Here is a 115,343-nt window from a genome sequence, read left to right on the forward strand (position 1 = left end):
CAAATGGTCACGCACATGAGGCCGCGCTCGCACATGAGCTCTGCGGCAGGTATTGGGTTGAAAAAGGGCAGGGAAAAGCGGCCGACTTTTACCTGCGCGCCGCGCTGGACGGCTACCACGAGTGGGGGTGCGTATTAAAGGAGCGACAATTGCTCGCCGCGTTCCCCGGAATAGCCCACTCCATGGAAGAGCACGGAAAAACAGCACCGCTGAATGCCGGCGAAAGCATTGCATCAACGCTCGATCTGTCGACATTAATGAAGACTTCCGCGGCCATTTCAAGCGAGGTTATTTTTGATCAGCTCATGGAAAAACTCATGCAGTTCGCGATCGAAAACGCAGGTGCGCAATCGGGTTACTTCATCATAGACTGGGGCGGAGAACTGATGATCGAAGCGACGCGGTCGGTGGTGAACGAACGGACCGATATTCGGAAAATCCCTTTAGCCGAATCGGTATCGGTTCCGCCGGGCATTATTGAGCATGTTTTCCTGAACAAGACCGATATTGTTTTACCGGATGCGCAGTTGAGTGAATTCAAAAGCGACCCGGTAGTGGCTGTCCGGGGCGTTCGCTCAGCCTTGTGTATCCCCGCATTGAATCAGGGGAAAGTCGTTGGCGCGCTCTATCTGGAAAACAACCTGGCGACGGGGGTTTTTACCCAGGAACGCACCCAGTTGATCAAACTCCTCTCGGGGCAGATAGCGGTGGCGATCGAAAATGCGATTTTGTATGAAAAGCTGGAACAGAAAGTGGCCGTCAGAACGGCTGAAATCCAGATTCAAAAGGAAGAAATAGAGCGGCAGAAGCAACTTGTGGAGCAGAAATCACGGTTCAAAGAGCAGTTTTTTGCCAATATGAGCCATGAGATCAGGACACCGATGACAGCGATTCTGGGAATGTCCGAACTGATTTTTGATACTCCCCTCAACGACAAGCAACTGGAATATGCCAAGGGCATCCGCTATTCTTCGGAAAACCTGCTGGCCATTATCAACGATATTCTCGACTATTCGAAAATCGAGGCGGGCAAATTTTCATTTGTAAATAAACCCTTCGAGGTTCGCGACCGGTTGGAGCGGCTGGGCTACATTCTGAGGGTAATAGCGGAAGAAAAAGGCTTGAAGCTCGAAATTTCCGTAGATCCCGACGTGAGCCCGCAACTGATCGGCGACCCGATCCGGCTCCACCAGATTCTGCTGAACCTGGCCGGTAATGCAGTGAAATTCACCGAAAACGGCTCCGTATCCATTCGAGCAGGCGTTGCCTCGCGCGACGAGACGTACGAGCAACTGCAATTCGCCGTGAATGATACCGGCATCGGCATCGCCGAAGATAAGCTGGAATACATCTTCGAGACCTTCGCCCGGATCGACGACGATTCGAACAGCAGGCAGTCGGGTACCGGTTTGGGACTTTTTATTGCCAAAAAACTGGTGGAAGAACAGGGCGGACGGATGCAGGTCCAAAGCCGGCCAGGGCAGGGGACCACTTTTAGTTTCGACCTCACATTTCAGATATGTAACCCGTCCGAAGACCATGCCGAGGCCGGGGACGACACGCCGCTTACCGGGCTGGCGGTATTGCTGGTCGAAGATAATCTGTTTAACCAGGTGGTGGCGGAAGAGACTTTGAAGAAGTTGATCCGCGACGTTAGCGTGACGATTGCCGACAATGGGGAGATCGCATTGCAAAAACTGGCTGACGGTGATTTCGATATTGTACTGATGGACGTGAAAATGCCTGTGATGGACGGTTACAGCGCCACGCGGGCCATTCGTGCACGTGAAAACGGCCGCCGCGTGCCGATACTGGCATTTACATCCAACGCCAATCCCTCCGAAGCGCAAAAATGCCTGGACGCCGGTATGGACGACTACATTACCAAGCCCATTGAAGCCAAGAAATTGAAATACAAAATCAGGAAGCTTTTGCCGGCAAGCCAGGCCGGCACATTTGAATGAGCTGGTTACGGCTGCCAGGATTGTTGAAATTCCTGCGTGAAGTTTTGGATCTGTGAGGAAATACCATCGGTTTGTCCGCTGTCGACCTGTTCTTCCAGGCTACGCATTTGCTCGGCAAATCCATTCATTCCTACGTAGTTGAATTGCGTTTTCAAGCTGTGCAGCGCCGTTGAAAGTCCTTCCCAGTCCTGTGCCTCGCAGAGCTCCGGAAGCATGGACACCTGGCCGGGTACCTGGGTTTTGAAGATAGCCACGAAGCGCTCGACCAGCTGCTGGTCGCCGCCCATCAGATTGCCAAGCAGCGAAAGGTCCATCACGAAGCAACACCCGGTTTGAAAATGAGTTTATAACCCTCGCCATGCAAATTCAGGATCTCTACTGCCGGGTCCGCCTTTAAGAACTTCCTTAACTTGCTGACGTACACATTGAGGCTGTATCCGCGGTAATGTTCCTCGTCACCCCAGATGCCGATCATCGCGACGTCGCGCGTGAGGACTCTATTCTGGTGTTCACAAAACAATTTCAGGAGTTTGGCCTCGATAGAGGTTAGTTTGATAGTCTCGCCGGAAACGACGAGTTGCCGCAGTTCGGGATCGAAACGGGACTGTCCCCACTCGTACTGGTCGCACACACGTGTTTTTTCCTGCACTTTCACCCGTTTGAGAATGGCCCTGATCCGCAAATAGAGCTCTTCCATACTGAACGGCTTGGTGAGGTAATCGTCCGCTCCGAGCATCAGGCCCCTGATTTTATCCTCTTTGAGTGACTGCCCGGTCAGAAAAATAATGGGGATTGCTTCATCGATCTGCTTGATCTCTTCTGCCAGCGTAAAGCCGTCCTTTTTAGGCATTTTAATGTCCAGAACGCATAAATCGAAGGGGTGTGACTTAAATGCGTCGAGCCCTGCCTGTCCGTCGTGTTTGAGCATTACCCTGCATCCCTTCATTTCAAGGTACTCCTTCGTCAGTTCACTGTATTGAACTTCATCATCGATGAACAACAAGTGTGGCTGTTCCATAAATAAGTAAGTTAGTTGGGTGCCAGCAAGAATATCGCGAGGAAGGAAATGCAATATTATCAAATGCCGGGCTCTGGGGCAAGAACATCCTATTTAACGGGCTCCCGCAATCCTTCTACCGACCACCAGGGCCCGCCGAGCGCAGAACTCAAATATCCACAAACAGAATCGATACTGATTTATAGATTAATATCTACTATTTCATTGCAAATAGTTTGACAAATTAATTATCAAACTATTTCTACTTTTGCTCGCATCGGTCCGGACCAGGAAACAGTTAAATTAAACATTTACTCGACAAGCACATCGTTATGAATCCCGAAGTGAGCGAATCCGCGTCCTTTGCCACCGCATTGGAAGAACAATTTAGTCTAGACAGCTATCAGACCATTATTAACACATTAAACAACTGGGGAATCCGATTATATGCGGGTGTAAATGGGGGAGGAGTGATCCATTTGCTCAAATATCTGGACCCCCTTGATCAGGGCGCGATCGAAACGCCCTCTTTTCTGACCATCGGGGAATACACGGCGGGATTTATTCCTTTGGGCTACTACCTGGGGAGCGGCAAAATAGCGGCTTCCGTTGCGACCACCGGCGCAGCTACCAAGCTTATCTGCTGCGGGTTAAGCGATGCCAAGCTGCATGACATCCCCGCCGTATATGTAGTCCCGGTCTCGAACGGGAGTACCGCAGGCTTCTCGCCCCTGCAAGACACCACAGCTTATGGCAGCAATATCGTAATGCAATTGCGCGCCGAATTACCTGAATCTGTTTTTGTGCTGGATAACCAGATAACTTTAACCGAACAGCTCTCTCTGGCAAAGGCGCAGCTGGACCGCTCGAAGCCGGTTGTGCTGGTTCTGGATAATGAAGGGCTCAGCGTTTCACAAACAGGGCCGGATATCCCTACCGCTGTAACTGATATCCCCGTCATCGAAAATCATTATTCCGAAGCGTTCCTGGATGCATTCAGGAGGGAAACGGAGGGTAAGCGTGTAGTGATCTTCGTGGGTGAGGAAATGGCACGCTACCCCAACGCCACCGACCTGACTACCCGGCTCAGCAAGGTGCTGCATGGTGCCACGATATGGAGCATCAATGGCGCCAATGCCGTAAGCCGCGACAATCCTTATGGCTATGGTTATATTTCTTTCGGAGGTAATGACAGGGCTATTTCGCTTTATAACTCATTGGGAGATAGTGATGTGTTGCTGGTTGTCGGCGCGTGTCCCGACGAGTATACGGTCAATTTTAAGAAGATTCCGGCATCCGCTACATTTCATTTCAGCAATATTTCCCAGGCCTACGGATTTGTCGACAATAGCTTGCGGCACGTTGTGGAAGGCAGGTATTATCAAATGCATGCTCCGCTGGATTCGTCGCTGCAAACATTGATTGACGACATAGCCGAACGCCCATTTACCAATATACCCACGGAGCCGGCACCCCGGAACCTGAACGATTTGCCTTTTGACAATGCCCGGGGCAACTATGCCGATATGGCTGCGCTTTACCAACGCCTCGATCAATGGTGGCCGCAGGGTTCTATCGGGATCGATGATACGTGCCTGGCTTACAAAGACCGCCAATACGTAACCCAGCGGCCCAACAACAATATCCGCTTTTACTCACTATATCGCGGTTCGGCGATGGGCGGTGCCTTTGGGGTTGCCATTGGCGCCAAACTGGCCGATCCCGACCGGCAAGTGTTTTTGTTTACCGGCGACGGCTGTTTTCGGCTGTTTTCCGGCTCTCTGGCGGAGGTGAGTAGCTTGGGATTGGTGGTGTTCCTGCTCAATAACGAGACATTCGGTATTGTGGAACAGGGCCTAAGAAAGGTTTTGCCCGATGTTGGAACCGCCTATTACCATTCCCGGCTCGACGCCGTCGATTACTGCGCGATTGCCCGGGCAAACGACTGGGATGCAATACGCCTCGCGCCCGACCTCGGTAATCTTGAGGAAATACTGCGTAAAGTAAACGACAGGCCGTCCCGCTCCATGCTCATTGAAGTCCCCGTTGACCCAAACCAAGTATTGGGTAAGAATCCACGTCTGAAAAATTTATAGCGAATGATCCCTGCACAAAACGACACTTTAATCCGGCAAATAAACGACTGCTTTTACCGGTTATCCGGTAAGCCCCTTTACGCTCCGGTAGCCGTTGCTCCGGGAGTCGTTGCTCCGGGAGCCGCCGCTCCGGGAGCCGCCGCTCCGGGAGCCGCCGCCGTTGATCAATGGCTTCACGAGGAAGCCCCGTATGGCATATTGGCGCACAATACCGCAGCCGACCCGCGCTTTATTTATGCCAATAAGCATGCATTGGCTTCATTCAGATATACGCCTGACGAAATACTTGCAGTACCGTCCCGGCTGAGTGCTTCGGAACAAGACCGGCAGGAGCGGCAACGGATGCTGGAAATCGTTCTGCGGGACGGCATCGTTTACAACTATACCGGCCCCAGGGTTGATAAATACGGGAACAGCTTCACCATTTACGACGGGATAGTGTGGGAGCTGCGAAACGCAAGCGGTGAAGTATGGGGCCAGGCCGCCCTTTTCTGGACGGACGAACTGAAACGACCCGAATGGTTCCGGCGCATGCCCGATTAAGTCATCAATACACCGGCTGCATTTTAGCATGAGCTCTTCCCCATTTGTACCTGTGCGTCCAATAGGCCACTTTCATCGACAAATACCCAATCCCGGCGCCCACCAGCACATCGCTGATATAATGCCGGTTATTTGCTACGCGCAATAGCCCCACGGACGACGCGACGGTATACGAAGCATAGGGCATCCACGGATAGCGGTCTTTGTATTCCTCGTTCAGAAACGTGGCCGCGGCGAATGCCTGGGTCGTGTGGCCGGATGGGAACGAGTTATAGGAGCTTCCGTCGGGCCGGAGGGTGTGTGTAGCCGATTTCAGGATGGTAGCGGTGGTAAGTGCCATGGCTTCGCCTTTGACGAGGATGGCGGTGCGGTTGAGCACATCGGTTTTGGATTGAATACCGAATGCGTCCAGGCCGTAAGCGAATACGAGCGGCGAAAACTGCATATAATCGTCGATATGCGTGTGGAACCGGGGAATGTGCCGGTTCCGGCTTTCGGCAAGCTCGTTTTTAATGGACTCTTCCGAATGGCCGTTGGCGATAAGACCGCCGATGATCAGTGATGCGGGCGTATATAACGCGTGCAACGTCAACGGTTTACGCAGGCTGTCGGCGGGTGTAAGCGGGCTTGCGAAGGAAGAGATGGAGGTGAGGAGGAGGCAGAAGAGGAAGCGCATGGTAAGTAATGCTAAAATTTAAAGCTATATCCAGCCCGCACCAGCTGGGTTTCGTAATAATCGCGGCTGGTGTAATGAAAGCCGTCGCCGTACACGGTTTTCCGGATAACCAGTGTTCCGAAAAGGTCTGTTGCGTTGATGAAAAGCTCGCCTTTGGGCAATTGTCGTTTGGCACCGGCGTCTACCGAGAAACGGTAACCTGTGCGGCCTTGGGGGACGATATCCGGGGCCTGGTAAATGGCGACCACCTGCACCTCGGTCTTTTTGCTTTTCAGCAGGGCGCTTACCTTGGCGCTCCCCGAAGTGAGCGTTTGTTTGGCGGAACTGTATTTGGATTTTACAGGGTACAGGTTCTCGACGGAGAATGCGTTAACCGTATTTTTATAAATATTACCATTTACATTCACCGAAAACCATGGAGCAAGGTCCTGCTGCAAAACCAGCTCACCACCTGTATTATAGCTTTTGCCGGCATTTTGGAAAATGTTATAAATCAAAGTGCTGCCGGATACGATGGTGCCGATGCGGATAATGGTGCCGTTGATCTGCTTGCGGTATAATGCGGCGTAGAGAGATCCGTTGGTCCAGCTGGTTTTATAACCGGCCTCCCAGGAACTGGTAAACTGCGGTTTAAGGGCGGGGTTGCCGATTTTGATGATCCCCGCATCGTCGTACTTCGGGAAAATGCGAATGTCTACCTCATTGGGCCGGTCGACGCGCCGGTTGTAAAACAGCGAGAGTTTATTGTGATCGTCGATTTTGTAGGCGAAACGGACATTCGGAAAGGGCTTCGCATAAGTGTAACCGTCGCTGTGATAGGTAGGGTGGGTCGGGTTGACGTCATAACGGAGGTTGATATACTCGACCCGCAAACCTGCTTCCACCTCGAAATTTCTGTTTTCAAACACATAATTTCCATAAACCGCTGGAATCGTCTCCTTGTAATCGGCCCAGCCGCCTGCCAGACTGTCGATAGGGGAGTTGAGGCCCGGGAAAAACTGCATATTCGTCGGGATGAAACGCCGGCGCAGTTTCAACCCGCCTTCAAGCCGTCCGTAGCGCAGCGGGCGGATGTAGTCGGCGTTAAAATCAAATACATTCTCGTCCGAAATCAGTTTGAAAGCATCCTTACCGGTGAAATCGGGCATGATATTGGTAAAAAAATACTGCTCGTTCTCGCGGTGGAAAGTGTAGTTGAGGCCGATATTGAGCAAGCGTCCCGGCTGGGCATATTTATGCTGGTAGGAGGCGCTGGCGGTTAGGGTGGTTTTCAATTCGTCTTCCAGGAACTGCCATAGCTGGTTTCGCCGGGTCAGGTTTGCATTGAAAAAAGGTTCGTCGCCACGGTCGAGTATCTTCTCGCTGCTGAATAGTGCCGAAACCGACAATGCATTGCGTTCGTCGAAAGTCCAGTCGGCACCGGTTTTGGCAGTGACCACATTGGTACTTCGGTTGCGCTTGGTTTGCTGCCGCACAGTATCGCCGCTGTCGTAATACCGGTCCACAAACTCGTTCTTGTTGAGAGTCGGCGTGTGCAGGTAATCGCCCTGGAAGAACACATTCACCTTCTTCTTTTTGTAGTTCAGGGCTATGGAAGGATTCAATTTGAGCGTATTGCGGTATTGCGGACGGATATCGGGCAGGTTTTCTTTCCGTACCCACAATGCACCTAATCCGGCTGCCATTCCGATTTTCCCGTTGAAGCCCTCTTGTTTTTCTTTTTTGTAAATAATATTGATGATCCCCGCATTGCCATTCGCATCGTAGCGCGCCGAAGGGTTATGAATGATCTCGATCCGTTCGATAGCCGACGCCGGGATGTTGTCGAGGCTCGTCTGACTACCGAAACCCGTGAGCGCGGTCTGCCGGCCATCCACCAGAATAGCTACTTTATCGCTTCCCCGCAGGAGTACTTTGCCGTCTTCTCCGGCGGTAACACCCGGCAGGTTTTTCAGCGCCTGCAATACCGATCCGCCACTCTGGCTCACATTACTGCCGATGTTGAAGGTCTTGCGGTCGAGCTTGTCGTCGACACCCTCAGCCTGCTGGCCGGTGACGGTCACTTCTTGCAAGTTTTGGGGATCATCGGCCATCCGGAACTCGCCCAGCTCGAGAAACGGGCTCAATGTGCCCACGGTGATGGGCTTTTGCAATTCTTTGTAACCCAGCGAAACGCATGCGATGCGGTAATTGCCGCTCTTTACATCCGGCAGACTAAATCGTCCCAGTTCGTTTGTAATCGTTCCCGTTACAAATGCACTGTCTTTTTCAGTTTTGAGAACAATATTGACAAACGGGAGCGCTTGCCCGCTTGCAGCAGAAGTAACCTGCCCGGAAAGCGTTACTTTACTTACCTGCGCCCTGAGCTGGACCAAGATAAAAAAGCAAAAAAGCAGCGTCAGGGTTGTTTTGAAAGCCATTCAGAGTACATATTGAATTATCTGATGGCAAAAATGAAAACTGATTTGGAAGAAATTTCGAATTCAGAAACGGACCGAGAAGCGATGCATTCCATCGGCGAAATCATAGCCGATCTGCCAGCCGTAGCGCTCGCAGATCTCGCGTGCGATCGCGAGCCCGAGCCCACTGCCGGCATGTTCGCCCGACGCCTGCGCGAACCTTCTGAACAGGTTTTCGGCCTGCAATGCCGTCGGGCCGGTGTTGGAAACCGTAAGTTTACCACCGCGCAAATGCACCCGCACATCTCCACCCGCCGGCGTGTAGCGTACTGCATTCACGAGGAGGTTGGTCAGCAGAATTTCCGTTAGTACCGGATTTGCTTCGATGGGAAAAGGTTCGATGTTTTCGGCGTAATGCACTGCATTGTTTTCAAAACGGTCGGAGAACTGCGCTGCGACGGCTGCCAGCGTTTGGTCGAGTGCTAACTGCCCGTTTTCCTCGAATTGCGCATGCTCGATCCGGGCCAGCAGGAGCAGGTTCTTATTAATGCGGGAAACGCGGTTAATGGCCTGATAAACCTGCTCGACGATCCGCATCTGCTCCGCATCCAGCGACTGGCTCTGCAAAAGCATGTCCAGCTGGGATTTGACAATCGCCAGGGGGGTCTGCAATTCATGCGAAGCGTTCTCGGTGAATTCCTTTTGCTGGCGGTACGAGGCCAGGCTGCCCTGCATCAGCGAATCGAGGCTGGCATTCAGATCCGCAAACTCGGTCACGTCCGATGCCGGCAAGGGCACGGCTTTGCCGGTTTCCAGCCGGAAAGTGTGCAGGCTGGCCAGCGTATCGTAAAACGGTTGCCAGATGCGTAAGGCGGTTTTTCTATTAAGGTAAATAAAGCCGATAAGCAGCAACGTGATGAAGAAAACCGTTGCCGCGGCAATGGCCAGGATCGTTTCGTCGATCTCCTCCATATTCGTTTCGACCAGCACCCGGTATAGTTTACCATTGACGCGAATATCGGTCGTCAGGCAGCGAAACTGTTCCCGGTCGTTCATGAAACTGTCGAACCGGATGACGGTATACAGGCTGTCGGGCCGGGGAGCGGCGGTCTCGCTGAACGAGAAGCCGGGCTGCACTTTGTCGAGGGCGGCGATCATATTGTCCACCGCGGTATCGGGCAAGCTCAGGCGTGTGAGGCGTTTTTCCAGTTTCTCCCGAATGGCATGGTGGTGCTTGTCCAGCTCGTTTTCCCAAATCCAGTCGACGATCAGGAAGTAAACCGGAATGCTGATCACCAGTACCGTGAACGCATAAATCACCAGCGGGCGCAGACTTTGGTCGAGCAGCTTTTTCATCCTTCCCATTTGTAGCCGGTACCGTAAATTGTTTTCAGATAATTACCATAACCGGCCTCACTGAGTTTCTTTTTCAGGTTTTTGACATGTGCGTACACAAAGTCATGGTTGTCGAACATATCTGCAATATCGCCGGACAAATGCTCTGCCAATGCACTTTTGGCGATCACCCGGTTTTTGTTTCCGATAAAAAAAAGCAAAAGGTCGAGCTCCTTTTTTGTCAGTACTATTAATGAGCCGTGAACAGTAACCGTTTTACTGAGCAGATCAACCTTCAACTCATTTTGAACCACATGGTTGTGATTGCCAAAATTCCTCCTGCGGATCACTGAGTAAATGCGTGCGGCCAGTTCGGGTAAATGAAAGGGTTTGACCAGGTAATCGTCCGCACCGGCGTGCAAGCCCCTGATCTTGTTCTCATAATCGCCTTTGGCAGAAATTATGATCACGCCGTCCTGCTGTCCCTGCTTTTTGAGTGTTTCGAGAATATCGATGCCATCTCCGCCCGGAAGCATAAGATCCAGCAGAATGCAGTCGTAACGGTACATTTCCACTTTCTCGCGCGCCTGTGCCCATGTGGTTGCGTATTCGCACAGGTAGTCCTGCGCGGCCAGATAGGCGCCGATGCTTTCGGCCAGGCCGGGCTCGTCTTCAATGATCAGGATCTTCATTCAGGCAATTTAGCGTAACAATTTGGAATTCTTTTTGAAGGAAAACGATGTTATCTTCACGCTAATGAATCGGTGGGTTATCAATATTTGTCTGGCCCTGGCGGGCCTCGTGGGATGGGTGGGGCGTGGTATTGGCCAACCGGCCCAGCCGCAGTCGGTCGCACCACATCCGGCCGCGCCGTCCCATGCCGACTATCAGTTTGTCCGTTACAATACCGAAAAAGGGCTTTCCCATAATCAGGTCAATTGTTTTTTAAAAGACAGCCGCGGGTTTGTGTGGATAGGCACGGCTAATGGGCTGAACCGTTTCGACGGCTATTCTTTCCGGGTGTTCAAGCACGATCCGGCCGATTCTACCAGTATTTCAGACCACCAGGTGAATGCCCTTTTCGAAGATCCGCAAGGTTATATCTGGATTAATACCAGGCTCGGCTTCGATATTTACGACCCGGTTACCGAGACGATCGATCACGATGCAAACCAGGCCGCGCAGCGTTTCGGACTCAGTGACGCCGATTTTAATCGCATCATCAAGACTCGTTCGGGTGACTACTGGATCAGTCACAACAAATTGGGCCTACTGAAATATCGTACGGCTTCGAAGCAGCTCATCAAGGTAAAGTTCGGACCTACGCAGGATGCGCCGGGTATGCGTACGATTTCGGATTTCGATGAGGATGCTCAGGGGAATCTTTGGGTGGTATGCGACGACGGTCTTCTCGCCCGGGTGAATGTCCGCACGCAAGGGATCGATATCCGGAGCGTGTTGTTGCAGCGCCGCAATCTGGGCAAGCTGTCCAATCACAAGGTTTTTGTAGACGGGCAGGGCGAACCCTGGGTGTATATAGTCAAAGCGGCTGTCGGGGCATTTAATTTTGATTTCACGAAAAACACCCTTCGCGTTGCAGGCACGACCGGCCCGGATTTCAGGCTGAGTAACAATGCCGTAAGCGCGATGATCTCCGGGCCCGACGGCCGAATCTGGATCGGGACGGACCACGGCGGCATCAATATCCTGGACAAACAAAGCGGCAGGGTCTCCACGCTGCGCTCCAACCCCGGCGACCCAAGGACGCTCAGCCAGAACAGCATTCAGGCTTTGTACAAGGATGCCACCGGCATGATCTGGGCGGGGACCTACAAGCAGGGTTTTTGTAATTACCATCAGAATATTTTCAAATTTTCGCTCGTCCGCCATTTACCCGGCGATGCGACGAGTCTGCCGTTCGACGATGTAAACGTGTTTGCCGAAGACCGGAAGGGTAACCTGTGGGTAGGTACGAATGGCGGGGGGCTGATCTACTACGACCGGAAGAATAACAGCTTCCGGCAGTTCAGAAACAAGCCGGGCGACGCCAATAGCCTGAGCAATGACGTGATTGTGAGCCTGTTCCTCGACCGGCAGGATGTGCTCTGGATCGGAACCTACTTCGGCGGACTGAACAGCTTCGATGGCCGGAAATTTACCCGATACCTGCACGATCCGGCGGATTCTACCAGCCTGATAGACGACCGCGTGTGGGAGATATTCGAAGATTCGCGCCGGAGGCTGTGGGTCGGTACCATGGCCGACGGACTCGATCTGTTTGACCGGTCGGCGAAGACATTCCGGCATTATCGCAACCGCGCACCCAACTCCGTCAATTCCGATTACATTTCGTCCATGCTGGAAGACAGGCAGGGTAATTTGTGGGTAGGGACCGCGAATGGTATCGACGTGCTGATGCGCCGGACCGGCCGTTTTGTGCATTATAGCTACCGCGCCGGCGACCGCAACAGCCTTAGCAGCGATGCCGTGATGTCGTTGGCGCAGGACAATGCGGGTACGATCTGGATCGGCACCTCGGAAGGCCTCAACCGCTACGATGCCGCGCGGAATGCATTTGTGACTTACGACACCCGCCACGGGCTGCCCGACAATTCCATTCTGACGGTGATCGTCGACGCCCGGCAGAACTTATGGCTTGGCACCCCGAAAGGAATGGTGAATTTGCAGGTTACCAGGAGGAAAGCGACATCTGCCGCTTCAACTGCATTTCAGGTCCGGGCCTACAACGAGGTAGACGGCTTGCAGGGGCGGGGCTTCAACGAGAATGCGGCGCTCCGGCTGAATTCGGGCGAACTGGTATTTGGCGGTGCCAACGGCTTCTCCATTTTCGATCCCGCACGCGTTACCGACGAGCGCACGGCGGCAAAAGTGGTTTTGACTGATTTTCAAATATTTAATAAAAGCATTCATCCGGGTCTGCTCGCGGATGGCAGCCAGGTTCTTGAAAAATCTATTTCAACGACCGATCGCATTGTGCTGGAACACAGCCAGAACGTATTCACGATTGAATTCGCGGCTTTGAATTTTCTTCATCCCGAAAAAAACCATTACCAGTATCGATTGGAGGGTTTTAATGACCAATGGTTTGAGGCAGACAACACACGCCGCGTCACCTACACCAACCTTGACCCGGGCACTTACACATTTAAGGTTAAAACAAAAGAAGGCGGCGAATCGACCGAGCGGCGATTGGAAATCAGGATATTACCGCCGTTCTGGCAGACGCCCTGGGCCTATTTACTGTATTTTTTGTTGATAGCGGCCGCATTAATGATCGCCCGCTGGATATTGATCGAACGGGAGCGGATGAATTTCAAGCTGGAACAGGAGCGGCATTATGCCCAGCAAATGCACGAGCTGGATTTGATGAAGATCAGGTTTTTTACCAATGTGAGCCACGAGTTCCGCACGCCGCTTACTCTCATGCTCACCCCGCTCGAGAACTTGCTGAGGGGCATTCGTTCGGACCATACCGTTCACCGGCAGCTTTCGCTTGTGCACCGTAACGCCCAGCGGTTGCTCAATCTGGTCACGCAGATGCTCGATTTCAAAAAGCTGGAAGTGGAGGAAACCCGGTTCATGCCGGAGCGTGGCGATATTGTGCAGTTTGTAAGACAAATCGCCCAGACGTTTTCTGAACTGTCGGAACACAAGCACATCCGGTACCGGTTCGAAAGTGCCGTGGATTCGCGCTACGCCGATTTCGACCAGGATAAATTATCGAAAGTGATGTACAACCTGCTGTCCAATGCATTCAAGTTCACGCCCGAAAACGGCGAGGTAACGGTGCGGCTCCGGACGGTAGGGCAGGAGGGCGAGGAGGCTCTGGAGATAAGTGTGGAAGACTCCGGCATAGGCATTCCGCCGGAAGCGCAGCAGAAAGTATTCGAACGTTTTTACCAGCACCCTACGCCGGGACACATGATCAACCAGGGGAGCGGTATCGGGCTTTCCATTGCAGGAGAGTTTATCAAAATGCACGGAGGTACCATCGATCTCGAAAGTGAGGTAGGCAAGGGCAGCACATTTACCGTGACGGTTCCCCTGCGTGAGCGCCTTGCGCGTGTGGTGCCCGTGCAGGAAGCCGACGCAATGCCGGTGGACGCTGCCCCCATCGATGTCGACCTTTACGACGAAAAAGCGGGCAAGGAAAAGCCCCTGATCCTGCTCGTAGAGGATAACGACGAGTTCAGGGAGTATCTCAAAGAAGTATTTCAGAAAGAATACCGGGTGCTGGAAGCCGCTAATGGCAGGGCCGGCCTCGATATGACCCTGGAACATATTCCGGACCTGATCGTGAGCGACGTGATGATGCCGGAAATGGACGGGACCGAGCTTTGCCGGACGATCAAAACCGACCGGCGCGTTTCCCACATTCCTGTGGTGCTCCTCACCGCACGTGCAGAAGAAGAGCAGCAATTGCAGGGCTATCAGACCGGCGCGGATGCCTATGTCACCAAGCCTTTCAGGCTGGATATTTTAAGGGTCAGGATCGCGAACCTGATCTTGCAGCGCGAGCAGTTGCAGAAGCAGTTCCAGCAGCACGTAGAGATCCGCCCGACCGACGTGGCGGTGCGATCGATGGACGAACAGTTCGTGAACAGCGCCGTGAAGGTGGTGGAGGAGAACCTGGCCAATGCCGAATACACGGTGGAGCAATTGAGTGACGCGATGTCGATGAGCCGGGTTTATTTGTATAAAAAAGTACTTTCGCTGACGGGCAAGACGCCTATCGAGTTCATCCGCATTATCCGTATCCGCAGGGCGGCCACGCTGCTCGAAAAGAGCCAGCTGACAGTTTCAGAGATCGCCTACCAGGTGGGGTTCAACAACCCTAAGTACTTCGCCAAACTCTTCAAAGACGAATATCAGGTGCTGCCAACCGAATACCGCAGGAGGCAGGCATCGCAGCAAATATTAGAATAGTGCAAGAGTCCAGTCCGATACTCTAATAACGGCCTATAATCACCTGCTCAACGCTTGCTCATCCCATTCTTACACATAGTCCTCCCTCAAACTGGAATAAAAGGTGAAAAAATAGCCCGATTTTTTGCCTTGGTTTACAAATGACCCCCTATTTGTAAACATTTGGATCCCATGCCGCATGTTTTAAAGAGACACATTTGTCCAACTATTCATTCGATTTATCCCATTGTCCGGTATACGACCCCGAGATATTGGAAATGTCTAAATCGGGATGAACAAATAGTCACTTTTAAAACAAAACAACATGCAACAAAATTTGTACGAAACAAGGCGGATAAAGCGGCGTTCGCGCTTTCTGGCCGGGTTGCTACGACCTCTCCTTCTATCATTGGGGATCATGGGTACTGCCTTCGGCGCATTCGCGCAGTCGGAAGCTAAAAGGGTTATTACGGGGACGGTCGTTGCCTTGGAGCAAGGCGATGGTATCCCCGGTGTGAGTGTGGTGGTGAAGGGAACGTCCAACGGTACGACGACCAACACCAATGGAGCGTTTTCGATTGAAGCAGCGTCGGGCAGTACGCTCGTGTTTTCCTTCATCGGGTATGAAACGCAGGAAGCGCCGATAGGGAACAAGACAAAAATCGACATTAAACTGAAAGAGAGCATTTCTTCTCTGGACGAGGTGGTGGTAGTAGGGTATGGAGAAATGAAGAAGACCGACGTTTCGAGTTCGCAGGTAACTGTTTCGGGCAAGGATCTGAGCAAAACCATTAATACTTCCCTCGAACAAGGCTTGCAGGGCCGCGCGGCCAACGTGCTGGTGCAGCAGAACTCCGGCCAGCCGGGAGCGGCGCCGTCGGTACTGATCCGCGGTCTGAGCTCTTTGACGGGTACTACACAGCCACTATATGTGATCGATGGGGTGCAGATCAAGCCGGATAATATGAAGGACGACCCTAACAACCGTCCGACAGGCTTTTCTAACATCCTTTCCAGCATAAACCCCGACGATATCGAGACGATCAACGTTTTGCAGGGACCTTCGGCCACAGCTATTTACGGTGCCGTGGGTGCCAATGGAGTTGTGATGATCACCACCAAGCGCGGTAAGGCGGGCGAGGCGAAGATTACATTTAACTCACTCGTAACCGTGCAGGCTGAGCCTAAGCATATTGATGTAATGAACCTGCGGGAGTATGCGCAGTTCAGAAATGAAGCGGCCGCAGTGGGTAGCACCGCCAGCGACCCGGCATTTGCAGATCCGTCGGTGCTCGGCAATGGTACCGACTGGCAGAGCGCGCTTTTCAGGCCTACTACCCTTCAAAAATACTCGCTGGGGCTTAGTGGCGGTACGGAGAAATCGACCTACTATTTGTCGGGAGAGTATTTCAACCAGAAAGGTATCGTCGAAGGTTCGGGTTTCAAACGCTACAACAGCCGCTTGAACCTCGAAAACCAGACCCGCAGCTGGCTGAAAATCGGTGCCAATATGAGCGTAGGTATTACCGAAGAAAAAGTGAATACCAATAATGGCGGCATTATCCAGCTCGCCCTCGACCAGAACCCGAGCGTGCCTGTGACCAATCCCGACGGCAGCTGGGGCGGGCCTACCTCCACGCAATTCCAGTTTACGAACCCGGTGATGATCTCGAAGATCTACAATGACTACAACCGCCGGACGTCGATCCTGGGAAGCCTTTTCGCGGATGTGAAACTGGCCAAGAATCTCACCTGGCACACCGAAGCCAACGGTAGCGCCGAATTTTTGAAATACTATTCATTCCACCCGTCGTATACCATCGGCGGTTATGTGGTGTCGCAGGACGCGGCCACCTCGACCCGCTCGGTGAATACAAATACATGGTGGAGTTTGCATAGCCGATTAACCTATGATTTGGAACTCGGACAACATGGTGTCAACCTGATGGCCGGTCACGAGGCGCAGGAGTTTGCTTACGAGTCGCTCACAGGAACACGTAAGAAGTTCATTACCAATACCATTGAAGAACTTTCCGGAGGGGATGCTTCCGTGATTTCTAATGTGAGCAACGGAAGCGGCAAAGGCGGCGGCTCGCGTGAATCGTATTTTGCCCGTGTAAATTACAGCTTCAAGGAGCGCTATTTCGTGCAGGGAACTTACCGGATGGACGGTTCGTCGGCATTCCGCGAAGGCCGTCGCTGGGGTAATTTCCCGGCGGTGTCGGTGGCATGGCGTGTGTCGGAGGAGCCGTTCCTGAAAAATGTGAAAGAGATCAACGGCCTGAAACTGCGTTTCGAAGTAGGTCGCTCCGGTAATCAGGGCAGCGGTGGCAATGCGATCTTCTCGACCTTGCAAACTGTGCCCACCGGTTGGGGAACCGGCTTTCTGGCGTCCAACTTCGCCAATGAGTTCCTTACCTGGGAAAAGGACGACGTGATCAACGGAGGACTTGACCTGCACATGTTCGGCAACCGCTTGGAGCTGATCGCGGATGCGTACATTAAGAACATTACCAGCCTCATTACCGTAAACTCCTACCCATTCACGTACGGCGGCGACATCGCTTATTCGCCGGGTTATTTGAGCTGGCCTGCCGTGAATGCGGGCTCGATGAAAAACCGTGGTATCGGCTTTACGCTGAATACCGTGAACATCGACAAAGGTGGTTTTTATTGGAAAACGGGTATTAACCTCTCGTTTGACCGCAACAAAGTGACCTCGCTGCTGAACCCGATCACGCCAATCTGGAATGCGACTTCGGTAGGTTTCAAAACCGAAGTAGGGCGGCCCGCGAGCATGATCACCGGGTATGTAGCCGACGGGCTTTTCCAGGATGCGAACGATATCAAGAACCACGCCGTGCAGACCTCGAACGGTCAATTGACGATCAATCCTGCAACCGGTAGCTGGGTAGGGGACACCAAGTTCCGCGACCTGAACGGCGACGGCGTGATCGACGCCGAGGACCGCACCGTGATCGGTAACCCATGGCCGAAATTTACCCTCGGTTTCAACAACAATATGACTTACAAGAATTTCGAACTGAATGCATTCCTGACCGGAAGCTTCAAGAACGATATTCTCAACTACCCACGTTATCGTGCCGAAATCCCCGGTAATGGCGGTGTGTTTGGCAACCAGTGGAAATCGGTGGCTAACTACGCGAAGCCGAGCAGCTACAATGCGGGCGACGCGGAAACTGTTACGCTCACCAATCCGGGTTACACGATCCCGCGCATCGCGCCGGGCGACCCGAATGGCAACAACCGGATGAATACCAACTTCATTGAGGACGGCAGCTACGTGCGCCTGAAAAACATCACGCTCAGCTACAACTTCCCGAAATCGATGTTGAAAGACTTCTTCATCAGGGGCTTACGGGCTTCGGTGGGTGCGCAGAACCTGTTCACGATCACGAAATACAAAGGCTACGATCCGGAGATAGGGATGGTGAACTATGGCGGTACTGTGATGGCCGGGATCGATACGGGCCGTTACCCTTCCGTGCGCATGTATTCATTCGGTTTGCTGGCCGATTTCTAAGCGGGCCGGTCCAACGTCAATTTTTCTTAAAAAATATTCCATATGCAATTCAAATTCAGATTCATAGCGGCTATCGGGGCGATGATGCTCTTGCAGGGGTGCGGCGAGGAATTCCTCAACCACCCGCCGCTGGACGCGATGACGTCGGGTAACTTTTACAAAACCAACGACGAAATCCTGGCCGGAACAGCCCCGCTCTACAACATTGTCTGGTTCGATTTTAACGACAAGGCCAACATGGCATTCCAGGAGGCGCGCGCCGGGAACCTCAATTCCAACGACCGCACGGCCTATATCAAGCATGCGGTCCCGTCGACAGACGTGGGTACGTTACTGCCTGGTTATAAGTCGTTTTACAAGATCATCGCGCAGAGCAACAATGCCTACAAGGCGATCAAAGAGGCCCAGGGCAGCACTGCTTCGGCAGCCGTAAAGGCGCAGGGACTGGGCGAATGCCGTTTTATGCGTGCTACGGCCTATTATTACCTGGTAACCAACTGGGGCGCGGTTCCCATTGTATATGACAACGTGGCGCAGCTGAACACGCCGCCCGTCCGCAACCGGATCGACGATGTGTGGAAACTCGTCATTCAAGACTACCGCTTCGCTGCTGAAAACCTGCCTGCAACGGCGGTACAGGGGCGTCTGACGAAGTATTCGGCCGAAGGAATGCTAGCCCGTATGTACCTGATGCGCTCGGGCCTGAACCAGAACGGTACCCGTAAACAGGCTGACCTGGACAGTGCGAAATACTATGCGGAAAGCGTGATCACCAAAAGCGGCCTTTCGCTGGCGCCTACGTATGGGGAGCTGTTCGAGAGCGCGAACAACAATGCTTCGAAGAACAATCCTGAGAGCCTTTTCTCCCTGCAATGGATGCCCGTGAGCAGCCCGTGGGGCGTGAACAACTCTTTCCAGGCATATTTCGCCTACGATGCCAATATTACCGGCACGGGCGACGGCTGGGGCGCGGCACAGGGGCTTTCGGCCGACCTCGTGAAGTATTTCACCGAAAACCCGGCCGATTCATTGCGCAGAAAGGCGATTGCCATGTTCGATACCGATGTTTACCCTAATATCCAGAAAGGGACCGGCGGGTTGAAATACAACCGTCCGGCTGCATTGTCGGCCATTAAAAAGTACATTATCGGCTCACCGGCGGATAATGGCGGCCTCGGCGGCTTCATGGCTGCGAACATCAACTCCTACATGTTGCGCCTGGCGGAAGTGTACCTGATTTATGCCGACGCCGTCTTGGGAAATGCCGCAACAACTGCCGACGCAAAAGCGCTGGAATACTTCAATGCCGTGCGTAAAAGAGCGGGAATGCCTGCGAAGACTTCGCTGACTTTCGAGGATATTTTCAGAGAGAGAAGGGTGGAAACGGTTTTTGAGGGTAATTCCTGGAACGAAGTGGTGCGCTGGTATTATTTCAATCCTGCCAAAGCGATCGCTTACACAGCAGCCCAACACAAGGAAAACTATACGATGACCTACATGGCGGGCTCTATCAATCCCAAAAAGTACACTGTGACGTATTCACCGGCCGAGTATTACCCGCTGACCGACGCGACCTTGTACCTGCCGTTCCCGGAAAGCGAGATCGTCAATGCGCCTTCGTTGAAGAATGAGCCGGTCGCTTTCGATTTCAGCAAGCTAGTTGATTAACCCAAATCCCTGATCACAATGAATTTGAAAAATATATGCAAAACGGCGCTGGGACTATTGCTGGCGGCAGGTATGCTGCTGTCCTTCCAGAGCTGTAACGACGACGACATCGATGGCGCGCCGACCATCAGCAAAGTGCGCCTGCTCGATCCCACGAAAGCCGACAGCTCCCTGACCGCCGCCGAACCGGGCAGCCTGATCGTGATCCAGGGACAGAACCTGGGCAGCGTGTTGAAAGTGTATTTCAATGATTTCGAAGCGAGTTTTAATTCCGCATTGGGCAGTAACTCGAACATTATCGTGACCATTCCGGCCAATGCGCCTACCAAAGCGGTGGACGCCGCTGTGCCCAGCAAAATCAAGGTGGTTACCAAAGGTGGCGAGACGACCTACGATTTCGTGCTGACGGCACCGGTACCGGTCATTTCGGGTTTGTATTCCGAGTTTGTGAAGGCTAATGGTACGGTGGTAATCAATGGGGATTATTTCTATAATATTAAATCGGTGAAGCTGGGTACCACCAGTTTGCAGGTTTTGAGCGCTACGGTAAAGCAAATTACCGCCAAAATGCCCGCTACCGCCGCGGTTGACATTATTACGGTTGAAGGAGAGTTCGGAACTACGAAAACTACCTTTAAAATGAACGACCTCACGGGCAATATGATCAATTTCGATATTCCCGCTACTACGTGGGGATCGGAAGTATGCTGGGGAGGGGCGCCTATTGTGCCCGCAACGGACGCGCAGGCCATTTCGGGCAAGTTTTCGAGGATCAAGCAAACCAAACTGCCCGCTGCCGGCTATAACGACGGCTGGGTGTTCTCCACCTGCTATTTCGACTTCAAACTGGCGGCCGGAGACGCAGGGAGCAGACAATTCAAATTCGAACATAATATCGCAGAACCGTGGAAAGCCGGGAAGTACGATATTACCATCGGCGCCGGCGGCACTGAATATGTGTATGCATTCCAGCCCTGGAACTCTACGGAATATGCTTCGGCAGGCTATCAGACAAACGGGTGGAGAACAGCGGTTATCGAGCTTTCCGAGTTCAAGAGTGCTTCCGGCTCTACCATCTCCGATGTATCGAAGATTACCGACCTGAAAGTGTCGTTCGGTTCGGCGGATGTGGCCATCGCTTCTTTTAACGGTAGCGTGGACAATTTCCGGATCGTGAAAAAATAGGTACAACGCCGAATAATCCATTATCCGCCATCGGTTGGGCGCTCGCAATATGATTGCCGGGTAGCCCGCCGGTGGCCGGACAAATACAAGTGACTGGAACCTTACCCGACCAGGATCTCGTGCGCCTGCGTGACGTGGGCGTAGCGTTTTTCAGGGAAATCATTGCCCGCAAATATCGGGCATCACATTTGAAAAGCACTCCATGTATAACTTAAAGCGCCCAGTCCGCAACAGACTTTACAACTTGCAGCTTATAGCTTATAGCCTCTTACTAACGCTGGTCACGGTTTTTAGCACCGACGCCCAGCCGGGGAGCGGCCGGCACAGCAAGCTGATCAACGAACCAGTCGACATCAGCCATGATTTTCGCGATTTTTCCAACACCGTTTTCTTCGCCGACAGTCTGGCCGCATTCGACCCGGCTACCGGTGCTGGCAAGATCAAATGGAAGAGGAACGAGCCGTTTTCGGCCCACAACTTCAACAACTCGATGTTGAGCTACAAACGCTCGTTCAGTAACGAGTTCCCGGCAATTGAATACGCCCAGGACCCGGTTCTGCCATTTTCCGTCGAATTCACCTCCCCGCGTACGGTGCGCATCCGTGCGAACACAGGTGCACAGGGGCCCGCACCGAGCCCGTCGCTCATGCTTACGGGCGAGCCTGCGAAGGATGCTTCGTGGAAGTATAGCAAGATTAACGGCGGGCACCAGTACACCGGCGCGTATGGCTCGGTGACCATTTATGAAAACCCCTGGAAAATACTTATCCGCGATGCCAGTGGCAAGATTTTAACCCAAACCCGCAGCCAGGCCGATGGCAAGGCTTCCTACACGCCGACATTGCCGTTTTCGTTTGTCCGCCGGGCATCCGATTATTCGCGCAGCGTGGCAGCGGTGTTTGCCATCTCGCCCGATGAAAAGATCTTCGGCTGCGGCGAGTCATTTACCCGCCTGGACAAAAACGGGCAGAAGCTGGTGCTCTGGACCCACGACCCCAACGGCGTCGAAACGCAGACCATGTACAAGCCCATTCCATTTTATATGAGCTCGCGCGGTTACGGCATGTTCATGCACACCACGGCTCCCATTACCTGTGATTTCGGAGCTACCTACGGGGAGTCGAATGCGATGCAGATCGGCGATGAAAACCTCGACCTGTTTGTATTCCTGGGGCAACCTAAGGAAATTCTGGATGCCTATACCGACCTCACCGGCAAAGCTTCCATGCCGCCATTGTGGTCGTTCGGGTTGTGGATGAGCCGCATTACTTATTTTTCGGAGCAGGATGGCCGTAACGTAGCCGCGAAACTCCGCCAGAACCGCATTCCGTCGGATGTAATCCATTTCGACACCGGCTGGTTTGAAACCGACTGGCGCTGCGATTACCGTTTCGCTCCGAGCCGTTTCAAGGACCCGGAAGGCATGATCGCCGACCTGAAAAAGCAGGGTTTCCGTACCTCGCTCTGGCAGCTGCCTTATTTTGTTCCTAAAAATGCGCTATATCCTGAAATTGTGGAAAAAGGGCTGGCTGTTAAAAACGCCAATGGTACACTCCCTTACGAGGATGCGGTGCTCGATTTTTCGAATCCTAATACGGTAAAGTGGTATGAAGACAAAATAGCCGGACTGTTGAAACTGGGTGTTTCGGCCATTAAGGTTGATTTTGGGGAGGCTGCGCCATTATCGGGTCTATATGCTTCGGGCCGCACTGGTTTTTACGAACATAACCTCTACCCGCTGCGCTACAACAAGATTGTATCCGAACTAACCCGGAAAATGACGGGCGATAACATCATCTGGGCGCGGAGCACCTGGGCAGGGAGCCAGCGTTACCCGATCCACTGGGGAGGCGACGCCGAAACCACGAACAAGGGAATGGAAGCGCAGCTGCGGGGCGGTTTGTCGCTAGGGTTATCGGGTTTTACATTTTGGAGTCACGACATCGGCGGGTTTACCATGAAGACGCCGGAAGATCTCTACCGTCGCTGGCTGCCGATGGGGCTACTCGCCTCACATACCCGCACGCATGGGCAGGCGCCCAAGGAGCCGTGGGAATACGGTGAGGAGTTTCAGAACTATTTCAGAAAGGCAGTGGAGATGAAGTACAAACTCATGCCCTACATTTATACGCAATCGAAGCTCGCGTCGGAAAGAGGATTGCCGATGGTGCGTGCGTTGCTGGTGGAGTTCCCCGCCGATCCCGGTGCCTGGATGGTCGATAATGAGTATATGCTTGGCTCGGACCTGCTAGTGGCGCCCCTTTTTGAAGCAGGCAAAACACGTAGCGTTTACCTGCCGAAAGGCCAATGGACCGACTACCAAACCGGCAAGGCCTACGGAAGCGGCTGGCATGAAATCGCAACCGGCGAACTCGACGTGGTGATGATGGTGCGCGAGGGCGCGGTACTTCCGCACGTAAAGGTTGCGCAGTCTACCGGCGATATCGACTGGTCACGGATCGAATTGCAAACTTATGGTGGCGGTGCTACCGCGAAAGTGCAGCTTTTCCTGCCTGGCCTGGAAAGTGTAAAGGAGCTTGTACTCCTGAAAAAGGGTAGCAAATATATAGTGAGCAGTGACCCGTTCGCAGGAAAAGTCAAATGGGATATCCGGTGACCCCGCTGGTCACTGGCACATCAAACGTAGTTCTGGCGATGATCTTCCGGTTCCAGTCTTTCCGATTGTGCCGAAAGATCATCCGTCATTTGCGCCATTTGTTTCCGATGCTGTCGAAGCAACGAAAGGTTAAGATTAGAACCATCGACCAGCGCAAATAATGTTTCGTATTCTGCGATTATCTGCCGGTGCACGTTGACGATTTTACCCATTGCCAGCTCTACATTGCCTTTTACGTCCACAACCATGGTAGCTCCGGTATCGGGGCGTGTGATACAAACATCCTGCATGCAGCATTTGAGCGCGTCGTACAGATTAGCCATTTCTTTCTTCAACACAGAGCAAATCATGTAATCACGGCTCAACAGCTTCCGCATCCGGAACGGGATTTCATGGCGCATGGCAAGCGTCAGCGTCAGTTGCAGGGTCTTATACAGACGCCAGATCTTGATAACCTGTTTAACAATGGGCTTCACGTTTTCCATAACAGTCAGTGTTTGAGAGCAATCAGCAATAAGTGTACCAAAGTCCTGCTCCCTTACGGCAGTGCCCCTATTCCGACTGGCTTTCCGGTTCGTATTCCCAGCGCGCAATATCTTCTTCCGGGAAAAAGTACTGCTCCTTGCGTGGAATTTCTGTCTCGGCAATTTCCTGAAAGCCCTGATCTTTCCTGTAAACGCCTCTGCGCCTGATGCCCTGAAGGTCGGTGAATATAACTTGTGACTTGTCGTCCGCTGGTGTCCATGGTATTTTTTGTTCTGATTTGGTCAGCTTATGGATAAAATCTGTGCCAGATTGCTGTCACAACAAAACACCCGTCGCATGACAACGCTGTTGCCGGTGCGACGGGTGATGGGTCGGTTTGCTATTCCGGGAGAATGCTCCTGAAAATTACTTTTTACCGATTTTATATAGTCTTCCCTGGTCCGTAACGGCGTAAAGCGCTCCGTCGTGGCCTTCGGTAATGTCCCTGAAACGCTGGTTTTCGCCGGAAAGAAGTCGTTCTTCGCCGACGACCTTATTGTCTTTGATCACGATCCGGCAAACGTGCATGCCGCTGAGGGAGGAGATGAACAGGTTATTTTTCCATTCGGGTATTTGCTTGCCGTCGTAGAATGTGATACCACTCGGGGAAATAACGGGGTCATAATAGTACACCGGTTGTTCCATTCCTTCTTTTTGCTGAATCACATCGCCAATCTGCTTGCCGCTGTACTCAATTCCGTAGGTGATGGTTGGCCAGCCGTAGTTCTTGCCTGGCAATACGCGGTTGATCTCGTCACCACCTCTTGGGCCGAATTCGGTTTCCCACAAATCGCCCGTAACCGGATTGATCGCCAGACCCTGAACGTTGCGGTGTCCGTATGAATACAGTTCGGGGCGTGCATTTTCCTTGCCAATGAACGGGTTTCCTTTGGCAGGTTTTCCGTCCGTGGTAATGCGGATTACCTTGCCCAGTCCGGAGTTGAGGTCCTGCGCTTGCGGGCGTGTAACGAGGTCGGAGCGCTCCCCGGTCGATACGAACAGGTTTCCGTCCTTCGCAAATTTCACGCGGCCGCCGTAGTGGAGCGTACCTTTATAGGCAGGAGTTGCCTGATAAATAACTTTAACATTTTCCAGCTTCGTCGCGTCCGCCGAAAGTTTGCCTTTCGCCACGGCTGTGAGGTTTCCGTCAGCCAGCGGCTCTGAAAACGCCCAGTACACCATTCTGTTTTGAGCAAAAGCGGGATCAAGCGTAACGCCGAGCAGGCCACCCTGGCCGTCGCTGTTTACTTTGGGTACACCGTCAATCGGTTTCCCAACTTCGCCGGTTGCAGACACGATACGCATCGTCCCGCCCTTTTCCGTCACGATAAACTTGCCGTCGGGCAGCACTGCTATTCCCCATGGTCTTTCGAGGGAGGATGTCAGTACTTTCCCCTCATAGGGGGTTTTGGTTACGACCGAGCCGATGCGGGTTTGGCCTGCAAAAGCAGATTTGTACTCGGAGTTGGGCTTTTTGGTCTCAACGGGGGCTCCGGCCGCCGGCGCTGCCGTTTGCTGGGCGATCGAGAGCGATGGCGCAAGCGTGAGTGTGGCACCGGCAAGGAATGCGTGGATTGCAAATTTCATTTTTTCAGGAAGTTTAGTCTTAAAGCCCGGAGTTGGATACAGGGCTGTTGCGAATTTACTTATTTCAATTCACAACGAAACGCCAAGGCCGGAAGAAAACATTTTCGGGCCCGGGTGTTTAAAGGGTTTATGCGCGCATTATTGTGGCTATTTTTACCCCGCACAACAACGGAAGCACGCTTATGCAGGAACTGATTACCCATATTGCCCGATATTCTTCGGTAAAGCCCGGGCAACTCGACGCGATCGGGGGTTTCTTTGTGAGGCGGTCCTTTGAAAAAAAGGAGTTGCTGCTCGAAGAAGGACAGCGTTGTCATGAGAAGTTTTTTATCGTGAAAGGATGTGTTCATTTGCTGTACCTACGGCAGAATGGCGTGGAACAAACCATTGATTTCGCACTGGAAAACTGGTGGACTACTGATTTTATGGCATTTCAGGATGGTGGCACTGCGCAATTTTCCATCCGCGCCATCGAAGCAACCGAAGTATTGGCTATTTCCGCCGCGCAACAACGAGAACTGCTATCGGCATTTCCTGAACTTAACGAGTACTTTCATCTCGTATTCCAGCGGGCGTATGCGGCTTCGCAAATGAGGGTGCGTAAGATGTACGATCTGTCGAAGGAGGATTTGTACCGGGATTTTAGCAAAAAATATCCGGCCTTCCTGCAAAGGGTACCGCAATACCTGATGGCCTCGTTCCTGGGTTTTACCCCCGAGTACCTCAGTGAGATCCGGAAGAAATACCTTTCTTAAACCAGTTTAAGAAGTTCCTCCGCATGGCTGACGAATTTTGTAGCACAAAACAAAACAATGTCAATCATGCAAAAAGTTGTCAAACACCGCCTGGATGTCTGGAAGGAAGAACCCCAATACTGGACGCACATGTCTGCCATCGAAAAACGCGTATACGCATCATCCGTTCCCCGGAGCCTGATCGAGCTCATCAAGATCCGCGCTTCACAGATCAATAAATGTGCCTATTGTATCGATTACCACACCGCTGAGGCTTTGCAAATCGGCGAATCTGCCCGGAGGATATTTGCGCTTTCGGCCTGGAAAGAAAGCCCGCTGTTCACCGAGGCCGAAAGGAGTGTGCTTCAACTGACCGAAGAGATCACGCACATTTCGGTCGACGGCCTTTCCGACGAAACCTATGAACGTGTCAAAACGCATTTCACGACCAGCGAGATCGGCGATCTGATCATTTGCATCAGCCACATTAACTTTCTGAATCGCGTTGGTATTTCTACGAGGACGGTTGCGTTGTAGGAGGGAAATGTGGGTTAATAATCGGCCGAAAGCATGCGGAATGTATGTTTTCGGCTTTTAGTTGATATTAAATAAGATGGGTAGATTGTATTTGACCCTGACAATTTTGTTAGACTGTCTGGCTGGTTTCCATTTGGGCATTAACCCCACTATTCGCACCGCTTCTTCGTCACACCCGAATCCAAGCCCTTTCAAAACGGTGATATCGCTGATCTCGCCTGTTTCTTTTACCAGAAAACTCACAAATACCCTCCCCGAAATCCGGGCGTTTTTCGCCTTTCGAGGCATACGAAGGTTGGCTTCAATAAATTTGTACATTGCATGAGTCCCGCCGGGGTATTCCGGCTGTCGCTCGACGGGCCCAAAGACCTTCTCTTGTGAAAAATTTTCAACTTCGGGTGGATGGCGGTACAGCAAGTCCTGCAAGATGATTTCCGTGGTGATGGTGTCCTCCGGCAATGCAGGTTTGCGCGTCTGCGCGCGGGCGGTCATATAAGCGCCTAACGCGAGGACGAAGACGGTAAGTGGTAATGGCTTCATGGTAATATATAATTTAATTAAATATAATATAAAATACAATAATGCCAAAAAATGTTCCGTAAAAACTTAATATGTTGCTATGATCGTCCCGCTATTCAAAGTCACAAACATGGCCGAGGCTATCCGGTACTACACGGAGGTGCTTGATTTCGAAATGACCGACCCGAATGATAATGCCGAATCGCCGGTGGTAGACCTGGGCCGGGATGGCTGGAACATGCAACTAACTACCTCGGAAAGCGAAAGGTTGTTTGGCTCCGTAGTCTATTTTTGGGTGGAAGATGTGGATACATTGTTCGCGAAGTACATAGGGCGGGGGCTTGACATTTCGCTCAGGGCCGGCTCGAAGGTGCATCAGGGACCGGTGGACCAGACCTGGGGCCGGAGGGAGTTTTATGTCACGGATGCGGACGGCAACACGATCCGGTTTTGTAAACTTATCGAGTAATTTTTTGTCAATCATAACTTTCCCGGTCATGCCGCTTAATAACGACGTTACCCGATTTCTGGATGAATTGCATCACCCGCTCAGGCAGGAGATCGAAGCGCTGCGCCTCATTATTTTGCAGGCAAATGCATTGCTGGAAGAAAATATCAAATGGAATGGCCCCAACTACTCAATAGGCCCTGAAGACAGGGTCACGATGAGAATCCAACCTCCCAAGCAAATCCAGCTCGTTTTTCACCGTGGCGCGAAGGTGAAGGAGCAGCCGAAAGGCAGGCTGATACAGGACGCGTCCGGCCTGCTCGTTTGGAGGGAAAACGACCGGGCGATCGCTTCTTTTAAGCATATGGAGGCCGTGAAGGCGGGAGAGCAGACGCTGGCCGCCATTGTGCGGAACTGGATTGCGGCGACGGTTTAGTGAATTTCTGACGTAGAGATACTTCTATAATATTTTTTTGCTTCTATCGGCCTTTTCTGGCCCATTTCACCTCATTTTTTACCGGTTTACCATTCAGGCAGGTGTAAACACGTGTTTTTCAAAACAGGTGTTTGTAGTCGTTTTTGAAGAATTATTTCTACGAACCTTTGTCAGGCAAAAGCTTTTGTAAAGTGGAGATCAGCAACCACTCGAAAAAACGGGCTTACCTGTAAAGGCATTATTACGGGGACGGATCCTGCACGTCTTAAAAAAGGGGATTATTCATACGTCACAATGAGCGATTTTCTAGATTTACAAAACGGCTGGTACAATGGTTTGATCCAGGGTTTAGGCCAGAGTAAGGACTCTTTTCAGATCATTCAGCCAGCACCTCCGATTGCGAGTGGTACTGCCGCAAACCCGACTTTCTGGGCTTACTACAACAATATCCCTCCCAAATCATTGACCGCACAGTTTGTTGCCAGCGGCGGTAACCAGTTCTATAACAATTACAGAGGCTTGCTTTCGGCGCTGGAGGCTTCGCGGACTATCAATGTGAGAAAGGATATCGGGGACGAGAATTTTCTCGCATGGCAGGCTTATGTGCAAAAACAGCCTACGCCAAGTATGAACCAGATCCCCACGATGTTCAGAAACTGGGCGATGTTCAACGCGCCGGACGTGGCCAATATCGGTTCTTCCGACTATGCAGCTATTCTGCTTGACCCGATCGCTACCGCACAGAACGAACTTACATTGGTGTACACCACGCCTCAAGGTCTGCCGATCAACTTCGACTGGCAACTGAACTATGCCGATATGGTAAACCAATTGGCAAACGCTCCTTCACGTTCGTTCTCGTTCGACAGCAGTACGATGGACAAAAATGTAAGCAGCTCCTGGGCAGGCGGCTCGACCTCGGGTTTCTTCGGCCTGTGGGGCGGCAGCAGCTCTACCTCGACGCTCAGCGAGCAATTCGCTTCCAGCCGCATTCAGCTCGAAGCGAAATTTGAGCACCTCCTCGTGTTGCCCAACACACCGGGCGCATGGTATTATTCTTCGGCGATGGGTCTGGCATTTGCCAACAAAACCGGCAGCCCATGGAGAGACAAGGCACCCATTAATTGGAACAATACGTTTGGCACAGATGGTAACATGCAATACTTCTCCGCGAACGTGATCGTGGCGTCGGGTATGTCCATCACCATTACTTCGAATGCCAAGTATTCTTCCGTTGATCAGCAGACGATTACATCCAGCGGCTCGTCCGGTTTCTGGCCGTTCTATTCGGGCGATAGCGGCAGCACGTCGACCAACCGCGTCACATTCAACAAGGACAACAATATGACCATCACTACCAGCAGTATTCCGGGGGTACCGGTTGTGCTGGGTGTGAACGTATTGTCAGCCGGAGAATTTGTGGGCCACTCTGCGGACCTGGGCGTTTCGCTTTTCGAATCGGCCAAAGCATTCGTTCCGAACAGCCTGGCTACTGCTTAGTGTTTTCTTTGGAAGGCTGGGTAAGACCAGCCTTCTTCTTTTGATTTTACCCATGTGGAAGGAAACCATTATTCAGGAAGCAAAATGATAACTATCACCGATACCCCTACCGAAGCGATGACCGCCGTGACCGACGGGTGGTATAATCAGTTGGCGGCCAGTCTGAACCTGTCGATCCGGCATTTCCAGTTGCTGCAACCTCCGGCGGTACCCACGGGCGACCAGGCTCTTTGGGATTCCTTCAATGTCGTTCCACCCGTCACGCTCAAATACAATCGCTGGCTTTATCAGCAGCCAACGTTTTTCAGCCAGTACGCGGCGGTGGTGAATGGGCTTTCGTTCCCCGAAAGCGATTTTGTGGAGGACATCGGTGCCGACACCTATGTGCAATGGCAGGCTTACCTTAAAACCATCACGCCCCCTCCGCCCGCCAATACCTTACCGACCGTGTGGTTTCAGTGGGCAATGGTGAATGCGCCGGATGTAGCCAACATCGGGCGCTCCGACCTTTCCACTCAACTGCTGATCGAAGGCGCGCAGGCGCTTTTGCAGCCCTATGAAGGGCCAAATGCCAAACCAGCGGATTTTTTGCCTACTTTTTCGGATCTGAAAAACACCCTCCGGGCTTCTTCCGGGGCAAGCTTCTCCTTCGACTCGACCCACGACGACCCGGATGTTTCCAATTCCTGGGTGCCCGGCGATGACCCTAATTATTTCGGAATATGGACGGGCAGTTCGGCGGCCTTTCATGTGAGCAGGAAGTTCGCATTGAGCAAGATCACCGTTTCCGCCCAGTTCGACCATGTCGCAACCGTCGCGGTCACGCCAGGGCAATGGTACAATTCCTTCCTGCTGCACCAGGCATGGGCATCGCCGTGTACTCCGCCGTGGATCGACAGTGCCGACTGGCAGGCCTACTTCGGGGCTACCGGAAGCTTTACCCATGCTGTGGGCTCCCTGTTTGCCGCCGACGGCATTACGCTTACCCTTACTTCTGATGCAGACTTTACCCCGGCCGAACAGGTGATCATTAAAGGCCTGGCAGCGGTGGGTGACTGGCCCGTTTACTGCCCTATATCGTCGTCGGTATTTTCCAACAGCATTGCAACCGGGCCCGGATCACTGGTGATACGGTTCAAATCTGCACCGGGGAATCCGGTCATTTTAGGCCTTAACGTTTTTGATATCCGGAGTTACGTGGGGGCTGGTTAGGGAATAACTAGTTAAAAAGTCTAATGTCTGCATATCTTCGGGGTGCAGACTTTTTTTCGTTGTATCCAGCTATTGCAAAATAGTATTTATGCTACTTTGTAGGGCTTGATCTACGATAACTATTTCGTATGTCGACAGATTGAAGTAATCCTGCGATTGTAGATTTGTTCTGTTTCAAACTCAACCATAGTTCCACAAACAAATCACTTCATGAAAACAATTCGACTCTTTTCAGCACTGGCGATTGCCATGACGGTGGCAACCGGTGCTGCCACTTTCGGTCAGGTGAAGATCGGCTCCAATCCCACGACAATCAATCCGAACAATAACCTCGAAGTTGAAAGTACGGATCCTGCCAAAAAAATCAGCATTCACAAAACGACGGGCAAACTGACCATCGCTGACGGTTCCCAGGGCGATAAAAAGGTATTGACGTCCGATGCGAACGGTGTGGCTACCTGGCAAAGCCAGTCCGATCTCTCGATTCCGGTAACTGCATTCAGCGGGGCTATTACCGGGCTTGCTACGATTCCCACTTTCACAACCCATGACGAACCGGATCAGCGGCTTCCGCTTGTCCCTACGCTGGGTGCGGCAGGCTGGAACGCATCTACCAAACGGTATACCGTTCCCGTGGATGGTACTTACTCCGTGCAAGTTGGATTGTCGTGTATCAGCACAACGGGTGCCGGCGTAACGCTCTGGACAAGGATATGGGTAGTATCGGAAAATGGCGGTCCGATTTTCAAGGGAGCCAGCCCGATGGGCCTGACAGCCGGGGACTGGCAATCCGTGGTTTACACGGGGAAATTAACAGCAGGTGACGGAATCTCGCTGGAAGGGTACACGATGCAAACCGATGGAAATCCGCCAGTCAATCCCATCTGGACAGGAACCTGCGGACGTGCATACATGACTGTCACCAAAATCGACTGAGACATTTGCTTCATTTCAACATGCCTGGCATGTGGTGGTGATGAAGCACGGCGGCGTGGGTATCAACACCGCGGCGCTGCAAGCATTTTCGTGATGCCTGTCATTTAACCAAGACGAAACAATGAAACAACTTTATACCAGCTCATCCAGAAGCGGATGGCGCGGCGCGGCGGTTTCTGCTGCCCTGCTTTTGCTCGGGCACCTGGCCCATGCCCAGGAAGGCAGCCAGGGAAATACGACTATTTTCGGCGGTGCTCAAATGTCATTTTTCGGCAACCACAATTTCGTTACCGGAGGAGGGGGCACCCAGCCCGGTGTGATCCTTACCGAGCGTGCAACAGGAAGCTTCGGTGTGCTGAACTTCGCCGGAGATAACCTGACGTCCGTTGGTGCTTCGGACGCGGGCTATGTGGACGGCTACGTGCGCAAGTACGGAGCGGGCACATTTGTCTTCCCTGTAGGCGACAATGGAGCTTTGGGGCAGTTTGCGGCATCCGCAGATGGGACAATGGGTGCTTATTTTCATACAGACCCTAATACCGCCGCCACAAGTAACCTATTTACAGGGGCTAACTATGCCGCGCTTCCAAATGGCGGGCCGTTCGCAACGGCCAGCGTGGGCCAGAACGTCGAGGTCGTGAGTATTATCGAATATTGGGACATTGATGGCGCAAATGCGACGCCACTGACGCTGACCTGGGACGCAGGAAGCGCCATAGCTTCGTTGACGGGGGGGAACCTTGCTAAACTCACGATCGCCGGATGGAACGGAACGCAATGGGTGGCCATTCCGTCGAAAGTGGATGTTACATCCATACTGGGTGGTAGCAGCAGCCTGGCAGAGGGGTCCATTACGACTACCTCGTCGCTGGCGCCGGATTCCTATACAGCCTATACATTTGCTTCGCTTATTCTGCCGCTTCCGGTAACGCTGACCCGCTTTGCGGCCGTTGCCGAGGGGAAAACCGCATTGCTCAGCTGGGCAACCACGGAGGAAACCAATAGCGACCGGTTCGAAGTCGAGCGAAGTGCCGACGGCAAAAAATGGGGCAAGATCGGGACGGTTGCTTCAACTGGAGAAAGTAAAGTTCTGGTCGATTACTTCTATACAGATAACGCACCTTTGACAGGACAGAACCTGTACCGGCTGAAAATGGTGGACAGGGATGATAGCTTCGCGTACAGCGCGATCCGTAATGTAGAAATCAAAGGTGAGGCCGTCAGACCATATCCGAACCCGGTGTCTGACAAACTGCTCATCGACAGTTATGTCATGGTGAAAGAAGTATCGGTAAAAAACATTGCCGGCCAATATCTTCTACAAGTGCAAAAGGTATCCAACGACGGAGTCGATGTCAGCAAGCTCACGCCCGGCGTCTATATCGTGACCTTGACCCTGTTTGACGGCACTATCAGCACACACAAAGTAGCCGTTACCCGGTAGCGCCACGCTGGCCATTGTCCGTAGAGGTGATAAAAACTCCCATTCTCCCGGGTTGTTGTATAAGCCCGGGAGATTTTTGGTATTATTACTTCGCATTCGCCGCAGGCTCCGAAATCCGTGGGCTTACCCCGGAAGAAGCTAAATTTAACTTGAAGAATATGCGAATTATTACTACAATTGCGTGTTGTTTTACGACAAACCCACTATTAGATTAGGTCATGAACATTCTTATTGTTGAAGATCATTTTTTGGTTCGAATGAGTATGAAGATCGTTTTGCAGGACCTTTACGGCCATGCAACCATCGATGAATCAGAAAGCTTTGATCATGCCGTCATCTGCGTCCGCGGCAACCCGTATGACCTGATCCTGCTCGATATCGAACTTCCCGGGGGCCAGGGGACGGCGATGATCGGAAAAATCCGCCAGTTGCAGCCGGAGGTGCCTATTCTGGTTTGCTCTGCGGCCGACGAGCAACAGAACGCGCTCGCATTCGTCGCAGCCGGTGCAAACGGGTATCTTTCCAAAACCGCCGAGCGGAGCGAGACTGTCAAAGCCATCTTAACGGTGGTCAAGAAAAGCCGTTATGTAAGCCAGGCCGTGCAGGAGAGGTTGCTCGATGTGGTGACTTACGGTAAGCAGAAACGGACACGTCCATTCGGAATCAAGAGCCTTTCGGGGCGCGAGCGAGAGATCTCGGAATTGTTGGTTGCGGGAAAATGGGTGAAGGAAATTGCCGCTCATCTCGATATTCAGTCCAATACCGTGAGTACTTACAAAGCGCGGATATTTGAAAAACTGGGTGTCGATAATGTGATTGACCTAGCGGACAAGCTCCGTGAGCAGCGACTGGCCGAGCAACGGCTCCCGGAGCAGCGGTTCCCGGAACAACGGTTCCCGGAACAGCCTTGATATGCCGGGTTAATTATGCTGCGAAAATGCACGGAACGTGAGCGTAACCCTGGTTCCCGGATCGAGCCGTTCCATCTCAATACGTTCCGTCACCGATGGCGCCAGTTCCTTGATCATCGCCAGGCCGATCCCGGTGTGCGGTGATGTAGGCGGCAATGCCTTGTCTTCCATAAACCAGGCAAGCAGCTCCTTTGAAATTCCGCGACCGGAATCTTCGATGATGAGTTGCAGGCGGCTGTTGTGTTGTGAGACGTAAGCCCGAATCTCGCCATTATCCGTGAACTTGTTGGCATTGTCGATGATGTTATGGATGATGATTTTGAGCAGTTGCTGGTGGGTATCGACAAATGTACCGGCGGGGATCAGGTTCAGGAATGTGTTTGAATTGATTCTGGTGTTTTTACCGTAGAGCTGCATATTTTCTTCGAGCAGTTCGTGCAGCGCCACTGTTTCACTCTTGGGTTCGTGATTGTAGACCTGGATCTTTACATAGGCCAGCAGGTCTTCCAGGGAGCCCTTTACCATGCGCAGGGCATCTTCTATGTTTTTGCCAAAAAGCGACACCATGTCGAACTGTTGTCGTTCGATCATTTTCTGCATTTCGCCGGCTACGATGATCGCCGCGCCAAGCGGGGAGCGGACGTCATGCGCAATAGAGGCCATTAGACGGGATTGAAGGTGCATCTGGCTGAGTAGCTCGTTTTGTGAGCTTTCCAGATCACGTAGTGTGCCCTGTAACTGGCTGGTACGTTCGCTGATCTGGAGTTCAAGGAGCCGGCTTCTTCGCTGGATCGAACGAATCCTGTATTTCAAGTAAAGAAACGCAGCCAGAAAGACTGCCAGCACGATCGACAAGTAAAACCACCAGGTCTGATACCAGAACGGCGGAACATCGATTTCGACAGTCTCGTAGCCGTAATTACCTGCGCCGAAACCGTTTTTTTTTCTGATATACAGGGTATACCTCCCTTTGCCCAGGCTGGAAATATTGATCGTCGCTTTGTTGGTAATGGGCGCGTCGACGTTCAGCCAGTCGGGTGGAGCAGGGGCAGTACCACGTTTCGCTAGGGCGTAGGAAAATTCAACGTTGTAGTCATTTCCGAAAAAAGGTGTATTCACCTCTAATCTCAGCTGTTTCTGGCTCTGTGTGAAGGTAATGCGCTTCCAGGGTTCCGCTACGGCTTGCTGGTCGATCTCGATGCGGTCGATGACAATCTTCTTGTCGGGCATCTCCGCCGACGTCTGCTCCGGGTTGAACCAGACCAGTCCATTCATGGAAGGCAGCGACACTATTCCGGAAGGCAGCCGGAGGGCACAGGGCTGGCACCCTCCATTGAATTCATTGCTATTAAACCCGTCGATTTTCGAATAGTGGTGATAATAGAGGTCTGTTGGCTTATCGGCGTAGTTCAGTAAGTCCTTCTTTAAGATCTGGAACAAGCCCCGGTTCGTAGGAATCCATAAAAAACCCTTATCGTCTTCGACAATGCAATGCGAGTTGGCGAGATAACCCTTCCGGTCGGGCGGAAAGCGGGTTAGTTTTCCATCTTTCAGAAGAAAAAAGCCATCCTTATAAGTCGTTAGCCAGATCTCGGATTGGTTTTGAGAGATATGCAGGCTTCGTATATAAATACCTTCCAGTCCCTTGATCGCCGATATCTTCTTGGTTCTTTTTGAAATCCGGAAAAGCCCCCGACGGGTACCAACCCAGAACGTGTCGGCCGATTGCTCTACCAGCCACGATATGTCGATGAGAGGTCCTTTTAAAAACAAATCGGGGTGGCTGTTCCTTGTGAAGGGAGCGCGCATCGAGAAGAGGCCTTCGGTACTGGTTGCTATCCAGATCGTTCTATCGGGACCCTGGTAAAGTTGGGTGATTTCGGAGGGCAGTGTCCAGGCCAGTTTAATAACAGACCCATCTGGCTCGAACAGCATCAGTTTTTTTGCGAGTTTACACCAGATAAAGCCGTTGTCATCTCTTAGAATGCTGGACTTGTCCCAGAACACGCTGCTTGTTATCAGGGGAAGCTGCCGGCTCGTGGTGTTTCCGGAATCATTTGTCGTGTAGGCGATCCCCTGGTTGGATAATACTGTGTTTTTGTTAATCAGCGCTTGTCCGTAGTAGACCTGGTCGGTACCGGGGTAGGGGGATGCCAGGGTTGTAAACCTTTTTCTGGTAAGCACGAAAAGGCCGCTGAGTTGCGTGCCGAGGAAGATGCGGTGGGTGTTGGGGTCGTAATGAATGGCTAATACTTGTTCTTTCTCGAAATCAAATCCATTCAGGATCAGCTCGGAGTTTAAATCTCCGTTTTGTTCGCGTCTGATCCGGTAAACAGACTGACCCGCTCGTATAAACGTCTGGTTCATGGCGTTGTTCCAATACAGCTCGTATTTGCCCTGCCGGTATAAAAGTTCATTGGTTAATGCGCCTTTCAAAACGGCTGGCCGGGCACTGAACGGGCCCGAATCGGTGGTAAACAGGTGGAGTTTTCCATTTTTGAGATGGTAGAAACAGTTATCCAGCCAAAAGAAATGCCAGGGGCCTTCATCAACCCACCTGACCCGCCCTTTGCTCTTTTTTTTCTCGAAATATTCAAGCGCAGTACCGTTGAAAACAAAAAAGCGGTCGCCTCCGGCCGGGTACACAGCGTAGTTCGGGAACGGGTTTCCATAGTAGAGCCTCGGATGCCGCTCCATAATATGTCCGTCGCCTTTGTCCGGGTATCGAAATGGCTGCTGTTTGATAAACTGATGCAAAACAGTGTCTATCGCGGCCTTGCCCTGATGGACATGTATGAAGTTCCATTCATTGTTCAGCGCAAAAAAACCAGCGGGTTTTGGGCGGGGATCGATGTTGAACATGCCTATACTGGCAGAGGAATAGGTCTTTCCGAAATTCTCGAAAATTTTAAAATTCTTACCGTCGAACCGGGCGAGGCCACGCTCGGTCGAAAGCCACACGTACCCCAGTTCGTCGCGGGCGATGGCGTAAACGCTATTTTGGGGCAGGCCGTCTTCATCGGTGTAATGTTCGATGCGAAACTCCTGTAACCAGGGAGGCTGTGTTCTCTGAGACCAGGTAAGGACTGAATTGCAGAATAGGAGAAGCAGCAAAAGACAGACGGAACGGGCGCTTTTATTCACTGAGGATGCTTATGCGTATACAATAGTCGACAATATAGAAATTGTTCTACGCATTTCGATGAAATACACGGGAATAACTGTTCAGAAAAGCGCGCGCGATAATTCTATTGTAGTGTAAATACTACAAATTGTCGACACAATGCGGGTGTAGGCTTATTGTTTTTCAGGCTTCGGCATGATTTGCCGTATTTTGCAATGCCTCGCGATAGGGGGATTCGTATAGTTTGTAGAACTGCTCTTTCGAATCATGGTAGCTGGATATCGCGCCGAGCGTATTCATCATTTTGATGTAGTACCATGCCATATCCACCTGGTGAGGTTTAAAACCGCTACGGGCACTTTTCGGGAAAAGATGGTGGTTGTTATGCCATTCGCCGGCAACGATCCCCGGCCAAAGCTGGTTGATCGACTTGTCGCTTTGATTAAAGTCGGTTCCTGGGCGTTGCTTATCCTGGCCTTTTCCGTGCCCTTCATAATTAAATGTACGCACACCAACCGCCCAGAAGCCGGCGGCGCCGAACAACGTGCAGGCCAGTGCGTGGCCACCGAGCAGGAAGAAAGCCGCATACCAGAACGACCAGTTGAGCAGCCAGTAGAGCATAGCTCGTCCCGGGTGCTGGTAGGAGCCCCACGATAGGTATTGCTGATAAGAATTGGCTATAACGCCCGTATGCTTCATGAGCGATTTCACGCGGTTATAGTCGTTTTCGCTAAGATCCGTTGCGATTGGCTGATGGTTCACGTCGGCCAGGAAGCAATAAAGGAAACCCGCCTCGGCATTGTACGGATCGCCGGGTTGGTCGGATTTGGCGTGGTGTACGTGGTGCGAAATCACGTAGATCTCTTCCGGGATCATACAAACCGTAAGATTTTGGGTAAAGAAACGCCAGAAGCGGTTCTTGAACTTGTATGCGCCGTGTGTGCAATAGCGATGGTGCCAGATGGTGCCATGCGTGCCCATAATGAACATGCTGTACACGAATGCCGCCAGCAGCAACCAGAGACTGAAAAATTTGAAAATAAAAAGTGCCAGGAAAGGCACCATACAAAGCACTTTCACCCAGCTCATCAGCGAGAGCCAGTTCCTCTTATCCCGCACAATGTTCAGCCGTTTGAAGAATTCGGCAAAAATCTGACCAGGACGTGGTTTGATCAGATTTCCCTGTTTATCTTGCCATCCGTACGAAGGCCGGCGCAGTACAATGTCGATAAATGCCATAAAGGATGGGTGTTAATGCTCGATTTTTAAATAAAAAATCCTCCCAAATAAGGAGGATTTATCTGTTGTCGTATAAAGTGACCGCTTAAACCAACGTAACGTTGACAGCATTCAGTCCTTTCCGGCCATTCTCAACTTCATAAGTTACAAGGTCGTTTTCACGAACATTGTCTTTCAGACCTGATGTGTGTACAAAAATGTCATCTCCTCCATCTTCAGGAGAAATGAAACCGAAACCTTTCGTTTCATTAAAAAATTTGACCCTACCCTTGTTCATACTTTTACTATTTTGTTAAGCTTCAAAGGTAGAATAAAATGTTTGATGTTGTTACGGAAATAAAATATAAAAAATCAAATGTTCATTTGACTACCTGGCTAATCAGTAATTCGTAGCGCTGGTCATACAAATCGCCCGACAACCAGTCCCTGACAATGTATTTGAAAAACAACATCGGCGGTTCGTGTTTGTCGATCGCCGCCTGGAAGCAGACCACGGCCGTCGCGGTTTCGCCGATCGAGGCATTTACAATGCCCATGTCATAATTGGCAACGACGCTGGTTTTACCCAGCGATGACATTTGCGTGAGAATATCTCTCGCACTGTCGGTTTCTCCCGACAATCCGAAGAGTACGCCGCAGGCGCTCAGTGTAATGCCGTTGTAGTTGATTTCCAAAGCGGTTTCAAGGGCATCCTGGGCGGAGGGGTAGTCTTTTAGCGTGATCAGGTTCAGGCCGGTGATCATATGGCCGCCCCAGAAAGAAGGGTCCAGCGCCACAAGCCTGCGTCCCTGCCCGACGGCCAGGTCGAACTTGGCTGAAACCCAGTATACATAGGCTGCGTAGAAATTGTTGATCAGTGAAAACGGTTCGAGCGATAGGGCCTGTGCCGCTTCGGCTTCTGCCTCGGCTGGCCGATCGGTAAGGGCCAGATACAGTGCGTGTTGTCCGTGAAGGTCGGCTGTATTCCAGTTCAGGTCCAATGCCTTTTGGAACGACGCCGAGGCGGCGGCGAAGTCCCATTCGTACAGCATTTGCATGCGTGCGAGCGCGAGGTAACTTTCGGCAATGCCGTCGTCCAGCGCCAGTGCCTGTTCGGTAGCTTCCTTCATCAGCGGCAAGGCTTTCGCGGCCGGAAGATGCCGGTAAAACCACATGTTCAAATAGCAGGAAGCAATGCCGGAGTAGGCTATCGCGTAAGACGGGTCGATTTCCAGGGCAGCCTGGAAATAGCCGATGGCCCGATGGTTGTCATCGCTGCCGCCGAACTTATTGTGGTAGAACCGCGCGCGGAGGTAAAGCTGGTAAGCTTCCTTATTATGCGTATACCGCTTGAAAGCAATTCCGGGTTCCTCGCCCAGCAGTTCGATCTTGACGGAACCCAGAATGGCCTGTGCTATTTCTTCCTGAACGTCAAATATGTCTTCCAATGCCCTGTCATACTTTTCAGACCAGACCTGCAAGCCATCTTCGGCCTTCACAAGCCTTGCGGTGATCAGCAACTGGTCACCGGACGTTTGCAAGCTGCCGTCCAGAACAAAACCGACCTGCAACTGCGCGCCGATCCATTGCGGGTTGTCATGATGGCCCTTAAAAGTAAAAGACGAAGTTCTCCCGGCCACCTGCAAACCCGGTACACGACTCAACACATTGATGATTTCTTCGGTGACACCATCGCTGAAATACTCCTCTTCGGGATCATTGCTCAGATTCGTAAATGGCAGGACAGCAATGGATATTTGCGCGGATGGGCGGTTAGGATGATTTTTTTCGTTCATGACGGAAGCGTATGGGTCGGCTAATGTAAATACCGGTTTTCAAAAATGCTGAAAATTCTTTCTGGTTAAACATGCCTCACGCCACTACGCCGTTGCGATACACCATGCCCCAGCTGGCTATTTCGTTGATAATCGGTTCAACAGATCTGCCGTATTCGGTGAGCTCGTATTCTACGGTTACCGGCTTCGTGTCGAGTACGCGGCGGGTGATCAGCCGGTTCATTTCCATATCATTCAGTTCTTTGGAAAGCATCTTGGCGGCAATTCCGTCCACCTCTCTCATAAGGTCCATAAAACGCATTTTGTCGTTGAGAAGCAGTGTTCCCAGGATGTGAAACTTCCATTTTCCGGAAAGAATCTCCATGGTATCCTTAATAGCGAGGATCCTTTTTCTGCACTGCTGGGAGGTATTGCACGATGCCTGTTTTTTCATCTTTTTTTCGCGATAGGGTTGCCTGTAAAGTTAGGAGCCGGTTTAATAGTTTCCAAGAGGTAACTGGTTACCAAAGGGAAATGGATAGCAATAGTAAACTATGCCGCCAGTATTTTCGTGTATGAAAAACAATCCATTGCTCTGCGATACCGAAAGCGGCGTTTGCGAAATGCCGTCTGCCCCTGATGAAAGTGCGCACGGTCCTGTTCAACCGGGAAACAAGCCCTTAAAAGTGCTCTATTTCACCGACCCGATCTGCTCTACCTGCTGGGGGATCGAGCCGCAGTTGCGAAAATTGAAATTGGAATACGGCCAGCTGGTCGACCTCGAATACCGGATGGGAGGCCTCTTGCCCGACTGGTCCTACAACAGCGGCGGGATCAGTAAGCCGGCGGACGTGGCGTCCCATTGGGACGAAGTGAGCCGGCACTATCAAATGCCCATTGTTGGTGATGTATGGTTGGAAGATCCCCTGCATTCGTCTTATCCGCCTTCGGTAGCATTCAAGGCGGCGCAAATGCAGGATGAGCACAAAGCGATCGCCTTTCTGCGCAGGATCAGGGAAATGGTGTTTTTAGAAAAGAAAAACATTACCAGATGGGAGCACCTTGCGGATGCTGCCAGGGACGCGGGCCTTGATGTCGGCATTTTCGAGCGAAACTGCCAAACCGATGCCGTGGCCTTATTCGACGCGGATTTGCAGCTGGCAGCCCAATGGGGCGTCCGCGGCTTTCCTACGCTCCTGATTTTCAACCGGGGAGACGAGTATGAGAAAGTATACGGTTTTAAACCCTACGAAGTGTTTGAAGCCGCGATAGCCAAAATGCATCCCGGTGCCCCGAAAAGCTGGTACAGCAAAAACTGGCAGGACCTGTTTGGCAAATATCCCACGCTCACTACCAAAGAATTTGCCGGACTGACGGGACAAAGCTTTGAAAACAGCGAAAACCAGCTCCGCATATTGCATCGGCAAGGCCTTTTCCAAGCCTGGGTCACGCCGAACGGCACTCTCTGGAAATTCGCAACTTCCTGATCAGAATGCAAACAGAAAACCGATACTAAGCGCCTGGGCGAACTGGATTTTACTGCTCTGGTCCTTATCGTAAACCAAGATCGCACCAAGGTTTACGTTGACATACTTGTTGATCTTCGCCGTCAGCTGAGCGTCCAGGCGGTTATCGATTTCCAACGGATCCCGGAAAGTGGAAAATAGCAGGTACCTGAATTTCAGGTTCATACCCTTGGCCACGTCCTTCTCGAAGTTGGCCACGAGCTGAATGAGCGCGGCTTCCGTTCGTACGCGCTTTCCAATGGGCACGCCGTAGTTTTTCTGGTCAGGCGTATTGATATACAAATCCCTGTCAATCACGATTGTCTGCCGTAATGCGCCCGGCGCGAGGTCGACGAAGAAATAGGGAGCTGGGCGGTATTCAATACCGATCGCCTCGGTGAGATAGGCCGGAGAAAGCAGTCCCGAAACCTTTTTCCTGAAAGCGACGGAATCCGTACTTGCGCTATATTCATAACCTGCCGCGAATTGCGAGAGGAAGTTGACATTGGCGAAGAAGCTCCATTTCGCCGACAACTCGCGGTTGTATTTGGTGTCGAAGAAAATACGGTCTGCATTCTTGCGGCTCTCCTGTCCCTTGTTGCGCACAATTCCGTACTGCGATTGAAAATCGTTACGCCACGAATCCTTTCCTTTCTTCGTTTCGTTCAATGCATTAAAAAATACACCGAGCGCAACGGAACTTACTCCCCCGCCTGTCCAATTGGAGCTAAATGCCCCTTGGTTGAGATTAGCGCCGAACTCGATCTTACGCCACGTTGTATCCTTGTCCGTTTTCAGGCGGGCGGCATTGATGGGATTGGAGAGGTCGACTTTGTTTTGTGCAAATGTTGTTGATAATGAGAGAATAACAGAAAAAACTACACCCGGAATTACATTCCTTGTACGCATACCCGAAAAAAGAACTGATTAACAATTGGGCGAAGATATTCGTGACGTACTTTTTTTTAAAATTTTGGCAGATAAAATTTGCTGGAGAAATTAGTGAAGACGAAGTTTAAATAAATAGTTAACTACTATTTAAGCGGCCTTCTTTCCTTTAATTAAGGCAGTTATTCCAAGTACAATAATTGCGCCTATAAAAGATGTAAGGATGCGCGAGCCGATTGAAGGAAGGCCGAGCACAGCTTCCGGGTCGTTTCCTGATACCCAACCTCCAACGAAGCCACCTATAATCCCCAGAAGTATTTGTAGCCACAATGACAACGAGAAGCGCTGAATACCTTGTCCGCGAGCTAGCCTGCCAGCGCATCGATCAGAATTGATATCAGAAGATTTGTTATGGTAATTAGTTTAGGTGAAAATTTTCTCGTCAAGGCCTTTAATAAAAGATAATAAGCCCAAGACTTTAATTATTTGATGTGATTGCTGGTTCGCAAGAATGTGTTTTTTATTGAAATGCAACAACTTACTTTGGATAATTTACACCAATGACCTATGATCAGTTTGATGGATATTTTTGAACAAAACGAATTGTAATTAGTATGATAATTCGCTTTGCTCACGCTGAAATGTGAAATTGTATTTTTGTTCAATACCTTCTACAAAATGTGCCTGATGTATTATTTGAATAGACGTAATTCTATTTATTGGACCTTCAATTGAGGTTTTCTTAAAGCCTTCCTGCGGGCAGTTTCCCGTCCTTCATTGTCGCGACCTGTTGTGGTGTAAATGCGTCGGAGTACAGCGCCGTATCGAAGTGGTAACACCGAAATAACTCCGCGATGAAATGGATGCGTTCGCGCAGGTCTGCCCAATCGATGGCGCCACTTTGGGCAACGCTGTCGGGGGTGGGGTCTATTTCAGAAAGCATCGCCAGCAAGCCTGCGCACGAGAGTTGCAGCAGGGGTGCGGGATAAGGTTTGTTGAGATCTTTGCCCAGCGAAAGACGGAGGTCGGGAGGGATCGTCAATGTCATGAGGTGTGTAGTAAGTAGTCCCCTCACAATGCCCTGTAACCGGTTCATCAATTGGTCGATGGCTGCGTCCAGCCGCGATGTTTTGCCGGTGATTTTCAGGTAAGCGAGCCGGATCCGGGCCAGCCAGCTGTCGGGAGGAAAAAAGCCGTCGATTATCTTCTTGCGGACCATTTCGATATCTACCGCTAATGTAGCATTCAGCGACGCCGCTATTTCCGGTTGCAGACGGGTCTGTTCATGAAACCCGATTTCGAGATTGGCAAGCAGCTGCAATTCAGTCCGCAACTGCGGGTCTTGCTCAAAAAAAGCCTGGTAGTAATTGGTGAAAGCCTCTTTAAGATATTGCTGTCCATTCGGCGGGTTTCCCGGCCTGAATTCCGCACAAAAGGTATCCAGCCGCTGCTGATCGAAAGCTTCATCAGGAACACACAGCGAAAAGAAACGCGCAAATTCCCAACCGATTTCTTCGAAAACCTTTCGGTTGCCACGGGCAACAGCGTCACTGATCTTATCGGTGATGCTTGCCAGCCAGGCGTTGCGAATAATACCGTGCAGCCTTTGTTCCAGACCACCATTGATTCCCAGTTCTCCGGCGACGCGCCATACCAACTTCAGCTCTTCCAATTGAGCGAGGTTCAACCGGGCCTCCATACTCCGCAGCAGGTCTTCGCGCCTGATACTCTGGCCTGCCTGCTTGGAAGCCCAGGTAGCAAACGTGCACCAGTTGGCAACCGGGCCCGTGCGGCCGATAAATGCGGTCGAAAGTTCGCAATAGCATTGCGTAATACGCAAATTGCGGATTGTCGGTTCGGCGATCGCCGAGATAGCCCGCACTTCATCCGGGGAAGGTATATGCATAACCTATGGTTTCCTTGTGAAGTTAAAAATAGCAAATCGAAGAAGGCGAAGCGGAATTACCTATTGAAAGGCTCTAGACGTGCCGGTTCGCGGCCGCGGAATCGGTGCCGGAGGCGTTGCGGTTTCACGCATTCAGCGCCCGGAAGCCTTTTCGTACTCTGCCACACAAACATCCAGCGGCTTTCCCTGTACGTAAATGCAGTCGCAAAAACGCGTACAGGCTTCCGGGTTGCTATTACCGGCGCAGCCATTCGAGCATTCCTCGGCGGAGTTGCCTGGGCGGATGTTGTACAGAAAATAGTTTCCTATAATGACCGCCGCGATGATTGCGATGACCATGCCGAAGAATTTGAAGGGGAATTTGTTGCTGCCCGGCGTGTATTCCTGCATGCCAAGGTCGGCTTGCCGAAAGGGCAGTATGTACTTGATCCTGTCGAAGTACCAGCAGAGCAGATAGAAGTTCGCCAGTAGCATAAGCGTGGTGATGCGCGTTCCTTCGAAACGGAGAGCGTACACCAGCACGCAGATATTCAGGATAATAGGAAAGGCCATCAGAGCGCCCAGCAACGCGGTTCGCGGGATTAGCAATAGTACTGCGGTGATCAGCTGCCCGGCGCGGATAAATGTATAATAGTAGCCGGTCAAATGCAGAGCATCGAAATAATGACCAAGCGGATGGTTCGACGGCAGTGCCGTAAACCTGTCGCCCATTATCTTCACAATGCCGGAAGGAATAAAACCCAATGCCAGCCCGATGCGGCAGAAGGTAGCGAAGTAGCGGAACCATTTGTTCCCTTTTGCTTCCAGGTAAAAAGCTGCCAGGCGGCTTAATAAATGCATATCGTTTGGAAATTTTCTCAAATATTTAAAAAAGTACTTTGTTTTTCAAAGTAAATAGTCAATAAAAATGCCGCCAGGTTGGACTGACGGCGTTTATTTAATCGCTTTTCAGAACCCTCGCCGGATTGCTCCTGGCAGCTTTGGCGGTTTGCGATCCGATCATTACCAGTGCCAGTAGCATTACAGCCAATGTTCCACCCAGCAGTTCGGCGACGCCAATGGGCTGGTGGTAGGCAAAGCGGGCGAGGATTACTTTGTCAAACAGCAGATAGGTGGCCGGCAGGGCGATCAGGGCCGCTATCGCGAGGAGCGTTATAAATCCGCGGCAAAGGAGGTAAATGAGCCCTGGCTCGCTGGCACCCAGTACTTTGCGAATGCTGATTTCTTTCAGTTTGGTTTCGGTGGTGAACACGACCATTCCAAAAAGACCCAACGAAGCAATGCAAATCGCCAGAAATGCGAGGAAGCCGATGGTTTTTACCATCATGGAAAACTCGCTGTACGCTTCTTCAATTTGCTGATCATAGAAATTGGCTTTTAACGGATGCACCGGATCGAACCGTTTCCAGGCCGATTCAATTTTTGCCATAGTACTTTCAACGTCTTTGGATGCGATTTGGAGGTTCAGGTAACCCCACGTCTCGCTTTTCGAATAGCGGAACATCACCGGCTCGATCTTATTTTCCATTGTTCCGTAGTGGAAATCCTTCAATACGCCTACGATGGCAAGCTTCTGCCCGTCGACCTCCACAACCCGGCCCAATGCTTTCTGGGGATCCCGGCCGGCAATGTTGAGCCGCTTCAAAACCTGCTGGTTTACAATAATTTCGCTTTCTTTTCCTTTTTCCGGGCGCAATGTAAAGTTCTTTCCCGCCAATAATTGATGTTGATGGATAGGCAGATAGTTTTCGTCTACCATATTCATCCAAACCAGTGCAGAATCGCCCGCCATCGGAGCATTTCCCGGCGACGCTGCGCCGGGCTGGTATTTCATTGTGAAACCGTAAATGCTGCCCAGGCTGGTGACCATGCTCGACTGCGAGACCTGTTTCACCCCGGGTATTTCCGCCAATTCCTTTTTCAGGGCCGCAGCATCTTTGCCGCGCAGTTTAATATTCAGGATATTCTCAGTGTTAAAACCCAGGTCGAAATTCAGAAAGCCTTTGTATTGGCTGTAACCGACGAGGGTAGTGGCGATGAATATCAATGATAGTGCATATTGCGCCACGATAAGCACCCGGCGTAACCCGATATGCTTGAAAATCTTAATCCCCGACGCATCTTTCATGACAGAAAGGGCATTGATTTTCGAGAAAAACACAGCCGGAAGAAAGCCGGCCGCAAGCCCGGTAAATGCAGCCAGGGCGACAAAGCAGAGCACTGAACGGACCGAAAGACCGAGCGTGAAAATCTCGGGAATGTGGGGGTCAAGCGCAAGGAATTCTCTCCGCAAAAACAGATAAAGCCCGAATGAAAACAGCAATGCGAGAAAGGCGATCATCACCGATTCGGCCATAAACTGTCCAAGAACATGGCTTCCGCGTGCGCCGATGATCTTGCGCACCCCCACCTCGCGTGACCGCCTGAGCGAGCGTGCGACAGAGAGATTAGTATAATTGAAACAGGCCGAAAGGATGATCACAAATGCCAGCCCGCCCAATATCCAGAGCATGAGAGGTGTCATCCGCGGGCCCGTATTGTTAGAAAGTTTGCCGCCTAATGCGATATCCTTTAACGGTTGGAGCGATAAGGTCACTTTCTTTCGGTATAAAGCCTTGTTTTCTTCCTTGCTAACCTGGTTGAATGCCCGTTGTATACCCGCTGTGTTGCCACTTTTGGGGAGCGTCACGTATATGTAGTTGGACCACACATTGTCCCAGTTGTCGAAGCCCTCGTCCTTCTTTCCAAATGTCGCGTAAGCGGTGGCGAACGATATCAGGGCGTCGAAGCGGATGTGGGAGAGGTGCGGAACGTCCTTTGCCACGCCGGTAACCTGGTAATCGAGCGTGTCGAAGCGTACCGTCTGTCCCAGCACATGCGTATTGCCGAAAAGTTTTAGCGCTGTTTTTTCTGTCAAAACCAGCGAATAGGGTTCTTTGAGCGCTGTCGCCGGATTTCCAGCTATCAGCGGGAAGGTAAGTACTTTGAAAAACGATTGGTCGGCATAGGTACCTTCGAGCGGGAAAGTGTTTTGTCCGACCTTGGCATCTCCCGAAAATCCGTTTCGTATGATCGTGAAATCCTCTATTCCGGGGACGTCGCCGCCGAGTCTTTGAGCAACTCTTACGGACGAGGAGGCAAGATCCATTGGCGGCTGCCCATCGTCCTGATGGCGGGTAATAACGCGATAAATGCGGTCCTTCTTTTCATGAAAATCGTCGTAAGAACGCAAGTCGTTTACAATAGCAATTACCAGCAATCCTACCGACATGCTCACCGCCAGGCCGACGATATTGATGAACGAAAACAGTTTGTTGCGCACAAGGTTACGCCTCGAAGTTTTGAAATAGCTGCCGATCATCATGAAATGGGTTATAAAGGTGAGAAGTTCTATTTTGCGGATGGTGTAAGGCCGCAGGAACTTGATCACATCGAGCATATACACGAAACGTGCGCGTCCCGGCCCCTTCTCGCGTACATTGCGGAGGAAATACTCGTAAAGATCGCCTTCGAGGTCTTCGAGCAGCCGGGGACGGCAATACCATCTCAGGAAACTGGTGGCCCATTTCGGCGGCTGCGGATCAGGTTTTTTCATATCGAACCTTCCAGGTTAAAGCCGGGGATATTCCGCCAGATTGCCTCGCGCAATTCCTTCGCACGGGTGAGCGCCACCTTGCCCGTATGTGATACTTCGTAAAATCGCTTGCGTTTCCCTCCGCGGGTAGCGCTGGCATCGCCGAGGTGGCTTTTGGCCAGCCCTTTTTCTTCAAGCCTGTTCAGAACGGCGTGTACTACGCCAAGCTTCGCCGAGCGGCCGGTATACCTTTCCAGCTCATCACAAATTGCCACGCTGTACGCTTCCGTCCCGAGTGCCGCGATCGTCAGCAATACCAGTTCTTCAAATTCGCCAAGGTTAGTCCCTTTCACTGGCAGATAATGGTTTAGCTTATTTAGTCATTAAATGTATGTATTATCAAATTATAAAATCATATTTTGTATGTAAAATATTTTTTAACCCCGGTCTCAAGACCGGGGCAATTGACCCCGGCAAGGGACAAGAGAGAGGCATAAAAAAGCGAGGCCGCTGGAAACGGCAACCTCGCTCTCATAACCCAGGTCTTAAGACCTGGGGTCACCCGCTCTGGGCCGCCCGGGGTCATCCACCTGGGGGGCGAGCTGGGGTGTTGCCGCCCGGGTGGATGACCCAAGCCTGGTAGGCCCTATAACTGGCTCCATCTGACAAAGCCTGACATTACCAGCCCGGATTCTGGCCCAATGCCGGGTTGCGAATGCGATCCGGTTCGGGAATGGGGTAGAGGTATTTCTTATCCGCCCATTCACGTGCCCCGGGGTTCCAGATCACTTCGCCGGAAGTGCCTTTTGAAAGCTGGATACGTCCTACGGCCGTCGATGGGCTTACATCCACAAATGCGATACCCGGAGTTGTCGACGTAGGTTTGGTTCCCTGGTAGAAATACACGTCGTTCTTGCCGTCGCCGTTCAGGTCGTACTCGCCGAGTGCCGGAACGTACATGCCGTTCATCGGCGCATCCTGGAACAGGTTACCCAGTTTCCATCTTCTCAGGTCGTCCGGACGGAGGCCTTCGAAGACCAGCTCAGTGCCTCTTTCACGCAATACTTCCAGCAGCACAGGATTGCTGAACTTACCCCCGAAAAATGATATCATATAAGGATCGGCCGTCGTGGGTAGGGATGTCAACGTAGCGCCGGTGATACCTGCCCGTTTGCGCAACGCACCGATGGTACTGGTCCATTCGGCGGCCGTCATTTTGTCCAGTTCAGCCAATGCTTCTGCCTTGTTAAGGAGCACTTCCGCCCAACGCATGACAATGTGCGCGTTGTCGTTACGGCTTTCATCATCGAAAGGAAAACGCTCGTCGTAGCACCATTTGATCGGCTGGTAACCTGTGTAGGTCTGACTGAAATTCGGTGGCGCAACCACGGGAACACCGTTTTCAGTACGCGTGTAATCGCCGGTGCGGATGGTTTGTTTCAAACGCAGGTCGCGGTTTTTTACTTCTTCAACAAACGGCGTGGTTTCATATCCCTTTTTGCTGGTGAATGGGGTGCCGTCCAGGTTCAGGTAAGTATTTACAAAACGGCGTGTCAGGCTGGGACGGTTACCGTAAGTAGGACTGATGAACCGGCGGTTGGCAGAGCTGTACACCTGCAAGTTCGCACTTAATGCGACGGAAAGGATCGACTCGTCGGCGTAGGCGCTCTTTGCGATGAATAAATCACGGTAGGCCCGGTCTGCGGCGGCTGAATGCAGCGTAAAGCTGGTGATTGCATTGGCTTCTTTCACCACTTCTTCATACCAGGTGTTGGCGGTCGCCTGCTTGTTGTCCTCGGTATGGTACTTCCGCCACGACGCCTCGAACAGCGCAATACGCGTTTTGTAAGCACGCGCAACGTTTTTAGTAATACGTGTTACCGACGGATCGGAAGCCAATGTAATGTTCTCGATCGCGAAATTCAGGTCTGCAAGCACCTTTTCCATTACCTCGTAACGGTTCATACGCGGACCGTACAGGCTAACATCATCTTTTACATCGATGGTTTTGTCGATCCAGGGTACATCACCGAACCTTTTGACCTTATCAAAGTAAAACAACGCCCTGAAAAAACGCGCCACGCCCAGGTAGTGGTTTTTGGTAGGAACGGAGCTTTTCTCTGTGTTTTCTAAAAAATAATTAATATTCCTGACCGGTGCCCAGTCGCTGACTGACCATCCTGAACTGGTAATGGGGCTCAATGCATTTACCGCGAGGTAGTTATCTACGCCATTACGCGCTACGAGGTCGGAGTTGTCGTCGATTTGGAATACGCCAACGTCCGGATCAGGAAGCAAGTTGTAAAAAGAGCTTGCGTAAAGTTCAAGACCACTTTCTGAACCGAAAACGGCGTCGTTAGTCGCGGTATCTACCGGCACCTCATTGAGGTCGCAGGAGCTTGCCGTGGCTATCAGCATGGCGGCAAGCATATAGTTAAGTATTTTTCTAGTCTTCATAATTCCATTAAAAATTGAGTGACAAGCCAATGGATACGGCTTTCAACATCGGGTAATTGTATCCGTCGCCGGCGCCTCCGTTACCAAGATCGCGGTCGGAACCGTAAATGCTGGTCACGTCGGTGTCGCGCGTCCATTTGTACAGCGGCGACCAGGTCCAGAGGTTTTCACCGGAAACGTAGACTTGCAGCGAGCGGGCGTGGATTTTCGAGGTAATACGCTCCGGAATCGTGTAACCTATTTGCAGGTTCCTGAGGCGGATGTAGCCCACGTTCTGGATGTAACGATCGTTCGCCACCTGCAACGCGCGGCCGGTGCCTTGGGCCACATAACCTACGAGACGTGGGAGATAGGCATCGAAGTTGCCCAGCTCCTCGCGGTACATATTGTCCTGTTGCCAGCGGGGGTAGGAGTTGTAGGGACGGTTGTACTGTCCCCAGAAACGCGCTTCCGACGAGGGGTACCAGTTTTGTTTGATCACACCCTGGAAGAATGCGCCCACAAAGAAGCCGCTCCAATCCCCCGACAGGTTGACACCATAGGAATAGCGGGGCTCGGAGTTACCGATAATGCTTTTGTCCCCCGAGTTGCCGACGCGGTTCAGTCCCTGGTAGATCACGTTGTCGCCATCCAGGTTCTGGAATTTGAGGTCACCTACGTAGTTTTTCCGGGTGTTGGTGTTCGGAATGTTGCTTTGCGAAGGAGACTCGGCAATTTCCGCGTCCGACCTAAACAGGCCGGCCACCTTGTACCCCCAAATCTCGCCCACACGCTGGCCTTCGTAGTAGTCGGTCAGGTTTTTGTCGGGATTGTTGTATTTGGTGATAGTCGCTTTGTAGTCCGCCAATGTGAAACGCACATTGTAATGCAATGGCTTCGATGCCACGTTGAACTGATCGTCCCAGGTGACGGTAAGCTCCCATCCGTTGGTTTTCAGGTCGGCGTAGTTCCCAAATGGTACAGCTGTTCCGTAAATGGCAGGAACCGTTGGGCCTACGGTGAACATGTCCGTCGTTTTGCGCTGGTAAATGTCTCCCGAGAATTGCAGACGGCTATTCAGGGCGTAAAAGTCCAGACCGAGGTTGGCAGTTGTAGCAGTTTCCCAGGTCAGACCATTGGGTACTACGGCCGGCATGCTGGTGGCTTGCGGACGGATACCGTTGATCACACGTCCCAATTGCGAAATGCCAAACTTCTCGTTGAATGTGTAAGGGGGGATGTTACCATTACCCAACGAGCCATAAGAGGCGCGAATCTTTACGTTCGAAAGGATTTTCGGGCTCACTTTCCAGAACGGTTCTTCGGATACCCGCCATCCGGCCGATACCGACGGGAAGAATGCCCATTGCTGGTCGGTCGGGAATTTGGAAGAGCCGTCGTAACGTCCGTTTACTTCCAGCAGGTAGCGCTCGCGGAAATTATAGTTCAAACGGAAGAAACCACCGGCAATGGCCCATTTCTGGTAGCCGCCCCTGGTCGTAATGCTTTGTCCCAGCGCAAGGTTAATGTCGTCGGCGTCGCTGTACACGATGCCGTTACGCGAGGCACTCAGGCTGGTGGTCAATGACCTTTCGTAGTTGAAACCGCCCAGCAAGGTGAAATTATGCGCATTGTTGAACGACTTCACATAGTCCGCATAGAAGTTCGTAGCCAGATAGTTGGTGGTTCCTCTGCTTTCCGAAATATCGTTGGTGTTCGTGCCGGTGTATCCGATCACCCCTTTGGTACGGCTGTAAGGCACCTGAACCCGGTTTTGCTGTATAGCGACGTCAGTGCTCTGGAAAGTCATATTGGCCTTGATCGTCAGAGCCTTGTCGAAGAACTGTGCCTTCAATGCAGTCTGGTTTTTCAGGAAGCGGCGCGTCTGGTCGCTCGCGTTTTTGCCGTAGTAATAATCACCCACCGTGTAAGCCGCCGAGAATGAAAGCGAACCGTCGGGATTAGTCAACGGCGCCAACGGATGGCCCTCATCGGCGATGTTGCGGTAAATGCCGCTTCCTTCCCCTACGTTCAGGGGCTGGTGGTACTTCATCGATGAGAATTCCGTGTTGTTATCGACGCGCAACCACGGAGCCAGCTGAACACCGCCTTTGCCGCGGAAATTGTACATGCTGTATTTATCCGGATTGTAGCGGAAAAGACCGTCCTGGTTGTTGAAGCGCCCGCTCAGGAGGTAGGTAGCCTTGTCGGTACCGCCCGCAATGGAAAGCGCGTGGTCCTGGGCGCTGAGACGCTTTTTATACAGCTCTTTGTACCAGTCGGTGCTGTAATAGTACTGGTATTCGCCGGTAGTAGGGTTCACTTCCACACGTGGGAGCGAGGGGTCCTCGTATCTTCGTTTGATCTCGGCCAGGTAGGTAGGAGAGAAGGCGATGGTTTTGTTGATCGCCGTCGGTGTGCTGCCATTGTCGTTCCAGCGCGACCATGCGTCGCTGAAACCCTGTGCCCATGGGTATGAGTCGGTGATATTGTCGGGTACGGCTGTCGGTGCTTTAATCGAGTAGTTGGCCGAATAGGAAACCCTTATTTTACCTTCCGGTGCCGGCTTGGTAGTGATCAATACCACCCCGAAAACTGCGCGGGCACCATAAATGGACGCCGAAGCCGCGTCTTTCAGTATCGAAATGCTTTCGATGTCCTGTGGGTTGAGCATTCGCGGATCACCTTCTACGCCATCAATCAGTACCAGGGCGCTTCCTCCCATCGTGCTGATTGACGTAGTACCCCGGACGTTGAATGCAGGCGACTGCGTCGGCTTGCCGTCGAACATCCGGATGTTCAGGTTGGGCACGGCGCCTACCAGGCCTTGCGCGAGGTTGGGGAGCGGACGGTTTTGCAACACTTCCTGGCCCACCTGATCCACCGCGCCGGTCAGATTAACTTTCTTTTGAGTACCGTACCCGACAACGACCACTTCGTTAAGAGACTTGCTATCGGCCTTCAATGCGATATCGATCGTGGAGCGTGTGCCCGTCTCGACTTCCTGGCTTACATAACCTACATAGGAGAATACCAGAATGGCCCCTCCTTCCGGGATTTCGAGTGAATAGTTTCCACTGGCGTCGGTAACGCTACCGGTCTGGGACCCTTTAATAACAACGTTCACGCCCGGGATACCGTCGGGGGTATCTCCATCGGTCACGCGTCCTTTGATCTGACGGTCTGCTTTCGCGAAATTCCAGTGTACATGACCGGTTTTGATCCCGGTTTCGAGGGTCGGACTTGCCCAGCTCGTGCCGCCGATCAGGGCGATCAGCGCAGCCTGGGCAATCGATTTGTGTAAGGTGCCTGCACGCAGCGGCCACCTTTCTTTACATCGATACATATGGGTAGATTTTGGGTATGGTGGGTAGATTAAGTTAGTTCCGGTTTTGAGGCGACAAAATTGGGCAATCCTTTGTACTTACCCTTTCGGGGAAAGGCTATTTAACAATATCATAATCTGCCACGGAGCTGGCAACGCTGGCAGCGCAACGGTTAAGTAGAGGACGAGTAACTTGGATTAATAAGCCAAGCAGGGTTAAACAATTACTGTTATTTTTAATTATTTGTTGAATAAGTATTAAAAAACACTGTTTAAGCAAAGCCGCCCGACCGGTGGGCGGGATCGCGTGTGGTTCTTTCTGAATGATTGTTATTTTTGACTGTATTTTAGATTAAACTAAACCTATCATGTTAAAAACAACTTCATTAGCCGCACTCCTGTTTCTATTCTTCGCTGTCAGTTTTCAGGGTGTAGCACAAACCGGTCGCCCCGATCCGGAAAAAAAGCTGACCGAGCTGGGCATTACCCTGCCCAAACTCAATGCGGGTAAAGGAAATCTCATGCGTGCGGTGCGCGTCGGCAACCTGATCTACCTCTCGGGGCACGGTCCGGATAAGCCCGGTGGCGGGCAAATACTGGGAAAAATAGGGGATGACCTCACCGTCGAGCAAGGAAAAGAGGCCGCCAAACTTTGTGGTATCGCATTGCTGGCCTCCCTGAAATACGAAATCGGCGATCTGAACAAAGTGAAAAGAGTCGTGAAGGTATTGGGCCTCGTAAACTCAACGCCGACATTGACCCAGCAACCGCAGGTGATCAATGGTTTTACCGATTTTATGGTGGAGGTTTTCGGAGAAAGCGGTAAACATGCCCGTTCGGCGATAGGTGTAGCGTCGTTGCCGTCTGGTATTGCCGTGGAGATTGAAATGATCGTGGAAGTGGAACCTTAAGAGGTTTTTTATGGGAAAAACCTTATTATTGAAGGTATTAATCCTAACCACCACCACAATGGCAACTGTAAACATTTACCTCACTTTTAATGGCAACTGCGAAGAGGCCTTTCATTTTTATAAATCTGTTTTCGGAGGAGAATTTCCCTATGTAGGCCGTTTCGGGGAAATGCCACCGGGAGAGGATGGCAAAAGTATGAGCGCGGAGGATGCGGACAAGATCATGCACATCAGCTTGCCGATCAGTAAGGAAACCATTCTCATGGGAAGCGATACGGGCGGCGAATGGGCATCGCATTATCAGCCGGGCAACAACTTTTCCATTTCGGTCAATGCGGAAAACCGTGGGGAAGCCGATCAGCTTTTTGCCGGTCTCGCGACGGGCGGGCAGGTTACCATGCCGCTCGCGGACACTTTCTGGGGCGCCTATTTCGGGATGCTGACCGATCAATTTGGTATCAACTGGATGGTCAACTACGATGATCCGGAAAAAATGCAGGGCAAATGACGGTCGAAGAAGCGTTAACACGACTTGAATCACTCGGACATGAGAAAGTGCGGGCCATGAATACAAAAAATGGCGCTCACGAAAATCAGTTCGGGGTGAAAATGGGCGACATCCGGGCCATTGCGAATAAGATCAAGGTTGACCACGACCTGGGCCTGGCATTGTGGGATACCGGCAATATCGAGGCGCAGCTTTTGGGTGTGCTCGTGATGAAGCCCAAATTGCTGTCCGTTGCCGAAGTCGATAGGCTGGTACATAGCGTCAACTATTTTTGGGTTGCCGACTGGCTTTCTTCCTATATTATCAAAGAGCATCCTCAAAAGGAAGAACTTCGCGAGGCGTGGATGGACTCGGATTATCCGTGGGCTGCCCGCGCGGGTTGGAGCCTTACGGCCGGCCGCGTAGCACGCAGCCCCGAAGGTATTGACGTCGTGGGTTTGCTAAACCGCATTGAATCCGAAATGCCGACGGCCCCGTCCGAAGCGCAATGGACGATGAACACAACTTTGGCGCAGATCGGGATCAATTTTCCCGAGCACCGCGCACGTGCGCTGGCGATCGGTGAAAAGCTGGGCATTTACCGCGACTATCCCGTTTCAAAAGGCTGTACATCGCCTTTTGCGCCGATCTGGATCAATGAAATGGTGAGCAGGCAAAATAAATAACGCCGGTCAGTTTTTGATGAGAAAGAAGCCCTTGTCGTAGCCAGCTTTCACATGGTCGATCTCCATTTCCTGTTCGCCCGCCACAAATGATTCGAATTCCATTTTGATCTCGTATCCTTCAAAATGTTCGAGAAAGCGCTTCTCATTGAAAAACCAGGCCGGGTAATGCGCCTCATAGATCTCCGGCGGCACTACTTGCAGTGTCAACCGATCGGTGCGGTCACCTTTGACGAATGCCGTCCGGTCGATGAGTATGTATTTGAAATTGTATTGCTTGATCTCTTCAAGGAAATCGTGCGGCTTTTCGAGGTATTGTACCACGCTCGAAAGCAACAGGAGGTCGGCCTTTTGGGCTCCCATGCTTTCTTCGATCGTGAAATGAAATTTCAGGGTATTATCTTCAAAAAACTGCTGCCCGCACCGGACGTAATTCTCTTGTTCTACCACGCTCCAATGCAGCTGCACCCCAGGTGGGATGACGTCCCTCACTTGGTAATAGGTGCTACCTAGTGACCCTCCGAAATCAAGCACGTTCAGGTTGTTGCCGCATTCGACGGCAGTGTACAGCAGCGCCGAGATGACGGAATAGGGATAGATTTTTTTATCAAACAAAACCGAATCGCGTTCGTACACCGCCTGACCATTTTTTACTTTTAGCAGCGCATTCTTTGTTTTATCCAATATTGCTTCGGCTTCGTAGCCGCCCGACAGTGCGGTCAATGTTTCCCACTTTTTGTAGTCGCCGAACCAGCCGTACGGGTTTTTTTTCTTTGGTTTAAAGAATGCCATGTTTCTATTCTAGGGTTTCGTGCAAGTTAGGGCTTTATTCAGTAACCGCATTACAATACGATCTTAGCATAGCCAACTTCGTGATAATGAGACGGGTTATGTCTTATATAACTGGTAGTCAATTAATTATTCTACAATTTTACAACCTGGACGGCAAAAAAATAGTCTGCCATATATTATTTTACCAACCACGAAGAGGACGAGATTCACAATTTATCGCTGATATTTGTAATAGAAGATCGCGGTCTTCCACCCCTAACATATTTTAATGCAGAATTTTTGTACCCTTTTCGATTCATGCTACCTGTCGAGGGGATTGGCGATGTACAATTCGCTGGTCGGGCAAGAGGTTGATTTTCATTTGTATATTTTCGCGTTCGACGACGCTTGCGACGCATTGCTGCGGCGCCTGAACCTCTCGCATGCAACCATCATTTCCCTAGACGAATTTGAAACGCCGGAACTCCTTGCAATAAAAGAAAGCCGCACGCCCGGCGAGTATTGCTGGACCTGTACTTCTTTCACGATCTGGCATTGTATCCATACATTTTCGCTCGACCACTGCACCTATCTCGATGCGGACCTGCTGTTTTTTGCCGATCCGAAGGTTCTAACGGATGAAATTGGGGAGAAATCAGTGCTGATCACCGCGCACAGATATAGTCCGCAATACGACCAGTCGGGGGATAGCGGCATCTATTGCGTCCAGTTCGTTACTTTTAGAAATACGGACCAGGGGTTGGCGGTACTCCGGTGGTGGATGAACGCTTGCCTGGAATGGTGTTACAACCGTTTCGAGGATGGCAAGTTCGGGGACCAGAAATACCTCGATGATTGGACGGAACGTTTCGAGGGCGTTCACGTGCTCGAACATAGGGGAGGGGGAATCGCACCCTGGAATGCAGTGGACTATTCCTGTGTCAATGCGAACGGACAGGTATTTGTTCAGAATGCCGGTACAGGGGAAATACCGCTTGTTTTCTATCACTTCCACGATTTCCGGTATTGCATCGACAAAAGTTTTCGCCTTACTGCTGAACAATATTACCTTCCGGATGATATGATCCGGCTCGTGTACAGTACTTATATCAAAGCGCTTTCTTCCGCTGAGTCCCAAATCTTGCTGATTGATCCGGCCGCCGTTTTCCATGAACAACCGATGGTTTTAAAATGGATAAAGGTCAGCTTGTCGCGGCGTATACAGTTCGGGTTGCGGGGTCGCTATAAGAATTATACCAAAAAGAATGCATTAACCTAAACTAATCGTAAACACCCCTTGGCTCGTTTAATTAATCTGAAAACTTTTACGGACACCCGCGGGAGCCTGACCGTGATCGAGCGTGTCATTCCGTTCGAAATCAAGCGTATTTTCTACGTCAATGGCCCCGATCAATTTAAAAATGGTCGCAAACGGATGAAGCAGGCGGTCATTTGCCTGAAAGGCAATTGCCTGATCACCAACCACACCGGCACCGAAGATCAGCACTTTGTCCTCAATTCGGCAGACCAATGTCTGCTGTTAACGCCCGAGGACCGGTATGACATGCTTGAAATTGCCGACGATTCCATTCTGATGGTACTCGCCTCCGAGCCGTTTGAGGTTCCGGAGCGCGTACGCGAGCCCTATCAGCGCGAATTGTCGCTTACTTAACGGTTGCCCATAAGTTTTATGCATTGAATATGTCCCTGCCGAAGATTACCATTGTGACCCCCTCGTTTAATCAGGCTAAATACCTGGAAAATACCATCGTATCGGTGTTGGGGCAGGGGTATCCCAATTTGGAATACATTATTATCGACGGCGGGAGCACCGATGGGTCTGTGGATATTATCCGGAAATACGAGCAGCAGCTTGCATGGTGGGTCAGTGAGGAGGATAATGGCCTTTACGATGCCTTGCAGAAGGGCTTTGCACGGTCGTCGGGCGATATCATGGCGTGGCTCAATGCCGACGATATGTATCACCCGAAGTCGCTCTTTACGGTCGCCGACCTTTTCGGACGGTTTGCGCACGTGAAGTGGATCATGGGGGCCAACACCTTCTTCGACGAAAGCGGACGGGCTTTCCTTTATGACGACCTTCCGTACGGCCAGCGTTGGTCGAGATTGCGGCTTCAATTGTTCGATGGGCGGTTTATCCAGCAGGAATCGGTCTTTTGGCGGCGCGGGTTGTGGGATCAGGCGGGTAGTTTGATTGACCAAAACCACCCGCTGGCAGCAGATTTCGAACTTTGGCTCCGGTTTTTCAGATACGAGCGCCTATATTCGACCTCTTTCCTGCTCGGTGGTTTCCGTTTCCGGACCGAAAACCAGAAGAGCTACGACCAGCGCGACCAATATTTAGAGGAAGTAAAACAATTGCTCGTAAAGGACAGTAGCAATGCATTGCAGTTAGCCATTTGCCGCGCGATGATGGTTTTGATTCGTATTATTCCAAAAAGAAAATGGCGAAACCGGCTGCTTGTGAAACTCCTCGGCCTTCCGCCCAAGATAGTATTTGACAGGAGTGCGGGAATGGTAATGCAGGAAAGTTTTTAATGGCTGAAAATTCGTTCTTTCAGTTTTTTGAATAAAAATCTTACATAAATCACTGGTCCGAAGTGCTTCAAGATCAGCCCGGCCTTCTCTTTTTCAAATACGAGGTCCTTCTGTGTGGACGATATGCCTGTATCGTTGAAAAGTGCGATATCGAAATCCCTGAAAACAAAGTGGTAGCGGCTGTCGCTGTGGCACTGCATGTTGAACACGTGATCTGCTGAAATGCGGTAGCGGGTGTCGTACCTGCGCAGGGAGAATACCCCGGCGGGGTAGATGATCGCCTGATGGTTGATGCCCGTTTTTGCCTGCTTGTAGGGTGCCATTTCTCCCAGGTATTTTTGGCCGGCTTTGAGTACGCTGCCGTAATAAATGGCATAGGGGTCAGTTAACCCGGCAAGCATTTGCGAAAATGCGGGGGTAAGGATATCGTCTGCTCCGATGAAATAAATCCTCTTACCCCGGGCATGGTCCAGGGCTTTGTTCATCGCTTCATAGATCCCGCCGTCCTTTTCACTTTTCCAGAAAGCCAGTTTGCCGGCGTTACTGCTAAGAACGGCCGCCGTTCCGTCGGTACTGCCGCCATCCATGACGATGATCTCGATATGCGGGTAATGCTGGCTGTAAATGCTGTCCAGGCATCGCTGCAAAAAACCTTCTGCATTATACGTGACCAGGATGACTGAAATCAATTCACTGTTACCCATGCATTAAAGCGCAAATTCCTGCTCAGCCATCCGGACCGGCTCGATACTTTCAAGATATTGATGAATGCCTTTGCTGCAATAAACCGTTTTGTTGAGCAGCGCATCGGTGAGGTACGCTTCATTTTTGGGGCAGCCGCCACGGTCCACTTCGGGATGATAAATGTGAAAAACCACCCCGCCGAATTTGGCAGCCCGTTTTTTCAGGCCTGCGTTGAGCAACCGAACGGCAATTTCATTGTCCTCACGGCCCCAGGCATGAAACACCTCGTTGTAGCCATTTACACGCAGGAGGTCTTCCCGCCAGAACGCCATATTGCAGCCGCGCAAAGCAAATATGTCCTGCGTTTTGTAGCGATCGGCCATGTACCTGCACAGCCAGGTGATGCTGAACCGGTTCGAGAAATTCCCGAGTCCCTGTTGAAAAGGTGCTACCCTGGCTTGTTGTTTGCCCAGCATATTTTCGGATAATTCCTTGTTCATCAGTACCCTGCTTCCTGCAACAAAGGTGCCGCGTTTGCTCAATGCCAGGTGGTCTTTGACAAAATGTTTATGCAGGATAAGGTCTCCGTCGATCTGGATAATATAGTCGGCCGAACTGCTCGCAATGGCTTTGTTGCGGATTTTCGAAAGTTGAAAACCTTCGTCTTCCTGCCAGACATGGATCAGTTTCATCGGAAAAGAAGGTCGTAGGGATTCGATCACCTCCGCGGTTTGCCCGGTAGACCCGTCGTCGGCGATAATCACTTCATCGGGCAATACCGACTGCTCTCTGACGCTGAGCAGGCAAAGCCGCAATGCTTCCGGCCAGTTGTAGGTGGAAATAATCAGCGCGCTCTTAGAGAAGGTTTTCATATCCATTAAGGCATCTTTTGACTTTTGTTAGCAGGGTATGTTGAATGATCTGGCGGTGGACCGGCTCGTTCGACCGCGGCAGTTCTTCGTGGTGCAGGTGGTACTGCACGGCACCCAGCTTCACGATCTTTTTAATGATATTGTTATTGATGAAGCGGGCCGCCAGTTCTTCGTCTTCATGGCCCCATCCGCTGAGTTCATTGTTGTAGCCGTTCACGCGCAGGAAATCTTCCTTCCAATAGGAGAGATTGCTGCCTCGGACGCTCCGGCTCTTCATTTCCTTGCGCTGCCCGAGTGATTGCAGCACAGGTAACCGCAATGCATTCAGCCTGTTGTAAACTCCTTTTGAAAAGATGCTGACGTGTGTGCCCGGGGCCCGGAGTAGTTCGTCGGTCTTCGCCGGAGTAAGCCGCGCACGTGACCCGCGTATGAACGTCCCGCGCTCGGCCGCGGCCAGGTGATCTGCCACGAAAGAAGTATGCAGGAGCACATCGCCATCTACCTGGATCACGTAAGAGCCGGAACACTGTCCGATCGCTTTATTAAGGATCTGGCTTTTGCGGAACCCGACGTCCTCGTGCCACGCATGGATAATCGGCACAGGAAATGTTTCCTGCATTTTGCGGACCACTTCCAGCGTCCGTTTGTCGGAACCATCGTCGGCGATGACTACCTCCGTTGGTAAGATTTTCTGCTTTATAACACTCAAAAGGCTGCAATGCAGCGCTTCCGCCCAGTTATAAGTTGCAATAATGAGCGATGTTGCCGGAGCGGAATCCATCAATAATCTGAGTTATTATTTCCTGATACACCTGGTGTCGGGTATTTCAAACTTTCCTAAACCTTGATTGCCGACTGGGCTTCCCTGCTTTGAAGGGTATAGCAAACACTTGACGCACATGGAGCGTCCATGGTTGTAACCGATGGCTAAGCGATCGGTTAAAAAAAAGAGTTGCTGTTCCAGAAACGAGAAGAGGACAGTTCGGGCCGGAAAATAGATTATTTCGGAAACCGCCAGTTACTTGCACTGCTATACGTTCGCCCGCGTTCTGACCGGCCGAGCGGTAACAGGCTAGGAAGTAAATTGTTGATAGGGGACATGCTTTACGTTTGTTAGGGATTGAGTTTCGTCTTTAATTCAGACGTCATAAAGATCGAAAAAGTATAAGAATTACAGCAAAGCAGTTCCCTGTTTTTTTTAATTTATTTTTAACCTTTTTGTGAATGGTGGTACGATGCGGGCTGCGAAGGTCGGGCAGTAAAAAGCCCCGCAAATACGCTCGTATCGCGGGGCTTTTCCGATAGGCTTGCCGGTGGTGTTACCAGGCCGCGCTGTCGCATTATAAGGCTCTTAAGATGCGTAAATGGGCCAGTTTTGATCCTAACAGATTGGGAAAGATTGTATAGTACTGATAAGCCGCTACGACAATCCGGGCGCGCCAGCGATGGTAAATGCTGTGCTGCCGCAGGCAAGATTCAGCAGGGATTTCCTTGTCCGCATGTTACTCGATAATTAACATCACCTCATCTTCTTTTAATACTTCGCTTTTCGCGCTGCGTTCCAGCCATTTGGTGCGGATGATGAGCACCAGCACAGCCAAAATCAGTACCGCATAGCCAGCGCCGAGCCAAACCTGGCTGTCGATGCGGATGGCCTTCACGACAACGTAGCTGAATGCCGAGGTCGAAAGAATGTACCCGCCGCCCGTCAGTCCGCTTGCCAATCCGCCGAATTGCGAAAACCGGGTAAGGCAATAGGCAAGCATGCCATTGAAAATGAAACCTGACGCCGAGTGCAGCAAAATCACGTAGACCATCAGCGTGTACAGGTTGTGGTACTGTAATGTAAGCACGATGAGCACACCCGAAACGGCCAGTTGCGCCACGGCTGCTGTGAATAATCTTTGATAGAATGGCTTGGAAATAAGCGCTTTGGATAGCAAGCTTCCACCGAGCATGGCCAGGCCCGAAATCATGGAGCAATTGCCCGTGATCGTTGCGGGGTAATGCATTACTTCTTCGATCAGGAACGGGCTCGACATGTTATAGATCATCAGAACGGCGTACGACAAGCCCAGAATGAGCAGGCCCGAAGTGAAATCCCAGGTCCCGAGCATCGACCGGTAGGCATTACCGATGGTTTTCAGGCGGAATGGTGCTTTTGAGGCGATGGTTTCGCCGCTGAACAGAAGCTCCAACGCAAGAAATGCCAACCCGAAAAAGCCGAGGAAGTAGAAATTTGACTGCCAGCCGAAGCGCGTTTGCAGGTACCCGCCCAGAAAAGGCGCAATGATCGGCGCCGCCGACCAGATCACGGAAAATAGGCTCGTGTAATGTTTCAGTTTTTCGCCTTCGAAAAGGTCGAAGAAAAAGGATCTTTTGCTGACTACGATCACTGCAGACATCACTCCCTGTACAGCCCGCATCACATAAATCATTTCAAGGCTGTCGGTGTTTGCGATGACGAAACTGGCGGCACTGAAACCCGCCAGCGCGAAGATATTGGGCCAGAAACGGCCATAGCTGTCGAGCAAGCCGCCGACCAGCAGCTGGCTTACGCCGTAAGTTGCGAGAAAAATGGAGATACACAATTGCACGGCCTCGGGCGTAGCGTGCAGCCGCGCGCTCATGGCTGGGAGTGAGGGAATGAACACGTCGAGCGCAAAGCCTGTGATGGGGATCAGGCTGAGGGCCAGAACGGTGCTGACTGTTTTATTGGATTCTTTAAGTCTTTTCATATGCTTGCTATTAATGTCCCAAAGGTAGGGCTGCAAGCAAATCAGTAGGTAATATGAATCAAAGCAATGCTTATATAAATCAAATGTCAATTGGCATGCCGTAGCTGCTCCCGGAATAGCAGGGGAGTGGTTTGGGTATTCTGTTTGAAATACTTGTTGAAATGGGAGGGGTACTCGAAGCCGAGCGTGTAGGCGATCTGGGCGGCATCCCAGTCGGTGTTCAGTAGCAATGTTTTAGCCTCTTCCACAATGCGTTCGTGAATAATCTCCCGGGTAGTTTTGCCCGTCGATTTTTTAAGCACATTGTTTAAATGGTTGACATGAATGCTCAACTGGTCGGCATAGGCGGCGGGTGTGAGTAATCTCAGGGGGTTTTCCGGCGAGTCGACGGGGAATTGCTGGTTGAGTAAGCCAAAAAAGCGGGAGATCAGGCGGTCGGCAGTGTTTTCGTTAGTAACCGGACCCTGCAAGCGTATGCCTTCCAGGATGATCATTTGCAATAAACTCCTGATCATATCGAACCTGTAAGTGTATGTGGTTGATAATAAGCGCTCCATCTCGCCGAAGAGGCTGCTGAAACGCTCGCGGTCGACAACATCCAGCGGGATTACCGCCTGAATGGCAGGGTTGAACAACGCGCTCCGGTAGCGTATCTCCTGCCGGATGCTGTTGAGCAGGAATGTGTCGTTGAAAAGGCAGTAGAAACCTGTTTGCGACTCCGAAACAGCGTGGTAGGAAGACGGTACCCCGGGGTTTGAAAAAATAATGCCGGCACCTTCGATAGGCGTTTCTCTGCCGCCCGCCAAGTGCATGCCCTGCCCGATGATCAGGCAGATTTTATAATAGTCGCGCCGGTTATAGGGCGTCATTCTGTTTAGGCAGGTGCGCTGTTTTACATTGAAGTGGCTCACATTGGACTGCGAAGCCAGCTCTGCGGGCATCGGCTGTTTCGTGCGCTCATAAAACTGTTGCAGCGTTTCGGTATGCATTGGTACTTTGGTATTATACAAATCAAAGCCAAAGATAATTATTTGTACTGCTACATCAAACATCGTGCGGAGGGATCGGCCTTCTTGCTAGTTCCCAAACCGTCCCCTGCCAGTTGCCTATCGCATTACCATCGGCTGGCAAGTACCGGCAATGGCAGCGCTCGCAGCATTGTTGTTGGCTGTCGTCACGATTAGTTTCCAGGCCGTCAAAACGGCTTTGTTGAACCCGGTCAAGAACCTGCGTGCCGATTAAAAATAGCGGGTATGACCTTCATCATTGTTATTGATGCCAGATGAATGGTAAATTTCTGTTCCTACTTGCCTTATATAAGGGAGTTTGAGTTGAATATGGAGATTGGAATGGCAGGAATATCGATTGAAGTGTTAAGGAATTGTATTTTGACCCTGGGTGCCGCCACTATGTTTTTTTCATGCGGCGAGCGGAATGCAGTATCGGAAAAGGCCGAGGAGAGGGTGGAAACGATCGCGGACCTCGGCGCGTTGCCGCTGACGGCCACCGATCCCGCCGATAACCCCTCGACGCCCGAAAAAGTGGCGCTGGGCAGGTTGCTGTTCTTCGACCCTGTTCTTTCGGGGAATAAGGATGTGGCCTGTGCTACGTGCCATCAGCCCGAATTCAATTACGCGGAATTCCTCGAAACATCCATTGGTGTAAATGGCGTCGGGCGAGGGCAAAACCGCAGGTTCACAGACCCGAACGACATCCCGTTTGTTAAAAGAAATTCCCAAAGCGTAGTGAATACAGCCTTCAACGGGCTTAGAAATAATGAAGTCTACGACCCTGCTTCGGCCCCGATGTTTTGGGATAACCGGGCCAGGGGATTGGAGGAGCAGGCGTTGGAACCTATCAAGACTTTGGAAGAAATGCGGGGAAATGGTTTTCACGAAACCGGTATCCTCGACGAAGTAGTGGCAAGGCTTTCCCGGCTCCCTGAATACCGCAGGCTGTTCTCGGTGGCATTTCCCAAGGACCAGTCGCCCGTCAGCCGGGTGAATCTCGCCCGCTCCCTCGCTGCGTATGAACGCACGCTCGTGGCGAACAACACGCGTTTCGATCAGTACATGCGCGGCGACAGCAATGCATTATCGACCGGCGAAAAGGAGGGAATGAATGCATTCCTCGCCACGGGATGTGCCAAGTGCCACTCCGGCCCGATGTTCTCCGATTTTAAATTGCACGTCCTCGGCGTACCCGATACAGAAAACAGACAGGAAAGCGACTCTGGCGCCGATAAAAAGTATGCATTCAGGACACCGTCGCTCCGCAACCTCAGGTTCACCGGCCCCTATATGCACAGTGGCAAATTTGTTACCCTCGACCAGGTACTCATGTTCTATGAGGATATTGCAGGTGGGAAACTGCTGAACCCGAATGTAAAGGAAGGGCAGATCGATCCGCTCGCGACGCAAATGGACGTCAATTTCAAAGACATTTCCCGGATCGTGGAGTTTCTGAACACGCTTAATGACGATTCGTTTGATAAATCGATACCCAAAAGTGTTCCCAGCGGACTACCGGTAATGGGTAAATAAAGTGTATTTACTGCTCTTGATTTGGAATACACATAATTTTAATAGGTGAATAATCCCCGAAATCCGTCGATTTATGGCATTTAACAACAAACTCCTGATTTTCCTCCTCGCGTTGCTGGGCGCAGGCTCTTTTTCTGTTTCCTCCTTCGCGCAGAAGTCGCCTTTGAAAGTGCTTATCGTCGATGGGCAGAATAACCACGAGCAGTGGCCAAAGATCACGGCTATGATGAAGTATTACCTGGAAGACAGCAAAAAATTCAGCGTGGACATTCAACGCACGCGCTATACCTGGCAGGGCGACAAGCTTGTGCAGGAATATCCGGTGAAAAGCGGCCCGGAAACTCAGGCATTGAAGCAGCCTAAGACAGATTCTGCTTTTCATCCCAAATTTTCAAATTACGATGTGGTCATCTGCAATTTCGGGTGGAATGCGGCGCCATGGACGGCTGATGTACAGAAAGATTTCGAAAAATTCATGAAAAACGGTGGCGGCCTTGTGGTCATTCATGCTGCCAACAACTCATTTCCGCAATGGCCTGCCTATAACCAGATGATCGGCCTCGGCGGCTGGGGCGACCGGACGGAAAAGGACGGTCCTTATGTGTATTTCGATCAGAATGGTAAAGAAGTGCGCGATACGCAGCCGGGTAAGGCCGGCTCTCACGGCGCACAAATGGAGTTTAAAATCACGGTTCGCGAACCGAACCACCCCATTACGAAAGGCATGCCGGCAAGCTGGCTGCATAGCCGCGACGAGTTGTACGACCGCCTGCGGGGCCCGGCCGAAAACATGCAGATTCTGGCCACGGCATTCTCTCCCAAGACCAACAACGGTACCGACCGCAACGAGCCTATGCTGATCGCGCTGCGCTACGGTAAGGGCCGGATTTTTCATATGGCGCTGGGCCACGCCGATTACTCCGTGGAATGTGTAGGATTCATAACTTGTCTGCAACGCGGGAGCCAGTGGGCAGCTACCGGGAAAACGAATATTCCTATCCCATCCGACTTTCCAACTGAGACGGAAACGAAGCAGCGGAAGTTTGCGCAGTGATTTGATAGAAATGAAGATGCAAAAGCGCCGCGAAACCTCCATTCCGCGGCGCTTTTGCATAGAAAGTTATTAAACGGTTTTAAGAAGAGCCTCTCGATGAAGATGTGATCGATAATCAACCAGTTATGAATCCTGGCAACAGCCAGTGCGGTTAGTACGCGACGGCAGTTAATGTTAGTTATCTGGCTGCTGATGTTTTCTACATGCGCTATTGTTGGCCATGTAAAAGTAGTTTTCATTCATAGTTGTATTTTTGGAATTAGTTGTACTTTTCATAACAACACCTAATCCTATCTGTCATATGAATGCAAGCTTTACCCCAAATTCTTCCCGCAGAAAATTGTCCAATTTGTTCCTGCGGCAACCTGTTTTAAAAACTTTGCTCTGTTCAATACTGGTGCCTGTGGGCGCGCATGCGCAAAAGACGGACACACTCTTGGTTGGGCGGGATGCCGCGCAAAACAAGAACATGGTCATTTATCAAGACGGAGCGTTTCTATTCGGAGGTGAATACAATGGAGACGGATCAGGTGTTGACGTACCTGTCGAAGGAGCTGGTACACGCCTGATGTGGTACCCAAGAAAGGCCGCTTTCCGGGGAGGAGGTGTAAACAGTACGCAATGGGATGCGGCCAATATCGGAGACTATTCCGTGGCGATCGGACAAGATGTGCGGGCATCGGCCAGCAACGCAACTGCTTTTGGTTTACGGACGACCGCCGCGCAGCAATCGTCATTTGCAGTAGGTGAAAACAATGTCGCGAGCGGAGCTGCTTCCGTCGCCATGGGTTATCATGCACATACCAATGCCCGGCAGGGTAGTTTTGTGTTCGCCGATAGATCGAGCGTAGATACACTCCGGGCCGGTGTGAACCACTCGGCCAACTGGCGCGTCAGCGGTGGGTACCGGATATTTACCTCGTCCAATCTTAGTACCGGTGTGACGCTTCAGAGCGGTGCTTCGGTGAGTAACTGGGGGCAGTCCAGCGCGGTTATTTCCACCTCCACCGGAGCTATGCTGACCACCGGCGGGGTATGGCAGAATGCATCGGATGTGAACCGCAAACATCGTTTTGAACAAATTTCAAACGAAGAAATCCTCGGAAAGCTCCGTAAACTCCCGGTAACCCGATGGAGCTATAAAACGGAAGGCGACAATATCAGGCACATCGGCCCCATGGCGCAGGACTTTTACGCGGCGTTCAGGCTGGGCAACGATAACCGTGGCATCGGAACCGTGGACGCCGACGGTGTGGCATTGGCGGGTATCAAAGCGCTGGAAGAGCGCACCCGCAACCTTGCGGCAGAGCTGGAAAGCCTGAAAGCGGATAATGCGGCACTTCGCCAGCAAATGCATGACAATAACGGGAATTCCTGGATGGGACTAGCCGGTTTGGCCCTGCTTGCACTTGCAGTGGGAACTGGTTTGGTGATGGGGCGCCGGCGTATGGAACCAAGCGGAAGCAGGGGCTTCTAGGCTTCGCGCATTCAGTCATTTTCCTGTTATTTAATCAAATACATTCCAAATGAAAGCTATATATATTGTGGCGGTCCTTGCCGGACTCGGCGGGAGCGCCGTTGCGCAGGGCTTGTCCAGCACCGGAGGGACGGTTAAGGTCAGCGGCGGCATTTTGCAGGTAAAAGGCGATCTGCAACTGGGAGGAGGGTCTTTTACCAATAACGGCAACGTTTTTGTTTCCGGAAACCTGGTCAACAACCAGGCGATGGCGGAGGCGGATACCGGGGTGCTGACGCTCGATGGCGTCGCCGCGCAGACTTTGAGCGGTACCCAAACTTATTTCACTCGTTTTCTGACGATCAACAATCCTGCGGGCATTGTGTTGGACAATAGCATCAAGGTTGGTGCGAGGGTGAATCTCGTAAACGGCATCGTGGATGCTACCAATGACCTGGCCGCGCTGGTGATTGGCGATACCGCATCGGTGCTGGGCGTATCCGATGAGCGGCATGTGAATGGCTACGTGGTGAAAACCGGGACGGGCAGTTTCGTTTACCCGGTTGGGGACGGAGTCAGGTACCAGCCTGTTACGACGGAACTGACCGATAACACCGCGGGGATGAGCGTCCGTTACTTTGCCGGAGACGCTGGCACCGGTACATTCACGACGACCGGTGCCTCCGATATTGCCCTTGAAGCCTACAATAACCAGGAATACTGGGATCTCGCGCCGAAAGGCACCGCAACCGGTAAGGTAATTATCACCTACGATGACTATAAAAACCCGACTATCACAGCTTCCGAAAACGCGAATGTTTTCAGCGTAGCCCACCTTACGGGAGGCAACTGGCTCAACGAAGGTCATAATGTGACCGGCACACTGACGGCAGGTTTTGTAACGAGCGAGGTGCTATCGGCTTGGAGCCCGTTTACGCTCGGTGCGATACCGGAAGCCGGTTTACCGGTCACGCTGGTCAGTTTCAATGCGAAAGCAGTTGAAAACAACGCATTGCTCGAATGGCAGACAACCAGTGAAGAGAACGCTTCTCATTTTGAAATAGAACGAAGCCTCGACGCGCGCAGCTTTCAGAAAATCGGCACTGTGGCCGCAGCCGGTAATAGTAACGCGCTACAACGGTACTATTTCACAGACCGCTCGTTCGGCGGCCAGTTGCAAACCGTGTATTACCGGCTCCGTTCGGTCGACCTGGACGGTACTTTCAGTTTGTCAAGGGTTGTTTCCCTGCACCCGCGCGATGCGGGCCAGCTCGCGGGCGTATACCCGAATCCCGCACGTAAGGCGGGTGTGGTGACGGTTTCTTCCGGTGTTCCCGCAAGCGAAGTAAGCCTTTGGGATATGCTCGGCCGCCAAATACCTGCCCGCACTTCGGCACTGTCCGACGGCTCGATTCAGGTGAGCCTGAATGGCGTTGTGTCAGGTCTGTATCTTCTTAAACTAACTACGAGCCAAGGTGTTGTGAATCACAAACTGGTTGTTGAATAATCTGTATCCACTTTATCCTTCTGACATGAAACGAATTGTGTTTGCTTCCCTCTTTGTCGCTATTTCCTCTTACACCCATGCCCAGGTGGGGATCGGTACACTTACACCGCGGGCTGGTTTGCACGTTGCCGACAGCAGTGTGGTTTTTTCCGCCCCCGGTGATGTTGCAGTCAACAAACCTGTACCTATTTCGGGCGGAGGTCGTCGTATGATGTGGTACGTGGACAAGGCCGCATTCCGCGTAGGGTACGTGGGCTCATTTTCGAGCAGCTATTGGGACGGCCCCAATGTCGGGAACTATTCGTTCGGAGCGGGCCAGCATGTTCGTGCTTCCGGCGATAATTCTTTCGCGGTCGGTCTCGCAACTACCGCATCCGGCGATGAATCGGTAGCATTGGGAAACAACGGCACGGCAGCGGCAGACCGCTCACTGGCATTCAACGGAACTGCAAACGGAGTGGGCGCCATCGCACTTGGTAGCGGTGCGCAGGCCACCAGTGACGATGCCGTAGCCATTGGCCCGTCGTCGATCGCAGGCGGACTGGCCTCGGTTGTGATCGGGCCGTCTATCGCAAACGGTGCATTTGCGGTTGCCATTGGCCTGCAAAACAGTGCAAGAGGAAATTTCTCCTTCGCGCTCGGCAAAAATGCGCGGGTAAGGCATCAGGGATCTTTCGTGATCAGCGACGGTAGCGCAGGGTTTAGTAGCGACAGCGCTTACAGCACTACCAACAACCAGCTGACCATGCGTTTTGCAGGTGGGGCTCGGGTCTTTACCAATCAGGGTCTCAGCAGCGGAGTTGAAATATCTGCTGGCGGAGGATCGTGGAGTACGGTCAGCGACAGGCGGAAAAAGGAGAATTTCGAAGCATTGGATACCGAGAAAATCCTCCATAAAGTGGCACAGTTACCCCTTACCAGCTGGAATTACAAAAGCCAGCCTGCTACGACAAGGCACATAGGTCCGATGGCACAGGATTTCTATGCCGCATTCGGTCTGGACGGAATTGCGAATGATACAACGATCAACACCTCCGATATCGACGGCGTGAATATGGCTGCCATTCAGGCGCTTGAAAAACGTACAAGAGCATTACAGGAGGAGAATGATCAGCTGAAAGCCAAACTCGAAGCGATGGATTCGAAAATGGCTTCCATTGAAAAAATGATCCTGGGAGCGCCAAGGAAGGAAGAAATATCGGTTTCCAGATAGTCCCGGCTTTTCAAACAAGCCCGCCAATGTAACCCGTTGCGATTTCATTGGCGGGATAATTCCTGAACTCCTCGCTGAGTTGGTGAGCCCGCTTGCGGTAATTGTTGTCGGATAACACGGTGGCGACCGCACGCCGGATCTGGCCCGCTTTGGGTGTTTCCGTTTTCAGATCGATCCCGACACCGTTGAACTGGACACGCGCCGCAATATCGTCTTTGCCTTCGTGGACACCCGCCACCACGATGGGCAGCTTGTGTTGCAGCGCGAGCATCACGCCCCCGTAGCCCCCATTTGTTACATACACGCTCGCGTAAGGCATTACTGCATCGTAATCGATGAAATCTTCGATGAGGAAATGAGGCTGCGGGTAGCGCTGGCGCAATGCCGCAGTGCCGGAGCCACCGGTAGTAACGATCAACATCGTTTCCGGGTCGTTTTTGTAGGCTTCCAATGTAGGGACGATGATTTTCTCTACATCCCGCTCGAATGTGCCCTGCGTAACCAGAATGACCCTATTATATTTCAATGTCTCGTCGGCATATGCAAATGAGGCCTTCCCGTTCGATTTATTGGGCAGAAGCGGTCCGACAAACCTGACGTTGGGGCTCAGCTTTCTGTGCGGATAGTCAAACCCCGGCACACCGCTTTGGAGGTACAGGTGGGCATTCCGGAACACCGCGTCGAACATGAAGCCCGGCTCCGGCGGCAGGCCGTATTTAACACGCAATTCGTTGAACAATGTGCTGCATGGCTTCATGATGATGTTGAATTGAAAATGGATCTTGGCACGCTTGGCCCAACGCGCCACCGACCTCGCGATCGCATTCCGGCCGGGGTCGTCGGAAGGGAGGTTCGACTCACTTTCAAATAACGGCAGTACGCCCACAGCTACCCCTTTCAGGGCCAGCAACTCCTGTACAAACAATGCGCCCAGGCAAGCCAGGTCGTACACGATCAGGTCGAACGGCCACTCGTCGTGAATTTTTACAAGATCGTCGACATACCCCGGAATAGGGCTCAGGAAGGTATGCTTTACATCGAATCGGGCGCGGGCAATCGGGTTTTTGATCTTTTTGCGTTCAGGGAACAGTTCATCCATATTCTCCTGGTTGATCACGGGCGCCTTTACACACGGGTAGTGGACAAGGCCCAGCTTCGTGACGCGCCCGCCATAGTGGCCGCCCACGTACCAGCGCACATCGTGCCCGAGCTGTTTGAGGTGGGCGGCCAGGCCGGCAAGCGGGCTGAAATGCCCGTCGAAAGGAACCGTTGCAAAAAGTATACGTTGAATTTTCATGGCTAATATTACTTGTTTTGACCCGACAAAAGTAGGAGACGTATTCCTCGCCGCCTACGCTCACTCAGATGAACTGTAAAATGAAGGGTATGAAACGACTTTTATGTATTTTCGTCTGAATATCACCCTGCCCGTTCATGACGTTACTTTCGCCCGGCTATCAACAATGGTTACTGCTTTTTATAGGTGCCGCTGCCGTATTGCTGGCTGCAAACCTGCTCCAATGGGTGGTCCGTCGCGACCGTATTTACCTTTTGTACAGCCTGTACGTTTTTTTGTGGATCACCTCCTTCGGGCTGGAACTGGTGGCCCCAGCCGACAATATAGTTGCTTTCGGCAGAACAGTGCCCTTCTATTTGTTCTCCATCATATACCTGGAACTGGCGGTTGAATTTATCGATCTGAGCGACCATCCGAGGCTTGTGCGATGGTACCGGATCATGCAATACACCTGGTTCATTTGTACTTTGCCTGAAATCTATTTTAACCTGTTTTCCGACCTCTGGCGCACCGACTGGCATGAAGCGCAACTGAATGTGATCCGTACCATTGTAATGGCGGCTACGAATTTTACCATTTTATACACGTTTGTAAAGCACCTGAAGCGTACTGATGTCCTGGCCCGCTTCTTTTTTGCAGGGACACTGGCGCTGTGGGTCGGTGAAATCCTGTCGACCATATCATTGCATATGCATCTGGGCAATGGTATACCAGCTTTGGATCAGCTGCCGCTGCTCATTCACCCGGGCTTTTTAATGCAGGCGGGCATTTTCCTCGACCTCGCACTGGTATCGCTTGGAATCTCGTACCGGCAGCAGCGTCAGGCGATGCGGCAGGTAATTGCAGAGCAGGAACTGATCCGTGAACGGGAACAGCACCTCCGCAGGCAACTCGAAGCCGACTTGATCCTCGAACAGTTGAAACAGCAGCACACCGAGGCGCAAATGAAGGCATTGCAGAGCCAGGTTAACCCGCATTTTCTTTTCAATGCACTCAACACATTATCATCGCTGATCGACGAAACCCCGAGCCAGGCCATCGACTATGTCGACGAACTGTCGAGCGTTTACCGTTACCTGCTGCGCGCCGGAGATGGCGAACTGACTACGCTGAGCCAGGAGATGGGTTTTATACAGTCCTACTTTCACCTCCTGCGTACCCGGTACGGCAATGGTGTCCACACCGATCTCCTCACCATGGATACCCACAAGGAGGCGTTGCTGCCACCGCTCACATTACAATTACTGGTCGAAAATGCGGTCAAGCATAATGTGGTACTGCCCCACCAGCCACTCACCATCCGTATCCGTACAACGCCTGAACAGCAGTTGGTCATCGAAAATAATATCCAGCGGCGCAAGGTAAGGGTCGAATCGAACGGGGTGGGGCTGTCCAACATTGCATTCAAATACAAGCTTCTCAACCAGTCCAGCCCGCATATAGAGGAAGTGGATGGCTGGTTCCGCGTGACGTTGCCGCTGCTGCAACCTGTATAGCTGCATCAGGGCAGGCGCACGGTATTTAGCGCCGTACCAAGTGATTGCACGAAATATCGCTACATAATTCGTCGTATTTATCGTTTAATTAATTGCAAATCAATTAGTTAAAATAATGGCACGCGGCTTGCAATTGAATATAGCATCCGGGCAGATTTCACTGGTGAAACAGTCTGACAATTCTTGCCCGAACCGATTTCCTTTTTTCATAGAAACAAAGATGACGGATGCCAGCTCATCGAGGCTGCTGTAAGGGGTGTGCACTTTCCATCCGTTCGTGCACGGGACAAACCAACGTCGGCGCGCCGTTCCCGCGAAGTCCGATCAGCAACACGGTGATTCAATGAAAGGGAAAATTTCAGGATTAATTAAAAAAGAACTCAACCAACATGAAAAAGAAGCAAAAAAAGCAAGCTATCAAAGACTATGCTACCGATCCCAACCTGTCCAGGGACGTCAGGGAATTTCTGAAAATTGTCAACAATTCCGGAGGCCCCGCCCTTGAAACACTCCCGCTTGCCGATGCGCAGGCCGGACTGGCCAATGCACAGGCATCCGTGGATGTAGATGTTTCGGGTGTTAAAATAAACCTGAAAACCATTACCAGCGACGGCTACACGGTGGATCTCCACATCGTACGCCCTGAAAACGCGACCGAAACCCTGCCCGCATTCATGTTCATTCACGGCGGCGGCTGGATACTCGGTGATTTTCCGACGCATCACCGGCTGGTCCGCGACATCGTGCTCGAATCGGGTATGGCCGCGGTGTTCGTCAACTACTCCCGCACTTCCGAGGCGCGATATCCGCAGGCGATCAACGAAATTTACGCAGCTACGAAATGGGTAGCAGCCAACGGTCCTGCGATCAACGTCGACGGCAGCAAGCTTGCCATAGTGGGAAACAGCGTGGGCGGCAACATGAGCACTGTTACTTGCCTGATGGCGAAGGAAAAAGGCGGGCCGGAAATCAAGCTGCAGGTAATGATGTGGCCGATCGTCGACGCCGATTTCGAAACCAAATCTTACCGTAAATTCGGCAAAGATCGTTTCCTGAGCACTTCGCTGATGAAATGGATGTACGACCTCTACATCGAGGACCCCAAAGAGCGCAAAGCCATTTACGCCTCTCCATTGCAAGCGACCTTGGAACAGCTGAAAGGCTTGCCGCCGGCACTTATCCAGACTGCCGAAAATGATATTCTTCGTGACGAGGGTGAAGCCTACGGCCGCAAACTCGACGAAGCCGGTGTGCCGGTAACGACGGTGCGCTACAACGGAATGATCCACGATTTCGGGTTGCTGAATGGCCTGGCCACATTGCCGGCGGTTCGTTCGCACATCCGACAAATTGGTGCGGAACTGAAAAGGTACCTCAGCTAATCCACCATCATTTTCTTACGAATCACCCTTAATCCATTTAACACCATGTCAAAAATCAACTTAATCGCTATTGGAATGGTCGCTACTGCATTATTTGCATTCGTCTCGCGACAGCAAATCGAATCCGGGCAGAAGCACGAAGAGCCCCAAAAAGGCGTCAAAAACATTGTACTGGTACATGGCGCATTCGCCGACGGTTCGAGCTGGTCGAAAGTGATCCCGCTCCTGGAAGCGAAGGGCTTCAAAGTGACGGCAGTACAAAACCCGCTTACCTCGCTCAACGATGACGTGACAGCCGCCAAGCGCATTATAGCCTTGCAGGACGGCCCCGTGCTGCTCGTAGGCCATTCGTGGGGCGGAGTGGTAATTTCCGAAGCGGGTAACGACCCGAAAGTGGTGGGTCTCGTATATATGGCAGCGTTCGCACCGGACACGGGTGAATCGCTGAACGACGTTGCCAAAACCGCAACTCTTGCACCGGGTAATGAGGAGGTTCGAGCCGATGCAGCCGGCTTCCTGTCCCTGACTCCGAAGGGTATTTTCGAAGACTTCGCTCAGGACCTGCCTATGCCAGAACGCAAATTGATTCTCGCCACACAGGGCCAGTGGGCTGCATTTACCACAGGCGAGAAGGTTAGCAAAGCTGCCTGGCACGACAAGCCGTCGTGGTTCATCATAGGCGGTAACGACAGAATGATCAATCCAGGCCTGCAACGTACTTTGGCAAAAAAAATCGGTGCAAAGTCACTCGAATTGAATTCCAGCCATGTGCCGATGCTGTCGCAGCCTGCAAAAGTGGCCGCTTTCATCGCCAATGCTGCAAGTACTGTCGATACCCAGGGCATTGCTTCTAAATAAGTATGATTTCAAAAGTTCCCAGGTCACCTTTCGCTTCTTCGACAAGGTGGCCGGGAACCAAAACCAATACAAAAACACCATGCACATAGGTAAATCATACCGGTTGGGTGAATTTCTCGTCTGGACCCGCCGGAACACTTACATCCTCTTTTTCCTCGGCCTTTTCCCGGTGGTTATTCATGAAATATGGGGACTGAAATGGCTGAACGTCCCCTGGCCCGTGGTGGCGCTTCTGGGTACGGCTACCGCTTTTACAGTAGGTTTTAAAAATGCCCAGACTTACAACCGGGCGGCCGAAGGGCAACGGCTTTGGACCGATATTCTGGGCCTGAGCCGTTTCTGGGGTACCATTAGTGTTGATTTTTTGAATAACCAGGAACAAAGCAGGGAGCTGATCTACCGTCACCTTGCCTGGCTTACGGCCTTGCGTTTTTACCTCCGCGAGGACCGCGTCTGGGAAAGCAACGAAAAGAGCCATAACAAGGAGTACCAGCAGTTTTTTCACATTCCCGAACGCATGCAGGCGGTGGAAGCCGAACTGAAAGGACTTCTGCCCGAACACGAGCTGGAACAGGTTTTGGGTTCGAAGAACAAGATCGGAAAGATACTCGGATTGCAAAGCAAAGCCGTTAAATCACTCAATGCCGACGGAGAGGTGATTGCGCCGCAATATGCCGCATTGCAACAGATGCTGAAAGACCTGCACAGTTTGCAGGCAAAATGCGAACAGCTCAAAGACTCACCTTATCCGCGGCAATATGCGGTGATCAACCACATTTTCGTGTGGACGTTCTGTTTCATGCTGCCGTTCGGGATCGTCCATGATTTCGATTTGCTCAATGAAGTCGTGGATCCGCCGTTGCGGGGGTACATGGCTTGGGTAACGATCCCTTTCAGCATGCTCATTTCATGGATGTACATTTCGCTTGAACAGGTAGGGGAGAGCACCGAAAATCCGTTCGAGGGGAGTGCCAACGACGCACCTATTTCCCAGATGAGCCAGCAGCTGAATATCGAGCTCCGCGAAATGCTGGGTGAAAGCAATTTGCCCGACGATTTGCTGCCTCACAACAATATTATCCTTTAAACCTAAATCAAACATAAAATGGAAACACTTAACCTTGAAATTCTGAACCCCGGCCCGATCCTTAACGACATGCGTGGCCAGCTGCAGTCCCTTGGCGCTTTGCCGCATTATTACCTGCGCCGTCCGACACCTAGTGGTTCACCCGATTTTTCGATCTGGGACTTTGGTGTCAACCCGCTGGGCGTAAGGGAATCGGCTCTTCCGGAAGTGCTGCAAGTGATGGGTGTCCGGAGCCTGACGTTGAATACAGCCCAGGATCTCAGCCCGTTGCACCGGCTGAGCGCGGGTATTCCGCATACAGGCAACGACCAGGACAAATTGGGCTACCTGACGAGCGATGCGATAACCCGCATTTTGCAGCCTTTTTTGATGAACTGCCGCACCATTGCGTTCCACGATTGGGCCGGCCTCTCCGGCGCTTCCGAACTCTGGAGCAGCCTGTTACTGGGTGCCATCAAGCCGGTTGGCACACAGGATATTGAGTTTATCTTTTACTTCGGCGACCCGCTCACCCGGCGCTCGTTTCAGGTGGAGGAGGCCATCGATATCATCACCGAATTTTCGGAATATGGCCAGGTTACCATTGCGCTCGATGAGGAAGAGGCCATTAAACTCTGGATGGTGTTGAATGGAGTACATGAATACGACAGTGTAGTGAACCAGACCTTCCCCGATTTGAAGAGAAAATTCATTTCCATTTTCAGGACTATCAATATCGATCGCCTGCTGGTGTACTCGGCCACGCAGGCGATGCTTTTTACCAGGCACACCCAGCTGCTGCTGGCGCGTAAAAAGGTGGCGTCGTCGTTTGAGATCGCGCCCGAGGCACGCGAGCATTTTATCGAAGGTTTCTGCATTGGCCTGGTGCGGCAGATGGACATCGTGCGCTGCCTCGCCCTGGGCCTGATCGTTTTCGGCTCGCGGACGGAAAAACGCTCTAATGTGGCCCGTCAAGGTCTTGTGGATTATATCGATCAATGGGTCGACGACCTTCAACAGCAGGAAATCATGTATCTTTACCAGTAATGGCTTCAATTATTGGAAAATAAAATTCCACGTCAACAGGTCGATCGATGCGGATGCTTAGAAACGAAGAACTTGCGGAAAAAGAGCGGATCAATGACGCTTTGCTCGAACTGAGCAACCGGATGGTGAAAGTCCGTGACCGGAAGGACCTGTTGCACGTCATCAATTCGGGTTTGCGGAAGGCGATCAATTTCACGGCCTGCGTGATGACCATACTCGACGAGGTGCACCAGACCTATAACGCTTTTCTGACGGATCCCGAGTCTAAATCCCGTGACTACGCAGCCTATAACGAGGCCATCAGTACGCCTTACCCGGTCGGAGACGGCATTTACGACGTTGCAGCCCGGTCGGAGGAGCCGGTGCTGTTCGATATGCGGAACTTCGATGTCGAAAATGCGCCGGTGTGGTTTAAGCTGCATTACGCGGCCGGGGCGCGGGAAATGCTGATCAAGGCCCTGCCGGGCGAAGACGTCCGGAGGCACAGTCTGATCCTTTTTTCTGATGAAACGGGCACTTTCGACGATTGCGCGGTGCACATTATCGAGCGCATTGCCAGCCAGCTGTCGACAGCGGCCAGCAATATCACAGCTAACGAAGAGATTCTCAACCGGGAAAGCGAAAAGTCGTTTCTGCTTGATTTCAGCCAGAATATCGCCGCCGTGCGGACAAAACCTGATCTCGAAGCCGCCATTTCCGACGCCCTGGAACACCTGTTGAGCACCCGCCTGGCGATGATCAGGGTGATTGAGGATGATGGGGTGACATTGACCCCTTACCTGTGGGACATTTCGCTTTTTGCCGGTGTAATGGATATGTTCGATCAGCTGGCCAACCGTCGGGCGACGGTCGACGAATATTTTTTCGCGCAGGTGCTCGCCAGCAGGGAGCCGATCGTGATCGACATTGCGGAGGAGGAGCGGAAAGGCAACAGCCCCAACTACATCGCGTTCTGGAAACGGTTGGGCCTGAAAAACGTGTATGCGGCGGCGTTACGCGTGGGTCAGGAAAATCTCGGAACGATGTTTTTTCTATCCGATAATCTCAATTTAAACCTGCTCAAAGGCCTTTGTGCACAGATTTCCATTGCCATATCGAATATCAGGGCCAATGAAAAGATATTGGCCTACAAGAAATTGCTCGAAATCGAAAACGATCAGCTGAAAGAACAGATCCGGACGATCTACAATTTCTCGGAGATCGTAGGCAGCGGTCCCGAAATGCAGGAAGTTTACCATTTAATGTCCATCGTGGCCGATTCGGCTTCGACCGTACTGCTCCTTGGCGAGACGGGCACGGGAAAGGAGCTCATCGCCCGCGCTATACATAATGCGTCGCCGCGCAGGGACAAGCTGATGATCAAGGTCAACTGCGCCGCATTGCCGGCCAGCCTGATTGAAAGCGAATTGTTCGGCCACGAAAAAGGCGCATTCACCGGCGCGGTGGAGCGGCGGATCGGTAAGTTCGAGCTGGCCGACCAAAGTACGCTGTTCCTGGACGAGATCGGCGAAATGCCCCTGGAAGCGCAGGTGAAGCTGCTGCGCGTTTTGCAGGAAAAGGAGCTGGAAAGGATCGGCGGAAAAACGACCATCAAAGTAGACGTACGCATTATCGCTGCCACCAACCGTAACCTGGAAGAAGAGGTGCGGGCGGGGCGGTTCCGATCCGACCTTTACTACCGCCTCAATGTATTTCCCATTGTACTTCCGCCGCTTCGCAACCGTCGTGACGATATCGTCCCGCTGACGCATTTCTTTGTAGACCGTTACAATAAAACTTCCGGCCGGAAGGTAACCGGTTTTTCGCCCCGGGTAATTCAGGAGTTGCAAGCTTATCCGTGGCCGGGCAATGTCCGCGAGCTTGAACACCTCGTCGAGCGCAGCGTGCTGCTGAGTGAGGATGCCATAATCCGCGAAATTCATTTACCTAAACTAAGACCGGAAGAGAAGATGCCGGTGGCGCCGCTTAGCAGGACACTCTCGGAGGTGGAACGGACCTACATTATCGAGGTATTGAGGCAATTTCAAGGTAAAATTTCGGGCATGGACGGCGCTGCCGAATTCCTCGATATTCCAGCTACTACCCTTCATTCCAAAATCAAAAAACTGAAAATCAGCAAGGCGGATTACTTCTGAAGCCTGACTCCCAAAGTGCCGCGGTATTTCGCCTTTGCGTCGTCAAATGGCTGAATATCGCGGCATATTGCATTATGCCCGGTAGGTAACTTCCTTGTAAATAGCTGGTTGGGTATTTGGCACAACGCTTGCAGCTTGGTGTACTCTGAAATCTTAGCTACACAGAAACAATGGAGTTCGTATTGGTTTTCAGAAGAGATCATCGAAGCACTGCCCCGCAATTGGAAGAGGAAGACCTGCTCATGTATCGCAAGCATTGGCAAGACTGGTATCTGAGCCTGGCAGCTTCCAAGCGGCTCGCAAGGCCGGTTCAGCGATGGGACGCGCAGGGGGTTACCGTTAGTCAGGAAGGGGTGATGGAAAACGCAGTAGTCGTTGAAGGGTTGATCTTCATCGAGGCCAGTGATTATACCCAAGCCGCCGAAATAGCCCGGGATTGCCCGATACTGCTTTTGGGAGGGTGCGTGGAGGTTCTACAAGGTAAATGAACCCTTCTGAAAATGAAATGTCAGCCTGAGCGAAGCCGAAGGCAGGCCATACCGTAATATGGACGTCCCGTATGACGCTTCGACTGCGCTCCGCATGACGATTCGCTCAGGCTGACATCTCAAAGGTTTACTGCACGGGCGGGATCGCCATACGGACTTCCACCGAAGCACCGAACTCGATAATTGGGCAGCCGCTCGCGATTTCAACCGCCTCATCATAGCTCTCGGCCTGGATCAGGAACAGCCCGCCGATTGACTGCTTGTTTTCGACAAACGGTCCTTTGCTGATCTCATTACCTTTTTTGATAACGCGGCCGTCCATGTCCCATCTTTTGGGAGGCGCTACCAGACGGCCTTTCGCACCAATGCCGGCAACCCAGTCCTGGTAGGGTTTGATAGCCGCTTGCATTTGTGCGGGAGTAGGTATCGGATCGGAGCTGGTAATGTCTCTGTGGATCGCAATCAGGAAATCATTCATTGTTTTGAAAATTAAATGGTTAGTAAAAAAATAAAAGGTCAAAAAATAGCTTAATAGCGGGCTCCTACATGCAGGATCTCCCGGGCTTCCTCCAGGGAATAGTGGGCGGTAAGGTCTGCTTCCTCGATCATTTCCAGCACCTGGTCGTCGGTGAGCGGGGTAGCGGTGGACGATACCGGATCGAGTTCTATGAAATGCCCCAAAGCGAGGTCTTGGAGCATACTGATGACGGCCCCGGAGCAATCGCCGGGTAGCACTTTTACATGGTACTGTTGCATGGTTTGGCTGGGAATTTAGGTGGCTAAAACAACTGTTCTGAGGTTCCCTTCGATGCGGATGAAGCCCATCCGGCCTTCTTCAAAATCCGATATGGCTTTTCCGAGCTCTTCTTCGGAACCCATGGCCATAGCTCCTGCCGAGAAGATCGGCTCGCCGAGGGGTTTGCCGCTCAGCAGGATGAGCCGTGCGTCGGAAATTGCGGTCAACGCCAGTATTTCTTGCCGGTCGGAGCGGCCCGCGGCCAGTACCTGGCCGGTGGTAACGATCCAGGATTTGTGGTCGTTGGAGAAAACGGCTTTTCCCGATACGACGTAAATGGTCGCGGTCCACCCCGCCGGCAGGTCATGCCGGAACGTATGATCCTGTTCAATGGTGATGTCGAGGAATGTCAGGCGATCGGGTGTTTCAGTGGGGTTGCTGCCGGCTTCGGTGCGCCCGGTGACCACTTTCACGGCTGTCCCTTTTGTGCTTACTACGGGCATGTCGCTGCCGTCGATAAAGAGCGCCTGCGGAAGTTGCTGCTTGCGGCTCGCGGCCGTGTTGACGAATATCTGCATGCCGTGTACGCGGGAGCCTTCGGGTACGGGAAATTCCGTGTGGACGATGCCGCGCCCTGCCCAGGTCCACATCAGGCTGCCGGGCGTGATCATGATGTCGGTCCCGGACGAATCAAGATTGTGGTAATGCCCGGAATCTTCAAAAAGATAACTCACTGCCGACATACCTGCGTGCGGGTGCGGGCCGAAAACATCGGACGTCAACTCGAAATGGTCGAAACCGATCAAAGGGTCCAGAAGACCATTGAAATGGATCGAGCGGACTTTCCTCGCTGCAAACTGCCCGTCACCCGAACTAACGGTTTGAAATACCTTGGATACCTCTAAATGCTTCATGACTGAATTTGAAAATCTGTACTATACTATTCGTTCCGGTAGGGACTAGCCGACCGCTGACGGCCGATCATGTTCGGCAACTAGCCGTCCGCAACTAGCCGGTGAGTTACTGGTCGTCGTCGAGCAGTTGCTCGTGCATCCGGAGTGCATCGTCCATGAACTCGCTACCTTCGAAGGTATGGTCTTCATGATGGTGAACCTCTGTGGAGAGTATCTCGACCTCGTGTTTGTAGTTGTCGTCGGTGCCATTATCGTGCACCATTTGCATAAACAGGTTCATAATCGTAGTTGTTTATGGTTTAGAAATAAACTAAGAATAGAATACGCACTATAAATGCTATACGTTGACTGCCTCGAACCAATCTGCGAACTTGATCGAACCCACACGTGCGTCGCCCGCAGGGAGCAGTACCACATCGGAGAGAAGAGCGCCATAATACCGTGCCTGGCTGTCTGTCACCACCGAGCGGGTGTCGCCTTTCAGGTTCAGGAACTTCTGTACCAGCTCGGCGAGCCTGAAACGTTCCGGTCCGGCGATTTCAATTACCCCGTTGTGCGGCGTATGGAGGGCAACTTCCGTCATAGCCGAGGCTACATCATCCGATGAAATAGGTTGCACATAAGCTGCCGACAGCCGCACGATCTGGCCCTGCGTGGCAGCTTGCGCAATACCGCCCAAAAACTCGAAAAACTGCGTGGAATGCACAATAGTATAAGGCATACCCGACTCCCGGATCAGCTTTTCCTGCGCGATCTTGCCCCGGAAATAGCCGCTGTCCGAAAGCAACTGCGTGCCCACCACCGACAATGCGATGTGATGTTTCACGCCGGCTTCCTTTTCGGCCGCCAGCAGGTTGCGGCCCGAAGTGGTGAAAAAATCGAGCACAGCCTGGTCTTCGAAAGAAGGCGAATTGGCCACGTCGATCACAATGTCCGCGCCTTTCAGGGCTTCCGCCAATCCTTCGCCGGTGATGGTATTGATACCCGTTGCGGGTGAGCCTGCAATGACCTCGTGGCCCAGGTTGATAAGGTTATTGACGACTTTGGAACCGATCAGGCCGCTTCCGCCGATTACAACGATTTTCATGAGTGTTAAAGATTTTGGTTTGAAAACACTTTATAAAGATCAATCGTCGTGCCAAGGTATTAATATACTAATAATCAGTTGTTTGTGTGTTTTCTTATATTAAAAATCACGCGATATTTCGCCTAATGACACACGTCGGCTTTAAATATCGCGTGATTCGTTCCGGGCAAAATCACTCTGCCAGGTACTGGCGTTTGGTGATGCCGAGCTTCTTGATTTTCGAATGCAGGGTAGTGGCAGGCATACCCAGGTACTCGGCGGCGCCGCCGCGGCCTGCGAGCTTCCCGCGGCATCGCTTGATGGTCTCGATAATGTGCATGCGCTCCACGTCTTCCAGCGTGCCCAGCATGGCCACTGGCTGCACTTCGGCACCTGTGTTTTTGTTGGGCAAATAAACCTCCCGGATCATGGGCTCAGTCGATAACAGGACACACCGTTCCATCAGGTGTTCGAGCTCGCGTACGTTGCCCGGCCAGGGGTAGCTGGTGAGCTCTTGGAGTACTTTGGGCGAAATTTTCCTGACCTTTCGGCCGGTAGCCTTGCTGTAACGGTCCACAAACAAATGCGCGAGGGGTATAATGTCGTCACGGCGGTCGCGGAGGGGCGGGAGGTGGATCGGGAATACGTTGAGGCGGTAATAGAGATCGGAGCGGAACCGGCCGGCTTTTACTTCCTCTCCCAGGTTGCGGTTGGTGGCGGTAATGATGCGGACATTCACTTTGATCGTCGTTTTTCCGCCGATCCTTTCCAGTTCCTTTTCCTGCAAGACGCGCAGCAGCTTCACCTGTGCTTCGAGGGGCATTTCACCGATCTCATCAAGGAAAAGCGTGCTGTTATCCGCCAGCTCAAACTTCCCGATGCGGCGTTCCACTGCGCCGGTAAATGCCCCTTTTTCGTGGCCAAACAATTCACTTTCAATGAGGTTGGCCGGTAATGCGGCGCAATTGACCTTGATCATCAGCTTGTCCTTTCGGGGAGAAGCGCTGTGAATGGCCCGGGCGATCAGCTCCTTGCCCGTGCCGGTTTCGCCGGTAATAAGCACAGTCGAGTTCGATTCTGAAACCAGGCTGATCAGGTCGTACACCTGCTGCATTTCCGGCCCGCTTCCTACGATTTCGTTGAAATTATAGGTCCGTTTGATCTGTTCCTTCAACTGGCTGTTCTCCATTTCGAGCATTCTTTTGTAAGCCAGTATCTTTTCGTTGGCCTGTATGTTGGCGATGGCCGTGGAGATTTGCGAGCAAATGCCTTGAAGCAGCTCGCTTTTCAGGTTGTCGGTCAGCAGCCAGATTGTGCCGAGGTCGGCCTGGGCGCTGCGCAGCGGTGCCGCGAACATATATTTCAGCCCGGTTTTCGCCCAGAGCTGCACAAAAGGGTTGTCGGGGCACGCTTGCAGTTCTTCCGCTACTTTCAGGATCAGACGATCTTCCGCAGCGAGCACCCGGGCGGCAGTCGGCTCGTGTATGGTATTGGAAGCCGCCACGAGCGCGTCGAATTCTTCGGACGCGTTTTCAAAAAGCGTCCTGTCGTACATAAACGGCTTCAAAGTGACATTATCATCCTCGATCAGGTTGATCATCGCCAGCTTGACATTCAGCACGCGGTTAAGCACTTTGAAAACCGCATTCTTCAAATCTTCTTTGGTACGTACACGCGCCACTTCATTGCTGAACCCCAGCAGAAAGGTCTTCTCGCGTTCCCGATCGATGATTTCCTCTGCGGCCAACACATTGGACATGGCGACGGAAATTTGGGAGCCGATGGCCTGTAACAGCGAAAGATTGGCCTGCTCGATGCCCAGCCACAGCACACCCAGCGTCACATCGCCGTTCCGCAGGGCAATACCCACCATCGTTTTCAATCCCATATCCTGCCACAGGACCAGGTACCGGCTTGTAATGCCCCGCCTGATTTCGGCGTCTATGTTGACTTGTAATGGGATACTGCTGTCGAGCACGCGGTCCTGCAAGCCGTCATAGATAGGGAACTGGCTTTGTGTCAGTTCAATCATTTCAGCTTCGGACACATTGGTAACTCCCAGGTCATGGACATAGGTCGTCATGGTTTCCTGGTCGGCGTTGATCCGCCGGATGCCGAACCCGCGCATGAGGTTGAACCGGATGAGTGTAGTCCGCACGGTACCGGCAAGCTCCTCGCGCGTACGCACGGCAGCCAGGCCAATGCTGCATTCAAGCAGGATTTCATTGATCCATTCCTTTTCCCGGATCTCGTCGTTCTTGATAATATTGGTAACCGCGCTGGAAATTTGCGGTGCAATGCCTTCAATAATGCTGATGAACTCTTCCGTTATACTGCCGGGCCGATCGGTGTACATGTGCAGGAAACCTATTGTTTCATTCTTGCTTTTCAAAGGCGTCATCAGGATTTCCCGGATGCCTCCTTCATAGTTAACCCGCAAAAAAGAAGGGCTGCCAGGCAGGTCCATGATATCTTCCATCCAATACAATACAGGCTTGCCGGCATCGAGTACGCCCTCGATGAATGCGCCGCGAAGCGGAAAATCCGAATCAACCAACCTGGCGTACGAGGGGTGGGTCTGGATCGGCGACGAGACCGGATCGAGCAAAAAGGGACGATACGAGGTTCGTTCCGGGTCGATCAGGGTCACAATCGTATGTTTGAAATAGAAAAGGTTTTTAATGCGGGAAGAAAACAGGATAATCAGGTCGGTCTTGTCGCGGATCTGCGTGATGTCGTCGCTAAGGTCGAGCAATATTTTCCGCTGCTTTTCCAGGAACTCCTTGGTTTTGAGGTCCGTTTTCGGCGCGGCTGGCAGGTCGTTCCCGTTTTGCGTAGTTGTTTTCATGATTAATGATAGTTGCCGGCCTGTCGGTTTCCGGCAGAAAGTGCTATGCCGTTGACGGTAGCATTTATACTAATTTAATAAAAGTCGGAATGCAAAAAGGCTACCCGGGCAGGGCAGCCACGAACGCGCGGTGAGCGGCCGCTTTCAAAGTTCGTTAGCCCAATTGGACAGAAAGCGTTGAACTTCCGCCTTGGCAGGGACATTACTTCCCTCGGGAACCGAGCCGGAAGTGGCAATGCCCAGCACAAGGCAATGCGCTATCTCCATATTGTTTTTCAGGCCTAATGCATATCCCTCGATGAAGTTGGCACGCTCCTGCTCATTGTGTACGTATGCGGGCACAGGAGGGCGGGTGAGTTCGAAATGCGAATCCTGCGTGATTATTAGTGCATTGTCTTCCGAATAGACGATAAGGCGCCGGATGTCCAGGGTCTGGAAAATAGCGCGGTAACGTCCTCTGGCATCGGGGTCGTGCGTATCAAACTCCGACTTGCCGCCGAACAGGATCGACCAAAGGCCCGAGGCTTCCCGCTCATCCAGTGCGAGCGTCACATTGCCGCTCCGTGTGAAACTGCCCATTACATCCAGAATTTCATCGACGTCGAAAAAATGACTGTTGGCAGGGTTGCCGAGATAGAAAATGAATTCCCAGTCATTACGCGCCAGGGGGCGGATCACGTCGGCGAGCAGGCCATACCAGAGATCGGCGGCCTGATGAACGTCCGTCCAGTCGGAAAAAGGAATGACGCGGCTATTGGAAAACAGCACTTTGAGTTCCTCTATGCCGATTTTTGAAACGACATCGCGCCATCTGGCAGCCTGACCCGTGCCGCCTGCATGGCTGGCTACTGCTACGGTCGGCCTGGCCCGGATTCCCATCGATCGCAACAGGGGAGCGTTTTCTTCGGCAGCAGGTGCGAAGTCGGTTTCCCCGAGCAGCCCCACTGCCTGCAAGACCGCATGCAGCATCGTACGCGTAGCATTGTACGGTAAAGGTTGACGGTTCATCATATTGAGTTCTGGATAGGATGCTCTTATGGGGACAATACCCATGCCAAAAGTTAAGATGATGATTATCAGTGCGGATTTTGAAATGGTTATAAAAAAAGGCACGGTATTTCGTCAAATACCTATCGGGTTACGAAATACCGTAAATTTTGTAGCAATGAAAGACCGACGGGGTTGGCTCTTAATGTGCCGCCTCCGAGCAGTAGTGCGCGGTGTCGCGCAGCGTGTCGAAGTCTTCGTCAATCGAAACAAAATGGGCGCACTTGCGTCCGGTCAGAATAAGTACATTCAGAAAGTTCGTTTCTGACCCGACGTGGCTGCTGTGGCAAAGTATCAGTACGTCTCCTTCTTGAAGTCCGTCCAGCAGTTCCGTCAGGCGGGAACTACCGCCAGCTTCCGATTCTCTTACTATTTTGTGGCACCCGGCCGTTTGAAGTTTTTCTAAAAAAATGTCCTCTGCCCCGAATGGCAAGTAGCCTATAAACATTCCGCAACGTAATGATGAGCGCTAAAAGTAGGGCAGGGCGGGCCGAAGGCCCACTAAAATGGATTAGAAAAAAATTAAAACCTTTGATTCTGTCAAAATATTTATAATATTTCTGAGAACGTTCATGCGTTTCGAACAACCCCTCTAACAGCATCCATCATATGAATTTGAATGAAATACGGGCCGAACTGGTCACGAAAACCGAGCGTAAAATCCAGGAAATGAAGGCCAGAAGTATTATCCTGCCCGAACGGAGGGCGGATATGTGCGAACTTTGCGATCAGCTTTCGCAGGAAATTTACGATTTCGCAGTAAAGACCACCATTCAGATCGCCGATCGGCACCATCTCCACGGCCGGGCGGCCAATTTGCTCGACGAGCTGCATGAAGACATTTACGCCCTCACCAACGGGGCACTGGACATCGTGCTAGCCGCGTCGGCCACACGGGGACCCGGCGCCGGAAACTCCCCAAGCCTGCAACCGGCAGACAGAAAGCGCCGGACAGCCCCTGCCGCCCCCAAATTCTTCCAGGTACTTTACAGCTGGTTCAAAGGCTTGCGCGGATACAAACAACCCGCGGCTACCTGCTACTAATTTCGGGGCCATTTGGCTAATGTGCCGCCTGATCCAGTATCGAGCGGACAATCTTGTTGTCCGGATCTTTCCGAATGGCTTGCTGCGCATATAAAATCGCGAGATCGGTTTTACCCTGTTGCTTATACGCTTCGGCAATGAACTGGCAGGCGATGGCGTAATCCTTATTCTGCAAGTCCAGGAGAAGACCAAGCGTAAATACCCTGATGGCGTCGTCGATCCGGTTGCGCCGCATAAGGAACTTGCCGGTATTGACAAGGTCGCCGATTTCGAACGATAGGTCGTAGAAGTCTTTCTTCTGCTCCCTGGCGGTCCGGTAAAACGCTACGCCGGCGTCGAAATCGGCGAGCATTTCCTCGCGTAATTCGAGGTATAGCGAACGTTTGGGAACGGTGTAAGCCGCATTGTCGAGGATGGAAAGGATAGCGGAAGCTAGCTGGCGGACTTTGAAATTCTGGTTATTCGTCATCAGTATCACGAACCGGTCTTTTTTCAGATCGTGTGTAATAAGTGCTTCGTAGTTGTAATTAGAGCCGTGATGCTGATGCCAGACCAATTCGCCCTGCTCGAACTTCGCTTCGCCCAGGCTGCTTTCGCCTTCTCCGAAATGCTGCGAAAGTTGCTGAACGGAGGCTTTGCCGACGAGTTTGTAACTGTCAACAGCCGACATGAAGCGATAAAGGTCTTCCACCGTCAGCCGGGGCCAGCCGGTGGTGGTTTCGCGGGGCTTTTCGTTGACAAATTTGTTATTGAAAGCCACCGCCATGGTGGTATCGTTGATAGGCAGGTCCATCGCGGTATGCTTCATTTCGAGCGGTTTCAGGATGTTTTTCTCCACAAAAGCATGGTACTTCAAACCGGAGACTTTTTCTATGATCCGTTGTTGCAGGTACACGTTGGCATAGCTGTATATGTACGACTTCCCGGGGGCATTCGCGAGGTGTTTTAGGGCCAAAAGGTCATTCAGGACGTCCTGGTCGGTATTTGCCGGGTTACCGGGTAGTCCGCTGGTGTAATTGAGCAGGTGGGCGATCTGAATGCTGTCGGCCCAGGCGGGCAGTTCGGGAAGGTACTTACGTATGTGGTCGGTTACCGACAGCTTTCCCTTTTCCGCGAGGAGCATGATCGATATGCCGTTGAATTCTTTGGCGACGGAGCCGATGTCGAACCGCTTTTGCTGGGTTAGTGGATATTGCCTGCTGCCGTCGGCGAACCCTACGGCCGCTTTGTAAATGGTTTGCCCTTTGTTGACGACTATAACATTTCCATTAAAAACACCGATCCGATGGGCTGCCTGCATCAGGGAGTCGATGCGCCGGGAGAGTGGGTCGGTTTGGGCATAGAGCGGGCTGGTTAGTAGGTTAGAGAAAAAGATGATCCTGAGGAGATTGTTTTTCATACAAATATGGCTGATTAGATAAATGCGGTCATTCAAGGATTATGCCAAATTGTAACCTGTTGACCCAGAGTGTATTTTTAAACTAATGCGATGTTCGGAAGCGAACGGGCCTGTCCGTTTTCAACTCAGACCGGCCGTGCAGCCACGGACGTGTGCGTCCGATTTCGGACAAGTTGTTTTTATTAAATTGCTTATTTTCAATAGATTATTTCCATGGCATACATTTGTTGGTGTCCAGCCGAACCGACATTCTATCTCCTTGCCTCACCACGGCCCAAATGCAAACACCATGTTCAAAAACTATCTTAAAATAGCGTTCCGGAATCTGACCAAGTACAAAGCTTTCAGTTTCATCAACATTTCCGGTGTATCACTCGGGCTGACCTGCTTTCTGCTCCTTGCCTTGTATGTAAAGGATGAGCTGGCTTACGACCGTTTCCACGAGCATGCCGACCGCATTTACAGGCTCAACCGCACGTTCCTGGCCAACGATGGCACCGAATCGCTTCGTCTCGGACACGCGGCACCGCCGTTCGGTCCGCTGGTGAAGCAGGATTTCCCGCAGGTAGAACAGGTGGTGCGTTTACTAGAAACCGGGGCTTTGGTGAAGTACGGCGAAAACCGGTTTTCGGAGGAACAGATGTTTGCCGCCGAAGCGAATATCTTTAAGGTCTTTACCTTCAAAATAGACCGCGGAAACCCCGATAAGGCACTCGAAAACCCTTTTTCGATCATGTTTTCAAAACCTATGGCGGAGAAATATTTCGGAAAGGAGGACCCGGTTGGTAAAGTGGTGCGGCTGGACAACCAGTTTGACTACACGGTTACGGGTGTTTTCGAGCCGCTTCCTTCTCAGTCGCATTTCCATCCCAATTTTCTGGTATCTTTCTCGACCCTCAACGACAACCGTATTTACGGTGCCGAAGGGCTTCGCACCAACTGGGGCAACAATTCATTCTCGACTTTCCTGCTTTTACCGAAGCATTACGACGCGCAAAAACTGGCAGCTTCTTTCCCCGCATTTCAGAACAAGCACGTCGGTCCCAACACATCAAAATATTCGGTGCTGACGCTTACGAAGCTCACGGACATTCACCTGCGCTCTCATTTAGATTCTGAGATAGAGGGCAACGGAGACATTCAATATGTGTACCTTTTTTCGGCGATCGCGATCTTCATTTTGATGATAGCTTGCATTAACTATATGAACCTGGCAACGGCGAAATCTGCTACACGTGCGAAGGAGGTCGGAATGCGGAAGGTCATTGGGGCCGTACGTAGTCAGCTGATCAACCAGTTTCTGAGCGAATCGGTGGTGCTGGTAGTGATTTCCGTCGTACTTGCATTTGTAGCCGTGGTCCTTTGTCTTCCGCTGTTCAATAATTTTACGCAAAAACAGCTCTCTGTTTCCGCATTGCTGGACCCTTCTTTCCTGGGCATCCTGCTGGGCATTACCGTCTTCACAGGGCTGGTAGCGGGCAGTTATCCGGCATTTTTCATGACGGGCTTTCAGCCTATCGCAGTTTTGAAAGGTAAAATAGCCACCGCCCTGAAAAACGGAAAATTGCGTCAGACGCTCGTAGTAACACAATTTGCGATCGCCGTGACGCTGATCATCAGTACGACGGTCGTTTATAACCAGATGCGTTACATTCAGAATTACAAGCTGGGTTATGCCAAAGATCAGGTGATCACTTTCGGTATGCCCGATGATTCGACGACCGACGTCGAGGCGATCCGACAGCGTTTCAAGGAACATGCGGGCGTTAGGGAAATGGGCCGCTCATCGCGCATTCCGTCTGGCCGTTTGCTCGACTCCTGGGAAGCCTATGTGATGAAAGGCGATTCGATGGCGCCCACGGAAATCAGTATCAAGTCTCTTTCCGTAGATGAGGACTTCATTCCCGCTTACCAGATCCGCATGGCGGCGGGCCGTAATTTCTCCCGCCAGCATCCGACAGATCGTACCAATGGCTTCATATTGAATGCGACAGCTGCTCGTTTGCTGGGTTGGAAAAACCCGGAAGAGGCCATCGGCAACCGTTTTGGTTATGGCGAAGTGAGGGGGCAGATCATTGGCGTAACTACCGACTACCATTTCGAATCGCTGCATCAGAAAGTGGCACCGATTGTGATGTTTTACCAGCCTGGCCGCCTCGGGCGCGTGTCGGTGCAGGTAGCGGGCGGCAATATTCAAAGTGCGATCGCACACATCGGGTCTGTGTGGAAGGAACGTTTCCCCGACGTGCCATTCCAATACGAATTCCTCGACCAGCGCTTCGGCAAGCTTTACGCACGCGAGCAGACCCAGCAGTTGCTGTTTGGCATATTTGCGGGCATTGCCATTCTCATTTCGTGCATGGGGCTCCTCGGGCTCTCGATGTTCATGGCCGAGCTGCGGACGAAGGAAATCGGCGTCAGAAAAGTACTCGGCGCTTCGGTACCGAGCATTGTGGGGCTGCTTTCGAAAGATTTTCTCAAACCTGTCCTCATTGCCATTCTCATAGCATCGCCCATTGCCTGGTACGGCATGAAAAACTGGTTGCAGGATTTTGCCTACCACACCGATATCAGATGGTGGGTCTTTCTGCTGGCCGGGGCCCTGTCGATCGCCATCGCATTGTTCACCGTCAGCTTCCAGAGCATCCGCGCTGCCCTGATGAACCCGGTCAGGAGTTTGAGGAGTGAGTAGCGACTGCTCAAAACCGCTAAAAATTCAAGTCTATTCTATGGATTTAGTATATTAGCAATCTTTGGTTTAAACCGCGGTAGCCTTTTGAGGATGCCGCGGGGTACGGGAATGCAGTAGGACATCACATGGACGGGACCAGACTAGCAAGGTTATTAGCGGGTATTGTATTGGTATTGAGCTTGCTGCCGGTATTTGCGCAACGCCGGGCAGGTGCAGCACAGTCGCCCCCGAACATCATCATTATCCTTACCGACGACATGGGATACGGCGATGTCGGTGCTTATGGCGGACGTTTTGTTCCTACACCCAATATCGACCGGCTCGCAGCCAGCGGTCTCAAACTAACGCAATATTATAGTGGCGCCCCCATTTGCTCGCCGTCACGGGCCAGCATTCTCACCGGTATGCAACCTGGAAAATGGAACTTTACCACCTTTTTGGATTCAAAAAAGCACAACAAAGACGCTGAGCAGATCGACTACCTGAATACGGAAGCACCTTCGATTGCCCGCTTTTTCAAGCATTCGGGGTATGCAACCGGGCATTTCGGCAAGTGGCACATGGGCGGTGGGAGAGATGTTACCGACGCCCCCGGTTTTGTGCAATATGGCTTCGATGAGCACGCCAGCACCTACGAAAGCCCGGAGCCGGATCCCGCAATTACGGCTACAAACTGGATATGGTCTGAAAAAGACAGCATTAAAAGGTGGGACAGAAGCCGGTATTTCGTGGACCGGACGCTCGATTTCATGAAGCGGCACAGAGGGCAGCCGTGTTTCGTGAACCTCTGGCCCGACGACGTGCACACGCCGTGGGTGCCTGAACCGGAAACCGAGTACGACGGTAAATCTCCGGTGAAGCCCCAGGAAGAAGCGGCATTTAAGGGGGTTCTCAAAGAATACGATGTGCAGATCGGCCGCCTGCTCGACGGCCTCCATGAACTCGGGCTGGCCGAAAATACCATCATTATCTTCACCAGCGACAACGGCGCACTCCCTACTTTCGGCGGAAAGCGCAGCGGTGGCCTTCGGGGATCTAAGCTTTCGCTGTACGAAGGCGGCATTCGGATGCCCTTCATGATCTGCTGGCCAGGGCGTATTCCGGCCAATCGAACCGACGACCGTTCGGAACTGCACGCGACCGATCTTTTGCCTACATTATCGAAACTTGCGGGTGTGAAAATACCCGAAAGCTACCACGGCGATGGAGTTGACCGGTCGGGGATGTTGCTGGGGAAGCCTTCGTTGAGAAAAAAGGAAATGTTTTGGGAATACGGGCGAAACGACGTTGCTTACAACTATCCGAAAAACAACGACCGCAGCCCTCGCCTCGCTGTGCGGTCGGGCGAATGGAAGCTGTTGATGGACGCAGACGGCACCAGGTTGGAGCTTTACAATATCGTAAAGGACTCCGCCGAAACGACCAATCTTGAAGCTACCGAGGAAAAACTTACGAAGGAACTGAGCGCCAAGCTGGTTGACTGGTGGAAATCGCTTCCAAAGTTGGGTGATAATTAATTAAGCCAGGCTATTCAACCCGTGCTGAAATTTCGGCTATCTTGCCGCAGTCACCTCAAAGCAGTCGTCATTGGCACATCGTCGGGTTTGGAAACCTTCCTCGCGCCGTTTCCGCATATTCTGGTTGCTGTTGCTCCTCCCGAATGCCCTCACAGTACTCGGGCAGGGCGATTCCATACGTTCCAATTTGGAATACACTATTACCAAACGGCTGCTTTCCGTGGAAAACGGGTTCGCGTCGCACGAGGTGTTTTGCGGGGTGCAGGATTCTTCCGGCTTTCTGTGGTTCGGTACGCGTAACGGACTCAACCGCTTCGACGGAAGTAATTGTCTGCTTTTTACCCGCCAGCGAAACAAATTGCAAGAAAACAAGGTAGTGCAGCTGGCGGTCGACGACGCCAACCGCCTTTTCCTTCAATATGGCAGCGCCGGTTTTCAGCTTACAACCATCGGGAAGGTCGATGTGATGGATGCCAACACGCAGGAGGTAAAAACGCTGACAGCGGCTTTCCCCAACCTGCCTTTCAGGGAACGGGATGTTTACTGGATCGCCAACGACGGCACCGGCGAGATCAGCTTCCTGACCGCCTCGCCCTTCCGGTATTGGCGGTATTCTTCTAAAAAAGGTTTCAGGCTGATGCTGGAAATGAAAGGGTGGGTTAGGCAGGATTCGCTCTTAGATTACCGCACCACAGGGCCCGTGAATACGTTTATTCAGGGGACGGCGCATTTGAAACTGACCAACCAGCAGGTACAGTATGTAGTGAAAGGCAAAAAGGTGACGCCGTTCCGCCAGCATCAGGTGCTACGGTCGTTGCCGATCGGTTTGACGGAGCAGCATGAGCTGCTGATTACTTACAATACCGCAACGGACATTGACAAATTCGCCGTGGACAAACTGGACAGCAATGGCCAGCTTGCACCGGTTCAAAACCTTGATCCATACCACCTTAACGAGGTAAAGGGCCGGTACTGGTTCCAGGTGTGGCCGGCTACCGACGGGCAGGCAGCAGCTTTTTATATTGCCACCGACGCGCTGTACCTCTGGAATAAGCATGCTTTTCTGAAGGTGACTCGTAAATCGGAATTGAAAGGCTTTGAAAACCTGTTCATATACCGGCTTTTTCCCGACAGGCTGGGAAACCTCTGGCTCTGTACTTCATCGGGTGTAATGCAGCTGACTATTAAAAAGAACCGTTTCAAACCCTATTTCTCGACCAGCCAGCAGGCATTGGAGCCGAACGGACAGGCCCGCGGCATTTTCGCTGACGCGCGCGGCAACGTGATCGCGAATGTATGGGGGCACACATTTATCCAACAAGGCGTTCGCATTCAGGGGTTTAGCCATCACTTCATCAATTACGGGCTTGCCTGGCATGGCGGTGCATTGTATACCGGGGGCTTTGCGTTGTCGCGGTACAACGAAGCACAGAAAAGATTTATCGGCTTTCCGATGGCGCCCCCGTCGGAGATCTGGTCAATTTATTCGTTGAACGACAGTCTCTTGTTACTTGGTGGTATCAACGGGTTTTCGGTGTTCAACACCACTGCCAACCGCTTTGATCCGCTGCCGTCATCTGGTGGACCGGAAGCCAGGTTTGTCTACCGTTTTTTGAAGGATAAAAACGGGGTAATATGGGCAGTGGCCGAAAACGGGTTGTTCCGGCTCAATGCGATTTCGGGGCAAAAGCAGCTGCTGCAAATGGCCCGGCTGAAATCGCCCTTTCTGAATGGGCTAAGCCTGCTGGATGCCTGGCAGGATCCCGACGGTGTGTGGTGGCTCGCTACGAACGGGGAAGGACTTTACCGCTGGAACCCGAAGACAAACCTGTCGCGGCAGTTCAATATTACGGCGGGCTTCCCCTCCGATGTCCTATACCGCATCGAGCCGGACGCATCCGATAACCTCTGGATCAGCTCCGACTATGGCCTGATCCGCTTCAACCGCAGGAATTTTTCGATTAATACCTACACCACCACCGACGGTATTTCCCACAACGAGTTCAACCGTACGTCGTCCTTTAAAGCCAGCGACGGCAAGTTGTATTTTGGAGGCCTGAATGGCGTGACCGGCTTCGATCCCCGTGATTTCGAGACAGACACTTCGCAGTTGCAGGTGCCATTGCGGGTGATCGCATTCAACCAGTTTGTCGGCTCGGCCAATGAGCTGGTAAACAAAACGGGCGAGCTGCTGCGTAATCTCCCGATCGTGCTCGAACCGGACGACAAGTTCTTTACGCTGGATTTTCAGTTACTGGATTTTGCCAAAGACGAGGGGCATCGCACCGCCAGCCACCGGTACGCCTATCTGATCGAGGGGCTGGATAAAAACTGGGTGTTCATCAATGAAAATTCAGTTCGGATAAGCGGTTTGCCTTACGGTGATTTTGTGCTGAGGATCAGAGCGCAGAATAGGGAAGGCGCCTGGAACAAGGAGGAGCTGGCCATTCCGTTGAAAGTTTTAAAACCCGTTTACCTGGAATGGTACTTTATTATGGCAATGGTACTGTTGACCGGAACGATGATTTACCTGTTTATCAGGTTCCGGACCAAACAACTCGCACGCGAAAAAAGCAGGCTGGAAGAGACTGTTAATGAGCGGACAATGCAGTTGAAACAGTCGCTTTCCGAGCAGACGGCCCTGCTGCTGGAAAAAGATGTGTTGATGAAGGAAATCCACCACCGCGTCAAAAATAACCTGCAGGTGATTTCAGGCCTGCTCGAATTGCAGGGCAAAAGCCTGACTGACGAGGCTGCCCGGGAGGCATTGGAGGAAGGACGAAACCGTGTACGGAGCATTGCATTGATCCATCAGAACCTCTATCAGTTCGAAAACCTCAGCAGCATTGACTTAAAACGTTTCATCGGGGATTTGTGCCGCCAGGTCCAAAGTGTATTTCAAAAAGAAAAGAAGGTTTCGTTGGCTGTCGATGTTCCTGAGCTCCACCTCGATATAGACTCTGCGGTTCCTTTGGGATTAATTTTGAACGAATTGTTGTCAAATTCGTTTAAATATGCGTTTGAATATGTGACCGATGGTAAAATATTGGTAACGGTCCGCATTGTTTCGGAAGGGCGGTTCCAGCTGATCTATTCCGACAACGGGCCTGGCCTGCCGGCAAACTTCGACCTGAAACGGGCGACAACACTCGGTTTGCAGCTGATCTATGACCTGAGTCGGCAAATTGGCGGACGTGTGCATTATGAAACCCGGAGCGGCGGGGTGTTTACCATCAATTTCACCAATCGCGATGTGCGTAAAAATCAGGACTAAACCCTAATGGCAGAATTAAAAATAGGTATTGTTGAAGATGAACTGGTGATAGCGCGCACGATACTGAGCACGCTGGAAGAGCTGGGTTACTCGCATTGCGGCCCGGCGATCAACTACACCGAGGCCCTCGAAATGCTCGAAACCGACAAACCGGACCTGTTGCTGCTGGACATACAGCTTGCTGGCCGGAAAGATGGCTTTGACGTGGCCGAACGGCTCAATGAGACCTATAAACTGCCTTTCATTTTCCTTACGGCCAACAGTGACATCGAAACCATCGACCGCGCCAAGAAAGTTAAGCCGCACGCGTACATTGTAAAACCGTTTACGAAGGAAGAGCTCTACGCGGCGATCGAGATCGCTTTTCATAATTTTACGGGTGCCCAAACAAGCGGCAAGGCTAAAACACCGGCCGCATTCACGACCAAAAACTTCCTGTTCGTAAAGGACGGCTACGTGTTCCGGAAGGTATTTTTTGATGAACTACTTTACCTGGAAAGCGAAGCTAACTACGTCCTGCTGCACCTGGTGTCCCGGAAAAAGATCATGGTACGCTCCACGATTAACGACTTCACCGACCAGCTTGAACCGGGCCGGTTTGTCCGCATCCATCGCCGCTTCGCCGTGAACAATCATTTTATCGAAGACATCTTTCCCAACGAACTTACCATCCGCGGCGAAAAACTGCCGATCGGCAAGTCGTATAGGGCGGAATTACTTCGGGGGTTGGGGATTTTTTGACCGCCGACGGCTGACCTTCTTCCCGAACCTCCCCGCATTCGTCCCACCGCACAAGCGTTCGTCCCTTTTTTTTGCCCTTGCTCTTGCCGGCGCCCATTTTTGGCATCGCTGTGGGTTTGCTCGATCTGGATAAAATTATCATTAAACGGAACTTCTTCGGGATACGCTGTACGATTTGCGGCGGGAACCTGGTTGTTTACCCGAAAATGAGCTTCGCCGGCCGCCTGGCGAAGATTGCGTCGCTGGGCAAGCTCCAACCCGAATGCTACGAATGCGAAGCCTGCAAAAAACGCTACACGCTTTTCTGACGGCCCGACCGTACCTCTAAATAATCATCATCCATCCATTAACCTTTTAAATTTTTATATACCATGAGTTTGAGAATAAACGACATTGCTCCCGATTTCCAGGCCGACACCACCCAGGGTACTATCCGGTTCCACGAATGGATCGGCGAAGGCTGGGCCATTCTTTTTTCACACCCCAAAGACTTCACGCCCGTATGTACGACCGAGCTGGGGTACATGGCTAAGCTTGCACCCGAGTTCGCGCAGCGCAACTGCAAGGTTATCGGCCTGAGTGTCGACCCGGTGGATAGTCACTTAAAATGGGAGAAGGACATCGAAGAAACACAAGGCCACGCGGTGAATTACCCGATGATCGGCGACCCTGACCTTGCAATCGCAAAACTGTATGACATGCTCCCGGCCGATGAACCCGGTACTTTCGAAGGCCGCACCGCCGCTACCAACCAAACCGTTCGCTCGGTATTCGTCGTTGGCCCGGACAAGAAGATCAAGCTGAACCTGACGTACCCGATGACCACCGGCCGCAATTTTCATGAAATCCTGCGCGTCCTCGACTCCATGCAGCTCACTGCCCAACACAAAGTTGCCACACCCGCGAACTGGCAGGACGGCGACGAGGTAATCATCGTCCCGGCCGTATCCGATGCCGAAGCAAAAGAAAAGTACCCACAAGGCTGGAAGACGGTGAAGCCGTATTTGAGGTATGTGGCACAGCCGGAGAGGGAGTAGTGACGACTGACGGCCGGCCGCGAATCGCCGACCACTTGACTTATTTCGGCAGATGCTTTTCAACTGACTCAGCAGTCGGCCGTCATCACCCATTCCCCAGCGTCAACCGTTTAAAATCCCGCGTCAGTTCGGTGAGCGATTGCTCTATCCCCATGCGTTCGAGGGAAGATGCGCCCACAAAGCCGTGGATGTCGCTTTTCGATAGTACTTCGCGGACGTCCGCCGGGGTATTCACGGGTCCGCCGTGAGCGAGTACGAACACACCGGGGTTGACATTGCGTGCCGCATCGCCGATGAGCTGCGTGCGTTCAATGGCTTCGTCCATGCTACAAGTAGCATCTACTACGCCGATAGAACCGCCCACAGTAGTGCCGACGTGCGCAATGATCGCATCCGCACCTACTTCTGCCATCTGGCGCGCCTCTTCGGGCGTAGCCACGTATACGATCGAGAAAAGATCCATCATCGTCGCCAGTCTGATCATCTCCACCTCTTTGGCAAAACCCATCCCGGTTTCTTCCAGTACTTGCCTGAAATGCCCGTCCACAATGCTGTGGGTAGGGAAGTTGTTGACGCCCGAAAAGCCCATTTCCTTTACTTTCAGCAAGTGGTGCCACATTCTGCGGCGCGGGTCGGAGCCGTGTACACCGCATATTACCGGTATTTCTTCCACCACGGGCAGTACCTCGAACTCACCGATTTCCATGGCCACTGCATTCGCGTCGCCATACGCCATCAGGCCCGCCGTCGACCCATGACCGGCCATCCGAAAGCGCCCTGAATTGTAGATGATAATGAGGTCGGCACCGCCTTTTTCGATGAACTTGGCACTGATACCCGTGCCGGCACCAGCTGCAATGATTGCTTTTCCCTGGTCTATTGTAGCTTGCAGACGGTCTTTTACTTCCTGTTTCGTATAGGGATTTCCCTTACCTGTCCATGGGTTAGGCATATTGTTTCGGTTCTGGTTATTTAATGATAAGACTCATTTATTTTTCTTTACTATTTCTGCATTAGGCCCAGCAAAGTTTCTACCAGCAAATGGGCAAATGCCGGGTCGTTGATGTGCGTATCTGCCTCGGTCACCGATACGTCGCCGGATACATGGGCCCGGATCGCGGCAAACAATGCCTCGTCGGCTACCGGGTTATGAAAAATCCCCCCTTCCGAGGCTACTTGTGAAATGCCACGCAGCGGTAGCACAACGGCAGCAGGTACCGGCGACCGGCTTACCTTGCGCGCCAGGCGCTCACCCAGGATCGCATTCTCGCGCTCATCCGTACGCATGAGCGTCACGTCGGGCGCCCAGCTGTACAGCTGCCTAGCGACGAATGCGTGCGGGATGGTGTCTGGGTGGGCAAAGTTGACCATATCCATACAGCCCGGCACCACTACTTGCGGAATGCCCATATCTGCCGCAGCCGTGAGCCTTTCGGGCCCGGCGCTGCAAATGCCGCCACACAAATCGTCGGCCAGCTCGGTGGTGGTAATGTCGAGCACCGCGTCGAAACAGCCTTCGCGAATGAGCGATTCCATCGTCTTGCCGCCTACGCCGGTGGCGTGGAAGGAGAGCACTTCGTAGCCGGCATGGGTGAGGAGCTCGGTGCATTTGTCGACGCACGGCGTGGTGTTCCCGAACATACTGATGGCAATGCTGCGCACCTTTGTGCTGGTATCAACGGTTTCGACATTAGCCATCGCGCATATTGCCGCAGCGGCTTGTGCTACCAATTGTCTTAAAATATGGTTCATTCCGGCCACGTCCACCACGGACGGGATCAGCATAACGTCCTTATCGCCAATCTGCCGGGAGAGGTCTTTTGTGGCCAGGGTCGTCAGGCAAACTTTGGGCACGCCGAATGGGATGCCCTGCATGGCCGAAAGTGCAATGTAAGTGCCTCCACCTCCTCCCATCCCGGCCACAGCTTTGATTTTTCCTTCGGCATAAAGTTGTGAAACCAGTTGCGAAGCGCCCCGGCCCATGACATCGATCGCCTTGCCCCGGTCGCGGTCGCGGCGGAGGTCGGAAATATCGTGGCCAGCTTCGGCGGCGACACGATCGGCTTCGAAGTCGACGGGAAACGCCTTTGTAGTTCCAAAAATGCCTGTATTGACGCTAATCACCGTTTCGCCGCGTCCGATAATGCAATTCCTGAGGTAGGAAAACACGTCGCCCTTGGTATCAAAACAGCCGAGTATTAAAATGCTTTTGTCTGAAACTGCCATAATGCAAGTATAACCAGATATCGGTATCCGAAGCAAACCCGGGCATGGTTTTACCCATCGACCTAAAATCGGTGGAAAGCGGCGCAATGCCCCGGCGTGTTTATCAGGAGAACCGGCTGCGGGCGTCGTAGGCTAATCCTAGTCCGACGCTCGATAGCTTGTTCTCTTCCGACCATTCGGCGGCAGGGAACAGTTCGCGGAAACGTTCCTGGATGAGCGGGATTTCCGTGGAGCCGCCGGTCATGATCACCAGGGCAATGGCTTCCGGCGCGATGCCCGCGCTTTGGAGGCATTGTTTGGCTGCTTCGATAATGCGCTGTGTTTTGGTGCTGATCGCTTCGTTGAACACTTCGCGTTCGACGTTGATCTGCAAGTTTTCGTCTATAAATGGGAGGGAGGCCACATAGGCGTCGTTTTGCGTGAGGCCGATCTTGATGTTTTCGGTTTCGGCAAGTACCGCGTGGCCGCTTTCCTGTTCCAGGACGCTGATCAGCCTTCCGTATTTCTCAGGCGAATGCGTTTCGCGGAGGAGCTGCTTGGCCTGGAATATCGTGCGGTTGGTGTACAGGAAGTTGACCTTGCTCCATTCCGAAAGGTCGAAATAATGGTAGGACGGTACTTCGAGGTTCTTGGTGCCGTAGGTTGTGCGGAAGCCCAGCTCCGGCATCATGCGTGCGAGGCTCAGGTCCTTATCGAAGTCGTTGCCGCCGAGTCGCACACCTGTGTTGGCCAGAATATCACCGCTGCGGTCGTGTTTGCGGGTATTGTCTTTGGAAAGACGGATGATCGTGAAATCGGAAGTCCCGCCGCCGAGATCCACCACCAGGGCGAGTTTTTCGCCCGTTACCCGCGCCTCGTGCGCAAATGCAGCCGCGATCGGTTCAAACTGGAAACCGACATGTTCGAAACCCAGGCTTTTAGCGATCGCCTTCAATTCGTTTTCCGCGCGTTCGTCGGCAGCAGGGTCGTTATCGATAAAATGCACCGGCCGACCCATTACCACATGTTTCAGTTCGGTGCCGGTGTCGGCTTCTGCCTTCTGCTTCATCTGGTCGAGAAAAGCGGCGACGATCTGGTCGAATTTCATCAATTCACCATTCACCATCGTACCCTGGCGCATGGCGGGGGTTCCCAGCACGCGTTTCAAACTTCGCATTAACCTGCCCGGGTGCCGGCCCAGGAAACGTTCCATGGCTGCGCGGCCGAAGAATGCCTCGTTGTCCTTTCGTGCGAAAAACATCGCGCTGGGGATCGTCTTATGTTCGTTTTCAACCGGGATCAGGAAAACGTCGTCTTGGTTTGCTATTGCGAGGCTGGAATTGGAAGTGCCGAAATCGATGCCGCAGAAAACAGGAGTTGTCATTGTATTGGAAAATTGGGGGCGCAATTTCTCACTATTTGCCCGGCAATGCAAATGGGAAGGACGATACTTGTGATGTATGTCACGTAATGGTCTGTCGGCAACCGGGTTCCTTTGTATGGTCAAAACGGAGTAAGGAATTGACATCAAATGTATTGATAACCCTTTTAAAGACAGAAATCATGCCATATGTAAAAATTGAGGTAACCCGTGAAGGGGTTACCCGCAAGCAAAAACAAGAACTTATCGCCGGGGTAACGCAGCTGATCACCGAAGTCCTTGACAAAGATCCACACCTGACCCATGTCGTGATCCAGGAAGTGGAACTGGACGATTGGGGCTACGCCGGGGAACAGGTGTCGGTGCTACGCGAAAAAGGTATTACAGCAAACAGAAATCAATAACAAACCTGACAAATCATCGTGAAAAAGCAAACAATTATCGTAACCGGCGCGTCTACGGGCATCGGCAAAGCGGTAGCAAGCCTGTTTCTGGAACATGGCCATCATGTGATCATCAACTCGGCCAACGCGGATAACCTCACCGCGACGTATAACGAGCTGGGTAACCACGACCGCCTGGTGATGGTACCGGGCGACATCAGTAAAAAATCGACCGGCCAGTTGCTGGTCGATACGGCAGTTCGCGAATTCGGCGGCGTGGATGTGCTGGTGAATAATGCGGGTGTATTTGAACCGCGTAATTTTCTCGAAGTAGACGAAGCGCATCTGGATTATTTCCTCGATATCAACTTGAAGGGGACATTTTTTACCAGCCAGGCGGCGATTACCCAAATGCTGCAACAAGGCGACGGTTCGATCATCAACATCGGTACCGTGCTGGTGGATCACGCGATCGGCGGCTTCCCTGCAACTGCACCCATTTCGAGCAAGGGAGGCATTCATGCATTGACACGCCAGCTCGCCGCGGAATTTGGCAGAAACAACATACGTGTGAACGCTATCGCACCAGGCATTATCCGCAGCCCGCTCCAAGCGAAAACGGGTGTGAGCGATGCCGACAGCCTTGCAGGCCTGCACCTGGTAGACCGCATCGGAGAAACGGAAGACGTTGCCCAGCTCGCATTGTACCTGGCCGGCAGCAACTTCATCACCGGCGAAGTGATCAACCTCGATGGAGGCCATGTTGCCGGGCACCATATTGGTTAAAAACCATGGATGTGAATGTAATTCAGGCGTACTGGCTTTGTTCCGGTACGCCTGATTTTTTGGCACGGAATTTGCTGGGTTCTTCCCGATTTGACTTATACCTTACCCAAGCATGCATTTGAACAGTGACCTGATTTTTCGCAGCCTTGCCGAAGGTATTTTTTTATTGGACGAAACAGGCAGAATAACGACTTGCAACCCAGCGGCGAGCGCTATCACAGGCTATGATGCTACCGAAATAGAAGCCAAACCGTTTTATGCCATCGGCGAGGGCCAGGACGATCCTATCAAATACCGGTATGAGCTCGATCAGGCCCTGAAAAAGAAAAAGTTCGTGGTGGAGGGCTGGAAGATGAGGAAAGATCACACCAGGTATTGGGCGGAAACTTCTTATTCCCCGGTTTTCGACGAGTCCGGGCACCTCACCGGGTACTGCGTGCTTTTGCGCGATATTAATGAACAGAAGAAAAGGCAATTCGATCTGCTCGAAAGCGAGGAGCGCTACCGGTTGATGGTAGAGGCGATCAGGGATTATTCGATATTCATGCTCGATCCGGACGGAAACGTGATGACCTGGAACGACGGCGGGACTTTTATCCACGGTTATTCCGAAAGCGAGATCCTCGGCAAGCATTTCTCGGTGTTTTATCTATCCGCCGACCTTATCGACGAGAAGCCGAAAAAGAAATTGCAGATCGCCAGCGAAAGCGGCTCGTACCGAGAGGAAGGCTGGCGGGTCAAAAAGGGCGGCTCGCTGTTTTGGGCAAGTGTGGTTTTGACCGCCCTGTTCAACGACCGGAATATGCTTATCGGTTATTCGAAGGTCACGCGCGACCTGACCCATCGACTGAAAGACGAGGAAATACTGCGCCAGAGTGAAGCCCGGTACCGTTCCCTGGTTGAGCAGGTAGGCGATTACGGGATATTTATGCTGGATACGAAAGGGCGCATTATTAGCTGGAACGAAGGCGCCGGACGTATTAAAGGTTACAGCGCCGAGGATGTGATCGGAAAATACTTCTCCATATTTTATCCGGAAGAGGATATACTCAACGGCAAGCCCGCCTGGGAACTGAAAGTAGCGAGGTCGACTGGTAAATATGAGGAAGAGGGATGGCGTTTGCGGAAAGACGGGAGTCGTTTCTGGGCGAGTATCGTCATCACCGCGGTTTATGACACCGAGAGCCGGCTGAGTGGTTTTTCGAAAGTGACACGCGACCTTACAGAACGCAAAATGAGCGAGCAGGCATTGCAGGAGAGTTCCGACAAATACAGACAGCTCGCGGAGGAACTTTCCGTAACTAACGGTGAGCTGTCGTCTGTAAACCGTGAATTGGAGCAGTTCACCGCCATCGTTTCCCACGATTTAAAAGAACCTGTTCGGACGGTGCGAAGTTTTTTGCACCTGATGGATCAGCACCTCGACCAGCAGAAGTTCGACCTCCTGAAAGCGAGTATCGGAAAAGGCATTCTGGCGGCCCAGCGCATGCACGATCTCATCGATAACCTGCTGCATTATTCGCAGATCAGCAAGATAGGGCTGGAACGCCAGAAGCTGAAAGTAGCAAATGTGATCGGGGAGGCGATCCAGAACCTGAACGACGCCATTGAGCAATCGGGTGCGCATATCCGTGTCGATAGCGACGTGCCGTTTATTTACGGCGACAGGGTACAGCTTGTACAGCTTTTTCAAAATCTGCTGGCCAATGCGTTGAAATTTACCAACGGAAGCACACCGGAAGTGCAGGTGAAGTCCTGGATGGAAGATGGCAGCGTAAGGTTTGTTGTGCACGACAACGGGATAGGCATTTCACCTCAAAACCTGGAAAAGATCTTCGAAATTTTCAGGAGGCTGCATTTCTCAGATCAATATCAGGGGAATGGTGTCGGCCTGGCGGTTTGCAAAAAGGTCGTCGAACGGCACCGGGGTAAAATCTGGGCCGAATCGGTGCAGGGAAATGGAGCCAGTTTTCATATTGTTTTACCCAAGATATAAGACCGGAGCATGAGAACATTCAGACTTGCCATTGTTGAAAACGATGAAGACGAGCGCTTCTTTATGTCCGAGGCGTTCAGGGCTTCCGGAGAATTCGAAATTCTTGGGGAGTTCGGTAACGGCGACCAATTGACGGAATGGCTGCATGAATCGCCACGTGAGCTTCCCGAGCTGGTTCTTTCGGACCTGAATATGCCCGGTAAAAATGGCTACGACATTATCGACGAGCTCAAAACCACCTATCCGGATATTGCGGTGTTCGCCACCTCAACCTCATCTGTTGTGTCCACGCGCGAGAAGTGTATGCGCGCGGGTGCAAAGGATTTTATCGCCAAGCCCGACATATTCATCGCCTACGATTCGTTCGTCGCCGAGTTTTACCAACTGGCCTGTCGCTACTTGGGCGCCTGACCGTCCGTGGCACATTAGTTTACGAAACGATTTTAGTATGTCTCCAACAATGATCGGGATTATCGCCGGCGTGCTCACTTCTGCCTCCATGGTTCCGCAGTTTGTGAAGGTGCTCCGGAAGAAGGATGTCGGCAACCTTTCGCCGCTCATGCTGTTTGTCCTGATCTCCGGCGTGGCCCTATGGACCTATTATGGCTTTTTAACAGACGAATTACCTATTATCCTTTCAAATGGCTTTTCGGTACTGCTCAATACCGGTTTGCTGATATCCTATTTTATAATCAAGAAAAAGAGCGACTTGGAAAAGTGAATATCAATTGATCAGCTTATCGTTCACTTTTACATTCGTGAGTGTAAAATCTCTGACCACAGATTTGTCATAATCAGCGTTTTTAGCCCTTATATCCAGGTTTTCAAAACTGAATTTCGAAAGTTTGTCATATTCGCCGGGGCTCACATCGAAAAACACGTCGCATTTCAGTTTGATGTTTTTTAGGCTGATGTTGTCCGAGTAGGAGAGCGGGACATCCTTTCTACCCTTCAAATCGAAGAACTGCTTCCAGGGTTTTACGTAAATGAGGCTGTACGCATAGCCGTCCACGTTTTCGACACTGATGAATTCGTACTTCTGAGGCGTGTCGGGGCGCATTTTGAGCCAGAGGACGCGCATGGCGTTCACGATATGGCAGTTGCGCATCACTACATTTTTGTTATGAATTGCCTCGCTCCCGCACGTAAGCGCCGCGTGGCAAAAGCCGAAGTTGGTGTCTTCGATGATGATATTCGTGTTGGCTCTGTTACGGGGATCCTGGTCAGCATAAGGCCCTTTTCCACCTTTCAATGCAATGGCATCGTCGTTTACGGCGAGGTAACAGCCCTTCACGAGCACATTGTTGCACACATCCAGGTCGATGGCGTCAGTACTTGGCGCCTTGATCGGCTCATGCGGCGCGGTGATCCTTACATTCAGTATTTTAACGTTGTTGCACTGGTAATAATGGCTCGTCCAGAAGCCCGAATTTTGAAGCGTCACTTCCTGGACCTGTACATCGTTGCTTTTCCAGATAAAGACCAGCCGCGGGCGCGACACTTCGAGGTTGGTACAATTCGGGTTTTCCTGCGTCGCTGCCAGAATGCTTTCCAGTAATTCAGCCCGTTGCCATCGATCGTACCCTTGCCCGAAATCGAAAAGCCGTTCACACCATAGGCATTTACCAGCGCCGGAAAGTAATCGAGGTTTTGTCCCTCCATGCGCGAAGGCATGATCGGGTAATCGGCGATCTTGTCGGAGCCTTTCAGCACGGCCCCTTCCGCGACGTAGAGGTGTGTTTTGGGTTTGAAAAACAATGCCCCGCTCAGAAAAGTACCTTTCGGGATCACTACCACGCCGCCGCCTTGTGCATTCGCCTGGTCGATTACCCGCTGGATTTTGGCCGTTTGAACAACGTTGCTATCAGTAGAAACCCCATGCTCCGTGATCACAAACTGCTTGCCAAGGTTTTTTAGCTCTATTTTGGATGTATCTGAAAACCAGGCAGGTATTTTCGTTCCGTCGGGGAAGTTGACGGATCGGCCTACCTGGGCAAAGGAGGAAAATGCAATATTTGAAAGCAGGAAAGCAAGCAGGCAATATTTCTTCATGACAGCAAATTGTGATAGAAATCCATCACAATTTGCAACTATTTCTCCATTAAGCCATCGCGCCATTCAGTCCGATACTCTGCCCGCTGATCCATTTGGCGTCATCGCTGGCGAGGAATGCGACAGTTTTGGCAATGTCTTCGGGCTCGCCCAGCCGGTTGAAGGCATTCAGGGAAGCGAGACGGTCGATTACTTCCTGAGGTTTTCCTTTCGTGAAAAGTTCGGTATTGGTAGGGCCGGGCAATACTGCGTTGACGTTGATGCCACGTGCACCGACTTCTTTCGCAAAAACGCGTGTCAGTTGCTCAACGGCACCTTTTGTGGCTACATATGTCGCGTAGGTAGGCATCATCACACGCGTGGTGGTGGACGAGAAGTTGATAATGCTGCCCCCGTCGGCCAGGCGGGTAGCGGCTTCGCGCAGCGTGTTGAAGGTGCCGCGCACATTCACTTCAAACTGGCGGGTGAAATCCTCGTCGGTGGTGTCTTTGAGCAGTTTGGTGATCATAATGCCGGCGTTGTTGACCAGCACGTCGATCTGGCCGAAGCGGGTAATGGCCGCATCGAACATGTCTTTCACCTGCGCCGGGTTCGCTACGTCGGCCTGCAATGCAATGGCCTCTCCGCCGCCGGCTTCGATCGCTGCGACCGTTTGTTGGGCCGCTTCCAGGCCACTGGTATAATTTACAATAATTTTTGCACCTGCCCGGGCAAGCTGAAAGGCTACTGCTGCACCTATTCCCCTTGACGCGCCGGTCACGAGGGCTACTTTATTTTCGAGTGAGTTCATGGTCGTTTTTGTTTAGTGTTAAAGAACATTACAAAGATGGCAGACTGCCCGCGCCAGGAGCGTACAAGGATTACAGCAAGAGTTACAAATATCTCAGATCGCCTTTAAAATGAAAAAGGCTGCCGGTGATCCGACAGCCTTTCCGTGTTGGGAGAAATCTTCATTCCTGCAATATTTTGCAAGTGCGCTATTTAAATCCGAAAATCAACGGGAAGAGAAAGATTACGGTGGCGCTCCAAATGCTATAAAGAGGCAGGAATACCGCCAGCGACGCACCCACGGCCGACAGGCTGGTTCTTTTGCTAAGCACGGAAAAAAGTTTTAGTCCGACATAAAACAAATGGGCGAGCATCAACACATTGGCGCCCAGCACCGCGGCGCGGTTCGGCGTCAGCCCCCATTCCGAAATTCTGAACAGAACCGCCGACAATGCAATGCTATTCACAAGCAGTGTCACCGCCGATAAGAGGAACAGCAGTACAATTTGGCCCCGGTTACTGCCCGATTGGTCGGTTTCGGCTACCGAAAAGAAGATCAGGGCCATCACACCGACCAGCAATCCGTTGAAAAGCACGAGGAATTCCCGATCGTGATAGGGACTTTTGCCGGCTACAAGCGTTGCCACCAGGTATACCACCAGCATGACCAGCGCCACCGGGCTGAACAGCTTCGCGATAACCGGTGAAACCTTGCTGACGAGCGTTGGCTGTACACGGGTTATGAAGGTGGCGACGATAGGCACGGCGGAAAGCCCGCAAATCACGATATATTGAAAGTAAAATTCCTGAATATCCCAGCCAATCAGCTTGAAAAGCCCGATGGTAATGGCGGTAGTGAGCCCGCCGGATAAGACCAGCAACCCCGACATTACTACCAGTTCGCCGGTGTAACGCAGAAATTCCAGCCAGTTTGCGCCTTTTCTCCATTTTCCGCCATTGTACGCCGCGCCCAGCAGCGACCACAGCCAGAGCGGGAGGTGAATGCACGACAGGATCAGCGTGTCGCTCTTTTCATTCTGGGGCAGCCAGTTGATAAATACTGCCGATGCGACGAGTAACAGGATTGCTAAGCCCCGGGTTTTCCACGAAATGAAGTTTTTCCATGCAAAATAGGCCATTAGCACAGGAGCGACTATGAAACCGATATTGCGTGGATAGAAAAAGTCTTCGCTGATGGAAAGCATTTCGGGCAGCTTGGCGATCAGTGCGGCGAAGAGCGAAGCCGCCACCACAAATGTGCGCTCGCCGGGCGTACCCCACGCACCTGCCCCCCCGGAGAGTTCGTCCTGACCGAAATTGAGCCGCTGGTACCATCCTTCCGCGAGCGGATTCCCGGGTAATTCGGGGTACAGTGCATTGAAAGCTGCCTTAAAGCCGGGCTTGTTGCCACGGTACAACTTTTCCAGTTGCAGGGCATTGTGTTGATTTAACAGGATTTCTTCGCGCATAAAACCATGATTGAAAATTGGAATTAGCTTTTTTCAGTGCTGAGTGAGTGTGATTAAAAGTACTTTGTATTTCAAAGTTAAAAATGAATTTAGATTCTGCAATATGGTTGGCACGGATTTTTTTGAAAAACCTGTTTTTAGCCGTTTACTAATTATGATAACCGGTTAATTGATAACACTTTAATTGCAGCCTTCGTCGTTTTTATTTTGTGTTGAAAATTAAATCGATACAATAATGGAATGGACTATTAGCATGTGGGCAGGTCTGGCTCAGCTTGGGATTGCGGTGGTGATTGCCGGCATGGGCATTCGGATCGTACTGGAACTGCGGAAAGCCGAAATGACCGACCAACCCTCGAAGTAGGGAAGAGCCCCTCGAAAAATGAACTGAACTAACTTTTGGGGCGGCAAGCCCTTATCAAAGCGCTGAATATGTAAGTAAGGTCTGCAAGCCAATGTGTTTGCAGACCTTATTTGTTATGGAAGTGACGTTCCATTTATCCAAGTTGATGCTGCGATACTTTTATTCGTACTTCATTTCAATCGCCTTAAATTCACTTTTCTGGTTCGCCGGGCCGGTAATGCTGATCCCTACTCTCGGTGCCCGGTCCCAGCGCGGCAGCCAGGGAGCTTCCAATTGCAGCGGGCTGGTCAGCGAGTCGATCTTCTGACCTTTTACAGCCCAGCTGAATGTGTAGAAGCGGCCATAGCGGCTTTGCAGTTCCAGCCGGATATTCTTGTATTTATCGGGAATCTCCTGTTTTTGAAGGGTTTCGCGTTTACCGTCCTTCACTTGCCAAAGCTCCACGCGGTTCTGGCCGGCACCGTAGCCAATGGCATTGTGTGCATCGCCGTAAAGGATAATGTTGTGGAAGGCGGTGTCTTTGATCACGAATTCGGTTGCGAAGGTGTAGCTGCCGTTTTTAATGGTATGACCTAAAAAGTTACCCGTTATGGCTGGATTTTCGCATTCGATTTCCAGCGCCGATGCCCTGATATCGAATTTCGGCTTTGGCAGGCTTGCGTCGAACACCCAGGGAAGCCGCAAGGTGTCACGCTCATAGTTAACCGAAAAGTTGAGCGTTTGCTGCGGTACAGGTCCCACGCCGGTGGGTGACTCGGCCTGCGCGGGGGGCGTTTTGCCATATCTGAATGCAGGCCAGTGGGTTGTTTCGTCCCAAACCAGCTCGCTGAGCACGCCCTGTCGGCCGGCAAACGTGAAATCAGTGCCGTTATAGGCGTGGTGCAGGTAAAAATACCGGCGATCCGGTGTCACTACCACGGTGCCGTGTCCCGGGCATTTCCAGAAATGATCCCCAAAAAGTACCGGGTTGCCCGTGTATTTGGTCCATGGCCCTTGCAGCTTTTCGGCCCTGGCGAGCCCTACCTGGTAGTCGCAGCGATCGCCGCAGCAGGCATTGCCGGAATAGAGCATATACCAGTAATTGCCTCTTTTAAATATAGCCTGTCCTTCGGCCCCGCCGGCTTCCCATCCTGCCGGGTCTGCCTTGATGAGGCTGAATTCCTTTCCGGCCAATTTAAGGCCATCCGGCGAAAGCTCGGCACCGAGCAGTTCAATACCCCGGTCTTTGTCCAGACCATAAGCCTTCCAGGTAATGAACAGTTTTCCCTTATCCTCCACAACATAGGCGTCGATGGCCTCTTTGGTCCATTCGATGATAATGCCGTGGTCTTTGAATCCCTTTCTGATATCCTTCGTGCTGGCTACACCGATCACCGATTGCTTGTCCGATTTCCGGCGGGCAGTATAGTAAACATAGAAAGTGCCATTTCGAAAAAACAACTCAGGCGCCCAATAACTTCCCATCGTCCATTTGGGCAGCTCTGCGAACACCGGACCTACGTACTCCCAATTCACCAGGTCTTTGGAACTGTAAATGGGGTATGCGGGCCCCCATTCCGAAGAAGTGCCGGCCGCATAATACGTGTCACCCACCCGAATGACCGACGGATCCGCAAAATCGCCCGCAATCACGGGATTCCGGTAGGTGATTACCCTTGTTGGAGCGGGCTTCTGGGCCAGAGCCTGGGCAGCAACGAACCACGAAAAAAAGAGTAAACCGGGCAGGAATTTCATAATCTGGTGGATTGATGGAACTGCGAATAAAGGGATTTATTTCCCGATAACAAATCTGCCAAAGCGGTAAAAAAGTAGCGCATCCTGCACGCCGATAGTTGAAATGACGGGGAATAATTGAAATATTGCAGTTATTACCTTAACTGAACAATGCACTATTTCAAAACCTTTCTGGAAGTCGCCGGCGTGGTGGTCGTTCTGATGTCGCTTATTCCGCTGGTCCGTAGCGACTACTGGACATTCCGGGTTTTCGAATACCCCAGGTTGCAAAAACTCGTCCTCAGCGTGGCCATTGCCGGCATTCATCTCAGCCTGTTTTCTTCTACCGACTTGCAGACGCTGACGTTGTCCGCCGTATTTGTTTTAAACAGCATTTACCTTTGCTACCTGATCTACCCATTTACACCGCTTGCGGGTAAGGTAATCCTGCCTGCTCGGAAAGATCTGCCGGAAAACAGGCTGTCGATTCTATCCTCCAATGTATTTCAGGATAACCAAAATACGACCGGCTGCCTGAATCTGATCCGGAAACACGACCCAGACGTCGTACTGCTTTTGGAAACCGACAAATTTTGGCATGAAAACACCTTGGCGTTGCGCGATAACTACCCGCATGAGGTGCCGGTGCCGCTGGAAAATACCTACGGAATGTTGCTTTACTCGAAATTGGAGCTTTCTGAAATAGCGGTACGTTACCTGGTAGATGAGGAAATACCGTCCATTAAAGTACTGGTAACATTGCCTTCCGGCCAAAAAGTGCAGCTCTATTGTGTACATCCCACGCCGCCTGTTCCCGGCGAAAACCTGCATTCGACCGAGCGCGACAAGGAGCTTTTGCTGGTGGCGAAAGAAGTGAAGAAGAGCCGTTTACCTTGTATTGTGGTGGGGGACCTCAACGACGTGGCCTGGTCGTACACCACGGATCTTTTTACCCGGATCAGCGGCTTGCTCGATCCGCGTATCGGCCGCGGCTTCTTCAATACGTTCCACGCCAAAATGCCTTTGTTGCGCTTTCCCCTCGATCATGTGTTCTGTTCAACGGATTTTAAGCTGGTGAGACTCGCCCGGCTGGAAAACTTCTCGTCGGACCATTTCCCTATCCTGATTTCCCTGCAATATGAGCGGTCGGCGAGCAGTGAGCAGGAGGCGCCCGATGCCGAACCGGAGGATATTGAGCTGGCGAATGAAAAAATCGCCAAAGAAGTACCGGACTGAAATCGGCTCCCGGAGGAGCTTCGACACGGAAGGGAAAATACGGGAGCCCCCTGACCCCCGGAAAACACCTGTTTTTGTATTCAGGTGTTTCCACGCTTACCCGCTGTCCTTGCTTTGCGGAACTTTGACATGTCAATCGGGACGGGTGCTGAAAAATAATCCTGATTGGCTCTTGCGTCTGAAATCATCAAACTAAAATCCGGGGTAGCTTAAATGATTCGGGGAACAGACAGTTCTCCGAATCCCAGCCCCCAAGGGCCGTTCCCCGTAGACCCCAACAAGAAATTGTAACCTAACCGATTAATCGAATTAATTCTAGTTTTTGACGAATTAGTTACATCACTTCCTTGCCCTTAGGTATATTGCTTTCCATTGTCCGGATGCGGGTTGCTCCGGATGATCGGAAAGCAAATGCCTTTTTTAACCACTAAATCTCAGCGAACATGCCTAAGTTTATCAGTGACGAAGTTTTTGCAAAATGGGCTGCCCAGTGGCAGGCATTGGAACACAGCCGTGAGCCCTTTGGCTTTTTTAATTTGGGGAGCAAACTCCTTTTAGGCGATTTCTTTGACGGAAACGATTTTGAAACACTCGTGTCGACGCCAGGCATTTCCACTATAAAAGTGCGTTTTGGCTTTGATACGGAGGAAACCAAATTCAAACTCGTGCTCTTCGGCGTTGACAGCGCCGGACAAATCATTACGCCCTATTATGCACACGCCCCGGGCGATTTCCGGGAAGCGGGAGATGGTCCGGGTGGCAATGTGCCTGATGTTTTGGCAAGACAATGGATTAAATATTGGGAAGAAAAAGGACATGCCGGAGAAATTACCAGTCCGCTGTTTCGCACGCAGTACGGTTTTCTGAATGGCTACAATTACCCCGTAAAAGAGCTGCTGGCCGCACTTTTCAGGTTTGAGAAAATGCCGAAGATCTAT

The 115,343-nt window shown here is 51.9% G+C and carries 94 protein-coding genes and 1 pseudogene (2 of these 95 only partly in view); 51 read left to right on the plus strand and 44 right to left on the minus strand.

Annotated features, from left to right (window positions below; translation table 11 throughout):
- Nucleotides 1-1,964, plus strand: partial view of an AAA family ATPase gene (locus tag ACTJJJ_RS01875; RefSeq protein ID WP_440701291.1) — the 3' portion only. Its footprint begins 3,643 nt before the window's first position; 1,964 of the gene's 5,607 nt are visible here — the last part of the coding sequence; its start codon lies off the left edge, out of view; its stop codon occupies nucleotides 1,962-1,964.
- Nucleotides 1,965-1,969: 5 nt separating this feature from the next.
- Here the strand turns inward: ACTJJJ_RS01875 and ACTJJJ_RS01880 are convergent, their stop codons facing one another.
- Together ACTJJJ_RS01880 and ACTJJJ_RS01885 are read right to left on the minus strand one after the other, a co-directional pair.
- Nucleotides 1,970-2,278, minus strand: a complete 309-nt coding sequence (locus ACTJJJ_RS01880) for an Hpt domain-containing protein (RefSeq protein WP_440701714.1) — start codon at nucleotides 2,276-2,278, stop codon at nucleotides 1,970-1,972.
- On the minus strand, nucleotides 2,278-2,982 hold the full coding sequence (locus ACTJJJ_RS01885; RefSeq protein WP_440701292.1) for a response regulator transcription factor: 705 nt from the start codon (nucleotides 2,980-2,982) through the stop codon (nucleotides 2,278-2,280). Before ACTJJJ_RS01885 ends, ACTJJJ_RS01880 begins: the two co-directional genes overlap by 1 nt.
- Before the next feature lie 311 nt (nucleotides 2,983-3,293).
- Here ACTJJJ_RS01885 and ACTJJJ_RS01890 point away from each other — a divergent pair, with 311 nt between their 5' ends.
- Nucleotides 3,294-5,057, plus strand: coding sequence for a thiamine pyrophosphate-dependent enzyme (locus ACTJJJ_RS01890; RefSeq protein ID WP_440701293.1), 1,764 nt, complete (start codon nucleotides 3,294-3,296; stop codon nucleotides 5,055-5,057).
- Nucleotides 5,058-5,060: 3 nt separating this feature from the next.
- The gene (locus ACTJJJ_RS01895; protein ID WP_440701294.1) at nucleotides 5,061-5,600 is read left to right on the plus strand and encodes an MEKHLA domain-containing protein; all 540 of its coding nucleotides are present in this window, start codon (nucleotides 5,061-5,063) and stop codon (nucleotides 5,598-5,600) included.
- Between the two features lie 4 nt (nucleotides 5,601-5,604).
- Here ACTJJJ_RS01895 and ACTJJJ_RS01900 read toward each other — a convergent pair whose 3' ends face one another.
- From ACTJJJ_RS01900 to ACTJJJ_RS01915, 4 genes are all read right to left on the minus strand, one after another.
- Nucleotides 5,605-6,276 (minus strand): phosphatase PAP2 family protein, encoded by a 672-nt coding sequence (locus ACTJJJ_RS01900; protein ID WP_188931267.1) that lies wholly within the window; start codon nucleotides 6,274-6,276, stop codon nucleotides 5,605-5,607.
- Between the two features lie 11 nt (nucleotides 6,277-6,287).
- Nucleotides 6,288-8,696 (minus strand): TonB-dependent receptor domain-containing protein, encoded by a 2,409-nt coding sequence (locus tag ACTJJJ_RS01905; RefSeq protein ID WP_440701295.1) that lies wholly within the window; start codon nucleotides 8,694-8,696, stop codon nucleotides 6,288-6,290.
- Nucleotides 8,697-8,759: 63 nt separating this feature from the next.
- Nucleotides 8,760-10,031: a sensor histidine kinase gene (locus ACTJJJ_RS01910; RefSeq protein WP_188931256.1), complete on the minus strand. Its 1,272-nt coding sequence runs from the start codon at nucleotides 10,029-10,031 to the stop codon at nucleotides 8,760-8,762.
- A complete protein-coding gene (locus ACTJJJ_RS01915) occupies nucleotides 10,028-10,702 on the minus strand; it encodes a response regulator transcription factor (RefSeq protein WP_188931253.1) in 675 nt (224 codons plus the stop codon). The genes ACTJJJ_RS01910 and ACTJJJ_RS01915 overlap by 4 nt, the downstream gene beginning before the upstream one ends.
- 64 nt (nucleotides 10,703-10,766) lie before the next feature.
- On the opposite strand from ACTJJJ_RS01915, the gene ACTJJJ_RS01920 reads away from it, so the two are divergent.
- The 5 genes from ACTJJJ_RS01920 (at nucleotide 10,767) to ACTJJJ_RS01940 (ending at nucleotide 23,950) form a co-directional block, all read left to right on the plus strand.
- Nucleotides 10,767-14,957 carry a two-component regulator propeller domain-containing protein gene (locus ACTJJJ_RS01920; RefSeq protein ID WP_440701296.1) on the plus strand — a complete coding sequence of 1,397 codons (4,191 nt, stop codon included), beginning with the start codon at nucleotides 10,767-10,769 and terminating at the stop codon, nucleotides 14,955-14,957.
- A gap of 304 nt (nucleotides 14,958-15,261) precedes the next feature.
- Nucleotides 15,262-18,480, plus strand: a complete 3,219-nt coding sequence (locus ACTJJJ_RS01925) for a SusC/RagA family TonB-linked outer membrane protein (RefSeq protein ID WP_440701297.1) — start codon at nucleotides 15,262-15,264, stop codon at nucleotides 18,478-18,480.
- A gap of 42 nt (nucleotides 18,481-18,522) precedes the next feature.
- Nucleotides 18,523-20,148: a RagB/SusD family nutrient uptake outer membrane protein gene (locus ACTJJJ_RS01930; protein WP_426295031.1), complete on the plus strand. Its 1,626-nt coding sequence runs from the start codon at nucleotides 18,523-18,525 to the stop codon at nucleotides 20,146-20,148.
- An 18-nt stretch (nucleotides 20,149-20,166) separates the two neighbouring features.
- Nucleotides 20,167-21,333: a glycan-binding surface protein gene (locus ACTJJJ_RS01935; protein ID WP_426295030.1), complete on the plus strand. Its 1,167-nt coding sequence runs from the start codon at nucleotides 20,167-20,169 to the stop codon at nucleotides 21,331-21,333.
- Between the two features lie 202 nt (nucleotides 21,334-21,535).
- Nucleotides 21,536-23,950 (plus strand): TIM-barrel domain-containing protein, encoded by a 2,415-nt coding sequence (locus ACTJJJ_RS01940; RefSeq protein WP_440701298.1) that lies wholly within the window; start codon nucleotides 21,536-21,538, stop codon nucleotides 23,948-23,950.
- 20 nt (nucleotides 23,951-23,970) lie between these two features.
- On the opposite strand, the gene ACTJJJ_RS01945 is transcribed toward ACTJJJ_RS01940, so the two are convergent.
- Entirely contained in the window at nucleotides 23,971-24,435 is a 465-nt protein-coding gene (locus ACTJJJ_RS01945) for a hypothetical protein (protein ID WP_440701299.1), read from the minus strand.
- A gap of 406 nt (nucleotides 24,436-24,841) precedes the next feature.
- Complete coding sequence (locus tag ACTJJJ_RS01950; RefSeq protein ID WP_188931236.1) at nucleotides 24,842-26,062, minus strand: PQQ-dependent sugar dehydrogenase; 1,221 nt, start codon at nucleotides 26,060-26,062, stop codon at nucleotides 24,842-24,844.
- Between the two features lie 182 nt (nucleotides 26,063-26,244).
- Between ACTJJJ_RS01950 and ACTJJJ_RS01955 the strand changes: the two genes are divergently transcribed.
- A complete protein-coding gene (locus ACTJJJ_RS01955; RefSeq protein WP_188932294.1) occupies nucleotides 26,245-26,817 on the plus strand; it encodes a Crp/Fnr family transcriptional regulator in 573 nt (190 codons plus the stop codon).
- 66 nt (nucleotides 26,818-26,883) lie between these two features.
- A complete protein-coding gene (locus tag ACTJJJ_RS01960; RefSeq protein WP_440701300.1) occupies nucleotides 26,884-27,333 on the plus strand; it encodes a carboxymuconolactone decarboxylase family protein in 450 nt (149 codons plus the stop codon).
- Between the two features lie 57 nt (nucleotides 27,334-27,390).
- Here ACTJJJ_RS01960 and ACTJJJ_RS01965 read toward each other — a convergent pair whose 3' ends face one another.
- Nucleotides 27,391-27,873: an energy transducer TonB gene (locus tag ACTJJJ_RS01965; RefSeq protein WP_440701301.1), complete on the minus strand. Its 483-nt coding sequence runs from the start codon at nucleotides 27,871-27,873 to the stop codon at nucleotides 27,391-27,393.
- Between the two features lie 79 nt (nucleotides 27,874-27,952).
- On the opposite strand from ACTJJJ_RS01965, the gene ACTJJJ_RS01970 reads away from it, so the two are divergent.
- The 7 genes from ACTJJJ_RS01970 to ACTJJJ_RS02000 all read left to right on the plus strand — a co-directional run bounded on the left by ACTJJJ_RS01970 (nucleotide 27,953) and on the right by ACTJJJ_RS02000 (nucleotide 34,739).
- A complete protein-coding gene (locus tag ACTJJJ_RS01970) occupies nucleotides 27,953-28,321 on the plus strand; it encodes a glyoxalase superfamily protein (RefSeq protein WP_440701302.1) in 369 nt (122 codons plus the stop codon).
- Nucleotides 28,322-28,349: 28 nt separating this feature from the next.
- Nucleotides 28,350-28,736, plus strand: a complete 387-nt coding sequence (locus ACTJJJ_RS01975) for a DUF1801 domain-containing protein (protein WP_440701303.1) — start codon at nucleotides 28,350-28,352, stop codon at nucleotides 28,734-28,736.
- A 294-nt stretch (nucleotides 28,737-29,030) separates the two neighbouring features.
- Entirely contained in the window at nucleotides 29,031-30,236 is a 1,206-nt protein-coding gene (locus ACTJJJ_RS01980) for a hypothetical protein (protein ID WP_188931226.1), read from the plus strand.
- Nucleotides 30,237-30,320: 84 nt separating this feature from the next.
- A complete protein-coding gene (locus tag ACTJJJ_RS01985; protein ID WP_440701304.1) occupies nucleotides 30,321-31,448 on the plus strand; it encodes a hypothetical protein in 1,128 nt (375 codons plus the stop codon).
- Between the two features lie 210 nt (nucleotides 31,449-31,658).
- On the plus strand, nucleotides 31,659-32,384 hold the full coding sequence (locus ACTJJJ_RS01990; RefSeq protein ID WP_440701305.1) for a hypothetical protein: 726 nt from the start codon (nucleotides 31,659-31,661) through the stop codon (nucleotides 32,382-32,384).
- A gap of 121 nt (nucleotides 32,385-32,505) precedes the next feature.
- A complete protein-coding gene (locus ACTJJJ_RS01995) occupies nucleotides 32,506-33,828 on the plus strand; it encodes a T9SS type A sorting domain-containing protein (RefSeq protein ID WP_440701306.1) in 1,323 nt (440 codons plus the stop codon).
- A 218-nt stretch (nucleotides 33,829-34,046) separates the two neighbouring features.
- On the plus strand, nucleotides 34,047-34,739 hold the full coding sequence (locus ACTJJJ_RS02000) for a response regulator (protein WP_440701307.1): 693 nt from the start codon (nucleotides 34,047-34,049) through the stop codon (nucleotides 34,737-34,739).
- A 9-nt stretch (nucleotides 34,740-34,748) separates the two neighbouring features.
- Here ACTJJJ_RS02000 and ACTJJJ_RS02005 read toward each other — a convergent pair whose 3' ends face one another.
- The 5 genes from ACTJJJ_RS02005 to ACTJJJ_RS02025 all read right to left on the minus strand — a co-directional run bounded on the left by ACTJJJ_RS02005 (nucleotide 34,749) and on the right by ACTJJJ_RS02025 (nucleotide 41,310).
- Nucleotides 34,749-37,883 carry a ligand-binding sensor domain-containing protein gene (locus ACTJJJ_RS02005; RefSeq protein ID WP_440701308.1) on the minus strand — a complete coding sequence of 1,045 codons (3,135 nt, stop codon included), beginning with the start codon at nucleotides 37,881-37,883 and terminating at the stop codon, nucleotides 34,749-34,751.
- 163 nt (nucleotides 37,884-38,046) lie between these two features.
- Complete coding sequence (locus ACTJJJ_RS02010; RefSeq protein ID WP_440701309.1) at nucleotides 38,047-39,102, minus strand: fatty acid desaturase; 1,056 nt, start codon at nucleotides 39,100-39,102, stop codon at nucleotides 38,047-38,049.
- A gap of 85 nt (nucleotides 39,103-39,187) precedes the next feature.
- Nucleotides 39,188-39,379 (minus strand): cold-shock protein, encoded by a 192-nt coding sequence (locus ACTJJJ_RS02015; protein ID WP_188931215.1) that lies wholly within the window; start codon nucleotides 39,377-39,379, stop codon nucleotides 39,188-39,190.
- Nucleotides 39,380-39,461: 82 nt separating this feature from the next.
- Entirely contained in the window at nucleotides 39,462-40,877 is a 1,416-nt protein-coding gene (locus tag ACTJJJ_RS02020) for a tetratricopeptide repeat protein (protein WP_440701310.1), read from the minus strand.
- 76 nt (nucleotides 40,878-40,953) lie between these two features.
- Nucleotides 40,954-41,310: a winged helix-turn-helix transcriptional regulator gene (locus tag ACTJJJ_RS02025; protein ID WP_188931211.1), complete on the minus strand. Its 357-nt coding sequence runs from the start codon at nucleotides 41,308-41,310 to the stop codon at nucleotides 40,954-40,956.
- Nucleotides 41,311-41,431: 121 nt separating this feature from the next.
- Here ACTJJJ_RS02025 and ACTJJJ_RS02030 point away from each other — a divergent pair, with 121 nt between their 5' ends.
- Nucleotides 41,432-42,343: a ClpXP adapter SpxH family protein gene (locus ACTJJJ_RS02030; protein ID WP_440701311.1), complete on the plus strand. Its 912-nt coding sequence runs from the start codon at nucleotides 41,432-41,434 to the stop codon at nucleotides 42,341-42,343.
- On the opposite strand, the gene ACTJJJ_RS02035 is transcribed toward ACTJJJ_RS02030, so the two are convergent.
- From ACTJJJ_RS02035 to ACTJJJ_RS02065, 7 genes are all read right to left on the minus strand, one after another.
- A complete protein-coding gene (locus ACTJJJ_RS02035; protein ID WP_440701312.1) occupies nucleotides 42,344-43,270 on the minus strand; it encodes a DUF3078 domain-containing protein in 927 nt (308 codons plus the stop codon).
- Between the two features lie 721 nt (nucleotides 43,271-43,991).
- Nucleotides 43,992-45,155, minus strand: a complete 1,164-nt coding sequence (locus ACTJJJ_RS02040) for a hypothetical protein (RefSeq protein WP_440701313.1) — start codon at nucleotides 45,153-45,155, stop codon at nucleotides 43,992-43,994.
- Nucleotides 45,156-45,287: 132 nt separating this feature from the next.
- On the minus strand, nucleotides 45,288-45,995 hold the full coding sequence (locus ACTJJJ_RS02045; RefSeq protein WP_440701314.1) for a DoxX family protein: 708 nt from the start codon (nucleotides 45,993-45,995) through the stop codon (nucleotides 45,288-45,290).
- Between the two features lie 97 nt (nucleotides 45,996-46,092).
- Nucleotides 46,093-48,750, minus strand: a complete 2,658-nt coding sequence (locus ACTJJJ_RS02050; protein ID WP_440701315.1) for an ABC transporter permease — start codon at nucleotides 48,748-48,750, stop codon at nucleotides 46,093-46,095.
- Entirely contained in the window at nucleotides 48,747-49,082 is a 336-nt protein-coding gene (locus ACTJJJ_RS02055) for a PadR family transcriptional regulator (RefSeq protein ID WP_440701316.1), read from the minus strand. The genes ACTJJJ_RS02050 and ACTJJJ_RS02055 overlap by 4 nt, the downstream gene beginning before the upstream one ends.
- Nucleotides 49,083-49,407: 325 nt before the next feature.
- Nucleotides 49,408-51,186 carry a RagB/SusD family nutrient uptake outer membrane protein gene (locus tag ACTJJJ_RS02060; protein WP_440701317.1) on the minus strand — a complete coding sequence of 593 codons (1,779 nt, stop codon included), beginning with the start codon at nucleotides 51,184-51,186 and terminating at the stop codon, nucleotides 49,408-49,410.
- A gap of 7 nt (nucleotides 51,187-51,193) precedes the next feature.
- Nucleotides 51,194-54,511 carry a SusC/RagA family TonB-linked outer membrane protein gene (locus ACTJJJ_RS02065; RefSeq protein ID WP_440701318.1) on the minus strand — a complete coding sequence of 1,106 codons (3,318 nt, stop codon included), beginning with the start codon at nucleotides 54,509-54,511 and terminating at the stop codon, nucleotides 51,194-51,196.
- A 347-nt stretch (nucleotides 54,512-54,858) separates the two neighbouring features.
- On the opposite strand from ACTJJJ_RS02065, the gene ACTJJJ_RS02070 reads away from it, so the two are divergent.
- From ACTJJJ_RS02070 to ACTJJJ_RS02080, 3 genes are read left to right on the plus strand one after another with little or no spacing between them, the layout of a single operon-like run.
- The gene (locus ACTJJJ_RS02070; RefSeq protein WP_188931193.1) at nucleotides 54,859-55,401 is read left to right on the plus strand and encodes a RidA family protein; all 543 of its coding nucleotides are present in this window, start codon (nucleotides 54,859-54,861) and stop codon (nucleotides 55,399-55,401) included.
- Nucleotides 55,402-55,459: 58 nt separating this feature from the next.
- Nucleotides 55,460-55,909 (plus strand): VOC family protein, encoded by a 450-nt coding sequence (locus ACTJJJ_RS02075; protein ID WP_188931191.1) that lies wholly within the window; start codon nucleotides 55,460-55,462, stop codon nucleotides 55,907-55,909.
- A complete protein-coding gene (locus ACTJJJ_RS02080) occupies nucleotides 55,906-56,574 on the plus strand; it encodes a DNA alkylation repair protein (protein ID WP_426295010.1) in 669 nt (222 codons plus the stop codon). Before ACTJJJ_RS02075 ends, ACTJJJ_RS02080 begins: the two co-directional genes overlap by 4 nt.
- 6 nt (nucleotides 56,575-56,580) lie before the next feature.
- On the opposite strand, the gene ACTJJJ_RS02085 is transcribed toward ACTJJJ_RS02080, so the two are convergent.
- Complete coding sequence (locus ACTJJJ_RS02085) at nucleotides 56,581-57,363, minus strand: methyltransferase, TIGR04325 family (RefSeq protein ID WP_440701319.1); 783 nt, start codon at nucleotides 57,361-57,363, stop codon at nucleotides 56,581-56,583.
- Nucleotides 57,364-57,631: 268 nt separating this feature from the next.
- Here ACTJJJ_RS02085 and ACTJJJ_RS02090 point away from each other — a divergent pair, with 268 nt between their 5' ends.
- From ACTJJJ_RS02090 to ACTJJJ_RS02100, 3 genes are read left to right on the plus strand one after another with little or no spacing between them, the layout of a single operon-like run.
- Entirely contained in the window at nucleotides 57,632-58,621 is a 990-nt protein-coding gene (locus ACTJJJ_RS02090) for a glycosyl transferase (RefSeq protein WP_426295008.1), read from the plus strand.
- An 18-nt stretch (nucleotides 58,622-58,639) separates the two neighbouring features.
- The gene (locus ACTJJJ_RS02095) at nucleotides 58,640-59,014 is read left to right on the plus strand and encodes a sugar 3,4-ketoisomerase (RefSeq protein ID WP_440701320.1); all 375 of its coding nucleotides are present in this window, start codon (nucleotides 58,640-58,642) and stop codon (nucleotides 59,012-59,014) included.
- Nucleotides 59,015-59,043: 29 nt separating this feature from the next.
- On the plus strand, nucleotides 59,044-59,901 hold the full coding sequence (locus ACTJJJ_RS02100) for a glycosyltransferase family 2 protein (protein WP_440701321.1): 858 nt from the start codon (nucleotides 59,044-59,046) through the stop codon (nucleotides 59,899-59,901).
- Here the strand turns inward: ACTJJJ_RS02100 and ACTJJJ_RS02105 are convergent.
- From ACTJJJ_RS02105 to ACTJJJ_RS02125, 5 genes are all read right to left on the minus strand, one after another.
- Nucleotides 59,898-60,605: a glycosyltransferase gene (locus ACTJJJ_RS02105; RefSeq protein WP_440701322.1), complete on the minus strand. Its 708-nt coding sequence runs from the start codon at nucleotides 60,603-60,605 to the stop codon at nucleotides 59,898-59,900. The two genes, ACTJJJ_RS02100 and ACTJJJ_RS02105, sit on opposite strands and share 4 nt — an antisense overlap.
- Before the next feature lie 3 nt (nucleotides 60,606-60,608).
- Nucleotides 60,609-61,457, minus strand: coding sequence for a glycosyltransferase family 2 protein (locus ACTJJJ_RS02110; protein ID WP_440701323.1), 849 nt, complete (start codon nucleotides 61,455-61,457; stop codon nucleotides 60,609-60,611).
- The gene (locus ACTJJJ_RS02115; protein WP_426295004.1) at nucleotides 61,441-62,238 is read right to left on the minus strand and encodes a glycosyltransferase family 2 protein; all 798 of its coding nucleotides are present in this window, start codon (nucleotides 62,236-62,238) and stop codon (nucleotides 61,441-61,443) included. Before ACTJJJ_RS02115 ends, ACTJJJ_RS02110 begins: the two co-directional genes overlap by 17 nt.
- Before the next feature lie 721 nt (nucleotides 62,239-62,959).
- Nucleotides 62,960-64,195, minus strand: coding sequence for an MFS transporter (locus tag ACTJJJ_RS02120; RefSeq protein ID WP_440701324.1), 1,236 nt, complete (start codon nucleotides 64,193-64,195; stop codon nucleotides 62,960-62,962).
- 86 nt (nucleotides 64,196-64,281) lie between these two features.
- Complete coding sequence (locus tag ACTJJJ_RS02125) at nucleotides 64,282-65,184, minus strand: helix-turn-helix domain-containing protein (protein ID WP_440701325.1); 903 nt, start codon at nucleotides 65,182-65,184, stop codon at nucleotides 64,282-64,284.
- 420 nt (nucleotides 65,185-65,604) lie between these two features.
- On the opposite strand from ACTJJJ_RS02125, the gene ACTJJJ_RS02130 reads away from it, so the two are divergent.
- The 5 genes from ACTJJJ_RS02130 to ACTJJJ_RS02150 all read left to right on the plus strand — a co-directional run bounded on the left by ACTJJJ_RS02130 (nucleotide 65,605) and on the right by ACTJJJ_RS02150 (nucleotide 71,968).
- Nucleotides 65,605-66,738 carry a cytochrome-c peroxidase gene (locus ACTJJJ_RS02130; RefSeq protein WP_440701326.1) on the plus strand — a complete coding sequence of 378 codons (1,134 nt, stop codon included), beginning with the start codon at nucleotides 65,605-65,607 and terminating at the stop codon, nucleotides 66,736-66,738.
- Between the two features lie 73 nt (nucleotides 66,739-66,811).
- Nucleotides 66,812-67,792 carry a ThuA domain-containing protein gene (locus ACTJJJ_RS02135; RefSeq protein WP_188931169.1) on the plus strand — a complete coding sequence of 327 codons (981 nt, stop codon included), beginning with the start codon at nucleotides 66,812-66,814 and terminating at the stop codon, nucleotides 67,790-67,792.
- 379 nt (nucleotides 67,793-68,171) lie between these two features.
- Entirely contained in the window at nucleotides 68,172-69,269 is a 1,098-nt protein-coding gene (locus ACTJJJ_RS02140; RefSeq protein WP_188931167.1) for a tail fiber domain-containing protein, read from the plus strand.
- 49 nt (nucleotides 69,270-69,318) lie between these two features.
- On the plus strand, nucleotides 69,319-70,755 hold the full coding sequence (locus ACTJJJ_RS02145) for a T9SS type A sorting domain-containing protein (RefSeq protein ID WP_440701327.1): 1,437 nt from the start codon (nucleotides 69,319-69,321) through the stop codon (nucleotides 70,753-70,755).
- 25 nt (nucleotides 70,756-70,780) lie between these two features.
- Nucleotides 70,781-71,968: a tail fiber domain-containing protein gene (locus ACTJJJ_RS02150; RefSeq protein ID WP_188931163.1), complete on the plus strand. Its 1,188-nt coding sequence runs from the start codon at nucleotides 70,781-70,783 to the stop codon at nucleotides 71,966-71,968.
- Nucleotides 71,969-71,978: 10 nt separating this feature from the next.
- Here ACTJJJ_RS02150 and ACTJJJ_RS02155 read toward each other — a convergent pair whose 3' ends face one another.
- A complete protein-coding gene (locus ACTJJJ_RS02155; RefSeq protein ID WP_440701328.1) occupies nucleotides 71,979-73,265 on the minus strand; it encodes a glycosyltransferase in 1,287 nt (428 codons plus the stop codon).
- Nucleotides 73,266-73,402: 137 nt separating this feature from the next.
- On the opposite strand from ACTJJJ_RS02155, the gene ACTJJJ_RS02160 reads away from it, so the two are divergent.
- From ACTJJJ_RS02160 to ACTJJJ_RS02190, 7 genes are all read left to right on the plus strand, one after another.
- The gene (locus tag ACTJJJ_RS02160; protein WP_440701329.1) at nucleotides 73,403-74,761 is read left to right on the plus strand and encodes a sensor histidine kinase; all 1,359 of its coding nucleotides are present in this window, start codon (nucleotides 73,403-73,405) and stop codon (nucleotides 74,759-74,761) included.
- Nucleotides 74,762-75,150: 389 nt separating this feature from the next.
- Complete coding sequence (locus ACTJJJ_RS02165) at nucleotides 75,151-76,143, plus strand: alpha/beta hydrolase (protein WP_440701330.1); 993 nt, start codon at nucleotides 75,151-75,153, stop codon at nucleotides 76,141-76,143.
- 45 nt (nucleotides 76,144-76,188) lie between these two features.
- On the plus strand, nucleotides 76,189-77,001 hold the full coding sequence (locus ACTJJJ_RS02170; RefSeq protein ID WP_440701331.1) for an alpha/beta fold hydrolase: 813 nt from the start codon (nucleotides 76,189-76,191) through the stop codon (nucleotides 76,999-77,001).
- Nucleotides 76,958-78,088, plus strand: a complete 1,131-nt coding sequence (locus ACTJJJ_RS02175) for a bestrophin family protein (RefSeq protein WP_440701332.1) — start codon at nucleotides 76,958-76,960, stop codon at nucleotides 78,086-78,088. The genes ACTJJJ_RS02170 and ACTJJJ_RS02175 overlap by 44 nt, the downstream gene beginning before the upstream one ends.
- An 18-nt stretch (nucleotides 78,089-78,106) precedes the next feature.
- The gene (locus ACTJJJ_RS02180; RefSeq protein ID WP_440701333.1) at nucleotides 78,107-79,114 is read left to right on the plus strand and encodes a hypothetical protein; all 1,008 of its coding nucleotides are present in this window, start codon (nucleotides 78,107-78,109) and stop codon (nucleotides 79,112-79,114) included.
- A 47-nt stretch (nucleotides 79,115-79,161) separates the two neighbouring features.
- Complete coding sequence (locus ACTJJJ_RS02185; RefSeq protein ID WP_440701334.1) at nucleotides 79,162-81,249, plus strand: sigma 54-interacting transcriptional regulator; 2,088 nt, start codon at nucleotides 79,162-79,164, stop codon at nucleotides 81,247-81,249.
- Nucleotides 81,250-81,419: 170 nt separating this feature from the next.
- Nucleotides 81,420-81,737, plus strand: coding sequence for a hypothetical protein (locus tag ACTJJJ_RS02190; protein ID WP_440701335.1), 318 nt, complete (start codon nucleotides 81,420-81,422; stop codon nucleotides 81,735-81,737).
- A 127-nt stretch (nucleotides 81,738-81,864) separates the two neighbouring features.
- On the opposite strand, the gene ACTJJJ_RS02195 is transcribed toward ACTJJJ_RS02190, so the two are convergent.
- The 8 genes from ACTJJJ_RS02195 to ACTJJJ_RS02230 form a co-directional block, all read right to left on the minus strand.
- Nucleotides 81,865-82,215 carry a YciI family protein gene (locus ACTJJJ_RS02195; protein WP_426294990.1) on the minus strand — a complete coding sequence of 117 codons (351 nt, stop codon included), beginning with the start codon at nucleotides 82,213-82,215 and terminating at the stop codon, nucleotides 81,865-81,867.
- 50 nt (nucleotides 82,216-82,265) lie between these two features.
- Nucleotides 82,266-82,493 (minus strand): hypothetical protein, encoded by a 228-nt coding sequence (locus ACTJJJ_RS02200; protein ID WP_188931149.1) that lies wholly within the window; start codon nucleotides 82,491-82,493, stop codon nucleotides 82,266-82,268.
- Between the two features lie 15 nt (nucleotides 82,494-82,508).
- Nucleotides 82,509-83,387: a pirin family protein gene (locus tag ACTJJJ_RS02205; protein ID WP_440701336.1), complete on the minus strand. Its 879-nt coding sequence runs from the start codon at nucleotides 83,385-83,387 to the stop codon at nucleotides 82,509-82,511.
- 106 nt (nucleotides 83,388-83,493) lie between these two features.
- Complete coding sequence (locus tag ACTJJJ_RS02210) at nucleotides 83,494-83,667, minus strand: hypothetical protein (RefSeq protein WP_188931145.1); 174 nt, start codon at nucleotides 83,665-83,667, stop codon at nucleotides 83,494-83,496.
- A 57-nt stretch (nucleotides 83,668-83,724) separates the two neighbouring features.
- Nucleotides 83,725-84,474 (minus strand): SDR family oxidoreductase, encoded by a 750-nt coding sequence (locus ACTJJJ_RS02215; RefSeq protein ID WP_440701337.1) that lies wholly within the window; start codon nucleotides 84,472-84,474, stop codon nucleotides 83,725-83,727.
- Nucleotides 84,475-84,646: 172 nt separating this feature from the next.
- A complete protein-coding gene (locus tag ACTJJJ_RS02220) occupies nucleotides 84,647-87,301 on the minus strand; it encodes a sigma-54-dependent Fis family transcriptional regulator (RefSeq protein ID WP_440701338.1) in 2,655 nt (884 codons plus the stop codon).
- A 144-nt stretch (nucleotides 87,302-87,445) separates the two neighbouring features.
- The gene (locus tag ACTJJJ_RS02225) at nucleotides 87,446-88,312 is read right to left on the minus strand and encodes a hypothetical protein (protein WP_440701339.1); all 867 of its coding nucleotides are present in this window, start codon (nucleotides 88,310-88,312) and stop codon (nucleotides 87,446-87,448) included.
- Nucleotides 88,313-88,490: 178 nt separating this feature from the next.
- Nucleotides 88,491-88,796 carry a hypothetical protein gene (locus ACTJJJ_RS02230; protein ID WP_188931133.1) on the minus strand — a complete coding sequence of 102 codons (306 nt, stop codon included), beginning with the start codon at nucleotides 88,794-88,796 and terminating at the stop codon, nucleotides 88,491-88,493.
- A gap of 161 nt (nucleotides 88,797-88,957) precedes the next feature.
- Between ACTJJJ_RS02230 and ACTJJJ_RS02235 the strand changes: the two genes are divergently transcribed.
- Nucleotides 88,958-89,392, plus strand: coding sequence for a hypothetical protein (locus tag ACTJJJ_RS02235; RefSeq protein WP_440701340.1), 435 nt, complete (start codon nucleotides 88,958-88,960; stop codon nucleotides 89,390-89,392).
- A 16-nt stretch (nucleotides 89,393-89,408) separates the two neighbouring features.
- On the opposite strand, the gene ACTJJJ_RS02240 is transcribed toward ACTJJJ_RS02235, so the two are convergent.
- Nucleotides 89,409-90,791: a serine hydrolase gene (locus tag ACTJJJ_RS02240; RefSeq protein WP_440701341.1), complete on the minus strand. Its 1,383-nt coding sequence runs from the start codon at nucleotides 90,789-90,791 to the stop codon at nucleotides 89,409-89,411.
- A gap of 289 nt (nucleotides 90,792-91,080) precedes the next feature.
- On the opposite strand from ACTJJJ_RS02240, the gene ACTJJJ_RS02245 reads away from it, so the two are divergent.
- From ACTJJJ_RS02245 to ACTJJJ_RS02270, 6 genes are all read left to right on the plus strand, one after another.
- Nucleotides 91,081-93,483 (plus strand): ABC transporter permease, encoded by a 2,403-nt coding sequence (locus ACTJJJ_RS02245; protein WP_440701342.1) that lies wholly within the window; start codon nucleotides 91,081-91,083, stop codon nucleotides 93,481-93,483.
- 125 nt (nucleotides 93,484-93,608) lie between these two features.
- Nucleotides 93,609-95,000: a sulfatase-like hydrolase/transferase gene (locus ACTJJJ_RS02250; protein WP_440701343.1), complete on the plus strand. Its 1,392-nt coding sequence runs from the start codon at nucleotides 93,609-93,611 to the stop codon at nucleotides 94,998-95,000.
- Nucleotides 95,001-95,070: 70 nt separating this feature from the next.
- A complete protein-coding gene (locus tag ACTJJJ_RS02255) occupies nucleotides 95,071-98,274 on the plus strand; it encodes a histidine kinase dimerization/phosphoacceptor domain -containing protein (protein WP_440701344.1) in 3,204 nt (1,067 codons plus the stop codon).
- Between the two features lie 6 nt (nucleotides 98,275-98,280).
- Nucleotides 98,281-99,015 (plus strand): LytR/AlgR family response regulator transcription factor, encoded by a 735-nt coding sequence (locus ACTJJJ_RS02260; protein ID WP_440701345.1) that lies wholly within the window; start codon nucleotides 98,281-98,283, stop codon nucleotides 99,013-99,015.
- A gap of 71 nt (nucleotides 99,016-99,086) precedes the next feature.
- Nucleotides 99,087-99,323: a hypothetical protein gene (locus tag ACTJJJ_RS02265; protein WP_440701346.1), complete on the plus strand. Its 237-nt coding sequence runs from the start codon at nucleotides 99,087-99,089 to the stop codon at nucleotides 99,321-99,323.
- A 63-nt stretch (nucleotides 99,324-99,386) separates the two neighbouring features.
- Complete coding sequence (locus ACTJJJ_RS02270) at nucleotides 99,387-100,052, plus strand: peroxiredoxin (RefSeq protein WP_440701347.1); 666 nt, start codon at nucleotides 99,387-99,389, stop codon at nucleotides 100,050-100,052.
- 85 nt (nucleotides 100,053-100,137) lie between these two features.
- On the opposite strand, the gene ACTJJJ_RS02275 is transcribed toward ACTJJJ_RS02270, so the two are convergent.
- From ACTJJJ_RS02275 to ACTJJJ_RS02285, 3 genes are all read right to left on the minus strand, one after another.
- Complete coding sequence (locus ACTJJJ_RS02275; RefSeq protein WP_440701348.1) at nucleotides 100,138-101,004, minus strand: phosphoenolpyruvate hydrolase family protein; 867 nt, start codon at nucleotides 101,002-101,004, stop codon at nucleotides 100,138-100,140.
- A gap of 50 nt (nucleotides 101,005-101,054) precedes the next feature.
- On the minus strand, nucleotides 101,055-102,278 hold the full coding sequence (locus ACTJJJ_RS02280; protein WP_426294977.1) for a Tm-1-like ATP-binding domain-containing protein: 1,224 nt from the start codon (nucleotides 102,276-102,278) through the stop codon (nucleotides 101,055-101,057).
- Nucleotides 102,279-102,381: 103 nt separating this feature from the next.
- Nucleotides 102,382-103,641 (minus strand): Hsp70 family protein, encoded by a 1,260-nt coding sequence (locus ACTJJJ_RS02285; protein WP_440701349.1) that lies wholly within the window; start codon nucleotides 103,639-103,641, stop codon nucleotides 102,382-102,384.
- Nucleotides 103,642-103,820: 179 nt separating this feature from the next.
- Here ACTJJJ_RS02285 and ACTJJJ_RS02290 point away from each other — a divergent pair, with 179 nt between their 5' ends.
- The 5 genes from ACTJJJ_RS02290 to ACTJJJ_RS02310 all read left to right on the plus strand — a co-directional run bounded on the left by ACTJJJ_RS02290 (nucleotide 103,821) and on the right by ACTJJJ_RS02310 (nucleotide 107,524).
- Complete coding sequence (locus ACTJJJ_RS02290) at nucleotides 103,821-104,042, plus strand: tautomerase family protein (protein WP_426294975.1); 222 nt, start codon at nucleotides 103,821-103,823, stop codon at nucleotides 104,040-104,042.
- Nucleotides 104,043-104,060: 18 nt separating this feature from the next.
- The gene (locus ACTJJJ_RS02295; protein ID WP_426294974.1) at nucleotides 104,061-104,807 is read left to right on the plus strand and encodes an SDR family NAD(P)-dependent oxidoreductase; all 747 of its coding nucleotides are present in this window, start codon (nucleotides 104,061-104,063) and stop codon (nucleotides 104,805-104,807) included.
- 112 nt (nucleotides 104,808-104,919) lie between these two features.
- Nucleotides 104,920-106,803, plus strand: coding sequence for a PAS domain S-box protein (locus ACTJJJ_RS02300; protein WP_440701350.1), 1,884 nt, complete (start codon nucleotides 104,920-104,922; stop codon nucleotides 106,801-106,803).
- Between the two features lie 9 nt (nucleotides 106,804-106,812).
- Nucleotides 106,813-107,214, plus strand: coding sequence for a response regulator (locus ACTJJJ_RS02305; RefSeq protein WP_440701351.1), 402 nt, complete (start codon nucleotides 106,813-106,815; stop codon nucleotides 107,212-107,214).
- Between the two features lie 37 nt (nucleotides 107,215-107,251).
- On the plus strand, nucleotides 107,252-107,524 hold the full coding sequence (locus ACTJJJ_RS02310; protein ID WP_440701352.1) for a SemiSWEET family sugar transporter: 273 nt from the start codon (nucleotides 107,252-107,254) through the stop codon (nucleotides 107,522-107,524).
- A gap of 3 nt (nucleotides 107,525-107,527) precedes the next feature.
- Here ACTJJJ_RS02310 and ACTJJJ_RS02315 read toward each other — a convergent pair.
- The 3 genes and pseudogenes from ACTJJJ_RS02315 to ACTJJJ_RS02325 form a co-directional block, all read right to left on the minus strand.
- Nucleotides 107,528-108,855: pseudogene (locus tag ACTJJJ_RS02315) on the minus strand (rhamnogalacturonidase).
- A gap of 49 nt (nucleotides 108,856-108,904) precedes the next feature.
- Complete coding sequence (locus ACTJJJ_RS02320; protein WP_440701353.1) at nucleotides 108,905-109,645, minus strand: SDR family oxidoreductase; 741 nt, start codon at nucleotides 109,643-109,645, stop codon at nucleotides 108,905-108,907.
- A 187-nt stretch (nucleotides 109,646-109,832) separates the two neighbouring features.
- Nucleotides 109,833-111,092 (minus strand): hypothetical protein, encoded by a 1,260-nt coding sequence (locus tag ACTJJJ_RS02325; RefSeq protein WP_440701354.1) that lies wholly within the window; start codon nucleotides 111,090-111,092, stop codon nucleotides 109,833-109,835.
- Nucleotides 111,093-111,327: 235 nt separating this feature from the next.
- On the opposite strand from ACTJJJ_RS02325, the gene ACTJJJ_RS02330 reads away from it, so the two are divergent.
- On the plus strand, nucleotides 111,328-111,456 hold the full coding sequence (locus tag ACTJJJ_RS02330; RefSeq protein WP_262892334.1) for a hypothetical protein: 129 nt from the start codon (nucleotides 111,328-111,330) through the stop codon (nucleotides 111,454-111,456).
- Between the two features lie 159 nt (nucleotides 111,457-111,615).
- On the opposite strand, the gene ACTJJJ_RS02335 is transcribed toward ACTJJJ_RS02330, so the two are convergent.
- The gene (locus ACTJJJ_RS02335; RefSeq protein WP_440701355.1) at nucleotides 111,616-113,190 is read right to left on the minus strand and encodes a glycoside hydrolase family 43 protein; all 1,575 of its coding nucleotides are present in this window, start codon (nucleotides 113,188-113,190) and stop codon (nucleotides 111,616-111,618) included.
- A 150-nt stretch (nucleotides 113,191-113,340) separates the two neighbouring features.
- Between ACTJJJ_RS02335 and ACTJJJ_RS02340 the strand changes: the two genes are divergently transcribed.
- Both ACTJJJ_RS02340 and ACTJJJ_RS02345 read left to right on the plus strand, forming a co-directional pair.
- Complete coding sequence (locus ACTJJJ_RS02340) at nucleotides 113,341-114,405, plus strand: endonuclease/exonuclease/phosphatase family protein (RefSeq protein WP_440701356.1); 1,065 nt, start codon at nucleotides 113,341-113,343, stop codon at nucleotides 114,403-114,405.
- A 443-nt stretch (nucleotides 114,406-114,848) separates the two neighbouring features.
- Nucleotides 114,849-115,343, plus strand: the 5' portion of a protein-coding gene (locus tag ACTJJJ_RS02345; RefSeq protein ID WP_440701357.1) for a hypothetical protein. Its footprint extends 192 nt past the window's final position; 495 of the gene's 687 nt are visible here — the first part of the coding sequence; the start codon lies at nucleotides 114,849-114,851; the stop codon falls past the right edge of the window.

Origin of the sequence: Dyadobacter sp. 22481 (genome assembly GCF_052044875.1) — a bacterium.
GTDB classification, from domain to species: domain Bacteria; phylum Bacteroidota; class Bacteroidia; order Cytophagales; family Spirosomataceae; genus Dyadobacter; species Dyadobacter endophyticus.

Bases quoted from the DNA above. Each gene is read 5' to 3' on its own strand.
- ACTJJJ_RS01880 (WP_440701714.1), bottom strand. From the start codon at position 2,278: ATGGACCTTTCGCTGCTTGGCAATCTGATGGGCGGCGACCAGCAGCTG.
- ACTJJJ_RS01885 (WP_440701292.1), bottom strand. From the start codon at position 2,982: ATGGAACAGCCACACTTGTTGTTCATCGATGATGAAGTTCAATACAGT.
- ACTJJJ_RS01890 (WP_440701293.1), top strand. From the start codon at position 3,294: ATGAATCCCGAAGTGAGCGAATCCGCGTCCTTTGCCACCGCATTGGAA.
- ACTJJJ_RS01895 (WP_440701294.1), top strand. From the start codon at position 5,061: ATGATCCCTGCACAAAACGACACTTTAATCCGGCAAATAAACGACTGC.
- ACTJJJ_RS01900 (WP_188931267.1), bottom strand. From the start codon at position 6,276: ATGCGCTTCCTCTTCTGCCTCCTCCTCACCTCCATCTCTTCCTTCGCA.
- ACTJJJ_RS01905 (WP_440701295.1), bottom strand. From the start codon at position 8,696: ATGGCTTTCAAAACAACCCTGACGCTGCTTTTTTGCTTTTTTATCTTG.
- ACTJJJ_RS01910 (WP_188931256.1), bottom strand. From the start codon at position 10,031: ATGAAAAAGCTGCTCGACCAAAGTCTGCGCCCGCTGGTGATTTATGCG.
- ACTJJJ_RS01915 (WP_188931253.1), bottom strand. From the start codon at position 10,702: ATGAAGATCCTGATCATTGAAGACGAGCCCGGCCTGGCCGAAAGCATC.
- ACTJJJ_RS01920 (WP_440701296.1), top strand. From the start codon at position 10,767: ATGAATCGGTGGGTTATCAATATTTGTCTGGCCCTGGCGGGCCTCGTG.
- ACTJJJ_RS01925 (WP_440701297.1), top strand. From the start codon at position 15,262: ATGCAACAAAATTTGTACGAAACAAGGCGGATAAAGCGGCGTTCGCGC.
- ACTJJJ_RS01930 (WP_426295031.1), top strand. From the start codon at position 18,523: ATGCAATTCAAATTCAGATTCATAGCGGCTATCGGGGCGATGATGCTC.
- ACTJJJ_RS01935 (WP_426295030.1), top strand. From the start codon at position 20,167: ATGAATTTGAAAAATATATGCAAAACGGCGCTGGGACTATTGCTGGCG.
- ACTJJJ_RS01940 (WP_440701298.1), top strand. From the start codon at position 21,536: ATGTATAACTTAAAGCGCCCAGTCCGCAACAGACTTTACAACTTGCAG.
- ACTJJJ_RS01945 (WP_440701299.1), bottom strand. From the start codon at position 24,435: ATGGAAAACGTGAAGCCCATTGTTAAACAGGTTATCAAGATCTGGCGT.
- ACTJJJ_RS01950 (WP_188931236.1), bottom strand. From the start codon at position 26,062: ATGAAATTTGCAATCCACGCATTCCTTGCCGGTGCCACACTCACGCTT.
- ACTJJJ_RS01955 (WP_188932294.1), top strand. From the start codon at position 26,245: ATGCAGGAACTGATTACCCATATTGCCCGATATTCTTCGGTAAAGCCC.
- ACTJJJ_RS01960 (WP_440701300.1), top strand. From the start codon at position 26,884: ATGCAAAAAGTTGTCAAACACCGCCTGGATGTCTGGAAGGAAGAACCC.
- ACTJJJ_RS01965 (WP_440701301.1), bottom strand. From the start codon at position 27,873: ATGAAGCCATTACCACTTACCGTCTTCGTCCTCGCGTTAGGCGCTTAT.
- ACTJJJ_RS01970 (WP_440701302.1), top strand. From the start codon at position 27,953: ATGATCGTCCCGCTATTCAAAGTCACAAACATGGCCGAGGCTATCCGG.
- ACTJJJ_RS01975 (WP_440701303.1), top strand. From the start codon at position 28,350: ATGCCGCTTAATAACGACGTTACCCGATTTCTGGATGAATTGCATCAC.
- ACTJJJ_RS01980 (WP_188931226.1), top strand. From the start codon at position 29,031: ATGAGCGATTTTCTAGATTTACAAAACGGCTGGTACAATGGTTTGATC.
- ACTJJJ_RS01985 (WP_440701304.1), top strand. From the start codon at position 30,321: ATGATAACTATCACCGATACCCCTACCGAAGCGATGACCGCCGTGACC.
- ACTJJJ_RS01990 (WP_440701305.1), top strand. From the start codon at position 31,659: ATGAAAACAATTCGACTCTTTTCAGCACTGGCGATTGCCATGACGGTG.
- ACTJJJ_RS01995 (WP_440701306.1), top strand. From the start codon at position 32,506: ATGAAACAACTTTATACCAGCTCATCCAGAAGCGGATGGCGCGGCGCG.
- ACTJJJ_RS02000 (WP_440701307.1), top strand. From the start codon at position 34,047: ATGAACATTCTTATTGTTGAAGATCATTTTTTGGTTCGAATGAGTATG.
- ACTJJJ_RS02010 (WP_440701309.1), bottom strand. From the start codon at position 39,102: ATGGCATTTATCGACATTGTACTGCGCCGGCCTTCGTACGGATGGCAA.
- ACTJJJ_RS02015 (WP_188931215.1), bottom strand. From the start codon at position 39,379: ATGAACAAGGGTAGGGTCAAATTTTTTAATGAAACGAAAGGTTTCGGT.
- ACTJJJ_RS02020 (WP_440701310.1), bottom strand. From the start codon at position 40,877: ATGAACGAAAAAAATCATCCTAACCGCCCATCCGCGCAAATATCCATT.
- ACTJJJ_RS02025 (WP_188931211.1), bottom strand. From the start codon at position 41,310: ATGAAAAAACAGGCATCGTGCAATACCTCCCAGCAGTGCAGAAAAAGG.
- ACTJJJ_RS02030 (WP_440701311.1), top strand. From the start codon at position 41,432: ATGAAAAACAATCCATTGCTCTGCGATACCGAAAGCGGCGTTTGCGAA.
- ACTJJJ_RS02035 (WP_440701312.1), bottom strand. From the start codon at position 43,270: ATGCGTACAAGGAATGTAATTCCGGGTGTAGTTTTTTCTGTTATTCTC.
- ACTJJJ_RS02040 (WP_440701313.1), bottom strand. From the start codon at position 45,155: ATGCATATACCTTCCCCGGATGAAGTGCGGGCTATCTCGGCGATCGCC.
- ACTJJJ_RS02045 (WP_440701314.1), bottom strand. From the start codon at position 45,995: ATGCATTTATTAAGCCGCCTGGCAGCTTTTTACCTGGAAGCAAAAGGG.
- ACTJJJ_RS02050 (WP_440701315.1), bottom strand. From the start codon at position 48,750: ATGAAAAAACCTGATCCGCAGCCGCCGAAATGGGCCACCAGTTTCCTG.
- ACTJJJ_RS02060 (WP_440701317.1), bottom strand. From the start codon at position 51,186: ATGAAGACTAGAAAAATACTTAACTATATGCTTGCCGCCATGCTGATA.
- ACTJJJ_RS02065 (WP_440701318.1), bottom strand. From the start codon at position 54,511: ATGTATCGATGTAAAGAAAGGTGGCCGCTGCGTGCAGGCACCTTACAC.
- ACTJJJ_RS02070 (WP_188931193.1), top strand. From the start codon at position 54,859: ATGTTAAAAACAACTTCATTAGCCGCACTCCTGTTTCTATTCTTCGCT.
- ACTJJJ_RS02075 (WP_188931191.1), top strand. From the start codon at position 55,460: ATGGCAACTGTAAACATTTACCTCACTTTTAATGGCAACTGCGAAGAG.
- ACTJJJ_RS02080 (WP_426295010.1), top strand. From the start codon at position 55,906: ATGACGGTCGAAGAAGCGTTAACACGACTTGAATCACTCGGACATGAG.
- ACTJJJ_RS02085 (WP_440701319.1), bottom strand. From the start codon at position 57,363: ATGGCATTCTTTAAACCAAAGAAAAAAAACCCGTACGGCTGGTTCGGC.
- ACTJJJ_RS02090 (WP_426295008.1), top strand. From the start codon at position 57,632: ATGCAGAATTTTTGTACCCTTTTCGATTCATGCTACCTGTCGAGGGGA.
- ACTJJJ_RS02100 (WP_440701321.1), top strand. From the start codon at position 59,044: ATGTCCCTGCCGAAGATTACCATTGTGACCCCCTCGTTTAATCAGGCT.
- ACTJJJ_RS02105 (WP_440701322.1), bottom strand. From the start codon at position 60,605: ATGGGTAACAGTGAATTGATTTCAGTCATCCTGGTCACGTATAATGCA.
- ACTJJJ_RS02110 (WP_440701323.1), bottom strand. From the start codon at position 61,457: ATGAAAACCTTCTCTAAGAGCGCGCTGATTATTTCCACCTACAACTGG.
- ACTJJJ_RS02115 (WP_426295004.1), bottom strand. From the start codon at position 62,238: ATGGATTCCGCTCCGGCAACATCGCTCATTATTGCAACTTATAACTGG.
- ACTJJJ_RS02120 (WP_440701324.1), bottom strand. From the start codon at position 64,195: ATGAAAAGACTTAAAGAATCCAATAAAACAGTCAGCACCGTTCTGGCC.
- ACTJJJ_RS02125 (WP_440701325.1), bottom strand. From the start codon at position 65,184: ATGCATACCGAAACGCTGCAACAGTTTTATGAGCGCACGAAACAGCCG.
- ACTJJJ_RS02130 (WP_440701326.1), top strand. From the start codon at position 65,605: ATGTTTTTTTCATGCGGCGAGCGGAATGCAGTATCGGAAAAGGCCGAG.
- ACTJJJ_RS02135 (WP_188931169.1), top strand. From the start codon at position 66,812: ATGGCATTTAACAACAAACTCCTGATTTTCCTCCTCGCGTTGCTGGGC.
- ACTJJJ_RS02145 (WP_440701327.1), top strand. From the start codon at position 69,319: ATGAAAGCTATATATATTGTGGCGGTCCTTGCCGGACTCGGCGGGAGC.
- ACTJJJ_RS02150 (WP_188931163.1), top strand. From the start codon at position 70,781: ATGAAACGAATTGTGTTTGCTTCCCTCTTTGTCGCTATTTCCTCTTAC.
- ACTJJJ_RS02155 (WP_440701328.1), bottom strand. From the start codon at position 73,265: ATGAAAATTCAACGTATACTTTTTGCAACGGTTCCTTTCGACGGGCAT.
- ACTJJJ_RS02160 (WP_440701329.1), top strand. From the start codon at position 73,403: ATGACGTTACTTTCGCCCGGCTATCAACAATGGTTACTGCTTTTTATA.
- ACTJJJ_RS02165 (WP_440701330.1), top strand. From the start codon at position 75,151: ATGAAAAAGAAGCAAAAAAAGCAAGCTATCAAAGACTATGCTACCGAT.
- ACTJJJ_RS02170 (WP_440701331.1), top strand. From the start codon at position 76,189: ATGTCAAAAATCAACTTAATCGCTATTGGAATGGTCGCTACTGCATTA.
- ACTJJJ_RS02175 (WP_440701332.1), top strand. From the start codon at position 76,958: ATGCTGCAAGTACTGTCGATACCCAGGGCATTGCTTCTAAATAAGTAT.
- ACTJJJ_RS02180 (WP_440701333.1), top strand. From the start codon at position 78,107: ATGGAAACACTTAACCTTGAAATTCTGAACCCCGGCCCGATCCTTAAC.
- ACTJJJ_RS02185 (WP_440701334.1), top strand. From the start codon at position 79,162: ATGCGGATGCTTAGAAACGAAGAACTTGCGGAAAAAGAGCGGATCAAT.
- ACTJJJ_RS02190 (WP_440701335.1), top strand. From the start codon at position 81,420: ATGGAGTTCGTATTGGTTTTCAGAAGAGATCATCGAAGCACTGCCCCG.
- ACTJJJ_RS02195 (WP_426294990.1), bottom strand. From the start codon at position 82,215: ATGAATGATTTCCTGATTGCGATCCACAGAGACATTACCAGCTCCGAT.
- ACTJJJ_RS02200 (WP_188931149.1), bottom strand. From the start codon at position 82,493: ATGCAACAGTACCATGTAAAAGTGCTACCCGGCGATTGCTCCGGGGCC.
- ACTJJJ_RS02205 (WP_440701336.1), bottom strand. From the start codon at position 83,387: ATGAAGCATTTAGAGGTATCCAAGGTATTTCAAACCGTTAGTTCGGGT.
- ACTJJJ_RS02210 (WP_188931145.1), bottom strand. From the start codon at position 83,667: ATGAACCTGTTTATGCAAATGGTGCACGATAATGGCACCGACGACAAC.
- ACTJJJ_RS02215 (WP_440701337.1), bottom strand. From the start codon at position 84,474: ATGAAAATCGTTGTAATCGGCGGAAGCGGCCTGATCGGTTCCAAAGTC.
- ACTJJJ_RS02220 (WP_440701338.1), bottom strand. From the start codon at position 87,301: ATGAAAACAACTACGCAAAACGGGAACGACCTGCCAGCCGCGCCGAAA.
- ACTJJJ_RS02225 (WP_440701339.1), bottom strand. From the start codon at position 88,312: ATGATGAACCGTCAACCTTTACCGTACAATGCTACGCGTACGATGCTG.
- ACTJJJ_RS02230 (WP_188931133.1), bottom strand. From the start codon at position 88,796: ATGTTTATAGGCTACTTGCCATTCGGGGCAGAGGACATTTTTTTAGAA.
- ACTJJJ_RS02235 (WP_440701340.1), top strand. From the start codon at position 88,958: ATGAATTTGAATGAAATACGGGCCGAACTGGTCACGAAAACCGAGCGT.
- ACTJJJ_RS02240 (WP_440701341.1), bottom strand. From the start codon at position 90,791: ATGAAAAACAATCTCCTCAGGATCATCTTTTTCTCTAACCTACTAACC.
- ACTJJJ_RS02245 (WP_440701342.1), top strand. From the start codon at position 91,081: ATGTTCAAAAACTATCTTAAAATAGCGTTCCGGAATCTGACCAAGTAC.
- ACTJJJ_RS02250 (WP_440701343.1), top strand. From the start codon at position 93,609: ATGGACGGGACCAGACTAGCAAGGTTATTAGCGGGTATTGTATTGGTA.
- ACTJJJ_RS02260 (WP_440701345.1), top strand. From the start codon at position 98,281: ATGGCAGAATTAAAAATAGGTATTGTTGAAGATGAACTGGTGATAGCG.
- ACTJJJ_RS02270 (WP_440701347.1), top strand. From the start codon at position 99,387: ATGAGTTTGAGAATAAACGACATTGCTCCCGATTTCCAGGCCGACACC.
- ACTJJJ_RS02275 (WP_440701348.1), bottom strand. From the start codon at position 101,004: ATGCCTAACCCATGGACAGGTAAGGGAAATCCCTATACGAAACAGGAA.
- ACTJJJ_RS02280 (WP_426294977.1), bottom strand. From the start codon at position 102,278: ATGGCAGTTTCAGACAAAAGCATTTTAATACTCGGCTGTTTTGATACC.
- ACTJJJ_RS02285 (WP_440701349.1), bottom strand. From the start codon at position 103,641: ATGACAACTCCTGTTTTCTGCGGCATCGATTTCGGCACTTCCAATTCC.
- ACTJJJ_RS02290 (WP_426294975.1), top strand. From the start codon at position 103,821: ATGCCATATGTAAAAATTGAGGTAACCCGTGAAGGGGTTACCCGCAAG.
- ACTJJJ_RS02300 (WP_440701350.1), top strand. From the start codon at position 104,920: ATGCATTTGAACAGTGACCTGATTTTTCGCAGCCTTGCCGAAGGTATT.
- ACTJJJ_RS02305 (WP_440701351.1), top strand. From the start codon at position 106,813: ATGAGAACATTCAGACTTGCCATTGTTGAAAACGATGAAGACGAGCGC.
- ACTJJJ_RS02310 (WP_440701352.1), top strand. From the start codon at position 107,252: ATGTCTCCAACAATGATCGGGATTATCGCCGGCGTGCTCACTTCTGCC.
- ACTJJJ_RS02320 (WP_440701353.1), bottom strand. From the start codon at position 109,645: ATGAACTCACTCGAAAATAAAGTAGCCCTCGTGACCGGCGCGTCAAGG.
- ACTJJJ_RS02325 (WP_440701354.1), bottom strand. From the start codon at position 111,092: ATGCGCGAAGAAATCCTGTTAAATCAACACAATGCCCTGCAACTGGAA.
- ACTJJJ_RS02330 (WP_262892334.1), top strand. From the start codon at position 111,328: ATGGAATGGACTATTAGCATGTGGGCAGGTCTGGCTCAGCTTGGGATT.
- ACTJJJ_RS02335 (WP_440701355.1), bottom strand. From the start codon at position 113,190: ATGAAATTCCTGCCCGGTTTACTCTTTTTTTCGTGGTTCGTTGCTGCC.
- ACTJJJ_RS02340 (WP_440701356.1), top strand. From the start codon at position 113,341: ATGCACTATTTCAAAACCTTTCTGGAAGTCGCCGGCGTGGTGGTCGTT.